Below are 86,120 nucleotides of genomic sequence, written 5' to 3'. Positions count from 1 at the left end.
GTTGCCCCTCCCCCCCCGCCCCCCACCACCCCCCACCCCCCCCCGCCCCACCCCCCCCCGCCCCCCCCAGGGCGGCGGGCGGGGGAGGGACGGGGTGGGGTGCGGTGAGGTGGCGGACGGAGGTGGAGGCTCACCGTCGGCGTGGTCTCCGGTGCGCCGACGGCGCCGCGTTCATGCGCAGCGCCGGGAGGAGCTGACCAACCCGAACGAGACGACCCCCGAGGGCACTCACCCCACCAAGCCGCCGCGGCCCGCGCGCTTCCGGTGTACGGCGCCCCTATCGGGCATAACGCGCAGTCCGCGGCCGGTCCGGTCGCCTCCGGATACGCGTGTGAAACGCACCCCCAATCCTTGGTATCGTTGCCCCATCGCAGCGGCCCGCCGCGCGGTACACCCCGTCCGGGTGGCGGAATGGCAGACGCGCTAGCTTGAGGTGCTAGTGCCCTTTATCGGGCGTGGGGGTTCAAGTCCCCCCTCGGACACGCAAGATCATCCTGAAGGTGCTGACCGAATCGGTCGGCACCTTTTGCGTTTCATGGTCGTAGGTGAGCACGGGCCCGAGCTGAGCCTCGGCTTTGTCCGCCGGATCCGACCGTCGAAGCACTCCGAGCAGGCCACCGAGTGCTTCGACGGCGTTGTTCCTTGCTCATCGGCCCCGGTGGCCCGTGGCGGCTGCTCAGAATGGCGAAGCCGGACCTCTGTGATCGCCCGCTCGGCCTGGGCCTCCCGGTTCCACCGTGCGACCGGCGGAGGCCCTGTTCGCCCTCGCACGCAGGCGGCAGAGCGCCATCGTGCAGGTGGGCGCAAGCCGGGACTGGCGGCGCCGGGCGGAATGCCGGGGCGCAGGCACTGGTGTTCGCGGATCGCCAACAGGCCGCGCCGCCTCGGGGCGGGTCTGCGACCGCGTGGCCGGAGCGTCGGCCGTCGGTGAAGAAACCGTATGAAAACTGCTGATGTGTCAGACCCATGTGTCAAGCTATGAGCGCAAGTTGACGGGAGTGGGCGTCCTCCGGGGGGAGCGATCGTGAAGTTCGACATGGGAAGCAACACGCTGTCGACGCTGGTGCAGCGGACGCAGGGGTCCGGTGAGGATCTGGGGGCGCTGATCAAGCAGTTGATCGCCGCCGCGCAACCGTTGGAGGGGAAGTTCAACGGTGCCGGCCGGCAGGCGTTCGACGCGTTCAAGGCGCAGTCGGACCAGATCACGGCGAATCTCAACAGCGCGCTGAGCGGGATCCTCGGTGGCCAGTCCGGCATGAGCAAGTCGTTCCAGACCGGCGACAGCGAGATGTCGGACACCGCCCGCACCACGATGGGATCGGCCAACTTCGACGCGGCACGGTTCAACGGCCGCTGAGTCGGGGCCGGTACGCCAGGCGGCGGCGACACGGTCAACAGCAAGGCAGGGGGAGACGATGAGTGGTTCGGCGGACCGGCGCAGCTACGACACGGCGGCGTCCGGGGAGGCGCAGGCGAACCTGGCGGTGGTCATCGCCAGGTTGGAGAGTCTGATCACGGAGCGGGACGGGCAGGTGAAGGCGGCGATGGCCGACTTCCAGGCCGACGGTGTCTCGCAGGAGTACCAGGCCAAGGAGCAGCGCTGGAACGGCGCGGCGGCCGAAGTGCGGTCGATCATCAACCTGGTGAAGTCGACACTGGAGAAGAACGACGCCACCGCGCAGCAGACGCTGTCGCGCGCGAAGGCCGCCGTCGACGGCATCGGCTGACGGGGCGCCGGGCCCGTACCGCGGGCAGCTGAGCGATCCGCGGCGGAGCGGACGCGACCGCCCGAAGGCCGGGGCCATGCGGCTGCGGTGCGGCCGCCGGACGCGGTCCGGGCGCCGGACGGCAGCCGGTCCCGGCTCGGTCGTCGGCGGCGCCGGCCGGTGGTCGCCTCGGCACGCGGAGAGGTCGGGGCGACGGTGCGAACGGGATGACGGTTCGACGGGGAACGGGGGACGGCTGATGGCGCACGGGCAGGGCGCGTGGGACATCGACCCGCAGGGCGTGAGCAGCGTGGTGGGCAAGGCGGCGACGAGCGCGGAGGCGTTGCAGGGCCAGGTCTCCGCATTCGGCCGGCACCTGGAGAACGCCGCGAACAATGCCGGCACGATCGACGCGGGCGGCGGCTCCGGGGCGGGCAAGGGCGGGCAGACCGGCGGACTGGTGGCAGTGGCGCTGGGGCAGTTCGCGGAGTCGGTGCAGGCGACGTTGAAGTTCATGGGCACCCGCAGCGGCGCGTCGCTCAACGGGGCGGTCGACGCCACCAAGGCGTACCTGGACGGCGACCTGACCATGGCCGCCGACGCCCAGCACAAGGCCCTCGGTGACACCGCACCGCCACCGGTGAAGCTGCCGCCGCAGTCGGCGGCCGGAGCGCCCGCCCCCTCGTCCGCCGGTCCGCGGCCCAGGGGCGCGCAGTGATCGATCCGGACGCGATACCCCAGTTCACCGGCAACGTCGACCAGCTCGAAGCCGACATCGCCGACCTCAAGGGCGACGGCACGGCCGTCGAGAAGACCGGCACCGACACGAACGCGGCCTTTCAGGGCCTGTCCGCCTACTACCAGGCGCCCGAGGCCGAGCAGCTGTTCGCCACGACCAAGCCCGTCGCCACCGCCGGCACCACCTTCCGGAGCGACCTGACCCGGGTCACCGGCGCCCTGTCGTCCTACGCCACCGAGATCCGCCCCATCGCGGCGAAACTCGCCGACCTCAAGGACCAGGCCCACACCTTCGTCAAGAGCGTCTCCGGTGACAAGGACTGGCAGTACGACGGCGGCAAGGTCGACCGGGACAACCAGCTGCGTACCGAGGTCGATGCCGCCGTTGCCGCGTTCTGGGACGCCGAGCGCCGCTGCGCCAACGCCATCGAGGCGGTCTTCGGGGGCACGCGGTTCACCGCCAACGACGGCAGCAACAAATCCACGATGTACGGCTACACCGCCAAGCAGTTGGACGGTGCGAAGGGGCTGCCGTGGGGCGACCCGGTGGAGCAGAAGTACCACTGGTACGACATCGGGCACTGGACCTGGTCGTTCATCAAGGGGTTCGTGGTCGACGGCCTGTGGGGCACGATCAAGGGGATCGGTGGCCTGGTCGGCTTCGAGGGCTGGAACACCCTCGTCAACTCCTGGAAGGGCCTGGGCGAACTCGGCATCGGACTGGCCTCCTACCAGTTCCTGCCCCCGCTCGGCCCCGGTGAGAAGGACCTGCCGGGCTGGCTGCGCGACAGCCGGCGGACGACGGTCGCGGCCGGCAAGGCCATGATCGGCTGGGACGAGTGGTCGAAGGACCCGGCCCGCGCGGCCGGAGGTGTCGTCTTCAACGTCCTGACGGTCGTGGCCGGCGGCGGCGAGGCCGACGGCGTCGAAGCCGCGGGCGACGCGGGCAAGGCGTCCGCAGCCGCCCGCGCGATGGGCGCCTTGAGCAAGGCCGGCCGCTTCGTCGACCCCATGACGTACGTCGGCAAGGGCGCCGGCTTCGCGTTCGGCAACCTCGCGAAGATCCCCAAGGTCTCCATTGCTCTCGACGGCCTGTCCAAGGCCAAGGCGGTCACGGTCACCAGGCTCGGCGACCACCTCACCAACCTCCGCACCCATCTGTCCGGCGGCGATCCGCACCTCCCGGCGGGCGAACCCTCCGGCACCCTCGTCGCCGGACCCGACGGCACGATCCACCTGCCCGACGGCTCCCGCCTCACCCCCGACGGCCACTACCACCTGCCCGACGGGACGACGGCCACCGTGCCGTCGGACGAACTCGCCCACGGCATCCACCTCCCGACCAGCGACCCCGCCCACGAACTGGTCGGCGCGCACGCCGGGCCGGGCGGCCTGACGCACACCGCCGGCGGAGCCGACGACCACACGTCCCGGGGCGAACTCGGTACCCACCCCTCGGGTCACGCCTCCGCCACCGGCGACCGGGGTGGTGCTTCCGTCACTCATATCGGCGACGGTGGTCCCGGACACGGCGGCACAGGAGGCATGGGTGGTCACGGTGGAGGAGGCGGTGACGACACCCCGCCACCGCACGAGGGCGCGGACGGTACTCACCGCTCCGGTGACGACGACCTACACCACGCTCTGGGCAAGGGCCCCGAAGCCCGGACCGCCGAGGAACGCAAGGTGGTCATGGACCATCAGGTCCACCGGGCGAACACGGACCCGAAGTACTTCAGGGAACACTACAAGTCCAACGGCAACCGCAAGGACCTGGAGCACACCGATCCGGAGACGGGAACGACTCCTCCGCAGCTCATGAAACCAGGTGGCGGGCGCACCTGGATCTCCGTACACGACGCCCCTGAACCGCTGCCGCCGAAGTTCCACGACGACAGACCCGTCGTCGGGTTCCGCGACGACCTGTCCGGCCACGCGGCGCACACGCTCGACAGAGCGGCGCACAGCCGCCACGAGGCCATCGTCAAGGACAAGGCCGCCGAGACGAAGCTGGGCGATGCGAAGAAGGCCTATGAAGCACATCCCACCCCGGCGCATCACCAGGCGTTCCAGGACGCCAAGACCGAGCACACCCCGCTGCACCGGGACATGGCGAAGCTCAGCGAGAACTACGGCGAAGCCATCGCCAAACACCACGTCATCCCCGGGCACTACGAGGGCGCCGTCCAGGAGACGCTGCACGGTCCGGCCAACGGCAACGACCAGTTCGACCAGGTGTGGCGGACGAAGGACGGCCACTACGTGGTGGTTGAGGCCAAGAGCAGCCTGACGACGAAGCTCGGGGCCCGGAATCTGGCCGACGGCGTCCGGGTCTCCCAGGGCACGCGGCCGTATTTCGACGACATCCTCAAGCAGATGCAGGACCGCGGTGAAGACCATCCGTCGGAGGCGGCCCTCGCGAAGAACCTCAAGGCCGCCCTGGCACAGGGCAAGGTCGAATACATCCTCGTCAAGGGCAACGAGAACGCCGGCAGATACGCCGGCTACAGCATGTGGAAGTTCGACATCGACTGAACCGGCTCCGGTAGGACCACCACCCCCATGAACTCGCCAGCCCGCGGAGGGCCGTAGGGCCCCTGGAGCCCGGGCGGGACACCGGCCCGGGCGGGGCGGGGCCCGTGGGCGGCCCGCAGCGCCGGGGCGGCCTTACGCTGACCGAAGCACCTCATCGACCGAGTGGGAGCCACCGATGACCGCGCACGTTTCCCGTCACGGCAGGGAACGGACCGATGACACCTACGCCAACACCCTTCGGGAGTCCGTCGCCGAGGGCGTCGACCGGCTCGAACAGTCGCCCCGGATGTTCCAGAACGAACTGGACACGGCCTCACTCCACCTTCAGGCCCGGTTGTCGCTGAACCCCTCGGGCTCGAAGATCGAGTCGTGGGAGGCGATGGTCACGGCGATGCAGATCAGTTCGGCGATGTTCGCCGCCGCGGGCGAGACCACAGGGGTCGTGGAGTGCAGGATCGCCGACCGGATCCGGGCGATCCCGGCCACCGGCCCCCAGTACTACACCCATCCGGGCACATGGATCACCGCCTTCTGGTACGCGGTCGTCTGCCGTGATCAGCAACGGATGAACCAGCTGTGCGGCTTCGGTCTCGACGAGCTTCGCGCGTCGGGGGCGACGATCGACGAGTTCCAGTACTCCTGGGTGGACACCCTCCAGACGTACTGGACGGAACGTCCGGGCCTGGTGGAGAAGCTGACGGCGACGCTAGGGGGATCGCATCCCGACATCGCGGGCGTCGCCCCCAGGGATCTGCTGGACCAGCAACTGTATCCGCCGATCAACCTCTTTCACCGGTTCGTCCGGGGCGATCACGACGGTTTCAATGAGGCGTTGCTGGAGGCCCTCGAACTGCACAAGGCGTACTGGACCGCAGAGGAGGATCGTGAGCGGTCCGTGTCCGGTCTCCTCGCCCTCGGCCCCCTCGCCATCACCTGCCTCGCCTACGACGCCGGCTTTCCCATCGAGGTCGAATCCCCCTATCTCCCCAAGTACTTCCTCAACCGCGAGTGGCTCGGGGAGTTCCCCACCTGACCGGGGGAACAGCGCGGCACGAACGCGTCTCGAACGTAGACGTTCCGTGCACCTGTTCGCGGGGTGTCGTACCCCCGGAGGAACATGGTGCTGGATGGAGAAAGGGGGTGCCATGGCGCGGGAGTTCGACAGTCAGCTGCTGGAGTCCGTCGCGGTGCGGCGGCGGCGGATGCGGGACGCGCTGGTGTTCGGAGGCGCCCGGTCGCGCCGGTCGGTGGACGAGAATCTGGGCAAGGTGTTCGGGGGGATCGCGTTGACCGCCGTGCTGTGCGCGGGGTGCGTGGGCTGGTCGTTCGTCTCGCACCGGCTTCTGCACCATCCGTCCGCCGGTTCGGCCGCGTCCGCCCCCGCCGCACCCGCGGGCGCGTCCGCGGGCCGATGACAGGTTCGGGGAAATGGTGATCATGGATGCCGGGCGGGGATCCCGGCTCAGCCGGGTGACGCTGGTGGGGCGCCGGCGCCGGGTGGACCTGGTCCTCCCCTCGGACGAACCGGTGGGGCGTTTCCTGCCGGACGTACTGGAGTTGCTCGACGATCGGCCCGAGGATCCGCCGGTGTCGCGCCACCTGGTGACGGCGGCGGGGACGGTGCTGCCGCAGGACGGCTCGCTGGCCTCCGCCGGAGTGAGCGACGGAGCCGTGCTGCGTGTGGTGCGCGCCCAGTACGCACCGGCCGCGCCCGTGGTGCACGACGTGACGGACGAGGTCGCCGAGGACGCCGCACTGCGGTCGTGGACCTGGTCGCCGTCCGCCCGGCGCTGGACCGCCGCGGCCCTGTCGGTGCTGCTGGCCCTGACGGCGGCGGTGCTGGCCTGGCGCAGTGCGGGACCGGCGACGGTCGGACCCTGGTCGGCGGCGGTCGCCGCCACGGCGGTCACCGCGGGAGCGGCGGCCACCAGGCTCGGCCACCGCGGCGCGGGCAACCGCGGTCTGGGCGCGGCCCTGCTGGCGATCGGCGGGGTGTTGGGGCTGCTGGCCGTGGCGGCGCTCGCGGCGGCGCACGGATGGCCGGTCGCCGCCGGCGGCGCGGGAGCGGTCGCGGTCGCGGTGCTGGCTCTGGCGCTGCTCGGCGCGCTGACACCGGTCGGGCGCGGCGGACTGATGGGTGCCGGGGCGTTGCTGGCGGCGGGCGTGGCCTGGGAGGCGGTGACCCTGGCGGTGGGCGGGGACATGGCGGTGTTCCGGGAAGCGCGGGTCGGTGCGGTCGTCGCCGTGGTCTCACTGGTGGCGCTCGGTCTGCTGCCCAGGTTCGCCCTGCTGACCGCGGGGTTGACGAGCCTGGACGACCGGCGGGCCGGCGGTGTGACGGTTGGCCGGTACCAAGTGGAGACGGCGCTGGCCGCGGCGCACCGAGGGCTGGCGATGGCCACCGTGGTGACGGCCGGCTCGGCGGCTGCCGCCGGTTGGTTGGCCGCCGGTACGCCCGGATGGTGGTCGGCGGCTCTGTGCCTGGTGGTCGCGGTGGTGCTGTCGTCGCGGGCACGGGCGTTCCCGCTGACGGTCGAGGCGATCGCGCTGCACCTGGCGGCAGCCGTGGTGCTGGTGCGGCTGGTCGCCGTGTGGCTCGGCGGTAGGAGCGGCACGGTGTGGCCGGTACTGCTGCTGTGCGGGGTGGCGCTCGCGCTGCTGGCCGTGCTCGCCCTCCAGCCGCCGGACCACGTCCGGGTGCGGTTGCGGCGGGCGGCGGACCTGGCGGAGGCGGTCGGCGTGGTCGTGCTGTTCCCCCTGCTGATCGGGGTGTTCGGCTTGTACGCGCGGTTGCTCGGCGCGTTCTGACGGAACGGGACGGGCCGGGCGACCGGCGCGTGGTGAGGGGATGACGCGGGTGTCCGCAGACGACTGGCAGCGTGCTGTGCTGCGCGAGATATCCGGCGGCGGCCCGCGGGGCGGCGACCCGTCCGCCGTACGACCGGGGACTGCGGCTGAGACCATGCAGTACGGCGCCGGGCCGTCGCTGGCCAAGGCGCCTGCCGTGCCCGTCGTCGCACCGGACCGCTCGCCGCAGCCGGTCCCGCCGCTGGCTCCCGAGGTGGCGGCTCTCGCGACCGGCAGGCCGGTCCGCGGTGACGCCGCCGCGGCGCGGGCCCTGCGGGCGTTGCGCTCCCTGTTCGCCTCCTCGTCCGCCGCCGACGTGGAGCGGGCCAAGCGGGTCGCCGCCGTGTTGCAGAAGCCGGTGACCACCGGGCGGCAGATCGTGGTGACCAGTGTGCACGGCGGGGCCGGCAAGACGACGCTCGCGGCGCTGCTGGGGACCGTCTACGCGCATCACCGGCCGGACCCGGTGCTGGTGGTGGAGGCCAACCCCACGCTCGGCACGCTGCCGGTGCGCCTGGGGGCACCGGTGTTGCGCTGGTCGGCGGACGAGTTCGCGAAGGTGGTCACCCCGCACATGCGGTTCGACCAGCTGATCGGTTACCTCGTCGGGCTGCCGGACGGCGGCTGGCTGCTGCCCGGCAGCAAGGGGCAGATCGGGGCCCAGTTGTCGCTGGCCGACTACCAGCGGGTGGCGGTGGCCGTGCGGCGGTTCTTCGCGATCACGGTGGTCGACTGCCAGACTCTGCCGGGTGAACTCGCCCGCAGTGCGATGGCCGGGGCACAGGCACGGGTGCTGGCCACCCCGGCCACCCCGGAGGGCGTGGCCGCGACGCGAGCGGTGCTCGACTGGATGGCGGGGCTGCCGCGTCCGATGCTGCGCGGCACCGTCGTGGCGCTCACGCAGCCCGGTCCGCGGCCGGCGCTGAACGCCGAGCGGGCTGCGGAACTGCTGGGGGGCGGTGACGTGCGGGTGGTGCCGATGCCGTACGACCGGCACCTGGCCCGCGGCGGCAGGATCAGCACCGGGCTGCTGGGCCGGGCGACCCACGAGGCGGTCACCTTGCTGGGCGCGGACCTGCTCGACCTCGCGACCCGGCGGTGAACGCCGGCGCCCCGGCCGGACCGGGCAGGACACGGAGCAGTGGATCGGCTCGCGGGACACGCGGACGCGGGAGGAAGCAGGGATGACGACCCGACTGGTCCACCGGCCGGCGCGCGGGACACGGCAGTCGGCGGACGGGACGCCGCGTGTCGTCGAGGCGCCGCCCAACCTTCCGGAGGGCAAGACCGGCGGGCTGACCCAAGTGCTGGTGCCGATCACCGGCGTCATGAGCAGCATGGTCATGATGACGGTGATGCGCGGCGGCGCGTACGCGGCCATCGGCCCGGTGGTCCTGCTGGTCACGCTGGCGACCAGCGGGGGCATGCTGCTGTCGCAGCGCGGCAAGGCCCAGCGCACCCGGCGCCAGCAGCGCGAGCGGTACCTGGAGTACCTGGAGGGGCTGCGCGAGGAGCTGGGCGGGCAGGAGCGCAAGCGGCGCGCCGCCGGGCAGGTGCTGAACCCGCAGCCGGAGGCGTTGTACGACGTGGTGCGCGATCCGGCGCGGCTGTGGGAGCGGCGCCGCACCGACGCGGACTTCCTGCGGGTCCGCGTGGGGACCGGTGAACTGCCCTTGGTGCGGCTGACGTTGGCCAGGTCGTCGGGGAGCGTGCTGACGCCGCCGGACCCCTTCATGCTCAACGAGGCGAACGCGCTGCTGCACCGCTACAACCAGGGCACCGGAGTGCCGGTCCCGGTGCCGCTGGACCGGGCCGGCGAGGTCGCCGTGGTCGGCCCGCGCGAGGAGGCGATGACGGTGGTGCGGGCGCTGCTGACGCAGACGGCGGCGCTGCACGCGCCGGACGACGTGGCGGTTGCGGTGGCGTGTCCGGTGGAGCGGCTACCGGAGTGGGAGTGGGTGAAGTGGCTGCCGCATGCTCTGGACGGCCGCCGGGCGGACGGCCCGGTTGCCGTGCGGCGGATCGCGCCGGACCTGCCGGCGCTCGGTGCGCTGCTCGCCGACGACCTGCGGGAGCGGGCGACGCACGCGGCGGAGATACGGCGCGGGCTGCCGGGCGGCGACGCCTCCGTGCAGGGCTCGCGGCTGCTGGTGATCAGCGACGGCCATGGTGCGGTTGCGGGGCGACTGCCGCTGCCGGACGAGGCGGTGGGCCTGCCCGAGATGGGCGTGACGGTGGTGCACCTGCTGGCGGAGCGGACCGACGAGCCGGGGCAGGTGGCCGCCCGGGTGACGGTCTCGGACGGCGAGGCGGTCGTGGAGGATCTGCGCGGCCCGGAGCGAGTCGTCGCGCACGCGCGAGTGGACGCGGTGCCGGAGGCGATGGCGGAGGGCCTGGCGCGGATGCTGGCGTCGGTGCGGCTGTCGGCGGACTCCGTGGCGGACGACGGTCCGGCCGGCCCTGCGCTGCCGTTCCCGCAGCTGCTGGGCATCGACGATCCAGGGGCCCTGGACCTGCCGCGGTTGTGGGCGCCGCGCGGGGAGCGGTCGTTCCTGCGGGTGCCGATCGGGCTCACCGACGACCGGCGGCCGCTGCTGCTCGACCTGAAGGAGGCGGCGGAACTGGGCATGGGCCCGCACGGCCTGTGCGTCGGGGCGACCGGCTCCGGCAAGAGCGAACTGCTGCGCACCCTGGTGCTGGCCCTGGCGCTGACCCACCGCCCGGACGACCTGGCGATGATGCTCGTGGACTTCAAGGGCGGCGCCACCTTCGCACCGTTCGCCGGACTCCCGCACGTCACCGGGCTGATCACGAACCTCGTGGACGACGCCGGGCTGGTGGAGCGGGCCCACGCCAGTCTCGCCGGGGAGGTGCTGCGCCGCCAGCAGGTCCTCAAGGACGCGGGCGACGTCGCCGACATCTCGCAGTACGCGGCCGAACGCCGCGAACGCCCGTCCCTGCCGCCGCTGCCGCACCTGCTGGTGGTCATCGACGAGTTCGGTGAACTGCTCACCGCCAAGCCGGAGTTCATCGAGCTGTTCCTGTCGATCGGACGCATCGGCCGCAGCATCGGCGTGCACCTGCTGCTGTCGAGCCAGCGGATCGAGTCCGGCAAGCTCAAGGGCCTGGACACCTACCTGTCGTACCGGCTGGGGCTGCGCACCTTCTCTGCCGAGGAGTCACGCACCGTACTGGACACGGCGGACGCGTTCACCAACCTCCCGCCGCTGCCCGGCTTCGGCTACCTCAAGGTCGACACCTCCTCCTACGAGCGCTTCAAGGCCGGTTACGTCTCCGGCCCCTACCGCGGTTCGGTGGCGCCGGCGGCGCGGGACGACGGGCCCGCAGTCCTGCCCTACCCGGCGTTCAACACGCTCGGCGGCCCGGCGCCGGACGCGGCCGGGGACGAGCCGGCGGTGCCGCGGCGAACCGTGGGGGCGACCGAACTCGCCGTCATGGCGGCGCAGTTGCGCGATGCGGCCGAACCGGTGGAGCGGATCTGGCTGCCGCCGCTGCCTTCCGCGATCGCCCTCGACGCGGTCGCCGGCACGCTCGATGTCACCGAGGACGGTATGCGGCTGACGGACCAGCGGCCGGGCGCGCTGCGGGCGCCGCTGGGCCTGCTGGACGACCCGGCCCGGCAGTGGCAGGGCACCTGGACCGCCGACCTGAACCGGGCCGGCGGCCACCTCGCGGTCATCGGCGGACCGCAGTCCGGCAAAACCACGCTGCTGCGCTCCCTCGTGCTGTCCCTGGCCCTCACCCACACCCCGCGCGAGGTGGGCTTCTACGCCGTGGACCTGGCCGGTGGCGGCCTCCAGGCGCTGGCCGGCCTGCCGCACACCGGCGGTGTGGCCGGGCGCTCGGACCGGGAACGGGTGCGGCGCACCGTCGAGGAGGCGCACGGGATGCTGCTGGAACGCGAGGAGGCGTTCCGGGCACACGGGATCGACTCCGTCACTCAGCTGCGCACCGCGCGTGCGACCGGTCGGCTGTCCGAACTGCCGTGCACCGATGTGGTGTTGCTGATCGACGGCTTCGGCTCGCTGCGCAAGGACTTCGAAGAGGTCCAGGAGATGATCGAGGCGCTGCTGTTGCGCGGCGGAGGCTACGGCATCCACGTGGTCGCGGCCATGGGCCGCTGGAACGACGTACGAATAGCCGACCAGGCGGCGTTCGGCACCCGGTACGAGCTGCGGCTCAACGACCCAGGAGACTCCTGCGTCGACCGCACGCTCGCCACCTCGCTGCGCAAGGCACCGCCCGGCCGGGTGCTCACCGACGACAAGCTCGTCGCGCAGGTGGCGCTGCCCCGGGTGGACGGCCGCGCCGATACCGACGACCTCGGCACGGCGGTGGAGTCGACCGCCGAGGGCGTCGCGATGGCTTGGACCGGTGAACGAGTGCGCGCGGTAAGGGTGCTGCCGCCGCTGCTGGCGTTGTCGGCGCTGCCGGGAGCGGCCCGCGAGCCCGGGCGGGTCCCGATCGGCCTGGACCAGAACGCGCTGGCACCGGTGCTCCTCGACCTGTTCGGCCGCGACCAGCACCTGCTGGTGTTCGGCGACGACGAGTGCGGCAAGACCAACCTCCTGCGGCTGATCGCCCGCGGCCTGACCGAGCGGTACACCGACGAGCAGTTGGTGTTCGCCGTGATGGACCCGCGCCGCGGACTGCGCGAGGTGGCGCCCGAGCCGTATCGGGGCGGCTACGCCCACAACTCCCGGGTGGCCGCCGCGCTGGCGACAGGTGTCGCCGGCGAACTGGCCAAGCGCCTGCCGGACGACCTCGACCCCGCCGACCAGCAGGCGGAGCCGGCCGCCTTCTCCGGACCGCGCGTCGTCGTGCTCGTCGACGACTACGACATGCTCACCACGGCCGGTCAGCAACCCCTCACCCCGTTCCTGCCGTTCGTCCCCTCAGCGCCCGACATCGGACTGCACTTCGTCGTGTGCCGCCGGGTGGCCGGCGCCTCGCGGGGGCTCTACGACCCGTTCCTCCAGGCACTGCGGGAAAGCGGGACGTCGGGACTGATCCTGTCCGGCGACCGTACCGAGGGCCAACTGCTCTCCGGGATCACCGCGAGCACGCAGCCACCGGGTCGCGGAACGCTCGTGCGGCGCGGTGAATCGCCGCGCCTGGTGCAGACGGCGCTCATGGTCGGGGAGACGGGATGAACCGCCCCGGACCGATCGCCCCCGCCCCTTCAGCCGTCGCCTCGTACCCCCGGGACCGCACGTGACGACCGACCTCATCGCCCTCACCCGGCGGATGCCCGATCCCCGCACTCTCGCCGCCGCGCTGGCCGCGACCGGACCGGACCTGCGCCTGCGCTCCCTGGGCGACGGCTCGGTCCTGCAGCTCTGCGACGAACAGGGCCGCCCGCTGCTCTCGGTGGAGGCACCGATCGACGTGCGGGTGCCGGGCGAGACCGCCCGGCTGCTCGGCGCGGACGCCTCGTCCGACGGGCCGGTGTGGTGGACCGAGGCACGGGCCGCCACCGGCGTCCCGGCCGCCGAGGCGCTCGCCGCCACGTTCGTCAGCCACCTCGCCGGCGCCCTCGACGGCCAGGTCCGGCCCCCCGACCGCCGGGTACCGGTCTCCGCCGCCCTGCCGGAGACCGCCGTGCCGCCGTCCGCCCCGGAACCGGTCGCGGCGCAGCCCGCCGTCGACGTCCTCACCGAACGCGCGGCCGTCGCCATCCAGGACCGGCCGGTCATCGCCCTGACCAGCTGGCTCGCCGACGCCTACGCCGGCTGCGCCGCGACCCACCGGGCCCTGCAGATCGTCACCCCGCCCGGCTCCCGGCTCACCATGCCCCTGCGCACCGTGCTGTCCGGGCCGCCGAACCGCTGGGTCGTCCGCGACGAGGCCTGCGGCTACTACGACGGCCTCACCGGCGCGGTACTGCGCTGGCAGGACGGCCACTTCCGGCCCCCGGGCGATCCGGAGTCCGGCGGCAACCCGATGGCTGCGGCCTTCACCGGCCCGGAGGCGGAGGGTGCCGGCCAGGTACTGCTGTCCTTCCGCACCTCGCGCCCGGCCGACGAGGAGATGCTGCTCGGCGGCGCCTTGGAGGAGGCCTTCCGCATCCTCACCGGCGAGCCGCCGGCCGGCTGGGGCACGTCGGAACCCGCCGCCCTCCCGTGGTCGCGGGACCGGCTCACCCGGCTCGCCCGCTCCCGGATGCCGGACGGCAGCTGGTTCACCGTCGTGGGCGGCCCCGACCGTGCGGCGATCGCCACGCTGCGGGTGGCCCGCACTCCCGACGGCGTCGACGAGGAGGCCGTCCTCGCCGTGGGCCACACCGCGCAGGACGAGATCCCCCGCGCCGGCTTCCACTCCCTCGCCGCCGAACTGACCGCGCACCACGGCCTGGTCTCGCTCGTCGCCCAGTGCCGCGCCGCCCGTGCCGACCTCACCGTTCCGTCGCATTTCGAACCCGTACCGGTCCCGCTGGCCTTCGCCCTCGGCCCGTCAGCCGTCGCGGAAGTCGGCCCGGACCACGCCCGCGGCGCCCCCATCCACCCCCGCACCCTCTCCGCACCGGACGGCCCCGGCCTGTACTTCGACCTCGTCCCGTCCTCCGGCGTACCGTCGGCCGCCGTCGGCTACGACACCTTGCAGGGGCTCATGCGGTACCTGCAGGGGGGTGGGGCGGGGTGAGATGCGGCACCGCCGGCCGACGGGCCGTCACCACTCACGGTCCGGGCCAGCTACTCCAGGGAGCACGCTGTGCGCCGCGCCAGTGCGTGTGCGAACTGGTCAAGTCCCCCTCGGAGACCTTCCGTGCCAGTGCCGGTCGACTTTCGATCGGCACTGTTGCGTCGCCTGGTCGTACGTGAGCGTGAGCCCGAACTGACGGTAGGCCCCGGCATTGTCCTCGGGTTCCGCACACCGAAGCGCTTGAAGTGCCCCCGCCGAGAGCGTCCACGATGCCGCGGTTCTGTTCCTTGCCCATTCGCCTCCGGGTTTCCTGGCCGATTCCGGTCGTGGCCATGCGGGCTTCCGCGATCGCCCGCTTCTCCTGGACCTCCCGGCTCCACTGTGCGACCAGCATCGGGTCGGCCCCGGCTTCGAGGGCGGCGCGGTGCTGGCCGCCGTTGCGGTGATCGCCGGTCCGGCCACCCGCCCTGCGGAGCGCCGTCCTGCGCGGGACGGAACGGCATGGTGCCGTCCTTTGGCACGGATCTGCCAGAATGCCCGCTGGCCCATCAGCGGTGACCGTCATCACCGTGCGCCGGGCCGCACCCCGCGCCACCGCCCCCACGGCACCTGCGCCGCACGCGCCGTCCTGCGACGGCCCCCACCGTGACGCCGCGCTCCCCTCCTCACGCTGGAGTAGACATGCGCAGACCACGCCCCCTGACCGGGGCGGCCCTCGCCGCGTTCACCGTGACCGCGGCCGTCACCGGCTTCGGCGCCGGACCGTTCGCGGTCGCGGACACCGGGTCGGGCGACCTGTACGTCAGCAACGCCGCCGCGTGCGACGACACCGGTCCCGGCACGCAGGCGGAGCCGTTCTGCTCGGTCCAGGCCGCCGCTGACGTCGTCGTTCCGGGTCAGACGGTACTGATCGACAACGTTTTCACCACAGTCAAGCCGTTCGCTGCCGTCACCCTGACCAGGTCGGGAACGCCGGCACAGCCCGTCACGTTCGAGGCCGACCCGCGGTCGGGCAACGGTCGCATCGAGCTCGTCTCGCCGCAGGGCACCGTCCCGTTGACGCTCCAGGACGTCCACGACGTGACGGTGCGGGGCCTCTCGATCGGCCGCTTGGCCGACGCCGTGGACGTCACCGGCTCGCAGGACGTCACGCTCGACCGACTGGACATCACCGACCTCGCCGGGTACGGCGAGGGCGACGACGTCCGGATCGACGGCGCGTCCTCCGGCGTGACGGTCTCGCGCAGCACGCTGGGCTACACCGCCGAGCAGAGTCACGCGGTGCAGGTCTCGGCCGGCGCTCGCGACATCACCGTCACGACCAACGTCATTCCCGGCACGCAACTGAGTTCCGTGGCGCTGGACGGCACGACCGGCGCCTCCATCACCAGCAACTCCATGGACGACAACTGCCACACCGAGATCGCACTGACCGGCGGCACCACCGGCACCGTCGAGAACAACTTGCTCGCGTCCGCCAAGAACACCGAGAGCCCGGCCTGCCCGGACACCCCCGTCGTGTCCGTGGACGCCTCGTCCGCTCCCGGCGTGACCGCCGACTACAACGATTTCGACGCTGCCAACGCCGCCAACCGCGCCGCCTACTCCTGGGCAGGCACCGCCTACACCACTCCCGCCGACCGCGCCGCGGCCACCGGCGACGGCACCCACGACGGCTACGCTGCCTCCTTCGTCCTGCCGACCGGGATCACCGACCCCGTCGGCATCGACGCCGCCAACGCCGACGCGCCCGGCGAACTGCCCACCGACATCAACGGATACCGGCACGCCGACGACCCCATCGTCGCCAACACCGGCGCCGGGAGCGTGAGTTACGCCGACCGCGGCGCCTTCGAGAACCACGACGCCATCACCGTCCCGGCTGCGGAGGCAGCCTCCCCGGCACAGCACACCGTCCCGTTCACCGCCACCGTGCCCCTCGGCGACGCCACCAGTACCTGGGGCGAACCTCTCACGTACTCCGTGGACTTCGGCGACGGCAGCACCCCCGTCACCGGTGACGCCAACAGCCCGGCGCAGCACACGTACACCACGTCCGGGGCGTTCACGGAAACCGTCACCGTCACGGATGCGGACGGGGTGACGCAGACGCGTTCCACGCCAGTCGTGGCCGCGACGGACGTGCCGGCGTCCCCGGCCCTGGCGGCGCACACCGGGCGGGTGCCCGGGACCATCGACACCCAGACGATCTTCACCGCCGCGACCACCGCGGACTTCGAAATGGCCTCGCAGACCATCGACTTCGGCGACGGGACCACCGGGACCTTCTCCGCCGGCCAGGTAGCACACCCTTACACCGCGCCCGGCGTCTACACCGCCACGTTGACCAGCACCGATGTGCTCGGCCGCGTCACCACCGCCGCGACCGTGGTCACCGTGACCGACAGCGTCGCGCCGGTAGGCGGCGCGCAGCGGGTCACCGCCACGATCCGCGCCCACGGCACCGGATACTTCGGGGGGTCATACCTGGGAGACAGGGGCGAGAACCCGGTCGAAGTGCGGGTCAACGCCACCGGAGCCACGGACGGCGGCTGGCTGACCGCGTACTCGGGCTCCGGCACCCGACCGTCCGCCTCCACGCTGAACTTCCCCGCCGGGCACAGCGCCTCCAACCAGGAGACGGTCACCCCCTCCCTCGACGGCGACATCGCCGTCTACAACGGCGCCGACTCGACCGTCACTGTCAGCATGGAGAAGATCGGCGACTTCGAGCCGGACGACAACAGCGGCTCCTACCACCCCACCAGTCCCGTCACCCTGCTCGACACCCGAAACGGCACCGGCGGCATCACCGGCCCGGTCGGCGCCGGAAAATCGGTCACCGTGCAGATCGCCGGGAAGAACGGAGTCCCCGCGAACGCCGACGCCGTCACCCTCGATGTCGCGGAAAACACCACGAAGGCGTCCGGTTCGCTCACGGTGGCCCCGGACGGCAGAAGCGAGTGGGGCGTCACCGCCTCGTACTGGGCGGCCGGTGAATCCGTGACGAACCTGGTCACCGTCCCACTGACCGACGGCAAGGTCACGCTGACCGACAACAGCAGCGGCTCCGCCAACCTGATCGCGGCGCTGGACGGCTGGTACAGCTCCGACGCCACCGGTTCCGGCGCCTGGCCGGTCACGCCGACGCGGGTGCTCAACACGCAGACGGGCCTGGGCGAAACCGGCGGCAAGCCGCTCAAGCTCGCCCCCCACGCCACCCTCAAGGTCAAGGTCGCCGACACCGCCGGACTGCCCGCCGCCGTTCTGACCGCGGCCGACCTCAACCTCACCGTCTCCGCCCCCACCGCCTCCGGCTGGCTCGTCGCCTACCCCGACGGCACCACCCGCCCCACCGCCGGCGCCATCAACTACACCAAGAGCCACACCATCGCCGGCCAGGCCGTGATCAAGGTGGGCGGCGACGGCTTCATCGATCTGTACAACCCGACCTCGACCGCCATCGACGTATTCGCCGACATCCACGGCGGATACCTGCCGATGAGCTGACTGACGAGGACGCCGGGCGCCCCAGCAGAACAGGTCCGCCGGGGCGCCCGGCAATTCACGGGTACGTCGTCCGGCTCTGCTGGGCACCGCCGACGATGTTGTGGTGAGACAGGGACAGGAGCGATACGGAGTTGGTACCGGCGCTCCAGTCCGGGGTGGAGAGGCTGTGCACGGCTGCGCCGACCCCGCACAGACGGACGCATCGTTCCGCATCGGCGGATTCGGCAAGCCCGACCGGGGGTCGACGTGTCCTACGACTTCTCCGCCCTCGCTGAGCAGTTGCCGGACCTGCTGGACGGCTTGCGCTCCGGTTCCGGGGCGGAGATCGACCTGTACTCGGAGGGAGTCGAGCGGACGCTGACGTTCCGGAGGGACGGAGTGACCGCGTGGGTCGGCTGCGTCCCCCGTACCGGTGGACGCCGAATCCGACCGTCGAGCACGTGCCGCACGCCGAACTGCTGGCGATGTGCGATCGGCCGGCGCACGACTTCGCCGCGTGGCTGGCCGCGGTCGGCCCGGCAGTGGCGGAACTCGCGCCGTTCACCGCCTGGCAACCCGGACGCCTGGCGCATAGCAGTCACCGGCAGACCGCCAACCTGAGCAGGACGGACCCATGATCCTGCACTTGTCCGGCGCAGGGAGCGAACTCTGCCAAGGCCAGCGCCGTCCGCCGCCCGAGCGCGTGGGCGTAGCGTTCAAGTCCCCCCTGGGACCCGACCACTGTGCACATAGGTGCTGGCTGAACTTCGGCCAGCACCTATCACGTTTCATGGTCATAGATCAGGATCGGACCGAGTTCGTGGTAGACCTCGGCCTCGCCCTCGGGCGCGGCCTTCCGCAGGACGTTCAGCAGTCCGCCGAGCGCTGCCACGATGCCGCGGATCTGCTCGCGCCCCATCCGTCCGCCCGTCGGCTGCCGACTTCCGATCATGGTGAGGTGGGCCTCGGCGACAGCGCGCTCGGCCTGGACCTCTCGGCTCCACCGCTCGACCAGGACCGGGCCGGCGCCTGCTTCCAGAGCCGCCCGGTGACGGGGTGGTCGAGCTTGTTGGCGATGGCGTACTCGTTGGGGAAGCGGTAGCGGTAGTGGGCGCGGCCGTTGTTCCGGTTGCTCTGCATCCGGCGTCCGCACTGAGCGTGCAGCAACCGGCTCTTGAAGGCGTAGGCGTGCCGGGTGCGCAGGGTGCGGCCGGTCGATGTGGCGCTGCGGGCGGTCGGGCGGGGCTGGTCGGGGGCGGCACGCCTCCGTTGTCCCCGCACCGCCCGCCGGGGATCGGCAACCCTTGACCGAACGCCCCGCGACTCGCATGGAGCGGCGGCCGCACAACCGCGCGCCCGGGGACCGCCTGGCGCTCCGGGAACCCCCGGCGCCCCAGGACCGGGCGGCCAGGCGCGGATGCGCTGGTCGGAAGGCCCGCGCGGGACGGGGTGGCGGGGCCAGGCCCTGCCCCACGCCTCGTCGCCCCGCCCCGCGCCGGACCGGCAGAATCACCGCCTTCGTTATTCGCTGACGCCTGCCGTTGGCCTTCCGTTAACATGTTCGATCGCGCGGAGATCGCCCTCGCCGCCCGTTCTCGATGCCGCCCGCTCTCGATCGGAAAAGACGCCGTTCGTCCTGAAATGCCACCTATCCATGCACAGCTGACCGATCGACCGGACATTGATATCTCACGCTTCACACGTACTGGCCCGCACAGGCCGCCGGACCGCGCTCGCCGTACGGCACCGGCCGCGGGTCCTGCTGTGGCCCCTGGCGGGTGTGGCGGTCCTCGGGTTCCTCGTGGCGCTGGAGGTGGCCGCCCGCCACTACGGCGTGTCCGGTCCGCTCACCCGGCAGTCGCGCGAGCTGGTGTTCGCCCCGGACTCCGGACCGCTGCTGTACGCGGGGCTGGCGCTGACGATGGTGGTCCTCACCTGGCGGCAGCGGTTCCTCGCGCTCGGCGCCGCGATCGGCATCGACCTGGTCTTCTGGCTGGTGCGTCTGCTGTTCGACGCCCCGGAGAACTTCGGCAACGGAGCGCTGTGGGTGATCCTGGGCTGTGCGGTGATCGCGGTCACCCGCCGCACCGGCACGGAGCGGACTCTGCTGCTCAAGGGTGTCGGGCTGGGGCTGCTGCTGGTGGCCGGCCACAAGACCGGTGACACCTGGCTGCTCATCACCGCCCGCAGCCGCCCGACGGTGCTCGACCCGTACGTGGCGACCGTCGACCACGCGCTGGGCAATCCGTCGTGGCTGGTCGGGCGGCTCGTCACGGACAGCGGCCCGGTCGGCTCCCACCTGCTCGGCCTGGTCTACGGGCAGCTCCCCCTGGCCGCCGCGGTCGTCGCGCTGTACCAGTTGCGCAACGTTGTGACCGAACGCCGCTTCCCCGCCCACCACCTGGTGCGCACCTTCCTGGTGATAGGGCTGGTCGGGCCGGCGGTGTACATGCTCTTCCCGACCGTCGGGCCGGTCTTCGCTTTCGGCGCCGGCGGCGGGCACTGGGCGGTGGCCGACGTGTGGCCCCACACGGTGCCGCCGATCGGCTCGCCGCACGGCATCCCGTTCGACGCGATCACCCCGCGTAACTGCATGCCCAGCCTGCACACGGCCTGGGCGACCACCTTGTTCATCCACTCCCGCAAGGGCCCGCGGGCGGTGCGCTGGGCGGGCGCGTTCTGGCTCGTCGCCACGCTGGTGGCCACCCTGGGGTTCGGCTACCACTACGGCGCCGACCTCGTGGCCGGCGCCGTGTTCGCGCTGACCATCGAGGCGGCGATGCGCTCGCTCGCCCGGGGTTGGGACCGCTCGGCGAGCCTGCTGGTCGCCTACGGCTCGACGGTCTTCGCCGCGCTCCTGGTCGCCTACCGCTGGCTGCCGGTGGAGATGGCCCGCTACCCGCGGCTGTTCGGCCCGCTGCTCATCCTGGTGCTGGCGACGGTGATCATCGGCTACGTGCGGACCACGGAACGCTGGGAGTTCGCGGTCGTGATGGCGCCGGAACTGAGCCCCGAACCGGTCTGAACCCCGAACCGGTCTGAGCCCCGAACCGGTCTGAGCCCCGAGCCGGTCTGAGCCCCGAACCGGTCTGAACCCCCGAGCCGGGCCGAGCCCGAACCGGTATGAGCCGCACCGGAGCCGCACTCCGCAGCCGGGTCCGGACCGGTCCGGACCGCACGGTGTCGAACCCGCAGGCGGTCGGCTCGGAGCCGCGATCGACGCGCCCGGGGCCACGGTCCACGGTCGGCCGGAATCTCGTCGCGGTCGAGGCGCCGGGCCTTCCCGCCTGACCGGGCCGTACGGCCGCGCCCCCGCACCGCCGCGCCCCCGTACCTCCGCGCCCCCGCACCGCCATCGCCGCACCCCGCACCGCCACCGCCATCGCCGCACCCCGCCCCCGCGCCCCGCACCCCCCGCACCCCCCGCACCCCCTCCCCAAGGCGCCGGCCCCTATCCCCGGCGAAAGCTGTGAAGAGTTGGTGCGCCTCCACGGCCCGGAGTCGAACTCGCCAACCCTGGTGAACGGTCGCTTATATGATGAATGGTGAGGTTGCCCACGGGGGAAACGGGGGGTGGCGACGTCATGTCCATCAACCTGCCGCACTGGCTGGCGGAGGTCGTGAACCTGCTCGGGTTCAACTGGCCCGAGATCGACGAGGATCAACTGCACGACGCCGCACGGGAGTTGCGGTCGTACGCGCAGCAGTGCGAGGACTCGCACAACACCACGCACCGGGTGGTGACCGGTGATCTGCCGCAGGTCTACGCGGCGCAGTCCTACACCGCGCTGGCGCAGGCGTGGGCGGGGCAGACGTCGGGGCACATGAAGACGCTGATCACCGTCTGCCGTGATCTGGCCGAGGCGTTGGACGTCGCCGGTGACGGGGTGACCGTGATGAAGGGCGCCTGCCTGACCCAACTGGCCATCGCCTCGGCGGAGTTGATCGGCGACCAGGTCGCCGCGGTCGCGACGCTGGGGTTGTCGGAGGCTGCCGCGGCCGCGGAGATCGAGGTGCAGAACCGGCTGATGAACGGCATCCTCCAGCGTTTCGAGCAGGAGGTCATCGGCGTTCTGGTGTCCAAGGTGACGGGGCCGTTGAAGGAGCAGATGGACGCGGCGGTGGAGAAGCTGCTGTTCGCCGAGGTGGCGCACGTCGCCGTCGGGGGTGCCCCGCCGGGGCTGAAGATCGACACCGCCGCCATGCGCGGGCACGGCGACACGATCCTCACGCAGGCCGAGCAGAACCTGTCCGGCGGCAAGGCGTTCGGCAACCGCGTCACCGCACTCACGTTCACCACCGGGGGCTGAACCACACCGTGAGCGACATCGTCGGCAAGATCGTCAAACCCACGGCGGAGTTCCTCGAAGACCTCGCCCGCAAACTCCCCTCCGCCTTCGGCAAGGGCCACCACCGCATCGGCACCTCCGTCCACAAGGCCGCCGACGAGTTCGACAAGGCCGAGGACGACGTCACCGCCGCCGCGAAGCACCACCCCGGCGACGCCGGCACCGGGCACCACGACCCGGCCGATCCCGCCGACGCCGACGGGGTCAACACCGCAGGCGGGGGTCGGGGCGGCGGCGGAAACGGGGGGCGTACGGCCGACGGCGCACACGGTGGCGGCGACGATGATTCCGGGGCGCCCGACGCCCGTCCCGATGACGGCGACCGGGATTCCCGTCCGCCCGAGAGCCGGCACTGCGAGGGCGATCCCGTCGACGTCGCCAGCGGTGAGCTGGTCATGTCCGTTGTCGACGTGCGGCTGCCCGGCGCGCTGCCGCTGGCCATCCGGAGAACCCACCTCTCCTCCTACCGCAACGGCGGCTGGTTCGGGACCAGTTGGGCATCCACGCTCGATCAGCGCCTGCAACTCGACGCGGACGGCATCGTGCTGGTGGGGCCGGACGGGACGCGTCTTGAGTACCCGGCGCCCCGCGAAGGGGCCCCCGTCGTACCGTTCAAGGGGCCGCGCCTGCCGTTGGGCTGGAGCGGCCGGCCGAACGAGCCGATGACGGTGCTGGACCCCCGGTCCGGCCAGGCGATGGTGTTCGACCACCCGCGCCCCGCACCCGGCGTGCCCGGTGCGGTGACGCTCCGGCTGACGTCGCTCCAGGACCGCAACGGCCGCCGCATCGACATCGAGTGGTCCCAGGACGACACCCCGCGGCTCCTGTCGCACCACGGCGGTTACCGCGTGGCGGTCGACGTCCACCCCGAGCTGCGGCGGATCACCGGTTTCCGGCTGCTGGACACCGACGGCCCGGGCACCGGGACGACACTCGCCCGGTACGGGTACGACGACGCGGGCGATCTGACGGAGGTCTTCAACTCCTCCGGCGTGCCGCTGCGGCTGACCTACGACGACCACCACCGGATCACCTCGTGGACCGACCGCACGGGCACCGCCTACGGCTACGCGTACGACGCCGCCGGCAGGGTCGTGCGCACCACCGGATCGGACGGCTTCCTGTCCGGAGCGTTCGCCTACGACGACGCGGCCCGCACCACCCGGTACACCAACTCCCTCGGCCACACCACGACGCACGAGTTCAACGCGGCGTACCGGACCATCCGCAGCACCGACCCGCTCGGCCAGGTCCGCGTGCAGGAGTGGAGCGAGGACAACCGGCTGCTGAAGTCCTTCACCGACCCGCTGGGGCGCACCACCCGCTACGAGCACGACGCGTCGGAGAACGTCTCCGCCGTGGTCGGTCCGGACGGCACACGCACCGCGTTCACCTACGACGTCGAGGGCCTGCCGGTCACCCTCACCGACCCGGCCGGCCGGGTCTGGCGGACCGAGTACGACGCGTGGGGCAACCGGCTCGCCACCGTCGATCCGCTCGGCGCCCTTACCGCGTACGCGTACGACGAGGACACCGGTGACCTCACCGGCGTCACCGACGCGCTGGGCGCACGCACGCTGATGGTGTCCGACGCGGCCGGGCTGCCGGTCTCGGTCACCGACGAGCGCGGCGGGGTGACGTCCGCGCGGCGCGACGCCTTCGGCAGGATCGTGGAGGCCACCGACCCGATGGGCAACACCGTCCGGGTCGGCTGGACCACGGACGGCCAGGTCGAACGGGTGGAGCGGTCCGACGGCCGGCGCGAGTCATGGGCGTTCGACGCGGACGGCAAGGTCGTCTCCCACACCGACGCGGCAGGTGTCGTCCACACCCTGGCCCCCACGCACTTCGACCTGGTGGCGAGCAGCACGACGGCCGACGGCAGCACCTACGCGTTCTCCTACGACACCGAGAAGCACCTGACGGCGGTCACCGATCCGCTCGGCCGGGTGTGGGAGTACGCCTACGACCCGACCGGCCGGCTGGTCCAGGAGACCGACTTCGACGGCCGCGTGCTGCGGTACACCTACGACGCGGCCGGACAGCTCGCCTCCCGCTCCAACGGCGCCGGCGAGACCGTCACCTTCGAACGCGACGTCCTGGGCCGCGTCACCGCCCACGCCTGCGGTGACGACCGCACCACGCACGACTACGACGCCGCCGGCAACCTGTGGCGCACCCGCAACGCCGACGCCGAGGTGCTGCGCGAGTACGACGTGATGGGCCGGGTCACCGCCGAAAGCGTCAACGGCCGCACCATCACTTACGCCTACGACCTGCTGGGGCGCCGCACCGAGCGCCGTACACCGTCCGGGGTGGTCTCCACCTGGAGCTACGACTCCCGCGACCTGCCCGGGACACTGGTGATGGCCGGGCACCGCACCACCTTCGCGTTCGACCCCCTCGGGCGCGAGTCGGCCCGCCGGGTCGACGACCGGCTGACCCTGAGCCACGACTGGGACGGCACCGGCCGGCTGACCCGGCGGAGCATCACCCGCGGCACGCCGGACGACCCGGCCCCGCTGCTGGAACGCCACTACGCCTACGGTGCCGACGACCTGCTCACCGAGATCCGCGACCTGACCACCGGTGTCCACCGGTTCGCGCTCGACCCGTCGGGACGGGTGACCTCGGTGACCGCCGAGGGCTGGACGGAGAGCTACGCCTACGACGCCGTCGGCAACCTCACCCACGCGGCCACCCCGGTCACCGCGCCGGACGACGCGCCGCGCGAGTTCGACGGCACCCGGCTGCGGCGGGCCGGCCGCACGTCCTACGAACACGACGCGCAGGGCCGGGTCGTGCGCAGCACCAAACGCCTGCTGAACGGGCAGCGGCAGGTTCGTACCTTCACCTGGAACGGCTACGACCAGCTGATCGCCACCGTCACGCCCGCCGGCCACCACTGGCGCTACCGCTACGACGCGGCCGGCCGCCGCATCGGCAAACAGCGCTTCACCGATGCCGCGGCGGTCGCCGAGGAGGTCCACTTCACCTGGGACGTCGTCACCCTGGCCGAGCAGAGCACCGACCGGGGCGCCACCACCACGTGGGAGTACAGCCCCGGCGGCCTGCCACTGGCCCAGGTCGACCACGCCGCGGACCCGCTGGGGACCGACGCCCGGTTCCACGCCATCGTCACCGACCTCGTCGGCACCCCCACCGAACTGCTCACCCCCGAGGGCGACATCGCCTGGCAGCCCCGCACCACCCTGTGGGGCCTGCCCACCGCCGGCCGGGACGCCACCGTCGACTGCCCGCTGCGCTTCCCCGGCCAGTACGCCGACCCCGAGACCGGCTGGAACCACAACCACTTCCGCCACTACGACCCCGAGACCGCCCGCTACACCGCCCCCGATCCCCTCGGCCTGTCCCCGGCCCCCGATCCCGTCGGCTACGTCCCCAACCCGACGGCGTGGTCCGACCCGCTCGGGCTGAAGTACAAGCCGAACCTGCCGGGCTGGGACAAGTGGGAGCCGCAGGACACCACGTGGGGCGGCAACGTCACCTACAGTCCCCTCGACGAGCACGGACGTCCCACCAAGGTGACGGCACACATCACCTCGGCCATGCTCGGGCAGAGCACCGACCCGCACATCCGCAACGGTGCCGTCCCCGGCTGGCAGAACGGGATGAAGTTCAACCGCACCCACCTGCTGGCCGCGTCCCTGGGCGGCTCCAACAAGATCCCGCAGAACTTCGTCGCGATGCACCGGTGGGCCAACCACCCGATCATGTACCACTACGAGGGACAGGCGGCGAACGGCGTCGGGGTCCACGGCTCCATCGACTACGAGGTCACCGCGCACTATCACCAGGTGCTGCCCGAAACGCTGCGCCCGGAGGACCTCAGACCCATCGGCATGACCGTCCGCGCGACCAGCCCCGACGGCAAGTTCCAGTTCACGCCGTACCCGCAGAGCGACACAACGGTGCGGCAGATCCTCCACTACGACGAACACGGCAACCTGAACGCGGTCACCATCCTCAACGTTCCCGGGTGCGGGGCGTGACGGCACTACGATCCCGTTCACCCCACGCCGGCCGGTGAGCCCGGCAGAGAGGAAGCCTGATGACCAGTGCACTGAACCGGCTGCGGACCTTGGCACCGCCTCCGTCGGCAGGCGGCGGCGGACCGCGCGACTGGGCCGCCGCGGAGGAAGTCCTGGGGCGGGCGCTGCCCCAGGACTACAAGGAACTGGTGGAGGCCTACGGTGTCGGCGGGTTCTACGACCACGTCGAACTGCTCGCGCCGCCGCCCACGGTTCTCGACGGCGACGTGGTCACCCGCAACACGTCACACATGTGGGACCTGAAGAACCTGTGGTCGGTGCACGGCAACCGCCCCGCCGAACTGGCGATGGACGACCTGCTGCTCGTCGTCTGGGCCGACACCCCCGACTCGGACAGCCTCAACTGGCTGGTACGGCCGGGCGAACCGCCCGAGACCTGGCCCGTCGTGGTCCTGCACTGCGATCTCGGGGACTGCGAGATCTACCCCATGACCTGCACCGAATTCCTGGCCGGCCTCTTCGCCCGGGACTTCGAGTCGGAGATCCTCACCGACCACCTGGACGAGGAGAGCGCGCCCTTCTTCCCCTACCCCATCACGCAGCCCCGCTGATCCTTTTCCGGAAGGAGAGGCGCTGGGGGAATGCCGGGGAGAAGGCCTTCGCCGTGGCCGCCGCGGCGTGGCACGGCGTGGCGGGACCCGGGAGTCGTATCCAGCTCCCGGGCCCCTGTGGGCACCACCCATCGCGCACGCCGGCGGCATTCAAGAGGGCGGATCAGTACGAAGCCGTCGTCTTCCTCCTGCGAACCGCCGCACCGTGGCAGAGGTGCGGGCGAGAGCCGAACTCGCACCCGTCGGCACGCGTCCGGTCCGTCGACGGGTCGGGTGACCAGGACCCGGCGGCATCGAGCACCGGAGGCTTCTTCACGAACGTACGCAGATCGGTGAGCCGCTTCTCCAGGAAGAGTAGCCAGGTGACCGGAACGTCCGCGAGGATCGTCCGCCCCTCGACGGTGACATCGGCACGCGCCGCGCGGTTCGCCCGCTCCTTCGTCCGCGGGCGCAGCGTCAGGCGGCGAAGCGGCCGCAGAGCCAGTTGCCGGGGTCCGACGGGTCGTCGCTGGTCCAGAACTGGTGCCACAGCACGGCGAACTCCTCGCGGCTCAGGTGGCCGTCGCCGTTCAGGTCGAGCAGTTCGAAGACCCCTGTCGTGTCCACGGGCCGGCCGTTCCAGGTCTCGACCAGCCTGCGGTGCTCCTGCGGGGAGATGCGGCCGTCGCCGTTGGCGTCCACGGCGTCGAAGATCGTCTCGGCGGTCGCGGTGACGTCCGCGGCCATGGCGGGCAACCGGTCCACGAGCGACAGCAGTTCGCCCATACCGACCGCGCCGTCCCCGTTGGCGTCCCCGGCTTCCCGCAGCGCCGCCCACCAGCCCATCAGCAGCGCCTCCACCCGCGCGCGCAACTCCGTTCCGGGGCCCACGCCCGGCAGCCGGCTCCAGCGGGCGACGAGGGCCCTGAAGTCCTCCTCGCGCAAACAGCCGTCGCCGTCCGCGTCGAACGCGGCGAACATCCCCGTGAGCTTGCGTTCCTGGAACGCGCTGGCCATGAGCGGTCTCCCTCGTTGCGAACCCCAGCCGTGCACCCCGCCACCGTCCGCTCCACGACGTGGCGGACACCATATGACTATAGGTCGGGGTACAAGACCGCATCCACGAGCACATATGTACGAACAGTCCCTTGTCGGCCCTATCGTGCGTCGGGGGGTGGGCAACGCTCCGAGGCAAGAGCCACGCGGTCGGGTGAATCACGGAACCCTTCGGTGAGGCGGCGGGCGCGGCGGGGCAGTGCTCCGGCATGAGCAACAGTGGATCGAAGGCCGCGCAACCCGCGAAGCCGGCGAACGGCCGGGCGTTGATCGTCGTCGACGTGCAGAAGGACTTCTGCGAGGGCGGCAGCGTCCCGGTGAAGGGCGGCGCCGACCGGGCCGCCGCCATCGCGGAACTGGTCGGGAAAACCGCCGGCAGCCGGTACGCGCACGTCGTGGCCACCAGGGACCACCACGTCGACCCGGGCGGCCACTTCTCCGACCATCCCGACTTCAAGGACTCCTTCCCCGTGCACTGCGTGGTCGGCACCGAAGGGGGCTCGTTCCACCCGGCCTTCGAGCCCGCGACGACCTCCGGCGCGGTCGGGGCCGTCTTCTTCAAGGGGGCGCACTCCGCCTCCAAGAGCGGCTTCGAGGGCGCCGACGAGCACGGCACGCCGCTCGCGCGCTGGCTTCGCGCCCGTGGCGTCGGTGAGGTGGACGTGGTCGGCATCGCCACCGACCACTGCGTTCGTGCGACCGCCCTGGACGCCGTGCGGGCGGGGTTCCGCACCCGCGTCCTGCTCGACTACACGGCCGGCGTCGCGGCGGACACCACCCGGCAGGCCATGAAGGACCTCCGCCAGGCCGGGGTCGAACTCTCCGGCGAGCCCGTGGTCATCGGCTGAATCCCACCGGCCTTCCGCACCTTTCCCCTTGGGGACGACGACCCCGTCCGGCCGACGGCCCCGGCGGGGGAGTGCAGGACCGGCGACGCACGTCCGGACCGACGGCCCGCGCCCGACGCGGCCCGCTGCTCCGCCCCTCCGCAGCGCCCCCACCCCACCGGAACGCCGCCGCCGCGCCGTCCACTCAAAAGACGTTCCGCACAACCGTCCACGCAACCGCCGCGGCTACCACCAGGATCGTTCCCCGGCGGCGCAGCACCGGCCGCCAGCGGGTGCCGCGCAGCCCTTCGGCGGTCCAGCGTGCGAGGACCAGCACGGCGACGGGCGAGGCGAGCAGCGCCAGCGTGTTGTCGTGCCACGCGGCGCCGAGGCGCCGGTGCATCAGGTCGTACCCCATACGGGTGGTGCCGCACAGCGGGCACAACAGGCCGGTGAGCCGGTGGAACGGGCAGAACGGCAGCCAGTGCCCCGGCTGGTGCGGGTCGGTCCGGTACAGGTACGCGGACGCCGCCGCCCCGGCCGCGAGCACCGCCAGGCGGGAGACGGCCGGGTGGGCGCGCCGGCCGGCACCGGCCCGGGGCGCCGCGCCGGCGACCGCGCCTACGCGCACAGCGAGCGGGCGTAGTTGACCTGCCCCATGACGTGCATGACGGTCTGCGGGTTGTTCACCGGGATCATCGTGGCGTGATGGCGCCCGCCGCTGTTCACCGTGACCTGGACGTGGCCGGTGGTCCTCCTCTCCTTGATGAGCAGGAAGAGCAGCCCGAGCAGGCAGGCGAGGAAGAAGACGATCGCCAGCACCACCGCGTAGGCGGGCATCCGCTCCTCGGTACGGGACATGTCGGTGACCGTCCAGATCGCGCCTTTGAGCGGCAGCGCCCCGGCCGGCGTCATGATCACCTCGCTCGTCACCGCGATGTCCCCGATCGACACCAGCATGTTCCCCTGGCCGGGCGGGGCCGCCGGATATCCGCCCGGCTGCGGGTAGCCGTACTCGGGTACGCCCTGCTGCGGATACCCGTACTGCGGCCCGCCCGGTTGCGGGTAGCCGTAACCGGGCGCGGCCGGCTGTCCCGGATACCCGTACCCCGGCGCGGGCTGCTGTCCCGGGTACCCGTACCCCGGCGGGTTCTGCGGTGGCGGCGGATGACCTTGCCCGTCGTTCTGCGGCGGCGGCCCGAAGCCCTGCTCGTTGGGCATGGAAACGTACTCCCCCTGGTAAGCGGCCGGGCCGCGCCCGCGGCCGTGGCCCGCGTGGTCGGCGGGCGTCCGCCGCGGACGTGATCCTTGCCGCGGATCTCCGATCGCCACCATCCTGCCAGCCGCCTCAACGGCACCGGCCCGGATCGGCCATGCCCGCCCGGGGCCGTTCACCGGTGTTTCCCTCCTGCCCGTCAGGTCCAGGTCTGTTCGCGGATCCAGGCGTTACGGGTACGGGCGGCCTGGTGGGCGGCGACGAGGCGGCCGTCCTGGTGGGCGGCGATGGTGACGACCGGGGCCGGACTGCCGATGCTGCCGCCGAAGCCGGACCAGGCGCCGTAGTCATGACTGCCCGGCGCGGTCTGCACGCCGATCCGGGCGGAGTCGTCGTCGCCCTGCACGACGACGTTGAGCCGGCCGTCCTGACCGAGGCACGCGGTCGGCCTGGCCACGATGGCACCGGCCAGCCGGCGCGGCTCGTCCCAGCCCCGGTACGCCGGGTCCTGCGCCACGCCCCACAGTTCGCCGCCGGTGGAACGGTAGAAGACGTGGACCTGGCCCCGGGCGTCGGTCACCGCGAACGCCTCGACGGTCTCGGCGGCGGTGCCCACGGTGACGTGCCCGCCGTAGTCGCCGGTGCCGGGCGCCACCTCCTGGCGCACGCACAGCCGGCCGTCGGCGTGGTGGAGGACCACGACCAGCCTGCCGGAGCCGTCGAGCGCGGCACTGGGGAAGGTGGCGGACGGCCCCAGGCCGACGGGGTCGCTGTAGCCGCCGCCGCTGTCCGGGAGTTGACGGATCACGTACGCGTCGCCGTCGGTGCCGCGGTAGAAGACGTGGACACCGCCGTTCGCGGCGCGCACCGCGAACGGCGGCCCCTTGACACCGGTGGCCGGGGTGGCGAACTGGCCGCTCCAGCCACCGTTGACCGCGGTCTGCCGGACGCCGTACAGGGTGCCGCCGCCGGTGTTGAAGAAGACATGGCCCAGCCCGTCGTCGTCCCGCAGGGTCGCGGGGCGGCTGAGGGCGTCGGAGGTGTCGGAGATCCGCGTCCACCCGCCGTCCCACGTCCCGTCGCGCAGGATCTCGCGCGTGATGATCCCGGCCCGCGGACCGACCGCGACCAGGGCGAGGCGGCCGTCGGCCTGGTGGCGCGGGACGGGAGCGCAGAACAGCTGTCCTTCGAGGTTGCTCCACTCGCCCCAACCGGTTCCGGGCGTGGTCGACGTCGGCATGGCCATCCTTCGGAGTAGGCGCGGGGGTACGCGGCGAGCCGCGCGGGTGCGAGGTGGGCGCCGGTCGTTTTACGGACGTGCCGGCTGCGGACCGGTCACCGGGTGATCTTCTTGGCGGGCGACCTTCTTGGCGGTGGACCGGTCGCCATGTGGACTTGTCGGTGCTGGACTTGTCGGTGGTGGGCCGGTCGTGATGTCGATTTGTTGGCGGTGGTCCTGCCAGCCGTGGGCCGGTCGGTTGCGGACTCCGGTCGGTTGCGGACTCCGGGCGCGGACCGGTTGGGATCCGCCTGTTGACGTCGGTGAGGTGACTGCGCTGACCAGCGCCGACCGCCCTGACCAGCACTGACAGCGGTTCGGCGCGAGGAATTCCCGCCGGGGCAAGCCGTGCGGGCCAGCACTCCGACGAGTGAATTCTCCCTACCCTCTTCCGTCGCACCCCATCCCCTTGCGTCCCTTCTCCGCCCCGAGCCCGTCCCGCTCCCCGCGGTCCCCGCGCGACCGGTCAGGAATGGAGAAGCGTTGCGCGGCCCCCGCCCGTAGCGTGAAACGCATGCACATCGAGCGTCCCCCGTGCGCCGTCGCCGTCGCCGTGGCCGACCCCGGCCAGGCGTTTGCGTACCGTCGGCACGTTCCCGGCCCGGTCGCGCCGCCGCCGCCGGGGCCGGGCCGATGCGCCGAATGACCGTCGGCGCGTCCCCCGCCCGGGGTGGGCGCCGGCCCCGGGAAGCGGGCGTTACCCTGGCGGCGAATCCCACGCCGTAGCCGGCCCGGGCGCGAGGTGCACGAGACGCCCGACCGCGGGCCGGCGCGCGACGGCCGCTGGTGGCCCCGGCGCCTCGGCCGGCGCCCTCGCCCGGCCGGGGTCCGCGGGCACCGCCCGGGCTCTGGCGCCGGGCACACCACCTCGCCCGACGCCGCCGGCCCATCGCCCGCATCGAGCCGATCGACCCCCACGGGGACCGCGACCGCGGCCCCCCGACAGATGGAGACACGATAAGCATGGCCGCGAGAACGGACACGGGGACGAACACGGGGCCGTCCGCGCCGCACGTCGCCGACCGCCACGATCTGATCCGGGTGCTCGGCGCGCGCGTGAACAACCTCAAGGACATCGGGATCGAGATCCCGAAGCGCCGGCTGACGGTGTTCACCGGCGTGTCCGGCTCGGGCAAGAGCTCGCTGGTGTTCGGCACGATCGCCGCGGAGTCGCAGCGGATGATCAACGAGACCTACAGCGCCTTCGTGCAGGGCTTCATGCCGACGCTGGCGCGGCCCGAGGTCGACGTGCTCGAAGGGCTGACGACCGCGATCATCGTCGACCAGCAGCGGATGGGCAGCGACGCGCGCTCGACGGTCGGCACCGCGACCGACGCCAACGCGATGCTGCGGATCGTCTTCAGCCGGCTCGGGCAGCCGCACATCGGCTCGCCCAACGCGTTCTCCTTCAACGTCGCCTCGGTCCGGGCGAGCGGTGCGATCACGGTCGAACGCGGGGCCGGCAAGACCGTGCGGCAGACCTTCACCCGCACCGGCGGCATGTGTCCGCGCTGCGAGGGCCGCGGGTCGGTCACCGATCTCGACCTGTCGCAGCTGTACGACGACAGCAAGTCGATCAACGAGGGCGCGCTCACGATCCCCGGCTACAGCGTCGACGGCTGGTACGGCCGCATCTACAGCGGCTCCGGCTTCCTCGACCCGGACAAGCCGATCCGCGACTACACCCCGGCCGAGCTCGACGCCCTGCTCCACAAGGAGGCGACCAGGATCAAGGTCGACAACGTCAACCTGACGTACGAGGGCCTGATCCCGCGGATCCAGAAGTCGTTCCTGTCGAAGGACGTCGACTCCCTCCAGCCGCACATTCGTGCCTTCGTGGAGCGGGCGGTGACGTTCACCGCCTGCCCGGACTGCGACGGCACCCGGCTCAGTGAGGCGGCCCGGTCCTCCAAGATCGACGGGATCGGCATCGACGCCGCCTGCGCGATGCAGATCAGCGACCTGGCCGCGTGGGTCGGCGGCCTCGACGCGCCGTCGGTGGCGCCCCTGCTCGCGACGCTCGCCCACACGCTGGACTCGTTCGTCGAGATCGGTCTCGGCTACCTCTCGCTCGACCGGCCGTCGGGCACGCTGTCGGGCGGTGAGGCGCAGCGCGTGAAGATGATCCGCCACCTCGGCTCACCGCTCACCGACGTGACCTACGTGTTCGACGAGCCGACGATCGGACTGCACCCGCACGACATCCAGCGGATGAACGGCCTGCTGCTGCGGCTGCGGGACAAGGGCAACACGGTGCTCGTGGTGGAGCACAAGCCGGAGACGATCGCGATCGCCGACCACGTCGTCGACCTCGGCCCCGGCGCCGGTCCGGCCGGCGGCACCGTCTGCTTCGAGGGCACCGTCGAGGGTCTGCGGGCCGGCGGCACCCTCACCGGCCGTCACTTCGACGACCGGGCCGCCCTGAAGAAGACGGTGCGGACGCCCACCGGCACGCTGGAGATCCGCGGCGCCGCGACGCACAACCTGCGCGACGTCGACGTCGACATCCCGCTCGGCGTGCTCGCGGTCGTCACCGGTGTCGCCGGCTCCGGCAAGAGTTCGCTCGTGCACGGGTCGATCCCGGCCGGCGCGGGTGTGGTGTCGATCGACCAGCGCGCGATCCGCGGCTCGCGACGCAGCAACCCGGCGACGTACACCGGACTGCTCGACCCGATCCGCAAGGCGTTCGCGAAGGCCAACGGTGTGAAGCCGGCGCTGTTCAGCGCCAACTCCGAGGGCGCCTGCCCCAACTGCAACGGTGCCGGCGTCATCTACACCGACCTGGCGATGATGGCCGGCGTCGCCGCCACCTGCGAGGAGTGCGAGGGCAAGCGGTTCCAGGCCGCGGTGCTCGACCACCACCTCGGCGGCCGCGACATCAGCGAGGTGCTGGCGATGTCGGTGGACGAGGCCGAGGAGTTCTTCGGCGCCGGCGAGGCGCGCACACCGGCCGCGCACACCGTCCTGCGCCGGCTCGCCGACGTCGGACTCGGCTACCTCAGCCTCGGCCAGCCACTCACCACGCTGTCCGGCGGCGAGCGGCAGCGGCTCAAGCTGGCCACGCACATGGCGGAGAAGGGCGGCGTCTACGTCCTCGACGAGCCGACCACCGGCCTCCACCTCGCCGACGTCGAGCACCTGCTGGGCCTGCTCGACCGGCTCGTCGACTCCGGCAAGTCGGTCATCGTCGTCGAGCACCACCAGGCGGTCATGGCGCACGCCGACTGGATCATCGACCTCGGCCCCGGCGCCGGCCACGACGGCGGCCGGATCGTCTTCGAGGGCCCGCCGGCCGACCTCGTCGCCGCCCGCTCCACCCTCACCGGCGAGCACCTGGCGGCCTACGTCGGCGCGTGACGGGGGCTCCCGACGGACGGGGGACCGCTGAGGGGGCGAGGCGCTGCGGCGGTACGGGAGTGCGGCGGTACGGGGGCGGGCGCGGCGGTGCGGTGGTGCCGCCTCCGCCCCGGCGCGCGCCCCCGTCCGCGTCGCGCCGGCCGGTCCCTCACGCCCGGAGTTCCTCGCCCAGCCGGAGCAGCCAGTCGCCGGTGCCCTGTTCCCGCCAGGCCGGTTCCTCGCTGCCGTCGAGGTAGGTGCCCTGCTCGGTGAGGGTGAGCCGGGTGCCGTCGCCGTCCGCGGTGAGTTCGACGGTGGTCGTCGACACGGTGGCGAGGACGTCGTCGCCCGCCAGGGTCGAGGTGTAGACGATCCGCTGGTCAGGGACGATGTCGTGGTACACGGAGGCGAACGCCATCGCCTTGCCGTCCGGCGCGCTGCCGCGGGTCACTTCCCGGCCGCCGACGCGGAAGTCGAGTTCGTGGTTGCCCCCGGAGCCGAACCAGCGGGCTTTCGCGACCGGATCGGACCAGGCGGCGAACACGCGCGACGGCGCCGCGTCGTAGGTGCGTTCCAGGCTGAACGTGGCGTGTGTGACGGTCATGATGTGCTCCCTTCGGACGGGCCGGACTCCGCGAGGACGTCGCCGAGCCGGTCGAGCCTGCTCTCCCATGAGGTGCGCCGCTGCCCGAGCCACGCCTCGCCGGCCCGCAGGGCCTCCGGCGTGATCCGGCAGGTGCGGACCCGGCCGACCTTCTCCGAACGGACGATCCCGGCGGTCTCCAGTACCTGGAGGTGCTGGACGACGGCCGCGAGCGACATCGTCAGCGGTGCGGCCAGCTCGCTCACCGAGGCGGGCCCGCGCACGAGCCGCTCGACCAGCGCACGCCGGGTCCGGTCTCCCAGAGCGCGGAACACCAGATCCAGCCGCTCCTCATGGTTAAGCATGTGGTTAAGTATTGCACCGTGAGGCGCATAGTCAAGTAACTGCTTAAGTGATGTGGGGCGCGCGCCGCCCACGGCTGCCCGCCGCGGTCCGCCGTGGGTTCGCGCCGCCGTCCGCCGCCTCCCGCGACCGCGGAGACGGCAGCGGCCGGCCCGCCGAAGGCTTCGGCGGGCCGGCCGTTCACCGGTACGAGGGGATGCAGGGGGTACGGGAGGTACGCGGGGGTCGGATCAGTAGCCGACCGCCACCTCCAGCCACTGCGGGTTGCTGTGGGAGACGAAGGAGGACTGGCCGTCCACGTCGTCGTAGGGGAAGCCGTAGGCGAGGTTGCCGAGGGCGTTGTCGTGCCAGAACTTCGCGTAGTAGTTGGCCGGCCCGGCCGTGTAGTACTGGGACGGGTCCGACTGCTGCGCGGCCGGCAGGGTGGCCACGTGGCGGTTGAGCGCCGCGCACATGGTCGGGTTGCTCGCCATGGAGCCCGCGCATCCGAAGATGTTCTGGGTGGTCTCGTTGACCCCGGCCGACTGGGCGTACGCGGTGTAGTAGTTGGCATTCACGCCGCCCGGCTGGAAGCTCGGGTCGCTGCCCGGCGCGATGATCCGGTACGGCGCCTGGGTCTGCGCCAGCACCTGGAACGGCTGCGGGACCGCGTTGGTGAAGTCGGTGAAGACCTGGGTGCGCGACTCGTCGAACAGCTTCTGCGCGTCGCCGACCTGGACGTCGTAGCCGTCGGTCGCGTGCAGCCGCATCGCCAGCGGCAGGCCCCAGGCGTCCACCCGGGTCGTGTTGCCGTTGAACACGCCGTTGCCGACGGTGAACTCGATGAAGTCGTAGTACGGGCTGGTCGGCGAGCCGATGTAGAAGTACATCCGGCCGGAGGAGTTGGCCGGCATGTCCAGGTACGGCTGGTCGGCGATGGAGTGCGTCTGGCCGTTGAAGCTCCAGTACACCTGGCTGTCGGGGTACGCGCCGTTGGTGCGGTTGAGGATCTTCACCTCGATCGCGTTCTGCGCGACCGGGATGGTGGTGGTGTCGCCCCAGAACGCGTCACCGGTCGGGTTGCCGGGACCGGTCGGCGGCGTGCTGCCACCGGTGCCGTAGACCTGGAACTCCCACAGCGAGTAGCCGTAGGCGGTGGCGCGCTTGGTGCCGTACATCCGCACGTAGCGGCCGCTGCCGCTGACGTTGAGGGTCTGCGTGCCGCCGGCGCCGGTGGTGGTGGAGTAGATCGAGGTCCAGTTCGTGCCGTCGGCGGAGGTCTGGATCTGGAAGCCGGTCGCGTACGCCGCCTCCCAGTTGAGCACCACCTGGCTGATCGTGGCGGTGGAGCCGAGGTCCACCTCCAGCCACTGCGGGTCGCTGAACGCGCTGGACCAGCGGGTGCCGGTGTTGCCGTCGACCGCGGCGGAGGCCGGGAAGGACCCGTTCTCGGTGGACGAGGCGGTGGCCGGCGCGCCCTGCGAGAGCAGGGTGCCGGCCGCGTGGGCGGGGGAGGGGCTGATCGCGACGACGAAGGCCGCCAGCATGGCGACCGTCAGCGCGAGGAGCAGGGGGAAGGACCGGCGCCGCGCGGGCGGCCGGTGCACTGACACGGGGGCGGGGCTCGACATGGCGTCTCCTGAACCGTGCGGGTCCTGCGGAGCATGACGGGGACTTGGGGGTGCCTCATACCGCGCCGGTCGTGAGAGCGCTCTCACGAGGCGGCTCCTGTTGTGTACTCTCCGCCGCCACGCCCGTCAACGCATCTGACAAAGGATCATGTTCCGCCCGCCGCAGACGAGTTGACCGCCCGCTCCGAAGCCGCCCCGGACGCCTTCGCCGCCCTTCGGTGCGCGCCGGGCGACGAAGGCGCCGGTGACCTGGGCGGTCCGGTCCGGGTGTGCCGTTGCCGCGTGCCGGCGGCGTGTCGGCGGCACGGCGGGGGAGCGGGGGCAAATGTGCCGCGCCCCGGACGGGCCCGGGCGGTGACGAATATCTGGTACGACGGGGGGAGAAATTGCGGTCGCCTCGGAAGGGATTTCAGGACCCGGCGGGAAATGAAAAGCTGGTTCCCCACCCGGCGGCCGCCGCCGTGCTATTCTGAACTCAGTTGCAGTTGTGGTTCCCAAGAGCTTCGAGTGGCCCTGCTGGTTTTCTGTACCGGCGGGATCACTTTTGTGTTCCGGTGCTTTCCGGATGGGGCAATCATCACGGCGACTCCGGGGTCGCACAGTGTGACCCCAGGGCAGCGCCCCGAAGGAGATATGACATGGCTACTGGCACCGTGAAGTGGTTCAACGCGGAAAAGGGCTTCGGCTTCATCGAGCAGGACGGTGGCGGCGCTGACGTGTTCGCCCACTACTCGAACATCGCCGCCCAGGGCTTCCGTGAGCTCCAGGAAGGCCAGAAGGTGAAGTTCGACGTCACCCAGGGCCAGAAGGGCCCGCAGGCCGAGAACATCGTTCCCGCCTGACGCTGACGCGTACGACGAGCCAGGGCCCGCACCTGAAGGGGTGCGGGCCCTGGCTCGTCCCGTTGTGGAGGCAGCCTCCACCGCCCGCGCCGGACGGGGTTCCCCCGCCGGTGTGGCCGCCCGCCCCGGCGCCCGGGGCCACCGGCGGCGGCGATCAGGACCCGGACCATCCGAAAACCTGACCCGGCCGCCCCTTGGATTTTCGCGGATTTCCGCACCTGCCGACGTATGGGGAGACGCATTCTTCCCTCTTCCGTCGCTATTTCTTCGGCTCGTACTTGCGATTTTTCACGCGGCTCTTCGTCGCCGGGAATTCCTCGATACGTGCCGCATCGAGGAAGGTTCTCTGTGAACCGAACAGCCCGTACGAACGACCGCTACTCCCGCACCGGCGGATCATCCGGTTCCGCCCGGAGCGGCGGGTTCCGCTCGCAGCCCTCGCGCCGCTCGGGCGGCGGCCGTCCCGAGGCCGCCGGCCGCGGCGCCGGCCCCCGGCGTCGCCCCGGGCCGCAGGGTGAGTTCGCCCTGCCGGTGACCACCACTCCCGCGCTGCCCGCCGTCGAGGCGTTCGCCGACCTCGACATGCCCGCTCCGCTGCTGGCGGCGCTCGGTGCCGAGGGCGTGGCCGTGCCGTTCCCGATCCAGGCGGCGACCCTGCCGAACTCGCTGGCCGGCCGGGACGTGCTGGGCCGCGGTCGCACCGGGTCGGGCAAGACGCTGGCCTTCGGCCTGGCGCTGCTGGCCCGCACCGCCGGTCGGCGTGCCGAGGCCCGCAAGCCGCTGGCGCTGGTGCTGGTCCCCACGCGGGAGCTGGCCCAGCAGGTCACCGACGCCCTCACCCCCTACGCCCGGCCGATGCGCCTGCGGATGGCCACCGTCGTCGGCGGCATGTCGATCGGCCGCCAGGCCGGCGCCCTGCGCTCCGGCGCGGAGGTCGTCGTCGCGACCCCCGGACGGCTGAAGGACCTCATCGAACGCGGTGACTGCCAGCTCGACCAGGTCGCCATCACGGTGCTGGACGAGGCCGACCAGATGGCCGACATGGGCTTCATGCCCCAGGTCACCGAACTCCTCGACCAGGTGCTTCCCGGCGGCCAGCGCATGCTGTTCTCCGCCACCCTGGACCGCAACGTCGACCTGCTGGTACGCCGCTACCTCACCGACCCGGTGGTCCACTCGGTCGATCCCTCCGCGGGCGCGGTCACCACGATGGACCACCACGTGCTGCACGTCCACGACGCCGACAAGGCCGCGACCACGATCGAGATCGGCGCGCGGGAGGGCCGGGTGATCATGTTCCTGGACACCAAGCACGCGGTCGACCGGCTGACCAAGGACCTGCTGCGCAGCGGTGTGCGGGCTGCGGCGCTGCACGGCGGGAAGTCCCAGCCGCAGCGCACCCGCACCCTGGAGCAGTTCAAGTCCGGGCACGTCACGGTACTGGTGGCCACCAACGTGGCCGCCCGCGGCATCCACGTCGACAACCTCGACCTGGTCGTCAACGTCGACCCGCCGACCGACCACAAGGACTACCTGCACCGCGGCGGCCGCACCGCGCGGGCCGGCGAGTCCGGCAGCGTCGTCACCCTGGTGCTGCCCAGCCAGCGACGCGAGATGACCCGGCTGATGGCCGACGCCGGCATCACCCCGACCACCACCCGGGTGCACTCCGGCGAGGCCGAACTGAGCCGCATCACCGGTGCCCAGGCGCCGTCGGGCGTGCCGGTCACGATCAGCGCGCCGGCCGCTCCGCGCGCCGGGCGCGGCGGTTCCTCCTCCCGCGGCCGCCGCGGCCGTCCCGGCCAGTCCCGCGGGTCCGCCGCGGCCCGTACGGGCTCCGGCTCCTCCGGCCGGTCGTCCTTCTTCGGCACGGCCGCCTGAGGGGCCGGCCCGCCGGACACGTTCCGATCGGTCACCCGTGCGGTCAAGGCTTCCGTCAACCTGTGAGGCATCATGCGCTGTGTCATCGCCCGTTTCTCCTTCGACCTCGTCAAGAGCGAGGTGCTGGAACTGATGAAGGGCGTCAGGCCCGAACCGGTGACCGGTGAGTCGGTGATCATCGGCCGCCGTACCTACCCCGTCAAGCAGGTCGGCGAGCTGATCACCAAGCAGGACCGCCGGGACTTCTCCGCCGGCGAGGTCACCCGGGCGATGAGCCGGCTGGGCTTCACCTGCCGCTCGACCCCCGGGCTCGGCACCGCCCCGACCGCCGGCCCGCTGCCCACCGCGCTCCAGACGGCGGAGGCTCTGCTGGGCACCCCGGCAGCCGTGTAACCCGTTCCGGCCCCGGCCGGAGCACCTGACGACGAGGGCCACGACCGGCAGCCGGTCGTGGCCCTCTCGCGTTCACCGGGTCGGCCGACCGCGTTGGGCCGCCTCGGTGGCGCCGGACTGCCGGTTCCCGCGCATGGCGTAAATCTGTCGTGGCGGAGGTAGACATCATGCTGCGCCGGGGGTTACGTTTCTGGTGTCGAGCAGGACGTCGAGTACGGCGGGCAGAGGACGAACTGCCCGCAGGCAGGTCAAGCAGACGGCACGGTGGTGGAGTGGCGGGGCCGGGACACGGTGGCCCCGCCACCGACCGCCGGGCCGGGCGGCTCCAGGGGCCGCGAGTGTCACCGCAGTACGACAGGTCGCGTCGAAGAGGGCGAGGAGGCGGACGTCATCAGGATCGCCCGGGTGAGGACACAGCTCCGCCCGGGTACCGCAGACCCCGGAACGGAAGGTGGTCCCCGGTCACGCATCCGCGATCCCCGCACAACCCGCCAACCCCCGGGCGGCCGTGCGGAAACGAAGAGCCGGCGTAGTTGGGCCGGCGGATGATGTCGTCCCTCCGGGGCCCTGGTGCCGATCGGCGCCAGGGCCCCCTGGCATGTGCGACCGCGGCGAGTCGAGGACGCCTGCCGATGACGCCGGAGAGCGCCTGCGACCGCCCCGGCCGGTCCTCCCGCACCGCACCGGGGGGCGGGGTGGCCGGGACGCGGAGGGGCGCGGGGACCCCTGTCCGGTGGGGCTGACGGGCAGGCGAACGGACAGGCCACCCGCCCCGAGCCGTCCGGCCGCACCCCGAGCCGTCCGGCCGCACTCCGGGGCGTCCGGCCGCACCCCGAGCCGCCCCGCCGTACCCCGCGGCGTCAGGTCCGGCGGGCCGGAGCGACCGCCGGCGACCCCGCGGCGGCGGACGCCGTGCCCGACGCGTTGCCCGGGGCTCTGACCGAGGTCCCGCCCGACGCCGTGCCCGGAGCTCTTGCCGATGCCCTGCCCGACGCCGTGTTCGGTGCGGTGCTCAGTCCTTGCGGCGGCGGGCCAGCATGGCCTCCCGGCGCTCCTCGAACTTGACCGCCTGGTCGCTCAGCCCGTTCATGAACAGCCCGATCTCCTCCTGCGCCCGCAGGCCGTCGCCGGTCAGTCCGGAGACCTCCAGTATCCGCAGGTGGCGCAGCACCGGCTGGAGCACGTCGTCGTGGTGGATCCTGAGGTTGTAGATGCCGCCGATGGCCATCCGCGCCGCGGACCGCTCGAAGCCCGGGATGCCGTGGCCGGGCATGCGGAAGCCGGTGACCACGTCCGCGACCGCGCGCATCGCCTGGTCGGGGGCGATCGACAGGGCGGCGGCCAGCAGGTTGCGGTAGAAGACCATGTGCAGGTTCTCGTCGGTGGCAATCCGGGCCAGCATCCGGTCGCAGGCCGGATCGCCGGAGTGATGGCCGGTGTTGCGGTGCGAGACGCGGGTGGCGAGTTCCTGGAAGGCGACGTAGGCGATCGAGTGCAGCGCGCTGTGGCTGTTGTCCGCCTCGAACCCCTCCGACATGTGCGTCATCCGGAACCGTTCCAGCTCCACGGGGTCGACCGCCCGGGTGGCGAGGAGGTAGTCGCGCATCGCGATGGCGTGCCGGCCCTCCTCGGCGGTCCAGCGGTGCACCCAGGTGCCCCAGGCGCCGTCCCGGCCGAAGACCGTCGCGATCTCGTGGTGGTAGCTGGGCAGGTTGTCCTCGGTCAGCAGATTGACCACCAGCGCTATTCGCGACACGTCCGAGACCTGGGACTGCTCCGGGCTCCACGCCTGCCCGCCCATCACGCCGTCGAAGTCCCGGGCGGCGCTCCACGGCACGTACTCGTGCGGCATCCACTCCTTCGCCGCCTTCAGATGCCGGTTGAGCTCGACCTCCACCACCTCGTCCAGCGCGTGCAGCAGTTGGACGTCCGTCCATGGCCGGGCGGCCCGGGGGCGGGAAAGGGCAGTGGTCACGAAAGCTCCTGACTCGAGTGGCGCGGACCTACGGCAACGTAGGTTACGGAACCGTAACCTACCGGGCGGGTTCCGCGCGCCGCCAGGCGGTGCGCCGGTGTGGCGTGCGTTACCCCCGCCCGGCGGCCCGCGGGCTGCCGCGCCGCCGCCGGCGACGGCTGCGAGGCCGCCGGTGACCGGGCCGTGGTACCGGGGTACCACGGGTTTGCCGGTGATCACCCCTGGGTATCACGGGTGTCCCCGCTCGGCGTCCTAGCGTAGGACGTGACACGGCCCGGGTGCGCCGGGCCGCTCCGGCCGAGGGAAGAACCGATGATCGAGGCACATCAGCTGACGAAGCGGTACGGGGAGAAGACGGCGGTGGACCGGCTGGACTTCACCGTCCGGCCGGGCACCGTGACCGGGTTCCTGGGACCGAACGGCGCCGGCAAGTCGACCACCATGCGGATGATCGTCGGCCTGGACGCGCCGACCGGCGGTTCGGTGACCGTCAACGGCCGCCGCTACGCCGGGCACAGCGCCCCGCTGCAGGAGGTCGGCGCGCTGCTGGAGGCCAAGGCGATCCACCCGGGCCGGTCGGCCTTCAACCACCTGATGGCGCAGGCCTACACCCACGGCATCCCGCGCCGCCGGGTCGAGGAGGTCATCGCGATGACCGGCCTGCAGAGCGTGGCGCGCAAGCGGGCCGGCGCGTTCTCGCTGGGCATGGGCCAGCGGCTGGGCATCGCCGCGGCGCTGCTGGGCGACCCGGCGACCATCATGCTCGACGAGCCGGTCAACGGGCTCGACCCCGAGGGCGTGCTGTGGATCCGCAACCTGCTCACCGCCCTGGCCGACGAGGGCCGTACCGTCTTCGTCTCGTCGCACCTGATGAGCGAGATGGCGCTGGTCGCCGACCACCTCATCGTCGTCGGGCGCGGCCGGCTGCTGGCCGACACCACCGTCGACGACCTGGTCCGGCAGGCCGGCGGCGACACCGTGAAGGTGGTCAGCGCCGACCCGGCGAAGCTGCGCGAGCTGCTGTCCGGGGCGGGCGTGGAGATCAGCGGGCGCGCCGGTTCGGAGACCCTTGAGGTCACCGGGCTGTCCGCGCGGGCGATCGGCACCAAGGCCGCCGCGGCCGGCATCGCCGTCTACGAACTGACCCCGCGCAGCGTGTCGCTGGAGCAGGCGTTCATGGAGCTGACCCGGGACGCCGTCGAGTACCACGGCAGCACCGCGGCCGACGACCGCACGGCCGTGGAGGACCACGGCACCGCCGAGAAGACCGGGAGCGCGGCATGAGCACCGTCACCGCAGTGCAGGCGCCGGCCGAGAGCGCGGCGAACGAACCCCGTCCGGTGCACAAGGTCACCGCCGCGCGCGTGCTGCGCTCGGAGTGGGCCAAGCTCTGGTCGCTGCGCTCCACCTGGATCACGCTGGGCCTGGCCCTGCTGTTCGTGGTGGCCTTCGGCCTGATCAGCCTGTGGCACTACAAGTCGGCCCTGCACTCCGGCCACCGCATGGACCCCGACATGGTCACCGCGACCGCCGCCGACCTGGCGCTGTTCGGCACCAACTTCGGCCAGCTGGCCCTCGGGGTGCTGGGCGTGCTGGTCACCGCCGGGGAGTACTCCACCGGCATGATCCGCTCGACCCTGGTCGCGGTCCCCACCCGGCTGCCGGTGCTGTGGGCCAAGACCGCGGTCTACGGCCTGATCGCGTTCGTCGTCGCCACGGTGGGCGTCTTCGCCGCCTTCCTGTTCGGCCACGGCATCGTCGCCGGCACCCCGGCCGCGATCTCGCTGTCCGGCGCCGGCGTGGCGCGCAGCCTGCTGGGCGGCGGGCTCTACCTGGCGCTGGTCGGCGTGATCGGCGTCGCGCTGGGCGCCCTGCTGCGCTCGGTGGCCGGCGGCATCTCGGTGCTGGTCGCCACGCTCATGCTGGTCCCCGGACTGGCCGAGCTGCTGCCCACCTCCTGGCAGAACGACATCAACCGGTACCTGCCCAGCAACGCGGGCGGGTCGATGTACACCGTCCACCACGCCGCGCAGACCCTCAGCCCCGGTGCCGGCCTGGCCGTCTTCGCCGGCTGGACCGTGCTGGCCCTGGCCGGGGCCGCCTACCGGCTGCGCAACACGGACGCCTGAGAGACTGGCACCGAGGCAGGCAGACAGGGGTAGCACGTGGGCACCGCACCGGATCCGCTGTGGGGGCACTCGCAGATCGCCCGGCTGGCCGGTGCGGCCCAACGCGTCAGGCGGGCCGACCGCGACCGGCCGTGGGTGCTCGACATCGCGCTGGTCGCGGTCCTGCTCCTGCTGTGCGCGGTGCCCGACCTGCTGCACGACATCCGCGACCGGCAGGCCCCGCTGCCCGAGATCGCCGTCCTGCAACTGGCCCTGGCCCTGCCGCTGCTGATCCGGCGCCGCGCGCCCGCCACCGTGCTCGCGGTGGTGGGCGCGGTGTTCGTCGTGCAGTGGTCGGTGAACGTGTGGCTGCACCTCGACGTCGCGCTGTTCCTCGCGCTGTACAGCGTCGCCCGGCACGGCAAGCCCCGGTACCTGCCCTGGGCCTACGGTGCGGTGGCCGCGATGCTGCTGCTGCCCGCGCTGCGCGTACCGACCCCGGTCTCCTGGGTGGTCGTGGTGTTCTTCCTCTACAGCGCGGCCACCGCCGCCGCGGCCCTGGGCCTGGCCGTACGGATCGGGCTCGCCCACCTGGAGGCGCTGCGCGAGCACGCCGCCCGGCTGGAGGTCGAGCGCGACCAGCGCGTCCAGCTGGCGGCGGCGGCCGAACGGGCCCGGGTGGCACGGGAGATGCACGACATCATCGGCCACAACCTCTCGGTGATCATCGGACTGGCCGACGGCGGCTCCTACGCCGGCCGGACCGCGCCGGAGCGCAGCCGCCAGGCCTTGGAGCACATCGCCGCCACCGGCCGCCAGGCCCTCGACGAACTGCGCCGGATGCTGGGCGTGCTGAAGACCCGGCCGGACGGCGACGACCCCGGCGAGGGACCGCGGCTGAGACCGCAGCCCGGCATCGCCGACCTCGACGCGCTGTGCGAGGGGGTGCGGGCCGCCGGGCCCGAGGTCCGGTTCAGCACCGCGGGCGACCCGGGCACACTGGACCGCGGGGTGCAGCTCACGCTCTACCGCATCGCCCAGGAGTCGCTGACCAACACCCTCAAGCACGCCGGACCCCACACCCGGGCCCGGCTGACCCTGACCGTCGACCGGACGCACGCCCGGGTCCGCGTCGAGGACACCGGCCCCGCGACCCCGCGCCCGCCCGGCCCGGTGGGCGAGGGGCACGGCCTGGCCGGGATGCGCGAACGCGCCGCCCTGTACGGCGGTACGGTGACCGCCGGGCCGCGTCCCGGGGGCGGGTGGACCGTCGACGCCGTACTCGACCCCGTACCGCTGCCGGACACCGGAGGCCCGTCGTGACGACCGTGCTGATCGTGGACGACCAGCCGCTCCAGCGGCTGGGCTTCCGCATGCTGCTGGAAAGCGGTCCCGGCACCGCGGTCGTCGGTGAGGCCGGCCACGGCGCCGAGGCCGTGCGCCTGGTCGCGGAACTGCGGCCGGACGTGGTGCTCATGGACGTGCGGATGCCCGGCATGGACGGCATCGAGGCCACCCGCCGCATCGTCGCCACCGGGGGCCGCTCGCGGGTGCTGATCCTGACGACCTTCGACCTGGACGAGTACGCGCACGCCGCGCTGCGCGCCGGGGCCTCCGGCTTCCTGCTGAAGGACGCGCTGCCCGAGGAGCTGCTGGCCGGCATCCGGGCGGTGGCCTCCGGCGACGCGGTCATCGCCCCCGGGGTGACCCGCCGCCTGCTGGACGTCTACGCCCACCGGCTGCCGCCGAACGGCCCGCGCACCGGCACGCCCGCCGACGACCCGCGCACCCGGACGCTGACCGAGCGCGAGCACCAGATCCTGGTCGCCATCGGCAGGGGCTGGACCAACGGGGAGATCGCCGAACGCCTCGTGCTGTCGGAATCCACCGTCAAGACGCACGTCGGCCGGGTGCTGTCCAAGGTCGGCGCCCGCGACCGCGTACAGGCCGTGATCCTCGCCTACGACCTCGGCCTGACCCGGCCCGGCTGACGGCACGCCCGCGACCGCGCCCCACCGCCCGGCCGCGTCCGGGACCGGGCCGGCGCCGCCCGCCCGCCGCTCCCCGCCGCCGTCAGGGGCCGCCCAACAGCGCCTCCAACGCCACCGCCGTGTCCGGGTGCCGACCGGCCAGCGCCACGCCCGACGGTGCGGCGTCCGCCGCCTGCCACGTCCCGTCGCAGCCCAGCAGGGCCGCCACCGCGTCGCACGTCGCACGGTGGGCGGCGAGCAGCACCCCACCGCGGCCGCCGTCCGCGCCCGGCGCCGGCCGCACCGCCGGCGCCGCCTGCGCCGCCCGCCACGGCGGCACCCACGCGTCGACCGCCGCGAGCCGGCCGGGGAAGATCCGCCCGGCCTCCCGGATCAGCAGCGGGGCCAGCTCGGCGCCGCCGGAGCGCAACGTGGTGATGAGGGTCGGCAGCCACGGCAGCAGCACCGGGTCCGGCAGCCGCCCGAAGGCGTTCGACACCGCCTCGACGACGAAGTCGGTCAGGCCCGGGACCGGTTCCAGGGCGTGGACGAAGCCGCTGAGGTAGCGCGGGTAGGCCGGCACCACCAAGGGGTTGGCGAGCAGCTCGTCGCACCGGGCCCGAAGGTCCGCGCGGGACAGCTGCCCCAGCTGCGTGCGCGCCGCCCACAGCAGGGCCGTCTTCGACGGTTCGCCGGGGTGCGACTGGGCGACCGCCAGCTCCAGCTGGGTGCGGTCGCAGCCCAGCGACAGCGCCAGGCCCTCCATGCTGAACAGGAACCCCAGCATCGCCGCCACCTGCCGGACCGTGGCGTCGTCGTCGGTGAACGCGGTCGGCAGCAGCGTGCAGTAGTGCGCGTAGCCGGCCTTGACGAAGGACTCGATCCACGACGGCAGCACCGGTTCCGCGGTGCGGTAGTACGCCAGCAGCCGCCGCACCCGGCGCAGCACCTCCGGGGCGCCGTCCACGCCGCGTTCGGCCGACAGCACCTCCAGCGCGCGGGTGCCCAGCTCGTCGGGCAGGCGGCGGCCGCGCAGGTACAGCGTCGCGTCCTCGACGGCTTCCAGGACCGTCGCCGTGGTGGCCTGCGGGGCGTACGCGGTGCGGCGCAGGCGCTGTTCGAGGACCTGCTCGATGCTGACGCCCTCGTAGCCCAGCTCGATCAGCGCGCGCTGGTGGGTGCCCAGCGCCAGGTCCCACGACTCCTGGATCGACCGTTCGCCCAGGCTCCGCTCACCCATGATCGGCCGCGCGGCGCCCTGCGGCATCAGGCGGCGCAGCATCCACAGCACGTCGGAGCAGCGCCCCAGCTCCGGCCGGGCGGCGATGTCGAGCAGCGCCCGCTGCACACCGCGCTGCTGGAGCTTCAGGTTCAGCGGCGCGAGCCGGTCGTGCACGTCGCGGGCCAGCGGCGGCAGCGCGTCGTAGCCGACCTGGCCGATCCGGTCGCCGCCCATCATGATCTCCACGATCCGGCGCACGTCGCGCCGGCCGGGCACGGTGTCCTTCTCCAGGCAGGTGACGGCCGCGTCCTGGAAGTCGTACGGCGTGGGCCGGGCCCGGTCGCGCATCCCGGCCAGCAGGATCGACGTCTCGAACACCGCGATGGCGTCGGCGGTGGAGGCCAGGTAGCCGTTGCGGCGTGCGGCGCGCACCACCTCCACCGACCAGCCCAGCAGTTCGGCCTCGTCCAGCCGGTCCAGGACGGGCGGCCGCCCCAGGAAGCCGGTCAGCTTGTCGGACGGTGCCGGCTGCGGTGCGGGAGGTGGCGCGGCCGTCGCCTGGCGGGCCTTCGGCCGTTTGCCGCCCGCCTGGCCCAGCAGCCGGTACGGCTCGACCCGGGTGCGCCGGAGGTTCTTCGCCCAGACCGTCGCGGCGATCGACACCGAGCCGGCGGCCAGGCCGAACTGCGCCTCGATCGCCGCGTGGCTGGACGGGATCAGGCCGTGCTGCCAGGTGGTGGCGCTGCGCGGGGAGATGGTGAAGGTGTCGGTGCCGTGGACGCCGAACTCCGCGACCCGGCTGGCCGCGTGGAAGGCGCCGCAGACGTAGAGGCAGTCCGCCGGATCGGTGCCGGTCGCCGTCAGGTGCTCGCGCATCCTGGTCCACATGAACCGCTCGCGGTCCTCGTCGACCCGCACCCGGTGCGGATCGCCGGGCGACAGGCGCCGCAGCAGGCTGCCGATCAGCAGCATGACCTGGCGGTAGGTGTCGTGGTCGCTGTCGCCGAGCGGCAGTTCGACGTACTGGTGCCACCACTCCGACCAGTGCCGCACCCGGCCGTGCCGCAGCAGGTGCTCCTCCAGTTCGGCGAAGCGCGGCCGCAGGTCGCCGATCTCCACGCCGACCGCGTCACCGTGCAGCGCGGCCTCCTCGGCCACCGGCACGTCCGGCACCGCCGCCCCGGCGCCCGGATCGGCGTCCCGCTCCGCGCGCGCGTCCCACTGGAAGACGTGGTCGGAGGAGCGGTCGACCAGGACGAGTTCGACGCCGGGGGTGTCCAGCGCGTAGGCGATCGCCTGGTACTCCGCCGACGCCTCGGTGATCGGGGCGACCACCGACAGCGGGGACCACTCGGCCGGGAAGCCGTCGACGTCGGTCGCGAACGCCTGCACCGCCACCGGCAGCGTGCAGTTGCGCAGTTCGGTCAGCAGCGGCGCCATGTCCTCGCACAGCTCCAGGTACACGACCTTCGGCTGCTTGTCCCGCAGGCGGCGCGCCATCGCGATCGCCGAGGCGGGGGAGTGGTGGCAGACGGGGAAGATCTCCAACGGCTCGCGCACCGCGCGGTCGACGTCGTCGACGATGCCGAGCAGGATGCCCTCCAGCGCGTCGGGCCCGTCGGCGAACGTCGCGGCGGCCTGGTGCAACTGCCCGCGCAGCCCCTCGAAGGTCCCCTCGTGGGTGCCGCTCATGACAGGGTGGCGATCGCGTCGCGGCCGCCCTCCAGGAACTCCGGCCAGGACCCGCCCTCCTCCTTGCTGCGCGGCTCGACCACGCCGTGCAGGTACTTGTTGAGGATGGCCAGGTCCTCCGGCTCGCGCCGGGCCAGCGATCCGACGAGCGAGGCGGCCAGCGTGCGGGCGGTCAGGGTGCGGTCGCCGAAGAAGTCGCCGTGCAGGATCGCGTCCTCCAGCACGCCGATCTGTTCGGCGGTCGACAGCGCGGACTCCAGCTTCTCGTCGTCGCTGCCGGCCGCGGCGGCCGAGGCGCGCAGGTCGGCGAAGCTCTGGAGCAGCACCTCCAGCAGCGTCGGCGGCACGTCCAGCTCGATCCGGTGGCGGCGCAGCAGCTCCTCGGTGCGGAAGCGGACGATCTGCGCCTCGCTCTTCTTGTTCGTCACCACCGGGATGCGCACGAAGTTGAAGCGGCGCTTGAGCGCGGAGGACAGGTCGTTGACGCCCCGGTCGCGGCTGTTGGCGGTGGCGATGATCGAGAAGCCGGGCTTGGCGAAGACGATGCCGTCGCTGTCCAGCTCCGGCACCGAGACGTACTTCTCGGACAGGATCGAGATCAGCGCGTCCTGCACGTCGCTGGTGGAGCGGGTGAGTTCCTCGAAACGGCCGATGGCGCCGGTCTCCATCGCGGTCATGATCGGCGAGGGGATCATCGACTCCCGCGACTGGCCCTTGGCGATGACCATGGACACGTTCCAGGAGTACTTGATGTGGTCCTCGGTGGTGCCGGCGGTGCCCTGCACGACCAGCGTGGAGTTGCGGCAGATCGCGGCGGACAGCAGTTCGGCCAGCCAGCTCTTGCCGGTGCCGGGGTCACCGATGAGCAGCAGGCCGCGGTCGGAGGCGAGCGTGACGATGGACCGCTCGACGAAGCTGCGGTCGCCGTACCACTTCTGCGATATCTCCCGCTCCAGCCCGTCGGACCGCTCGGAGCCCAGGACGAACAGGCGGACCATCTTCGGCGACAGCCGCCAGGAGAAGGGCTTGGGGTTGTCGTCGACGGACTCCAGCCAGTCCAGTTCCTCGGCGTACTTGATCTCGGCGGGAGCGCGCAACAGGTCGGACACAACAGGGCCTTTCTGAACGGGGAACGTCGTGCGGTGGGGAACGCCTCCGGGCAGGTCCCGGGCGAGGAACGGCTAGGCGAGGAACGTCTTGAGTTCCTGCACGAGCTTGCGGATGTGGCCGGACAGCACCGGCGTGCCGAGGTCCTTGAAGCGTTCGCGGAACCACGGGTTGACGCTGCCGCGGCCGGCGCTGGTCACCGAGCCGACCGGGATGAACTTCGCTCCGGAGCGGTGTATGGCGGTCATGCTCGCGAACAGCTCCTCGGTGCGCCATTCGTAGAAGTCGGAGATCCACACCACCACGGTGTTGCGCGGCTCGGCGATCTTCGGCTGGGCCAGCGCCATGGCGACCGTGCCGTCGGTGCCGCCGCCCAACTGGGTGCGCAGCAGGGTCTCGAACGGGTCGTGCACCCACGGCGTGAGGTCGAGCGCCTGCGTGTCGTACGCGATCAGGTGGACGTCCACCTTCGGCAGCCCGGCGAAGATCGACGCCAGGATGGTGCAGTTGACCATCGAGTCGACCATGGAACCGGACTGGTCCACGACGACGATCAGCCGCTGGGGCATCGTCTTGCGGGCGGTGTGCCGGTAGTAGAGGCGGTCGACGTACAGCCGCTCCTCCTGCGGGCTCCAGTTGGTGAGGTTCTTCCAGATCGTGCGGTCCAGGTCGAGGTTGCGGAAGACCCGCTTGGGCGGGACGGAGCGGTCCAGGGCGCCGACCGTGGCCTTCTCCACCTGGGTGCGCAGCACGGCGGCGACCTCGTCGACGAACCGCCGGATCAGGTCCTTGGCGTTGGCCAGCGCCACACCGGAGAGGTTGTTCTTGTCCCGCAGCAACTGCTCGATCAGCGACATGCTGGGGGTCAGCCGGGCGGCGAGCCGGGGGTCGGCCAGCACCTCGCGCAGCTGCATCCGCCGGACCAGGCCGGCCTCGATCGCGCCGAGTTCGGGGCCGATCGCCGGGATCAGCCGGTCCGGGCCGGGCGCCGGGCCGCGGCCGGCCGCCCCGGTACCCGTTCCCGCCGCGCCGGCCCGGCCGCCGCGCAGGCCGCCGGGTTCGCAGCCGAGCGCCCGCTCCAGCCAGCCCGCGTCGGACTGCCAGCGCGCCAGCTGTCCGGCGGTGACCGTGCCGGTGCCGGAGGCGAAGACGTTGAGCAGCACCTTCGACACCAGGGCCGCACGGCGGACCTCGGCGGCCCGGTCGCGCGTGCTGTCGGTGTCGGTGCCTTCGGCGGTGTCTTCGGTGTCAGCGGCGTCAGCGGCGTCTTCGGGGGCGGGGGCGGGGACCATCAGGCCGTCGAGTTCGGCGGCCAGCTCCGGGTGCCGCTGCACGATGGAGTCGACGGAGGTCTGCGGGTCCAGCAGCGCGGACGGCAGCCCGATGTCCTCGACGACGGCGAGGCTCGCCGACTCCAGGGTGGGCTGCTCCTCGTGGTCGAACAGCCGGGCGAGCAGCCGCCAGTACTGCACCTGACGGCGGGTCTCGAAGGGGTCGGGCGCGGGGTCGGGGGCGGTGGGGTTTCCGGCCGCCGGCCGGTCGGTGTGCTCGGTCATTTCCGCAACAGCTTCCCGGCCCGCTCCCGCAGCACGGCCACGGCGTCGGTGGCGGCCTTCTCGGCCTTCACCCCGGCCTTGTCGGTGGTGCCGCCGGCCCAGCCGCCGGCGTGGATCGCGACCGCCTTCTTCCGCACCGTCGTCTCGACGGCCAGCGGCTGGACGCGGTACGCCCCGTTGTCCCAGCGCAGCAGCCCGATGCACGCGCCGGAGGCCGCGACGGCCTCCGGGGTGAGCGGGCCGGCGGCCGGCACGCGGTCGGTGTCGACGGCGAGGGCGTGTCCGGCGACGGTGAACGTCAGCGTGCCGTCGTCCTGCCCGGCGGTGTAGCCCTCCAGGAACACCGGTACGGCGATGCGCGCCGGGTGCCGGTCCAGCGCCGCGGTCGCCGTGCCGGTGGCGGTCGGCAGGGCGACGCGGGCGGTGGCGAAGGCGTCGGCGGGCTCACCCGGCCGGGCGTGTCCGTCGGCCCAGACCAGGTCGCCCTCGGCGGTGACCGGCATGTCGGCCAGGTCCATCGAGCGGCCTTCGCTGACGGCCGCCAGCAGCGACAGGTGCGGGCGCAGCAGCTGCCACAGGCCGGCGCCGACGACCGTGTCGGGCTTGGGCACCGACACCCCGGCCCGCACCAGGCGGGGCGTGCCGCCGTCCGCGGGCTCGAACACCGCGTGGACCTGGGCCTGCACGGCCGTCGCGTGTTCCTGCACGTCTACGCCGAGCGGCAGCAGCCGGCCGGTGACCGTGGAGGTCACCGGTGTCCCGGCCGCGCCGGGCACCGTCAGCAGCGTCGCGCGGGACCACAGGTCGGCCCAGCGGCGCTCCGGGACGCGGTCCAGGGTGGCGCCGGGGCAGCAGGCGGCGAGTTCGGCGGCGAAGCCGTCCAGGAGCGTCGCCAGCCGGCGCAGGGCGGGGTCGGGCAGCATCGCGGAGACGACCTGCGCCGCCCCGGAGACCACCTCGTGGTCGATGCCCCGCCAGCCGCAACGCGCCAGGTCGCACAGCCACGAGCGGGCGGCGGCCAGCAGGTTCACGGCCGGCTGCTCGCCGGGCGCGGGGGCGGGCTCCTCGTCGTGCGGCCGGCCGGTGGCCTCCACGACCCGGGTCATCAGGGCGTCGTGCACGGAGCCCAGCAGCGCGGTGCGGGCGGCGGCGAGGGCGACGAGGTGGTCCTCGCCCGCGGCGCCGGCCGCCGCCCGGTCGGCCGCCTCGGCGACCCTGGCGGCCAGCGGCGTCCCCGCGACGGCGCCGGCCAGCTCCGCCAGGCCGGCGGCCTGCGCGGGCTGCGGGCGCAGCAGGCCGCCGGTGAGGGCCCGGTCGAAGGCGTCGACGGCGGCCAGGGCCTCGTCCAGTCCGGCCGTCGGTTCGGCGAGCAGGTCGGCGCGCATCACGCCACCGCCCTGGTCGGCGGGAACCACTGCATCTCCGGCAGCGGCGCGGTGGTCGGCGCCAGTTCCAGGTAGGCCAGGTGGCGCAGGAAGCGGCTGAAGACGGGGGCGGCGGCCGCGGTGTCGCCCTGCGGCGGCCGCGCGGCGCTCATCGCGTCGGTGACGCCCTGCGCGTCCGGCTCCCCGTCGGCGGTCTCCACCCTGAGGTAACGGGCGACGCGCTCGGCGCCGTACTGGAGCACCGCCTCGTTGACCAGGGCCCGGATGTGGTTGCAGAACCCTCCCCGGGCGCCGCCGCAGGGCCGGTTGTTGTTGGTACTGCACGCGAACGTCCAACTGCCCGCCGCGATCGACGAGACGTAGACCCGTTCGATGTCCGAGCCGCTGGACACCACGCCCTGGAGGCGTCCGTCGGCCAGTTCGACGAACGGCACCTTGGCCAGCTTGCGCGGCCGTGCGGGCGGTATCACCCGTGCCGTGCTCGACCTCTCCCAATCCGACAACGCAGCATCTCCAATGCACCCGGGGGGACTTCTCACGCCGTCACGGCGGAACACCGCTGAACTTACTGGTGACCTCGGACAATCGCCGGTCGCGGAGGTACGGCACCGTCACGGGCGGCCGGGTCCGCGGCGCCGGGGCGGGTGCGTCGGGGCGGGTGCGTCGGGGCCCGCGGGGGAGCGGTGGGCGGGTCCTGGCCGACGTGCACGCGGGGGAGCGGGGCGGCCGTCCTAGCCGACGTGCACGTGGGGGCGGCGGGCGCGGTCGGGTTCGGCCTCGCGGAGCACCTCGCGGGTGACGGGGGCGACCTCGCCCTGGCCGAACAGGAAGAACCGCAGGAAGTGGCTGAAGGGGTTGCCCTCCGTCCACTCGAAGTAGATGTGCGGGCGGCGGCCGGTGGTGTCGCGGACGTGCAGCAGGAACGCGGCGAGCGCGTTGGGGACGACGGAGCCGGTCACCGTCAGGACGCGGTAGCGGTGGTGCGCCACCTCGCCGCGCACCCGCAGCAGCGTCTCGAAGTCGGAGGCGTCGCGCACCGAGACCTCGACGAAGATGAAGTCCTGCTCGGGCGGCACGTCGTTGTCCTCGCGGACCTGCGCGAGCTTGTCGCGGTACTCGGCGGCGTCCCGGCGGTCCGGCTCGTTGGCGATGAACCGGATCGTGCGGTGCGCCGCGTCGCGCACGAACCGCTCGGTCATCGCGTCCAGTTCGAGCCCGGTGACCCGCAGTTCGAAGGACCGGGCGAGCCGTGAGGCCAGCGACAGCACGATGATGCCGGCGATGAAGCAGGCGCCGATCCTCACACCGTCGGGGCGTTCCACGACGTTGGCGGCCGTGGTGTAGACGAAGACCACCGCGACGACGGCGAACGCGACCGTTCGGTAGCGCTGCCGGGCCTTGCGGGCGGCGATGGTGACGGCCACGGCGGCGGAGGAGATGAGCACGAGCACCCCGGTGGCGTAGGCGCCGGCCTGGGAGTCGACGTCGGCGTCGAACAGCCAGGTCACCAGGAAGGCGATGGCGATGAAGGCCAGCACCATCGGGCGTACCGCCCGCGCCCACCGCGGTGCCATGCCGTACCGCGGCAGGTAGCGGGGCATCAGGTTGAGCAGCCCGGCCATGGCCGACGCGCCGGCGAACCACAGGATGGCGATGGTCGACAGGTCGTAGACCGTGCCGAAGCCCGAGCCCAGGTAGTGGTGCGCCAGGAACGCCAGCGCCCGGCCGTTGGCGGCGCCGCCGGCCGCGAACTCCTTCTGCGGGATGAGCAGCGTCGTGATGAAACTGGTGAGGATCAGGAAGACGCTCATGATCACCGCGGAGGTGGTCAGCAGCTTCTTGGTGCCCGCGACGCGTCCGGCCGGCCGCTCCTCGGTGTCACCGGGCCCGCCCGCCACGTGCGGCATCACCGCCACGCCGGTCTCGAACCCCGACAGCCCCAGCGCCAGCTTCGGGAAGTACACCAGCGCCAGCCCGATCATGGGCAGCACGCCGCCGTGCTGGGCGGACAGCGCGTGCGACCAGTCGGCCACCACCGAGGCGGCCCGCAGGACGTGCCACAGGCCGGCGGCGACCACCACGACGTTCAGCGCCAGATACGCGGCCACCAGGACCACCGCGACGCCGACCGCCTCCAGGAAGCCCTTGAGGAACACCGCGCCGAGCAGCGCCACCAGCACCAGGGTCACCGCCATCTGGTCACCGTGCAGCCACCCGTTGAAGTTCGGGTTCTCGATCAGGTGGGTCGAGGCGTCGGCCGCCGACAAGGTGATGGTGATGAGGAAGTCGGTGGCGGCGAACCCCAGCAGCACCAGGACGAACAGCTTGCCCTGCCAGAACGACAGCAGCCGCTCCAGCATCGCGATCGACCCCGCCCCGTGCGGGCTCTCCTCGGCCACCCGGCGGTAGACCGGCAGCGCGCCGGCCAGGGTCACCAGCACCAGGACCACCGTGGCCAGCGGCGACAGCAGCCCGGCGGCCAGCGCGGCGATGCCCGGCTGGTAGCCCAGGGTGGAGAAGTAGTCCACGCCGGTCAGGCACATCACCCGCCACCACCGCCGGCCCTGCTGCGGCCCCTCCGGCGCGGCGTGCGGCCCCTGCTGCCGCGGGGCCGTCTCCGCCAGGCCCTCCAGCAGCCAGCCGCGGATCCGGTCCCGGGCCGCACCTGCGGCGCCGGAATGTGTGCGGGCGCGGGTGGGCATCGCGCGGTCCCCTTCGGCCGTCAACGGAAAGAGCGCCGCCACCCTTCGGCCGTGAACGCGAGCCCCGCCGAGCGGCACGGTGGCGTCACCGTAAGCACCCCGCTGGCCGCCGCCCGGTCCGCCGCTCCGCCACCCGGCCCGAATGCCCCCGCACGGACGCGGGCCGGCGCGCCCGTCGGGCGGAACGGGCCGTGGTGCCCGCCGCCGCGGTGCACGCGCCGATCCGCCGAGCTGTCCGCCGTGACGTCACGCTTGACGCTGTGCCGTGACGCCTTGCGCCGTGACGTTGCGCCTTCCGCCGGGCCGGAACGGCTTGCGTCAGGCCGGAGTGCCTTGCGTCAGGCCGGAACGTCTTCCACCGGGCCGGAACGGCTGGGGAACGGTGCCGCGAACCACCGACCGAATTCGGTTCCGCGATGCGCACGATTTCGCGACAGCGGTGGTCACCCGAACGGTCCGGGGCGCCAGGCATATCCGTGAGTGTTGCACGGGCGTTGCAAACGCGTGGCCAGGTCCGCGTATCGCTTCCGCCGCGGAGTTTCGTGCCGTTACGTTGCCGATATCGACCACGGAAGGCGGGGCGGATGTCCGTAACCGACGAATACCCGGCCGACAACCGGACGTACACCGCCGGATCATCGGGCCGCTTCCGCTGTCGCCGTCCAGGCGGGGCGCCGTCCTGGCGTGCGGGGACGCGCGGATCGACGTCCACGCCCTCCTCGGCCTCAACGAGGGGGAGGCGCAGGTCATCCGCAACGCCGGCGGGGTGGTCACCAACGAAACGATCCGCTCCCCGGTCATCAGCCGGCGACTGCCGGGCACCCGCGAGATCGTGCTGATCGACCCCACCGACTGCGGAATGGCCACGTACACCGACGACGATGTCGCACAGCGGATTCCGGCCGGGACCGGAATCCGCCTCTCGTAATCGGCGGAGGCGCTTCCCGACGCCGAACAGGACATCCGGCAATCGATCCGCCGCGTCACCGCCGGCCCTTTCCTGCCGAACACCGACGCCGTCCGCGGATTCGTCCTCGACGTCGCCACCGGTCGTCCCACCGAAGCCGGAGGAGCACCGGCCACCGGCCCCGCCGCACCCCCCGTCCCACCCGCACCCCGCACCGAGCACCCGCCCGAGCACCGGGCACCCCGCACCCCGCACCCAGGGAGAGTCATGACCCCGCCCGCCGATTCCGCCGCCACCCCGGACCACGCCGCGCAGGAGGCGCCCGCCGGGCCCGACCCGTCCGCGTGGTCGTTCGAGACCAAGCAGGTGCACGCCGGTGCCGTGCCGGACCCGGTCACCGGGGCCCGGGCGGTGCCGATCTACCAGACCACCTCGTTCGTCTTCCGCGACACCCAGCACGCCGCCGACCTGTTCTCGCTGGCCGAACCGGGCAACATCTACACCCGGATCCACAACCCCACCCAGGACGTCTTCGAGCAGCGGATCGCCGCGCTGGAGGGCGGAGTCGCCGCCGTGGCGCTGTCGTCGGGGCAGGCCGCCGAGACCCTGGCCATCCTGACGGTGGCCTCCGCCGGGGACCACGTCGTCTCCAGCACCTCCCTGTACGGCGGCACCTACAACCTATTCCGGCACACCCTGCCCCGGTTCGGCATCGAGGTGTCGTTCGTCGACGACCCGGACGACGCCGACGCCTGGCGGGCGGCGGTGCGGCCCAACACCAAGGCGCTGTTCGCCGAGACCCTCGGCAACCCGCGCGGCAACGTCCTGGACATCCGCGCGGTCGCCGACGTCGCCCACGCGGCGGGTGTGCCGCTGATCGTGGACAACACCGTGCCGACCCCGTACCTGCTGCGGCCGATCGAGCACGGCGCCGACGTCGTCGTCCACTCGGCCACGAAGTTCCTCGGCGGACACGGCACCACCATCGGCGGCGTCGTGGTCGACGGCGGCACCTTCGACTTCGGCGCGCACGCCGAGCGCTTCCCCGACTTCACCGAGCCCGACCCCAGCTACCACGGCCTGCGCTACTGGCCCGCCCTCGGCCCGAGCGCCTACGCCGTCAAGCTGCGGGTGCAACTGCTGCGCGACCTCGGCCCGGCCATCGCGCCGCACTCCGCCTTCCTGCTGCTCCAGGGCGTGGAGACGCTGTCGCTGCGCATCGAACGGCACTCGGCGAACACCCAGGCGCTGGCCGAGTGGCTGGAGCAGCGCGACGAGGTCGCCGCCGTCCACTACCCGGGACTACCGTCCAACCGGTGGTACGAGGCCGGGCAGCGCTACCTGCCGCGCGGCGCCGGAGCCGTCCTGGCCTTCGAACTGCGCGACGGCGTCGAGGCGGGCAAGCGCTTCGTCGACGCCGTCGAACTCTTCAGCCACCTCGCCAACATCGGCGACGTCCGCAGCCTCATCATCCATCCGGCGTCCACCACCCACAGCCAGCTGGACGAGGCGCAACTGGCGGCCACCGGCACCACGCCGGGCCTGGTGCGGCTGTCGGTCGGCATCGAGAACCTCGCCGACCTCAAGGCGGACCTGGAGGCGGGCTTCCGCGCGGCCAAGGGCGCGTTCTGAACACCGTGCCCCACCCCCCGGTCCCCCTCCCGCCGGCCTCCGGGGCCTGGCGGGAGGGGGACCCCGCCGGCCGCCGCCAGTGGTACGTGCGCGACCGGCCGCTGCCCCTGGAGGCCGGCGGCGAACTCCCGTCGCTGCGCCTGGCGTTCGAAACCTGGGGACGGCTGGCCCCCGACCGTTCCAACGCGGTGCTCGTGCTGCACGCGCTCACCGGCGACAGCCACGTCACCGGACCGGCCGGCCCCGGCCACCCCACCCCCGGCTGGTGGGACGGGCTGATCGGACCGGGCCGCGCGCTGGACACCGACCGCTGGTTCGTCGTCGCCCCCAATGTGCTGGGCGGCTGCCAGGGCAGCACCGGCCCGTCCTCGCTCCGGCCGGACGGGCGGCGCTGGGGCAGCTCGTTCCCGTTCCTGACGCAACGCGACCAGGTCGCGGCGGAGGCCGGCCTGGCCGACTCGCTGGGCATCGACCGGTGGGCGCTGGTGGCCGGCGGTTCGATGGGCGGCATGCGGGCCCTGGAATGGGCGGTGTCCCACCCCGAGCGCGCCGAGGCGCTGCTGCTGCTCGCCTGCCCGGCGGCCGCCGGTGCCGAGCAGATCGCCTGGGCCGGCATCCAGGTGCACGCCATCCGCTCCGACCCGCACTGGCGCGGCGGCGACTACCACGACGCCGGTCCCGGGCAGGGCCCGCACAACGGCCTCGGCCTCGCCCGGCGGCTCGCCCACGTCACCTACCGCAGCGAACCGGAACTCCAGGCCCGCTTCGGCCGGGCCCCGCAAGGCACCGAGGACCCGTGGGCCGGCGGGCGCCACCAGGTGGCGTCCTACCTCGACCATCACGCCGCCAAGCTGGTACGCCGCTTCGACGCCGGCACCTACGTGGTGCTGACGCAGGCCATGAACAGCCATGACGCCGGCCGCGCCCGGGGCGGCACCGCGGCCGCGCTGCGCAGGGTCACCGCCCGCACCCTGGTCGCCGGCGTCGACTCCGACCGCCTCTACCCGCTCGCCCAGCAGGCCGAGCTGGCAGCCGGCATCCCCACCGCCGACCGGCTGCGGGTGATCGGCTCCCCGCACGGACACGACGGCTTCCTCATCGAGACCGACCAGGTCGCCGCACTTGTCCGCGAACTCACCGGCTGACCCCGCCGGGCGGCATCCCCGACCCGGCCGGCACCGCCCCCGCCGGGGTCACGTCTGGCGCTGGGGCGCGTAGTCCTCCTCGGTGACCCCGAAGGTCCAGGCGACGCCGGCCTTGGCGGTACGGGTGTGGGGCGGCACACGGAGCCAGTAGACGCGGTGGGTGCCGTCGGGTTCGGGGGTGGAGTTGACCACCTCGACCATGACGACCGGCTCGTCGCGCTCCATCTCCACCCGCCACAGGACACCGGTCTCGTCGCGGTGTAGCGGCCTGGCACCGGTCTCGGCGAGGTAGCGGTCGTAGCCGTAGTGCTCCAGCATGACGCGGCGCAGTTCCGCGTTGGGCTCGTCGCGGACGTCACCGGCGGTCAGCGCGGCCAGCCGCTCGGAGAAGCCGGCCGGCACCGGCATGCCGCGCCACGCGTGCAGCGCGAAACCGTCCGGGAACTCCACGCAGGGACCGTCGGCGCGGTGCGGACGGCCCGCCTCGTCACGGTGCAGGGCCACCGGGCGCTCGCAGGCCAGGACGCAGTCACCGCGCGGCCACCACCAGCCGGCCGCACCGGCGACGCCGGCCTGCCCGGCGAGCGCGGCGGAACGGTCCGCCAGCGCGGCGAGCCACGGGGCGTCGTGCTGCCCGAGCAGGGCGTCGAGCAGCGCCAGCCGCACCGCGGTGCGCGCCGCACCCGACGGGGCCCCCGGCTCGTCGGGTCCCGCGAGACGGTCGGTGACCGCGTCGCGTATCCGCAGGGTCAACCGCTGGACGGGCTCCCACAGTTCGCGGCCGGTGAGTCCCCAGTGGCCGGCCCAGCCCAGCGGTCCCAGCTCCTCCTGCGCGGCACGCCGGGCCGCCTCCCACGGCGCGGTGCGCACCGCCTCGCGCACGGAGGGGCCCGCGCCGCTCACACCGTGCGCGGCCAGCACCGCGGCGGCCTCGGCGAGGACCGCCTCCGCCCCCGGTGCACCCGCCGCGCGAACGGGGTCCGCGGCGCCCGACAGCAGCAGCACGGCGGCCGTCGCGGTCAGCGGTGAGTCGAACCACACGACCGCCCCCGGCTCCGCGAGCCCGGCCGTCCGGTACGCCTCCCGCATCCCCGCCTCGGCGGCCGCGCGGTCCGCCGCACCGGTCCGCCACGCCACGGCCCGCCAGTCAGCGGCACCGGCACCGGCCGCGGCGCGCGGCGCGTCCTGGCTCCGGCCACCGTCCCACGCCGGCCGGTTGTCCGGCGCCGGCCCGGTGTCCGGCGCCGGGCCACCGGCCGTCTCCGGCCCGCTGTCACGTATCCCCGCGTCCACAGTCCCGTTCACCCGTGCGTCCTCCGACATGCGCCCTCCTCCGTCATGCGTCCTCGCCTTCTGTGCCGCGTCCCGCGTCCTGGGTCCCGCGTCGTCCGTCGCGCGTTCCGCGCTGTCCGTTCCGCGCCGTCCGTCGCCGCCGGCGCCGTTCGGTGTGCCGGGTCGTCGCCGTCCAGCGCCCGGGGCAACGGCCGGGGCATCGGCGGCGTTCACCGGCCGCGTTCACCGTTCCCGTCCGCCGCCCGGGGGCGCCGTCCGGGCTCCGGCGGTGCCTCAGTCGACGACCAGCCGGACGCTGCCGGGGACGTACTCGCGCTGGCGGACCACGCGGTACCAGCCGCGCGGCAGCGGTATCGCGGCGTGTTCCTCGTGGACGACGCGGCCGCCCTCGGGGAGGTGGAGCCAGGCGGGGGCGAGCGGACCGGGTTCGCGGGCCAGCGTGCCGGGGCCGACGACCGCGTGCGTGTGGCCGGTCGCCTCACCGAGTGCCAGCACGAGCCGGCCGCGGTGGTCGCGCGGTTCGCCCGGCGGCGTCCGCCCGCTCACCGGTACGGCCTCCGGCGCCACCGGGACGATCAGCAGATCTCCTTGCCGGTACATGGACACACCCCTCCCCGGACCCCGGACCGGGCCCCTTTTGCTTCGACACCACCGACGGTAGAGCGGGGGTCCGACAACCGGTCCCCGGCCGCCCGGTGGGAACGGTTGTCCGAGCCACCTGATAGGAGTTGGCCACTGTCCGAGCGGCTCCGGAGGAGAACGACCCATGTTCAGCCAGCACCTGACCCAGTTCCACGGCCTGCGGGTCTTCGACCTGCCCGCCGCGGGGTCGGCGGACCCGCTGCCCGAGCCGGACGCCGTCGCCTGGCGGCTGGCCTACGACTGGAACGCCGAGGAGGACCTCGAAGCGATCTGGGCGCGCTTCCTCGACACCGTCGACACCACCCGCGTCACCGCCGTCATCATCGGCGCGTGGAGTGACGAGATGTACGAGTCCGACCTCGGCGCCGAGCTGAACCGGGTCATCGAGGCGGCGGACCGCCTGCCCGCGCTCACCGGCTTCTTCCTCGCCGACGTCGTCTCGGAGGAGAACGAGATCTCCTGGATCGAGCAGACCGACCTCGCCCCGCTGCTCAACGCCTTCCCGCGACTGCGGGAGCTGGGCGCGCGCGGCGGCCACCGCGAGTTCGGGCCGGTCCGGCACCAGGAGCTGCGAACGCTGCGGCTGGAGTCCGGCGGCATGTCCGGCGCGGTCGTCCGGTCGATCGCGGAGAGCGAACTGCCCGCGCTGGAACGGCTGGAGCTGATGCTCGGCTCGGAGAACTACGGCGGCGACACCACCGTCGAGGACCTGGCCCCGCTGCTGTCCGGCACCCGGTTCCCGGCGCTGCGCCACCTCGGCCTGATGGACAGCGAGGTGCAGGACGCGATAGCCGAGGCCGTCGCGCAGGCGCCGGTGGTGCCGATGCTGGAGACGCTGAGCCTCGCCCTCGGCGTGCTGACCGACGCCGGCGCCGAAGCCCTGCTGTCCGGCCAGCCGCTGACCCACCTGGCCCGGCTCGACCTGCACCACCACTACCTGTCCGACGCGATGACCCAGCGGGTGCGCGAGGCACTGGAACCCGCCGGGGTCGAGGTCGACCTCGACGACCGGATGAAGCCGGACGAGTACGACGGTCAGGTCTACCACTACATCGCGGTCGCGGAGTAAGCAGCAGGCCGGAGCAGCCGAAGGCCCGCGGAACCGGAAGGAGGCGAACGTGGCGTGGGAGACGGGAAATTGACGGTGAATCAGGTGGGTGTGGTGGCGGGTGAGGGCGCGGGGGGCTCGACGGTCCCCGCACACCCCTTCCCCGTCCGTCCTGCCTCCTCAACCAGTGCCGTTCGGTTCGCCGTTGTCGGCAATCCCGGCAGCCGGCGGGTCGAGTTGTTCCGGGCGGCGGTCGTGGCGGCGGGGTCGCCGGTACCGGAGGTGGTGGCGTGGCGGGACGTGGTGCGGGGGACGGACGGTGCGGGGCCGGCGCCGGGGACGCTGGTGCGGATCGACTCGCCCGGTGAGGACGCCGAGGTGGACCGGTTGCTGCGCGGCGACGCGCTGGGCGAGGGGTTCGCGCCGGCCCGGGTGGAGGGCGGCGCGGCGTGGTTCGCGCGGTTCACCGCAGCCCTGCGGCAGGTGACCGCGCGGGCGGCGGAGCGGGGGTGCCCGGTGCTGGCGGACGCGGCGGAGATCGCCGTCATGTTCGACAAACGGCGTACCCACGCCGTGCTGTCGGCGGCCGGAGTGCCGGTACCGCCGGCCCTGGACCAGGGGGGCCGGCCGATCGAGGGGTGGGAGGACCTGCGCGAGCGGCTGGCGGCGGCCGGGATGACGCGGGCCTTCGTCAAGCCGGCGCACGGGTCGTCCGCCTCCGGGGTGACGGCGGTGGAGATCGGTCCGCGCGGCCGGGCCCGGGCGACCACGTCGGCGGAGCTGGCGGCCGGGCCGGACGGCTCGCCGGTGCTGTTCAACTCGCTGAAGGTGCGCCGCTACACCGAGGAGGTCGACCTGCGCGCGTTGTTCGGCGCCCTGGCCCGTGATCCGTCGCACGTCGAACGCTGGCTGCCGAAGGCCGCGCAGGCCGGGCGCGCGGCCGACCTGCGGGTGGTGGTCACCGCGGGCCGGCCCACGCACGCGGTCGTGCGCACCAGCCGCCATCCGATGACCAACCTCCATCTGGGCGGCGCCCGCGGCGACCTGGACGCGGTGCGCGCGCTCGCGGGCCCCGCCTGGCGCGACGCGCTGGAGATGTGCGAACGGGTGGCCGCGCTGTTCCCGCGGTCGCTGAGCATCGGCGTCGACCTGCTGCCGGCGACCGGCTGGCGGCGGTACGCGGTCGGCGAGGTCAACGCCTTCGGCGATCTGCTGCCCCGGCTGACCGGCCTGCCCGGCTCCGGCGCCGAGGGCCTGGACACCTACGGCGCCTTCATCGCCGCCGCCCGCCACGCCCCGGCCGCCGGCACCTCCGTCTCGGCGACGGCCCGCACGGGGACGGCCCTCGCGGGGACGCCCCTCAGGGGAACGGCCACCACGTCCCCCTCGACCGTTTCCCCGCCGGGCGCGGCACCTCTACCGGCGGCCCACGCTGCGACACCCCCGACAGGAATCCACCCGTGAACGACCAGACGGCCGCCCCGAGCCAGCAGATGTTCGAGCCCCCGGACCAGCCGCCGGACCAGCCGCCGGCTCCGCGCGGTCGAACGCCTGCGTCCGCCGATCAGCCGCCCACCCCGTCCAACGGGACGCCCACCCCGTCCAACGGGACGCTCACCCCACCCGACGGGACGCTCACCCCACCCGACGGGACGCCCACCTCACCGGACCGGACGCCAACCCCACCCGATCAGACGCGCAACCCTTCCTCCCAGCCCCCCGACATGCGCGAGATCGTCGGTAGTCACGACATCCTCATGGTCACGCTGGACACCCTGCGGTTCGACGTGGCGGACGAACTCGCCGTCGCCGGGCGGACGCCGCGGCTGGCCGCGCTGCTGCCCGGTGGGCGGTGGGAGCGGCGGCACAGCCCCGGCAGCTTCACCTACGCCGCGCACCAGGCGATGTTCGCCGGGTTCCTGCCGACACCGGCGGACCGGCCGGGGCCGCATCCGCGGTTGTTCGCGGCCCGGTTCGCCGGCAGCGAGTCGACGGCCGGCACGTCCTTCGTCTACGACACGCCCGACCTGGTGTCCGGCCTGGCGGAGGTGGGGTACCGCACGGTGTGCGTGGGCGGCGTCGGGTTCTTCAACAAGCGGGCGGCGCTGGGCTCGGTGCTGCCGGGGATGTTCCAGGAGAGCCACTGGTCGCCGGAGCTGGGCGTCACGTCCCCGACGTCGTTCGAGTCGCAGGTGGCGCTCGCCGAACGGATCACGGCGGACGGCGACGACCGCCCGCTGTTCCTGTTCGTCAACGTCTCCGCGCTGCACCAGCCCAACTGGCACCACTTGCCCGGCGCGACGAGCGCCGACGGCGACACCCGTGCCTCGCACGCCGCCGCGCTCGAATACGTCGACCGGCACGTCCCCCGGCTGCTGGCGGCGATGACCCGGCGCCGGCCGTGCTTCGCGATCGTCTGCTCCGACCACGGCACGGCCTACGGCGAGGACGGCCACACCGGCCACCGCCTCGGCCACGAGGTCGTGTGGACCGTGCCCTACGCCCACTTCACGCTGCCGGCCGCGGCACGCACCGCCGAGGAGCCCCGAGCATGACCACCGCCCCGACCCCCTCCGCCCCGAAGCCGGCCACCCCGCGCCCCCCGGCCGACGGTGACCCGATCGACGGCCTCCGCCTCTCCAACGACCCCGCCAGCACCACCCCCCTCGGAGACACCCCCCTCGACGCCTCCCCCTACCAGAGCTACGTCTACGCGTACCCGCACAAGACCGCGTACCGTCCGCTGGCGGAGCGGCCTGTGCTCGCGGAGTTGTGGGCGGGGGAGCCGAAGGACGCGTTGTCGCTCTACGCGCACATCCCGTTCTGCGAGGTGCGGTGCGGTTTCTGCAACCTGTTCACCCGCATCGGCGCGCCCGACGGGCTGACGGGGGCGTACCTCGACGCGCTGGACCGGCAGGCGGCCCGGGTCGCCGACGCGCTGGGGCCGGACGCCCGGTACGCGCAGGCGGCGTTCGGCGGCGGCACGCCCACGTTCCTGACCGCGGGCGAGCTGGAGCGGCTGTGCGACATCGTGGAGCGGCGCACCGGTGCCGACCTGCGGGCGGTACCGCTGTCGGTGGAGGCGTCGCCGTCCACCGCGACGGCGGACCGGCTCGCGCTGCTGGCGGCCCGCGGCGCGACCCGGCTGAGCCTGGGCGTGCAGAGCTTCGTGCCGCAGGAGGCGCGCGCGGCGGTGCGTCCGCAGCGCCGGGCCGACGTGGAGGCGGCGATCGCCCGGGTCCGCGAGGCCCGCATCCCGGTGCTCAACCTGGACCTCATCTACGGCATCGACGGCCAGACGGCGGCGAGTTGGCGTACCTCGCTGGACGCGGCCCTGGCCTGGCAGCCGGAGGAGCTCTACCTCTACCCGCTCTACGTACGCCCGTTGACCGGTCTGGGCCGGCGCGAGGACCCGGACGCGGCCGACCCGGTGTGGGACGGGCGGCGGCTCGCGCTGTACCGGGCGGGCCGCGACCACCTGCTGGCGGCGGGCTACGAGCAGGTGTCGATGCGGATGTTCCGCCGCGCGAGCGCCCCGGCGGCCGGCGGCACGGAGTACTGCTGCCAGACGGACGCGATGGTGGGCCTGGGCTGCGGGGCGCGTTCGTACACCCGGGCGCTGCACTACTCGTTCGACTACGCGGTCTCGATGACGGAGATCCGCGGCATCGTCGACGACTACGTGGCCCGGCCGGCCGGCGACTTCGACCGGGCGGAGGTCGGCTGGTGGATGGACGCGCAGGAGGCGCGCCGCCGGCACCTGGTGCAGTCGTTGCTCCAGTGCGAGGGGCTGGCGGAGGCCGGGTACCGCGAGCGGTTCGGCACGGACGCGGCGGGGGACTTCGCCGCGGAGCTGGCGGCGCTGGGCGCGCGCGGCTGGCTGGCGGACACCCCCGGCACGCTGCGGCTGACCCCGGAGGGGCTGGCGCACTCCGACGCGATCGGCCCGGCGTTCTTCTCCGGCCGGGCGCGGGCCGCGATGGCCGGCTACCGGGCGCGGTGAGGCGCCGGTGGACCTGACCGTTCTCTACCGGGGCCCGCTCGCGTCGTGCGACTACGACTGCCCGTACTGCCCGTTCGCCAAGCGCCGCGACACCGGTGCCCAGCTGGCCGCCGACCGGGCGGCGCTGGCGCGGTTCGCCGGGTGGGCCGCCGGCCGGGCGGGCGAGGACCGGCTGTCGCTGCTGTTCACCCCGTGGGGCGAGGCGCTGACCCGGTCGTGGTACCGCGAAACGCTCGCCGGGCTGAGCCGGCTGCCGCACGTCGCGCGGGTCGCGGTGCAGACCAACCTCAGCCACCGGGTGCGCTGGGTGGCGGAGGCCGATCCCGCGACGCTGGCGCTGTGGACGACGTACCACCCGGGCCAGGTGACGCACGAGCGGTTCGCCGCCAAGTGCCGTGAGCTGGACGAACGCGGCACCCGCTACAGCGTCGGGGTGGTCGGCGACCCGGCGCACCTGGCGGCGGCCCGCCGGATGCGCGCGGCACTGCCCGGCCACGTCTACCTGTGGGTCAACGCGCAGGAGGACCGGCGGTACTCGGACGCGGAGGCGGCCGAATGGGCCGCGCTGGACCCGCTGTTCGGCTACAGCCGGCTGCCGCACGCCAGCGCCGGCCGGCCCTGCCGCACCGGCGAGTCCGTCGTGTCGGTGGACGGCGACGGCACGGTGCGCCGCTGCCACTTCGTGCCCGCCCCGATCGGGAACCTCTACGACGGCTCCTACCGCGCGGCGCTGCGGCCGCGCCCGTGCCCGCTCGATGTCTGCGACTGCCACATCGGCTACGTCCACCTCGAGTCCCTGCCGCTGTACGACGTGTTCGCCGGCGGCGTGCTGGAACGCGTCCCGCACGGCTGGCCGTCACCGGTACCGCCCCCGCCGGGCGCGGGGCTCAGCCGAGGGTGAAGTGCTGGGCGGCGGTGCCGTCGCAGTCGTAGAGCTGGAGGGCGTCGCCGGAGCGCTGGTTGTCGTCGGGGTCGTCGAGGCAGCGGCCGGAGGCGGGGTTGACGAGGGTGCCGTCGGCATGGGTGGCCCAGGTCTGCGCGCCGGTGCCGTTGCAGTCCCACAGCTGGAGCGCGGTGCCGTCGGCGGTGGCCGCGTTGGGCAGGTCCAGGCACTTGCCGAACGCGCGCAGGGTGCCGTCGCCGGGTTCCGACCAGCGTTGCGCGTCGGAGGCGTTGCAGGTGTAGAGCTGCACGGGGGTGCCGGAGGCCGGGTCGGCGTCCGCCACGTCGACGCACAGCCCGCCGGGTCCGCCCACCGGTCCGGGCGGCGGTTTCCACAGCTGGGCGGCGGTGCCGTCGCAGTCGTAGAGCTGGAGCTGGACCGCGCCCGGCGTGGTGTCGTCGTCCGGCACGTCGAGGCAGCGGCCGGAGGCGGGGTTGACGAGGGTGCCGTCCGACTGGTGGGTCCAGGTCTGGCCGGCGGCGCCGGAGCAGCTCGCGATGCCCACCGGGGAGTGGTCGGCGGTGCCGGTGGCGGTCAGGCAGCTGCCGAGGATGCGCGCGGTCTGCCCGGCGTAGGTCACCTGCTGGGCGGCGCCGTGGTCGCAGGTGGCGAGCTGGGCCGGGGTGCCGTCGGCGGTGGCGCCGCCGCGCACGGCCAGGCACAGCCCGCCGGCCCCGATGACCTCGCCGGAGACGGGGTTGGCCTGGGCGCTGCCGGTCAGCGTGACGGTGTGCGCGGCGTCGAGCGGCAGCTGGGCGGTGGTCACGGTCACCGTGCGCCGGTCGGCGTTCCACGACCAGGCGGTCTCCGGCAGCTGGACGCCGTCGACCGACACCGCGGTGGGCGCCGCCGCGTTGGACAGCCGCAGCGTGTAGGCGCGGGCGGTCGGGGCGCCGCTCCAACCGCCGCTCTGCGCCCCGACGGTGAGGGTGCGGGAGGCGTCGTTCCAGGTCAGCGGCGCGGTGCTGGACTGCCCCGCGGTGTAGCCGGTGCCCTCGCCGGCGTCCTGGTAGAGGCTGAACGTGCCGTCGGCGCCGGCGGTGACGTTGACGGTGAGCCGGGTCAGCGGTGCGGCGTTCGCGTTGTCGGTGTAGTCGGTGCGGGTCGGCATGATGCCGCCGGCCTTGATGAGCACCGGCATCCGCGACAGCGGGTCGGTGATGGTGACGGTCTGCGGGCCGGTGTACGCCTGGCCGGTGAAGTAGTCGGTCCAGGTGCCCGGCGGCACCCACACCGACGCCGACCCGTTGCCGTCGGCGTCGTCCGGTGTGGTGATGGGCGCGACCAGCACGTCGTCGCCGTAGAGGTATTCGCCGGTGGCGGTGTAGGCGGCGTCGTCGGCCGGGTAGTCCAGGTACAGCGGCCGCACGATCGGCACGCCGGTGGCGTGGGCCTGCTGGGCCAGGGTGTAGGTGTACGGCACGAGGGCCTCGCGCAGCCGCAGGAAGGTCTCGGCGCTGGTCTCGGCGGTGCCGGTGTAGTTCCACGGCAGGCGGTCGCCGTGGTCGGAGTGCAGCCGGTCGACGGGCTGGAAGGTGCCGAACTGCACCCAGCGGTCGTACATGTCGTCGGCGAGGTGGTCGCCGTGGAAGCTGCCGATGTCGTCGCTGACGGCGGAGAGCCCGGCGGCGGCCTCGTCGGCGGTGAAGCGCACCTCCTGCGCCAGCATGTCCCAGTCGGCCGGGGTGTCGCCGGTGAACTGGAGGGTGTCGCGCCGCTCCGACCAGGGGCCGAGCGCGTAACTGCTGTCGTCGCCGCCCTGCTCCGAGCCGCCGATCCGGGCGAAGGAGAAGCCGCGCAGCCCGCGGGCGGCCGCCTCGTCGGCGTAGGCCTGGTTGATCAGGTTGTCCGGCGCCACGTGCGGGTCGGAGGCGGTCGAGGCGCCGCAGCCGGAGCAGTAGTCCAGCCACCAGGCGCGCACCCCCTGCTGCTCGAACGGCTGGTGCAGGGCGAGGTAGGCGGACAGCTGGGCCGGGTCGGACCAGTCGAAGTCGTAGTTGCCGTCGCCCTGCGGGGTCAGGGCGCCGCCGGCCTGGCTGTCGGCGGCGGCGAACCGCGGGTCGTTGCCGGCGATGGTGGGGTGGATGTTCATCGCGACCGACAGGCCCTGCTGTTTCGTCCAGTCCAGGAACGCCTGCGGGTCGGGGAAGAGCGCCGGGTTCCAGTTCCAGCCGTTCCACTGGCTGGGCGACTTCCAGTCGGTGTCGACCACCAGCCAGTCGATGGGTGTCTCGTTGGACCGGAACTGCGGCAGCAGGGTGTTCTCGTAGTCGGAGGTGCTGTAGGCGTAGTAGCGCGAGTACCACACGCCGTACGCGGACTCCGGCAGCAGGTCGGTGGCGCCGGTCAGCGCGTTGAGGTCGGTCAGCGCCTGCCGGTAGTCCTGGCCGTAGCCGAACAGGTAGCCGTCCTGGTACGGCTGCGTGCCGTGCGACGGGCGGTCGGTGACGGTGTGGGAGGCGCTCAGCAGCGCGGTGCGGGTGTCGTCGAGCAGGTACCAGCCGTCGCGGTCGAGGACGCCGGGGTGTTCGGGAACCGGCAGGGTCTCGGGGTTGTCCAGCGACCGCGACCAGCCGCCGAGGGTGTCGGCGGGGCCGGCGCCGTAGGCCGTCTCCTTCAGCGTGGTCCGCGGCGCCGGAAAGCCGGTCGTGCCCGCCGGGACGATCGCCACGGAGTCGATGTTGACCTTCCCCGAGTCGCCGGCGCCCTGGAGGATGCGCAACGTGTTGACCCCGGCGGTCAGGGTGACGTCGGCCGACACCGTGGACCAGGTGTCCCAGGAGGCGGTGACCGGGAAGCTCAGCGCGGGCCCGGCGGCGCCGCCGACCGTGGTGGACAGCGTCCGGGTCGTCGCCTGCCCATCGCCGCCGGTCGCGTTGGCGTACCGCACCAGCAGCCGGTACGTGCCCGCCGACGGCACCGCGGAGACGTCCTGCGTCCAGGCGGACCCGGTGCCCTCGAACCCGGCGACGAATCCGCTGCCGTTGAACCCGGTGTGGTCGTAGGCGGTGGTCGCCGAGCCGCCCAGCAGCCCGTTCTCCGCCTCGCACGCGCTGCCTTCGGCGCAGTACGACGGGAATTCGGGCGCCGCGCTCACCCCGGTGCCGGCCAGGGTGACCGACAGGTTGGCCGCGGTGAACGGCCCGCTGCCCTGCCGGTAGCGCAGCGTCAGACCGCTGGTGCGGATCTCCCGGTAGCCGTCCGCCGTCACGTCGGTCGTGTAGGACGGCACCGGGAAGGACCGGTTGACGGCGTTGAACGTCCCGGCGTCCTGGAACGCCCCGTCGCCGGCGTACTCCAGCCGCACCAGCGTCGGCGTGAGCACTTCGAAGCGGGCGTTGCCGTCGATCACGGTGCTGGTGGCGGCCTGCGCGGTGCCGGCCGGGGTCAGGACGGTGACCACGGCGGCCAGCAGCAGGGCCAGCACCGCCGAGACGGCCGTCGGGCGCTGGGGGCGGCGAACGCGGGACAGGCGCACGGTGGACCTCGCAGGCAGGCGTGGACGTCGGAAGCGATCCCTTGCGCGTACTGCGGAGCCGTCGCACTGTACAGCGGCACCGGGCCCGCCCGACAGAGGGCCGTACGGGCCGGCGGCCGGGTGAACGCCGCTGAAACTGCGCGGGCATGACGGTGCGTCAGGTCGGACTGGGCCAACTGCGGTGGTGGGACGTGGTGGTGACGGTGCGTCAGGGTGGCTTCAGCGGTGGCGGGAAAGCAGCCATGACGGCGCGTCGGGCGACGTTCCCGGGACCGTCAGGTGGGGGTGCCGGGCGGTACCCGCAGGGCGAGCAGGGCGGTGTCGTCGCTGGCCCAGCCCTGGCTGTAGCCGGCCAGCACGTCGCCGAGGCGATCGATGACGCCGGCCGCCGTCAGGCCGTGGCAGCCGGACAGGGCGGCGGCCAGCCCCTCGGCGCCGAACTGCGGACGGTCGGCGGAGCCGTCGGTGCGCGGCGCGCGGGCCTCGGTGGCGCCGTCGGTGTACAGCAGCAGCGTGTCGCCCGCCCCGAGCCGGAACCGCGTGTCGGCGAGGAGTATGTCGGGGAAGACCCCGAGCAGGCTGCCGCGCAGGCCGACCTCCTGGACGCGGCCGTCGGCCCGGCGGATCAGCGCCGGCGGATGTCCGGCCGTGCACAGGCGGCCCGCTATGCCGGTCGGCGTGGTCCGGAAGGTGGCGTAGGCGGCCGTCACGAACCGCTCGCCCTGGCGCTGGTCCAGCAGGGCCGCGTTCAGGTGGTGCAGGACGGCGGCGGGCGACAGGTGCTGGTTGGCCTCGGCCCGCAGGGTGTAGCGGGCCAGCGCGGTGACCTTCGCCGCCTCGGTGCCCTTGCCGCACACGTCACCCATCACCGTGCTCCACCACGGGCCCTTGGTGCGGAACAGGTCGTAGAAGTCGCCGACCACCGTGGTGCCGCCGGCGGCCGGCAGGTAGGAGGCGGCCGCCTCCAGGCCGGGGACCGGCCGCAGCGCCGGCGGCAGCAGGCTGTCCTGGAGGCTGCGGGCCAGGTCGGTGGAGGTGCGCAGCGCCCGCCGGGTGGCCTCCAGGGACTCGCGCAGGTTGATCTCGTTGCTGACCGCGCGGGCCAGCGTGCTGAGGGTGGCCAGCTCGGCGGGGCTCCAGACGCGGGGGTTCTCGTCGATCACGCACATGCTGCCCAGCACCTCGCCGCCCTGGGCGATGATCGGGTAACCGGCCCACGCGCCGATCTTCATCGGGACGACCGCCGGATGGTCGCGGGTCCGCGGATCGGCCGCCGCGTCCTCCACCACGAACGGCTCGCCCTCCAGGCCGACCAGGTAATAGCAGAAGCTGTCCTCCACCGGGCACTGCCGCTCGGCCACCGTCGCGACGTCGACGCCGACGCACGACATCCAGAAGGAGCGCCGGTCGTCGACGAGGGTGATGAAGGCCCGCCCGCACCCCGTCACGCTGGCGGCCAGCTCCCCCAGGTCGTCGAACGCCTGTTCGGGATCGCTGTCCAGCAGCCCTGTGGCCCGGACGGCGGCCAGCCGCCGCGAATCCCACAGCGCCGCCGGCAGCCCGTCGCTCCCTGCTCCGCCGGGGAATTCCACTGCCGTCATCGCCGTACCCGCCTGTACTCGCGACCCGCCGTGCCGGCGGATCGACGTCCGGCGCCGGGGGTGCGCCGGGGCGCCGTAAATGTGGGCGCACGCAAACAGTAACGCGCGAACCCGGCCCGGTCTTCCCTGGCGGCGGACCGCTCGGGCCCGCCGGGGGACGCCGGAGTGGGGACGGTGGGAGCGGGACGCCGGAGCACGGACGGCCGGGGAGCGGGGACGCCGGAGCGGGCAGCGTCGGAGCGGGGGCGGTCGGTGCCGGGCGACGCCGGAGTGGGGCTTGTCGGAGCGAGTACGTCAGAGGGGGGAGTAGACGGTGAGCTTCAGGGCCGGGTGGTCGTTGGCCTGGAAGGTGGCGTAGCTGAAACGCAGGACGCCCCGGTCGGGGTGGTACAGCGTCTTGCGGCCGTTGCCGTTGTCGGCGATCCGGTGCTGCGCCCACCAGGCGGCGAATTCCGGGGACTCCCGGCACAGCCGGGCCGACAGTTCGGTGAAGGCCGGGTCCGGCATCGACAGGTCGTGCGCGGCCCGGAACCGGGCCAGCGCGCGGTGGGCCTCCTCGGCCCAGCCCGGGCCGAACCGCTGGCGGGCCCGGGGATCGAGGAACAGGTGGACGAGGATGTTGCGGTCCTGCTCGGGCAGCCGGTCGAAGTCGATGAGCAGCTCGGCCGCCGCCTCGTTCCAGACCAGGACGTCCCACCGCCGGCCGGTGACGTAGGCCGGCCGGTCCAGCGTCGTGACCAGGTGCCGGACGGCCTCCGGCACGCTCTCCGGGACGAACGGCCGGGGCCGGGCACCGTGCGCCAGGGTCCGCAGGTGCGCCAGCTCGGTGCTGTCCAGGCGCAGCGCGCGGGCCAGCGAGTCGATGGTGGCGGGCGACGGACTGACGGCCCGACCCTGTTCGAGCCGGACGTACCAGTCGACGCCGATGCCCGCGAGTTCGGCCACCTCTTCGCGCCGCAGCCCCGGCGTGCGCCGCCGCCGCCGGTCGGGCACCCCGGCCGCCTGCGGGGTCAGCTGCTCCCGGCGCGAGCGGAGGAAGGCGCCGAGTGCGTCCTGGGCCGGTTCCGGCATGGTCACCTGCTTCGTGAAGGCGGAGCCGATCCGGGAGGGTGGAACGGTCTCGTACTGCTGTGCGGGGACCGCTGTGCGGGGCGGACCGGGGCGATTCTCCCGCGTCCAGGAGGGTGGTACCGCGCGATCCCAGGACGGCGGCGGTCCTGCACACCGTCCGCGTACCCGTTCCATGATGAGGAAACGCCACGCCGAACGGCGTTCCCGGAAGGAGCGAGTCACGATGCGAGCCGCAGTCCTGAAAGAGTTCGGATCCCCGCTGAGCCTGGAGACGGTCCCCGATCCCGTCATCGGCACCGGCGAGGTCGTCGTCGACGTCGCCGCGACCGGGGTGCTGCCCTACACCGCCGAGGTCTTCAGCGGCGAACGCCGATACCCGCTCACCCTGCCGGTGACACCGGGGCTCGGCGCGGTCGGCCGGGTGCGCGCCACCGGCCCCGACGCGACCGCGCTGCGGGTCGGCGAATGGGTCCTGTGCGACCCGACGATCCGCTCGCGGGACGGTGTGCCGACCCCCGACATCACCCTCCAGGGCTGGAGCGCCCGCGGCGACGGCGGCCTGATGCTCCAGCGGTACTTCGGCCAGGGCTCCTTCGCGGAGCAGCTGCTGGTGCCCACCGAGAACGTCTTCCCCCTCGGCGACATCGACCCCGCCGACGCCGGGGCCTGGTGCGCCGCCCACGTCCTGCTCGTGCCGTACGGCGGCCTGCTGGCCGCCGGGCTGGGGGCCGGCGACACCGTCCTGATCAGCGGGGCCACCGGGAACTTCGGCGGCGCCGGCGTCGCGGTCGCGCTGGCCATGGGCGCCGGCTGCGTCGTCGCGCCGGGCCGCAACGAGGCAGCCCTTGAGGACCTGGAGCGCCGCTTCGGGTCACGGGTGCGCACGGTGCGGCTGTCGGGGGACGAGGACGAGGACCGGGAGCGGATGCGGCGGGCGGCACCCGGCCCGATCGACGTGGTGCTCGACATGCTGCCGCCCTCGGCGAGCACGGCCCCGGTACGGGCGGCGGCGATGACGGTCCGCGACTCCGGCACGGTCGTGCTGATGGGCGGCGTCGGCATGCTGGGCGGCGACGACCTGGCACTGCCCTATCCGTGGATCATGCGGAACAACATCACGATCCGCGGCCAGTGGATGTGCCCCCGCGAGGCCAACGCCGGGCTGATCAAGCTGGTGCGGTCCGGCCTGCTGGACCTCGGCGGCTTCGACGTCACCGCCTTCGGCCTGGCCGACGTCGAGGCGGCCGTCGCCCACGCCGCGGCCCACGGCGGCCGCTTCAGCCTGACGGTCCTCCAGCCCTGAGCGGGGGGACCCCGAGCGGGGGGGAACGGTCGCCGGGCGGCGGTTCCCGGGGCGCCGCCCACCCCGGCCGCCTCCGCCCCTGGCCGCCCCGCCCCGGATCAGGGCCTCGTCGCCTCCTCCAGCAGTTCGAGGACGTGCCGGTACTCGTGGCCGGTGGCCCGGGTCATGCCCAGCTCGCAGGTGCGGTTGACGGAGGCGTAGGCGGCGTAGTTCCGCTTGTTGACCTCGGCGGACTCCGCCTTCGTGGCCGACGCGGTCAGCTCCGGACGCAGCAGGCCGCGGTCGCCGGCGAAGGCGCAGCAGCTCCAGTCCACCGGTTCGTGGACCTGCGGGGAGACGGCGCGGGCGATGGCGCGGGCCTGGTCGTTGACGCCGAGCCGGGTCGAGGAGCAGGTCAGGTGGAGGGCCACCGAGTCGACGGGGTGGCGGACGGTGAGCCGGTCCAGCAGGTGCTCGTGCGCGAAGGCGACCGCGTCGGCGAACCGCAGCGCGGCGAACTCCTCGCCCGCCTGCGCCCGCATGGTCTCCAGGCCCTCGGTGCAGCTGGCCGCGTCGCAGACCACCGGCAGCCGGCCGCCGTCGCTGGCCGCCAGCAGCGCGGGCAGCACCACGCCGGCCATGTGCTCGTAGCCCGGCGTGTGGCCCTTGGACTTCCACGGCGTGCCACAGCAGAGGCCGCCGATGCCCTCGGGGACGGACAGCCGTACCCCGGCGCGGTCGCACAGGGTGCGCAGCGCGTGCGAGGCGCCCTCGCCGCCGGGCGCCGGGCCGAACATCGTGCCGATGCAGGCCGGGAAGTGCACCGCGACGGCGTCCGGTACGGCCACCGGGCGGCGGGTCGCGCCGCCGCGCGGCAGCCCCGCGCCGTACAGCGGGAGGGTGTCGGCGCCGGCCAGCGCGCGGCCGGCCCGGGTCACCGCGGTGGTCAGCGGCGCCGGCAGCAGCCGGGCGGCGGTCAGCGCGGCCCCGGCGCCGCGGGTGACCGGGTCCCAGTGCTTCGACAGCGCGGTCCACACCGCCTGTTCCGCGGTGCCCGCCGCGTTCTGCGCCCGCAGCCGCCGGACCAGGTCGCCGGTGTTGATGCCGACCGGGCAGGCCGGCTGGCACATGCCGTCGACCGCGCAGGTGTCGACGCCCTCGTACGCGTAGTCCGCCGCCAGCTCCGCCAGCCGCCCGGTGTCGCCGGCCTCCTGCGCGCCGCGCATCTCCCGGCGTACGACGATGCGCTGGCGCGGGGTGAGGGTCAGGTCCTTCGACGGGCAGGCGGGCTCGCAGTAACCGCACTCGACGCAGCGGTCGACCTCCTCCTCGACCGCGGGGGTGGTCTTGAGGTCGGCGAGGTAGGAGTCCGGGTCGTCGCTGAGCAGCACACCGGGGTTGAGCAGCCCGTGCGGGTCGCACAGCCGCTTGATCTCCCGCATGACGCCGTGCAGCTCGGCGCCGTACTGGTGGCGGACGAACGGCGCCATGATGCGCCCGGTGCCGTGCTCCGCCTTGAGCGTGCCGCCGTGCCGCAGGACCAGCTCGACCATGTCCTCGGTGAAGGCGCGGTAGCGGTCCAGGCAGGCGGGGTCGTCGAACCGCTCGTTGAGCATGAAGTGGATGTTGCCGTCCTTCGCGTGGCCGAAGATGACGGTGTCCTGGTAGCCGTGCCGCTCGAACAGCGCGGTCAGCTCCTCGCAGGTCTCCAGCAGCGCCGGCACCGGCACCGCCACGTCCTCCAGCAGCGCGGTCGTGCCGGACGGGCGGGCGCCGGCCACCGCCGTGTACAGCCCCTTGCGTACGTGCCACAGGCCGGCCCGGGTCGCCGGGTCGGCGCTGAGGACCGGCGGGCCGTCCGGGCACAGCGGCCCGAGCAGCTTCTCGCAGGCGGCCACCCGCGCGTCCAGGGCTTCCTGGTCGGCGCCGTGGAACTCGATCAGCAGCGCGGCGTGCTCGCGCACGTCCAGCGCGGCCAGTACGGCCGGCGGGTCGTCCAGCGCCCGGGCCACCCGCAGCGACGTGGCGTCCATCAGCTCCACGGTCGCGGGGCCCAGCGCCACCAGGTCGGGCAGCACGGCGGTCGCGGCCCGCAGGTCCGGCAGCACGGCCAGGCCGGTGGCCGCGTACGGCAGGATCTCCACGGTGCGGAACGTCGCCTCGGCGACGAAGCCGAGCGTGCCCTCGCTGCCGACCATCAGGTGGGCGAGGATGTCGACCGGGCGGTCGAAGTCCAGCAGCGCGTTGACGCCGTAGCCCATGGTGTTCTTCATGGCGAACAGCCGCCGCACGGTCGCCACCGACTCCGCGTCGCCGCGCACCCGGTCCCGCAGCCCGGCCAGCCCCTGCCACAGCACCGGTTCGTCGGCCCGCAGCCGCGCGTCGGCGTCCTCGCAGCCGGTGTCGACGATCGTGCCGGACGGCAGGACGAACACCGCCGACTCCAGCGTGCGGTACGTGTTGCGTTCGGTGCCGCAGGCCATCCCGCTGGAGTTGTTGGCCACCACCCCGCCGATCGTGCAGGCGATCTCGCTGGCCGGGTCCGGGCCGAGTTTGCGCCGGTGCCGGGCCAGGTGCGCGTTGACCTGCCGGACGGTCGCGCCGGGCTGGGTGCGCACCCGCCGGCCGTCGTCCAGCACGGTGACCCGGCGGAAGTGCCGCCGGGTGTCGACCAGCAGGCCGCCCGTGACGCCCTGGCCGCTCAGGCTCGTGCCGCCCGACCGGAACGTCAGCGGCAGCCGCCGCTCCCGGCCGTACCGGAACAGCTGCGACACGCCGGCCGCGTCCTTCGGCCGCGCGACGGCCTCCGGGACGCGCAGGTAGTGGCTGGCGTCGTGCGCCGCCGCGACCCTGTCGATCAGCCGCACCGTCGTCAGCGGCTCCGCCGCGCCGGAGGTCCTTGCTGCCATCGGTTCGACTCCCTGCCGCGGTGATCCGCTTCGCCGGCCATCATCCCCCGGGGCCATCATGCCCCGCGCCGAGCCGGGCGCTCCGCCGGGTTCCCCCGAACCGGCGCGCGGGGCTTCTGCGGGTGGGGGTGGTCGGGGGTCGTCGTCCTGCGCGTCGGGTGTGTTCCGGGGGCGGGGCCGGGCGGGGTGGGGCCGGAGGTGGGCGCTGTCGCATATGCGTGGACCCCGTGTCCTGCGGTGAGGATCTTCAGGGGAGGCGGGGTCCGTAAATATGTCGGCCCACCGGGACCCGCCTCGGACCTTCAGCCCGCGGCGCCCAGTGCCGCGTACGCCCCGTGGCGCCGCGACAGCTCCTCGTGCGTGCCGACCTCCGCGATGCGGCCGTCCTGGAGGACCACGATGCGGTCGGCCTTGCGGACCGTGGAGAGCCGGTGGGCGACGACGAAGACCGTGCGGTCGCGCACGAGGCGTTCCAGCGCCTGCTGGACCAGCGACTCGGAGTGCGAGTCGAGCGCGGAGGTGGCCTCGTCGAGGACGAGCAGGCGCGGGTCGCGGATCAACGCGCGGGCGATGGCCAGGCGTTGGCGCTGGCCGCCGGACAGCCGCGCGCCGCGTTCGCCGACGACGGTGTCGACGCCGGCCGGCAGGCGGTCGATGAACTCCATCGCGTTGGCGTCGGTCAGCGCGCGGCGCACCTGCTCCTCGGAGGCGCCGGGCATGCCGTAGGCGACGTTGTCGCTGATGGTCCCCTCGAACAGGATGGAGTCCTGCGGCACGACGGACAGGAAGCGCCGGTAGGTGCGCAGGTCCAGGTCCTCCATGTCGACGCCGTCCAGCAGGATGCGCCCGCCGGTCGGCCGCAGGAAGCCGATGACCAGGTTGAGCATGGTCGACTTGCCGGCGCCGGACGGGCCGACCAGGGCGATGGTCTCCCCGGGGCGCACCGAGAGCGTGAAGTCGCGCACCGAGGGCCGGTCGGCGCCGTCGTAGCCGTAGCTGACGGACTCGAAGTCCAGCCGGCCGCCCACCGAGGACACCGCCCGCTTGCCGGCGTTCTGCTCCAGGTCCGGCGCCTGGAGCACCTCGCCGACCGAACGCACCGACTCCAGGCCCTTGCTGAGCACCGGAGCGAGGCTCACCAAGGTGGTGACCGCGCCGGTCAGCGAGGAGAAGTACGTGCTGAGCATGACGACGTCACCGGGGCTGACGCCCAGCCAGCCGTAGTACGCGGCCAGGCCGGCCGTCACCAGGCAGCCGACGCCCAGCGCGTTGAGCACGATCCACGCCAGCGAGCCGAAGCGGCCGTTGATCCGGTCCAGGCGCAGGCCGGCCGACAGCACCTGGTCGAGCGTGCCGTCGACGCGGCGCAGCGCGGTCGACTCCAGGCCGTGGGCGCGGGTGATCGGGATCAGGGCCGTCATCTCGATCACCCGGGAGGACAGCCGTTCGACCTCGTGGCGGAACGACTCGTTCTGCGACCGCAGCCGGCCGCGCAGCCGCATCACCAGCAGCGAGGCGACCGGCACCACGACGACGAACACCGGCAGGAACGCCGGAGCCTGGAGCGCGGTCACCAGCAGTGCCCCGAACAGCGTGGATATCGCGGCAAGACCCATGTCGCCGGTCTGCTGGATGGCCTGCTCCACCGCTTCGACGTCCCGGATGACCTTGGCCTGCAGGACGCCGGAACTCACTTTGGAGTGGTAGCCGATGGACAGCTGCTGCATCCGCCGGCACAGCGCGGACCGCAGGCGTACCCCGGTGCGGCGGGCGCTGCCGTACCAGCCGCGCATGTACAGCAGGTGGAACGGATAGTTGAGCACCAGCAGGACGAGCAGCAGCCCGCCGCCGTACCACATGCCGGTGGCCGAGCGGTGCTTGACGATGATGTCGATGACGTAGGCGGTGATCGGCGGGATCATCCAGGTCGGCGAGTGCTTGATGAGGAAGGCGCCGGCCGAGCCGAGCAGCACCGCCCGGTCCTGGCGGAAGAGGTACGCGAGGGTGCGGACGGGGCGCTCGCCCTGATACCGGTGGTCGAGCGGTTCCTGTGATGACGCCATGCCGGACTCCCGGGGGCAGCTCGGTACGCGGGGACGGGACGGCGCCGGCCCGTCCGGGATCGTCCGGATCCTAAGGCCGCGCCCCGCCCGCCGCCGAGCGATTTCCGCGCTGCCGCAAGCCCCGCCATCACCGCACGCCGGAGCCGCCCCCCGCCGTCGCGGATGCCGCCCGGCTGCGGTCAACGGCCCGGCTGCGGGGTCGCTCCCGGGTCTACGGCTCCCGCGTCAACCGCCCACCGCAAGCCCCGCCTCCGTCAACCACCCACCGCGGCAACCCCGTTCACGCGTTCACGCCGCCCCCGTCCGTGCCGTGGAACGCCTCGACCGCCTCCTGGACGCGCAGTGCGGCGGCGAAGTCGGCCAGGTCGCCGAAGGGTTCACCGCGTACCGCGCGGGCGAAGGAGGTCAGGCGGCTGCCCTCGCCGCGCTCCGGGAGGCCGCCGGGGTCCACCGGGGTCCACGCGCCGCCGTCCGAGACGAACAGGTCGCGCCAGTCGCGCAGCAGGTACGAGCGCCGGGTGCCCCACAGCACCCACTCGTAGGTCTCGGGCCCCGCGACGCCGGCCCGGCCGGTGACGTGCACCGGCACCTCGCCGGCGTACAGCAGGCCGTGCGCGTCGCTCTCGCTGGCGGCCGGGTCGCCGGGGAAGCGCAGGCCGGTGCGGACCGGCCGCAGCGGGCCGGCCAGCCGGTCGGTGAGGTAGGCGAAGTGCGAGAAGACCTCGCGGACGAAGCCGCCCTCGGCCCGTTCGCCGACCCAGACGGCGGTGGCCTGGAAGGGGCGCGGCCACAGCGGGAACGTCAGCCTGATGTCGACGCCGCGCACCTCGCCGGCCTCGCCCGCCGCCAGCGCGCGTTCGACGTGCAGGGTCGCCGGGGTGTCCGCCAGCGGGAAGTTGACGGCGTTGGCGAGCCCGGTGGCGGTGGCCGCGTCGAGCATCAGGCGCCCGTCGGCCGGGCTGACGGCCAGCGGCTTCTCGCAGAAGACCGCCTTGCCGGACCGCAGGGCGTCCACCGCGAGCCGCGCGTGCGAGGCGGGCGGCGTGGCGATGTAGACCGCGTCGAGTTCGCCGGAGGCGACCAGTTCGGCGGGGGTGGTGAACGTGAGGTCCGGGTGGCTCGCCCGGGTCCGCTCCACCGCGCCGGCGCCGAGGTCCGCGGCCAGCGGCACGACGTAATCGGGATGGCTGAGCGCGCAGTCGAGGGTCCTGGACCCCATGACACCCAGACCGATGACACCCAGCCGGACCCGCCGGCGCCGCTCCTCAGACATACCGCACAGCATGCGGGCGGCCGGCGGACCGGTCAAACCCCGTTCGCGGGACGGCGCGGAACGGCACCCGGCCGCACACGGTGACGGCCTGCTGGCCGCCCGGCACACGGCATACGGCACCGGACGGCACACGACACCCGCCCGCATCGGCAACGGCCTGCCGGTCCGCCCGGCGCACGGACCGCTCCCGCCGGCCGGGGCGGGCCGCTCTGCGCCGGAGGCCCGCCGGGCCGCCTTCCCCGCCGGCCCGGATCGCGTGCTCACCACCGGCCCGGATCGCGCTCCCCACCGGCCCGGACCGCATACCGACCCCGCCCGGATCGCGCGCACCCCGCCCGCCCGCAGCCCCCGGAACGTATCGTGGCCGCGACGCCGAGGGTGTCGGGCGGGCCGTGCGCGAGTGACCGGTCGGGGGCCGGCCGGGCCGGCCCGGCCCCCGTCGTCCGCCCCTTCGTCCGGCGCGACGCCACCGGGGGTGTCCGCACCGGCGCCGTCGGGGGCCGGTGCGGACACCGCGGTGCGTCGCGCGTGCCGATCAGGAAGGAACACCTCCCCGTGCGTCATCAACTCCTCCGCTCCGGCTGGAGCCTGGCCCATCTGTCGGGACCGTCCGAGACTCCGCAGGAGGTGACCGGCCGCACGGTGGACGCCACCGTGCCCGGCTGCGTCCACACCGACCTGATGGCCGCCGGTCTGCTGGCCGACCCGCACCTCGACGCCAACGAGACCGGCACCCGGTGGATCGGCTGGAGCGACTGGCGGTACGCCACCGCGTTCGACGCCGCCGCCCCGGCCGACGGTGAGCAGGTCGACCTGGTCTGCCGCGGCCTGGACACCGTGGCGCGCGTCGAGCTGAACGGCACCGAACTGGGCCGCACCGAGAACCAGCACCGTTCGTACCGCTTCCCGGTCGGACACCTGCTGGGCACCGGGCGCGGTGAGCTGGCCGTGGAGTTCACCGCGCCGGAGCGGCTGGCCGCCGACCGGGTCGAGGCGGCCGGCGGGCAGTGGCCGAACCCGTACGGCCGTCCCTACGCCGCGCTGCGCAAGATGGCCTGCAACTTCGGCTGGGACTGGGGTCCGGACCTGCCCACCGCCGGCATCTGGCAGGACATCGGGCTGCACTACTGGCGTACCGCCCGGCTCGACACGGTCCGCCCGCTGGTGCGCCGCGCCGGCGACCGCCGCTGGACCGTCACCGTGCACGTCGAACTGGCCAGGGCCGGCGGGGCCGTGCCGGTGGAGGTCACCGCCGAGGTGGCCGGCGTCCGTGCCGCCGTCACCACCGGCGGCACGTCCGCCACCGTCGAGGTCGCCGTTGACGACCCGGCCGTGTGGTGGCCGCGCGGTCACGGCGACCAGCCGCTGCACGAGCTGACCGTCACCGTCGCGCACGACGGCGCCGAACTCGACGGCTGGCGGCGCCGGATCGGCTTCCGCGAGGTCGGCCTCGACACCGGTGCCGATGAGGCCGGTTCGAAGTTCGTGATCCGCGTCAACGGCCGGGACGTCTTCGCCCGCGGCGTCAACTGGATCCCCGACGACACCTTCGTCACCCGCCTCGACCGCGACCGGCTGCGCGCCTCGCTGACCGGTGCCACCGGGGCCAACGCCAACCTCGTGCGGGTGTGGGGCGGCGGGCTGTACGAGTCGGAGGACTTCTACGACCTGTGCGACGAACTCGGCCTGCTGGTCTGGCAGGACTTCCTGTTCGCCTGCTCCGCCTACCCGGAGGAGGAGTTCCTCGCCGCCGAGTTCGAGGCCGAGGCCCGGGAGAACATCGTCCGCCTCATGCCGCACCCCAGCCTTGTGCTGTGGAACGGCAACAACGAGAACATCTGGGGCTGGTTCGACTGGGGCTGGCAGCAGGAGCTCGACGGCCGCGGCTGGGGCCTGACGTACTACCTCGACCTGCTGCCCCGGCTGCTGGCCGAACTCGACCCGACCCGCCCGTACTGGGCCGCCAGCCCCTGGTCGGGCGGCATGGACCGGCACCCCAACGACGACCGGTACGGCGTCAGCCACGTGTGGGACGTGTGGAACCAGCGGGACTACCTGGACTACCGCGAGCACACCCCGCGGTTCGCCGCCGAGTTCGGCTACCAGGGCCCGCCCGCCTGGTCCACCGTCCGCCGCAGCGTCAGCGACCGGGAACTCACCGTGGAATCGGCGGCGTTCCAGCACCACCAGAAGGCCGCCGACGGCCACGCCAAGCTCCAGCGGGGCCTGGCCGCCCACTTCGGCGTGCCGGCCGACTTCGACGACTGGCACTTCCTCACCCAGGTCAACCAGGCGCGCGCCGTGCGCACCGGCGTCGAGCACTTCCGCTCGCTCCAGCCGCACTGCATGGGCACCATCTGGTGGCAGCTCAACGACTGCTGGCCCGGCGCCTCGTGGGCGGTGATCGACGGCGACGGCCACCGCAAGCCCGCCTGGTACGCGCTGCGCGCCGCCTACCGCCCGCGGCTGGCCACCTTCCAGCCGGTCGACGGCGGCCTGGAACTCGTCGTGGTCAACGACACCGACGAGCCGTGGCGCGGCCGGATCGAGCTGGCCCGCCACGCCTTCGACGGCGAGCGGCTGGCCGGGTCGTCCACCGGTTTCGACTGCCCGGCGCGCGGCACGGTCCGGATCGCGGTGGACGCCGAGGTCGGCACCGCCCGGCACCCGAGCTGCGAACTCGTGCGGGCCTGCGGTGCCGCCGACACCGAGTGGTATTTCCGCACCGACCGCGAACTGGCTTACCCCCGGGCCGAGTTCACCGCCACCGCCGAACGCCTGGGCGACGGCTGGCGGGTCGAGGTGGTGGCCGGCACCCTGCTGCGCGACCTGTGGCTCTTCCCCGACCGGCTGCACGCCTCCGCCGCCGCCGAGGGCACGGTGTCCACCCTGCTGCCGGGCGAGAGGGCGGCGTTCACCGTCACCGCCGGCGCCGACCTGGACCCGGCCGCGCTGACCGCCCGCCCGGTGCTGCGCTGCGTCAACGACATCGCGCTCGGCGAACTCGACCCCGGCACCGCGTTCCTGGACGCGGACGCGCCGCAGCCGTCCTGAACCGCCGGTGGGCGGGTGGCGGCGCCGCGGCGTCCCCACCCGCCCACCGGGCCGCCCCCGTAGCCGGCCGCCGGTGCCGGCGGACGCGCGCTCCGGGGCCGGCGCACCGGTCAGCCCCCGGCGTTCAGCGCGTCCAGCGCGCTCTGCTGGCGGGCGGCGTCGGTGGAGTCCAGCGGCCCGGCGAAGTCCAGACCGTACTGGTCGAGCGCGTCGCGGTCGTTGGCGTGGGCCGTGCTCGCCTGCCGTTGCAGGTAGGCGGTGTACGGGTGCGAGGACTCCAACGAGTTGAGCTTGGACAGGCCGCGCAGGTCGGCGCCCTTGAACGACGGCCCGTCCGCACCGCAGTTGCCCGGCTCGCACGGGTCGGTCAGTATCCCGGCGGACGAGTTGAGCGCGGAGGAGGTGGTGTTGGCGTCGGCCACCTGCTCCGCCGCGGTCAGCACCGACGCGTCGTTCGTCGCGCGGTACAGCTCGGTCAGGCCGCCCACCAGCACGCCCTGGTTGTAGGACCACTCCGTCGCGCCGTTGTTCTTGCACGTCGAGCCGTTCACACCGTCGTTGACCAGGTGCGAGCTGTTGACCATCCCGGTGCCCTGGAACCAGCTCCAGTCCGCCTGCGCCCGTTGCAGGTAGGTCGTGTCACCGGAGATCCGGTTGTGCAGCTCCGCGCTCAGCTCGATGTACAGGGAGTTCTCGATGGCGTTCTTGCCGGTCTTCGCCGTGCTCCACCACACCCCGCCGCCGCAGGTGCTGTCCCAGTACGACGCCATGTAGTCGTCGTCGGTGCGCGCGGTGTTGAGGTAGTCGGTGTCACCGGTCAGGTCGTAGGCCGCCAGCCAGGTCAGACCCCACCAGCCGGTGTCGTCCAGGTAGTCGTTGCGGAACTGCCCGTCGCCGGAGTTCACCTGGAGGCTGTACGTGCGGGCGATCGCGTAGGAGTAACTGCTCATGCCGGTCACGGAGATGTCGTCGATGACCGAGTTGAGGGCGTTGGCGGAGTTCCACCAGCCGGTGGTGTCGAACAGCCCGGTGCCGTAGTCGTAGAACTCCATCTCGGCCGTCGCGGCGGCGGTCCGGTCGTTCCCGGCGTTCCACGTGGTGCGCGCCCACGCTGTGCAGGCGATGTCGCTCCGGTCACTGGCCTTGCCGCAGGCCCGCAGCGCGCCGATGCCGTGGTTCGCCCAGTCGTCGTTGTTGTACATCAGCGTGCGCCAGCCGGTCTGGCCGGTCGGGATCGTGGTGTCGCCCAGCTTGCTGCCCGAGCTCCACGTGCGGCCGCCGTCGAACGACCGGTCCACCCACACCTCGTCGGCCGGGCTGCCGTTGGTGATCGACGCCCAGCCCATCGCGTCCGTGTCGTCCAGGTGCAGGGTGATCGCACGGGAGAACAGCGTGACGCTCACCGGGGAGCGGTCGGCCGCGGCCAGCGCGGGGTCGCGCCCGTCGCAGTACGTGTTGCACACCGCCGTCGCCGGCCGCACGGCCGACGGCTGCGCCGCCCCGGCCGATGAGATGGACAACGTTGTCAAAACGATGGCGGCCAGTACTGCCGCCAGTGCGCGCAAAGGTCTCATTCCGGACTCCCAGGGCCAGGCGGCCGCCGGTGCGGTCCGCGCGGGGAAAAAGGGGGGGAGAACGTGCTGCCGCGACGGTAGGGCCCGGGAGGGGGGCCGTCAACGGGGCGTACGAACTAGGGGGTTGGCGGGATTGGTGAGGCGGGTGAGGGAGGCGGCGGAGGGGTGG

At 73.3% G+C, this 86,120-nt stretch carries 61 protein-coding genes and 1 tRNA gene; 36 read left to right on the top strand and 26 right to left on the bottom strand.

From position 1 onward, the window contains the following. Nucleotides 1-397: 397 nt before the first annotated feature. From POF43_RS22950 to POF43_RS22890, 13 genes are all read left to right on the top strand, one after another. Nucleotides 398-482, top strand: a tRNA-Leu gene (locus POF43_RS22950). Between the two features lie 542 nt (nucleotides 483-1,024). Next, a complete protein-coding gene (locus POF43_RS22945) occupies nucleotides 1,025-1,357 on the top strand; it encodes a hypothetical protein (protein ID WP_271312519.1) in 333 nt (110 codons plus the stop codon). 58 nt (nucleotides 1,358-1,415) lie between these two features. Then, complete coding sequence (locus POF43_RS22940; RefSeq protein ID WP_271312518.1) at nucleotides 1,416-1,727, top strand: pore-forming ESAT-6 family protein; 312 nt, start codon at nucleotides 1,416-1,418, stop codon at nucleotides 1,725-1,727. A gap of 238 nt (nucleotides 1,728-1,965) precedes the next feature. After that, nucleotides 1,966-2,424, top strand: coding sequence for a DUF6507 family protein (locus POF43_RS22935; RefSeq protein ID WP_271312517.1), 459 nt, complete (start codon nucleotides 1,966-1,968; stop codon nucleotides 2,422-2,424). Beyond that, a complete protein-coding gene (locus POF43_RS22930) occupies nucleotides 2,421-4,979 on the top strand; it encodes a hypothetical protein (RefSeq protein WP_271322046.1) in 2,559 nt (852 codons plus the stop codon). Before POF43_RS22935 ends, POF43_RS22930 begins: the two co-directional genes overlap by 4 nt. 175 nt (nucleotides 4,980-5,154) lie before the next feature. Continuing rightward, nucleotides 5,155-6,012 carry an immunity 49 family protein gene (locus POF43_RS22925; protein ID WP_271322045.1) on the top strand — a complete coding sequence of 286 codons (858 nt, stop codon included), beginning with the start codon at nucleotides 5,155-5,157 and terminating at the stop codon, nucleotides 6,010-6,012. Between the two features lie 112 nt (nucleotides 6,013-6,124). After that, nucleotides 6,125-6,394, top strand: coding sequence for a hypothetical protein (locus POF43_RS22920; RefSeq protein WP_271312514.1), 270 nt, complete (start codon nucleotides 6,125-6,127; stop codon nucleotides 6,392-6,394). A 13-nt stretch (nucleotides 6,395-6,407) separates the two neighbouring features. Continuing rightward, the gene (eccD, locus tag POF43_RS22915) at nucleotides 6,408-7,787 is read left to right on the top strand and encodes a type VII secretion integral membrane protein EccD (RefSeq protein ID WP_271322044.1); all 1,380 of its coding nucleotides are present in this window, start codon (nucleotides 6,408-6,410) and stop codon (nucleotides 7,785-7,787) included. Between the two features lie 49 nt (nucleotides 7,788-7,836). Next, entirely contained in the window at nucleotides 7,837-8,928 is a 1,092-nt protein-coding gene (locus POF43_RS22910; RefSeq protein ID WP_271322043.1) for a CpaE/TadZ family protein, read from the top strand. A gap of 82 nt (nucleotides 8,929-9,010) precedes the next feature. Next, the gene (gene eccCa, locus POF43_RS22905; RefSeq protein ID WP_271322042.1) at nucleotides 9,011-13,000 is read left to right on the top strand and encodes a type VII secretion protein EccCa; all 3,990 of its coding nucleotides are present in this window, start codon (nucleotides 9,011-9,013) and stop codon (nucleotides 12,998-13,000) included. A 61-nt stretch (nucleotides 13,001-13,061) separates the two neighbouring features. Beyond that, nucleotides 13,062-14,489: a DUF6177 family protein gene (locus tag POF43_RS22900; protein ID WP_271322041.1), complete on the top strand. Its 1,428-nt coding sequence runs from the start codon at nucleotides 13,062-13,064 to the stop codon at nucleotides 14,487-14,489. Nucleotides 14,490-15,170: 681 nt separating this feature from the next. Continuing rightward, nucleotides 15,171-17,999, top strand: a complete 2,829-nt coding sequence (locus POF43_RS22895; RefSeq protein WP_271322040.1) for a PKD domain-containing protein — start codon at nucleotides 15,171-15,173, stop codon at nucleotides 17,997-17,999. A gap of 386 nt (nucleotides 18,000-18,385) precedes the next feature. Beyond that, nucleotides 18,386-18,616 carry a hypothetical protein gene (locus tag POF43_RS22890; protein WP_271318837.1) on the top strand — a complete coding sequence of 77 codons (231 nt, stop codon included), beginning with the start codon at nucleotides 18,386-18,388 and terminating at the stop codon, nucleotides 18,614-18,616. Between the two features lie 143 nt (nucleotides 18,617-18,759). Here the strand turns inward: POF43_RS22890 and POF43_RS22885 are convergent, their stop codons facing one another. Together POF43_RS22885 and POF43_RS22880 are read right to left on the bottom strand one after the other, a co-directional pair. After that, entirely contained in the window at nucleotides 18,760-18,930 is a 171-nt protein-coding gene (locus POF43_RS22885) for a hypothetical protein (protein WP_271322039.1), read from the bottom strand. Next, a complete protein-coding gene (locus POF43_RS22880) occupies nucleotides 18,927-19,118 on the bottom strand; it encodes a hypothetical protein (RefSeq protein ID WP_282704725.1) in 192 nt (63 codons plus the stop codon). The genes POF43_RS22885 and POF43_RS22880 overlap by 4 nt, the downstream gene beginning before the upstream one ends. Nucleotides 19,119-19,737: 619 nt before the next feature. Between POF43_RS22880 and POF43_RS22875 the strand changes: the two genes are divergently transcribed. The 4 genes from POF43_RS22875 to POF43_RS22860 all read left to right on the top strand — a co-directional run bounded on the left by POF43_RS22875 (nucleotide 19,738) and on the right by POF43_RS22860 (nucleotide 26,951). After that, nucleotides 19,738-21,003 carry a phosphatase PAP2 family protein gene (locus POF43_RS22875; protein ID WP_271322047.1) on the top strand — a complete coding sequence of 422 codons (1,266 nt, stop codon included), beginning with the start codon at nucleotides 19,738-19,740 and terminating at the stop codon, nucleotides 21,001-21,003. A 559-nt stretch (nucleotides 21,004-21,562) separates the two neighbouring features. Further along, nucleotides 21,563-22,288 carry a WXG100-like domain-containing protein gene (locus tag POF43_RS22870; RefSeq protein WP_271317628.1) on the top strand — a complete coding sequence of 242 codons (726 nt, stop codon included), beginning with the start codon at nucleotides 21,563-21,565 and terminating at the stop codon, nucleotides 22,286-22,288. A gap of 8 nt (nucleotides 22,289-22,296) precedes the next feature. Then, nucleotides 22,297-26,340, top strand: a complete 4,044-nt coding sequence (locus POF43_RS22865; protein ID WP_282704724.1) for a DUF6531 domain-containing protein — start codon at nucleotides 22,297-22,299, stop codon at nucleotides 26,338-26,340. A 59-nt stretch (nucleotides 26,341-26,399) separates the two neighbouring features. Further along, nucleotides 26,400-26,951, top strand: coding sequence for an SMI1/KNR4 family protein (locus POF43_RS22860; protein ID WP_271323151.1), 552 nt, complete (start codon nucleotides 26,400-26,402; stop codon nucleotides 26,949-26,951). Nucleotides 26,952-27,114: 163 nt separating this feature from the next. Here the strand turns inward: POF43_RS22860 and POF43_RS35345 are convergent, their stop codons facing one another. Both POF43_RS35345 and POF43_RS22850 read right to left on the bottom strand, forming a co-directional pair. Beyond that, on the bottom strand, nucleotides 27,115-27,480 hold the full coding sequence (locus POF43_RS35345; RefSeq protein ID WP_443732109.1) for a DUF7873 family protein: 366 nt from the start codon (nucleotides 27,478-27,480) through the stop codon (nucleotides 27,115-27,117). Continuing rightward, complete coding sequence (locus POF43_RS22850) at nucleotides 27,408-27,947, bottom strand: EF-hand domain-containing protein (RefSeq protein ID WP_271323150.1); 540 nt, start codon at nucleotides 27,945-27,947, stop codon at nucleotides 27,408-27,410. The genes POF43_RS35345 and POF43_RS22850 overlap by 73 nt, the downstream gene beginning before the upstream one ends. 248 nt (nucleotides 27,948-28,195) lie before the next feature. Here POF43_RS22850 and POF43_RS22845 point away from each other — a divergent pair, with 248 nt between their 5' ends. Continuing rightward, nucleotides 28,196-28,834 carry an isochorismatase family protein gene (locus tag POF43_RS22845; RefSeq protein ID WP_271315732.1) on the top strand — a complete coding sequence of 213 codons (639 nt, stop codon included), beginning with the start codon at nucleotides 28,196-28,198 and terminating at the stop codon, nucleotides 28,832-28,834. Nucleotides 28,835-29,018: 184 nt separating this feature from the next. Here the strand turns inward: POF43_RS22845 and POF43_RS22840 are convergent, their stop codons facing one another. The 3 genes from POF43_RS22840 to POF43_RS22830 all read right to left on the bottom strand — a co-directional run bounded on the left by POF43_RS22840 (nucleotide 29,019) and on the right by POF43_RS22830 (nucleotide 31,269). After that, nucleotides 29,019-29,444: a DUF2752 domain-containing protein gene (locus tag POF43_RS22840; protein ID WP_271323149.1), complete on the bottom strand. Its 426-nt coding sequence runs from the start codon at nucleotides 29,442-29,444 to the stop codon at nucleotides 29,019-29,021. Continuing rightward, entirely contained in the window at nucleotides 29,435-30,034 is a 600-nt protein-coding gene (locus POF43_RS22835) for a hypothetical protein (RefSeq protein ID WP_271315734.1), read from the bottom strand. Before POF43_RS22835 ends, POF43_RS22840 begins: the two co-directional genes overlap by 10 nt. 194 nt (nucleotides 30,035-30,228) lie before the next feature. After that, nucleotides 30,229-31,269, bottom strand: a complete 1,041-nt coding sequence (locus POF43_RS22830) for a DUF8189 domain-containing protein (RefSeq protein WP_271323148.1) — start codon at nucleotides 31,267-31,269, stop codon at nucleotides 30,229-30,231. Nucleotides 31,270-32,271: 1,002 nt separating this feature from the next. Between POF43_RS22830 and POF43_RS22825 the strand changes: the two genes are divergently transcribed. After that, nucleotides 32,272-34,665 carry an ATP-binding cassette domain-containing protein gene (locus POF43_RS22825; protein ID WP_271323147.1) on the top strand — a complete coding sequence of 798 codons (2,394 nt, stop codon included), beginning with the start codon at nucleotides 32,272-32,274 and terminating at the stop codon, nucleotides 34,663-34,665. Nucleotides 34,666-34,813: 148 nt separating this feature from the next. On the opposite strand, the gene POF43_RS22820 is transcribed toward POF43_RS22825, so the two are convergent. The 3 genes from POF43_RS22820 to POF43_RS22810 form a co-directional block, all read right to left on the bottom strand. Further along, a complete protein-coding gene (locus POF43_RS22820) occupies nucleotides 34,814-35,248 on the bottom strand; it encodes an SRPBCC family protein (protein ID WP_271323146.1) in 435 nt (144 codons plus the stop codon). Next, nucleotides 35,245-35,592 carry an ArsR/SmtB family transcription factor gene (locus tag POF43_RS22815; protein ID WP_271323145.1) on the bottom strand — a complete coding sequence of 116 codons (348 nt, stop codon included), beginning with the start codon at nucleotides 35,590-35,592 and terminating at the stop codon, nucleotides 35,245-35,247. Before POF43_RS22815 ends, POF43_RS22820 begins: the two co-directional genes overlap by 4 nt. 228 nt (nucleotides 35,593-35,820) lie before the next feature. Continuing rightward, nucleotides 35,821-37,200, bottom strand: coding sequence for a beta-1,3-glucanase family protein (locus POF43_RS22810; RefSeq protein ID WP_372516109.1), 1,380 nt, complete (start codon nucleotides 37,198-37,200; stop codon nucleotides 35,821-35,823). A gap of 638 nt (nucleotides 37,201-37,838) precedes the next feature. On the opposite strand from POF43_RS22810, the gene POF43_RS22805 reads away from it, so the two are divergent. From POF43_RS22805 to POF43_RS22795, 3 genes are all read left to right on the top strand, one after another. Beyond that, complete coding sequence (locus POF43_RS22805; protein ID WP_271317587.1) at nucleotides 37,839-38,042, top strand: cold-shock protein; 204 nt, start codon at nucleotides 37,839-37,841, stop codon at nucleotides 38,040-38,042. 348 nt (nucleotides 38,043-38,390) lie between these two features. Further along, nucleotides 38,391-39,923, top strand: coding sequence for a DEAD/DEAH box helicase (locus POF43_RS22800; RefSeq protein ID WP_271323144.1), 1,533 nt, complete (start codon nucleotides 38,391-38,393; stop codon nucleotides 39,921-39,923). 72 nt (nucleotides 39,924-39,995) lie between these two features. Further along, nucleotides 39,996-40,316 carry an SCO5918 family protein gene (locus tag POF43_RS22795; protein WP_271323143.1) on the top strand — a complete coding sequence of 107 codons (321 nt, stop codon included), beginning with the start codon at nucleotides 39,996-39,998 and terminating at the stop codon, nucleotides 40,314-40,316. 1,012 nt (nucleotides 40,317-41,328) lie between these two features. Here POF43_RS22795 and POF43_RS22790 read toward each other — a convergent pair. Continuing rightward, nucleotides 41,329-42,291: an acyl-ACP desaturase gene (locus tag POF43_RS22790; RefSeq protein ID WP_271315124.1), complete on the bottom strand. Its 963-nt coding sequence runs from the start codon at nucleotides 42,289-42,291 to the stop codon at nucleotides 41,329-41,331. A gap of 312 nt (nucleotides 42,292-42,603) precedes the next feature. Here POF43_RS22790 and POF43_RS22785 point away from each other — a divergent pair, with 312 nt between their 5' ends. Genes POF43_RS22785 through POF43_RS22770 form a run of 4 tightly spaced genes read left to right on the top strand, consistent with a single transcriptional unit; the run spans nucleotide 42,604 to nucleotide 46,390 of the window. Beyond that, nucleotides 42,604-43,575 carry an ABC transporter ATP-binding protein gene (locus tag POF43_RS22785; protein WP_271315123.1) on the top strand — a complete coding sequence of 324 codons (972 nt, stop codon included), beginning with the start codon at nucleotides 42,604-42,606 and terminating at the stop codon, nucleotides 43,573-43,575. After that, nucleotides 43,572-44,420, top strand: a complete 849-nt coding sequence (locus POF43_RS22780; RefSeq protein WP_271315122.1) for an ABC transporter permease — start codon at nucleotides 43,572-43,574, stop codon at nucleotides 44,418-44,420. Before POF43_RS22785 ends, POF43_RS22780 begins: the two co-directional genes overlap by 4 nt. Before the next feature lie 36 nt (nucleotides 44,421-44,456). After that, complete coding sequence (locus tag POF43_RS22775) at nucleotides 44,457-45,722, top strand: sensor histidine kinase (RefSeq protein WP_271323512.1); 1,266 nt, start codon at nucleotides 44,457-44,459, stop codon at nucleotides 45,720-45,722. Further along, nucleotides 45,719-46,390, top strand: coding sequence for a response regulator (locus tag POF43_RS22770; protein ID WP_271323513.1), 672 nt, complete (start codon nucleotides 45,719-45,721; stop codon nucleotides 46,388-46,390). The genes POF43_RS22775 and POF43_RS22770 overlap by 4 nt, the downstream gene beginning before the upstream one ends. A gap of 82 nt (nucleotides 46,391-46,472) precedes the next feature. Here the strand turns inward: POF43_RS22770 and POF43_RS22765 are convergent, their stop codons facing one another. The 6 genes from POF43_RS22765 to POF43_RS22740 form a co-directional block, all read right to left on the bottom strand. Then, nucleotides 46,473-49,283: a DUF5682 family protein gene (locus POF43_RS22765; RefSeq protein ID WP_282704723.1), complete on the bottom strand. Its 2,811-nt coding sequence runs from the start codon at nucleotides 49,281-49,283 to the stop codon at nucleotides 46,473-46,475. Further along, nucleotides 49,280-50,392, bottom strand: a complete 1,113-nt coding sequence (locus POF43_RS22760) for an ATP-binding protein (RefSeq protein ID WP_271323515.1) — start codon at nucleotides 50,390-50,392, stop codon at nucleotides 49,280-49,282. Before POF43_RS22760 ends, POF43_RS22765 begins: the two co-directional genes overlap by 4 nt. A 72-nt stretch (nucleotides 50,393-50,464) precedes the next feature. Then, nucleotides 50,465-51,946 (bottom strand): vWA domain-containing protein, encoded by a 1,482-nt coding sequence (locus tag POF43_RS22755; RefSeq protein WP_271323516.1) that lies wholly within the window; start codon nucleotides 51,944-51,946, stop codon nucleotides 50,465-50,467. Continuing rightward, the gene (locus tag POF43_RS22750; RefSeq protein ID WP_271323517.1) at nucleotides 51,943-53,361 is read right to left on the bottom strand and encodes a hypothetical protein; all 1,419 of its coding nucleotides are present in this window, start codon (nucleotides 53,359-53,361) and stop codon (nucleotides 51,943-51,945) included. Before POF43_RS22750 ends, POF43_RS22755 begins: the two co-directional genes overlap by 4 nt. Further along, entirely contained in the window at nucleotides 53,331-53,834 is a 504-nt protein-coding gene (locus POF43_RS22745) for a hypothetical protein (RefSeq protein WP_271318448.1), read from the bottom strand. Before POF43_RS22745 ends, POF43_RS22750 begins: the two co-directional genes overlap by 31 nt. Nucleotides 53,835-54,062: 228 nt before the next feature. Then, nucleotides 54,063-56,033, bottom strand: coding sequence for an APC family permease (locus POF43_RS22740; protein ID WP_271325527.1), 1,971 nt, complete (start codon nucleotides 56,031-56,033; stop codon nucleotides 54,063-54,065). 553 nt (nucleotides 56,034-56,586) lie between these two features. Here POF43_RS22740 and POF43_RS22735 point away from each other — a divergent pair. The 3 genes from POF43_RS22735 (at nucleotide 56,587) to metX (ending at nucleotide 59,717) form a co-directional block, all read left to right on the top strand. Then, nucleotides 56,587-56,961, top strand: coding sequence for a carbonic anhydrase (locus tag POF43_RS22735; protein ID WP_271325526.1), 375 nt, complete (start codon nucleotides 56,587-56,589; stop codon nucleotides 56,959-56,961). Nucleotides 56,962-57,207: 246 nt separating this feature from the next. Next, complete coding sequence (locus POF43_RS22730) at nucleotides 57,208-58,572, top strand: bifunctional o-acetylhomoserine/o-acetylserine sulfhydrylase (RefSeq protein WP_271325977.1); 1,365 nt, start codon at nucleotides 57,208-57,210, stop codon at nucleotides 58,570-58,572. After that, entirely contained in the window at nucleotides 58,569-59,717 is a 1,149-nt protein-coding gene (metX, locus tag POF43_RS22725) for a homoserine O-acetyltransferase MetX (RefSeq protein WP_282704727.1), read from the top strand. The genes POF43_RS22730 and metX overlap by 4 nt, the downstream gene beginning before the upstream one ends. Nucleotides 59,718-59,765: 48 nt before the next feature. Here metX and POF43_RS22720 read toward each other — a convergent pair whose 3' ends face one another. Both POF43_RS22720 and POF43_RS22715 read right to left on the bottom strand, forming a co-directional pair. After that, nucleotides 59,766-61,040, bottom strand: a complete 1,275-nt coding sequence (locus tag POF43_RS22720) for a DUF6745 domain-containing protein (RefSeq protein WP_271325217.1) — start codon at nucleotides 61,038-61,040, stop codon at nucleotides 59,766-59,768. 243 nt (nucleotides 61,041-61,283) lie between these two features. Further along, nucleotides 61,284-61,610, bottom strand: coding sequence for a DUF8820 family protein (locus tag POF43_RS22715; protein WP_271316047.1), 327 nt, complete (start codon nucleotides 61,608-61,610; stop codon nucleotides 61,284-61,286). A 166-nt stretch (nucleotides 61,611-61,776) separates the two neighbouring features. Between POF43_RS22715 and POF43_RS22710 the strand changes: the two genes are divergently transcribed. From POF43_RS22710 to POF43_RS22690, 5 genes are all read left to right on the top strand, one after another. Next, nucleotides 61,777-62,721, top strand: a complete 945-nt coding sequence (locus tag POF43_RS22710) for an STM4015 family protein (protein ID WP_271316046.1) — start codon at nucleotides 61,777-61,779, stop codon at nucleotides 62,719-62,721. Nucleotides 62,722-62,814: 93 nt separating this feature from the next. After that, a complete protein-coding gene (locus POF43_RS22705; RefSeq protein WP_282704726.1) occupies nucleotides 62,815-64,164 on the top strand; it encodes an STM4014 family protein in 1,350 nt (449 codons plus the stop codon). Between the two features lie 260 nt (nucleotides 64,165-64,424). Beyond that, complete coding sequence (locus POF43_RS22700) at nucleotides 64,425-65,255, top strand: STM4013/SEN3800 family hydrolase (RefSeq protein ID WP_271318866.1); 831 nt, start codon at nucleotides 64,425-64,427, stop codon at nucleotides 65,253-65,255. Further along, a complete protein-coding gene (locus POF43_RS22695) occupies nucleotides 65,252-66,703 on the top strand; it encodes an STM4012 family radical SAM protein (RefSeq protein ID WP_282704722.1) in 1,452 nt (483 codons plus the stop codon). Before POF43_RS22700 ends, POF43_RS22695 begins: the two co-directional genes overlap by 4 nt. A gap of 7 nt (nucleotides 66,704-66,710) precedes the next feature. Continuing rightward, nucleotides 66,711-67,604 (top strand): STM4011 family radical SAM protein, encoded by an 894-nt coding sequence (locus tag POF43_RS22690; protein ID WP_271323973.1) that lies wholly within the window; start codon nucleotides 66,711-66,713, stop codon nucleotides 67,602-67,604. On the opposite strand, the gene POF43_RS22685 is transcribed toward POF43_RS22690, so the two are convergent. The 3 genes from POF43_RS22685 to POF43_RS22675 all read right to left on the bottom strand — a co-directional run bounded on the left by POF43_RS22685 (nucleotide 67,591) and on the right by POF43_RS22675 (nucleotide 73,796). Then, nucleotides 67,591-71,124 carry a ricin-type beta-trefoil lectin domain protein gene (locus POF43_RS22685; protein WP_271323974.1) on the bottom strand — a complete coding sequence of 1,178 codons (3,534 nt, stop codon included), beginning with the start codon at nucleotides 71,122-71,124 and terminating at the stop codon, nucleotides 67,591-67,593. The two genes, POF43_RS22690 and POF43_RS22685, sit on opposite strands and share 14 nt — an antisense overlap. A gap of 275 nt (nucleotides 71,125-71,399) precedes the next feature. Then, complete coding sequence (locus tag POF43_RS22680; RefSeq protein ID WP_271323975.1) at nucleotides 71,400-72,725, bottom strand: PP2C family protein-serine/threonine phosphatase; 1,326 nt, start codon at nucleotides 72,723-72,725, stop codon at nucleotides 71,400-71,402. Between the two features lie 294 nt (nucleotides 72,726-73,019). Continuing rightward, the gene (locus tag POF43_RS22675; RefSeq protein ID WP_271323976.1) at nucleotides 73,020-73,796 is read right to left on the bottom strand and encodes a helix-turn-helix transcriptional regulator; all 777 of its coding nucleotides are present in this window, start codon (nucleotides 73,794-73,796) and stop codon (nucleotides 73,020-73,022) included. A gap of 223 nt (nucleotides 73,797-74,019) precedes the next feature. On the opposite strand from POF43_RS22675, the gene POF43_RS22670 reads away from it, so the two are divergent. After that, nucleotides 74,020-75,099 (top strand): alcohol dehydrogenase catalytic domain-containing protein, encoded by a 1,080-nt coding sequence (locus tag POF43_RS22670; RefSeq protein WP_271323978.1) that lies wholly within the window; start codon nucleotides 74,020-74,022, stop codon nucleotides 75,097-75,099. A 98-nt stretch (nucleotides 75,100-75,197) separates the two neighbouring features. On the opposite strand, the gene POF43_RS22665 is transcribed toward POF43_RS22670, so the two are convergent. The 3 genes from POF43_RS22665 to POF43_RS22655 all read right to left on the bottom strand — a co-directional run bounded on the left by POF43_RS22665 (nucleotide 75,198) and on the right by POF43_RS22655 (nucleotide 81,323). Then, nucleotides 75,198-77,987 carry an FAD-binding and (Fe-S)-binding domain-containing protein gene (locus POF43_RS22665; RefSeq protein WP_271325549.1) on the bottom strand — a complete coding sequence of 930 codons (2,790 nt, stop codon included), beginning with the start codon at nucleotides 77,985-77,987 and terminating at the stop codon, nucleotides 75,198-75,200. Nucleotides 77,988-78,289: 302 nt separating this feature from the next. Next, nucleotides 78,290-80,050 carry an ABC transporter ATP-binding protein gene (locus tag POF43_RS22660; RefSeq protein ID WP_271324203.1) on the bottom strand — a complete coding sequence of 587 codons (1,761 nt, stop codon included), beginning with the start codon at nucleotides 80,048-80,050 and terminating at the stop codon, nucleotides 78,290-78,292. Nucleotides 80,051-80,330: 280 nt separating this feature from the next. Continuing rightward, nucleotides 80,331-81,323 carry a Gfo/Idh/MocA family protein gene (locus POF43_RS22655; RefSeq protein WP_271324202.1) on the bottom strand — a complete coding sequence of 331 codons (993 nt, stop codon included), beginning with the start codon at nucleotides 81,321-81,323 and terminating at the stop codon, nucleotides 80,331-80,333. 555 nt (nucleotides 81,324-81,878) lie between these two features. Between POF43_RS22655 and POF43_RS22650 the strand changes: the two genes are divergently transcribed. Then, nucleotides 81,879-84,377, top strand: coding sequence for a glycoside hydrolase family 2 protein (locus POF43_RS22650; protein ID WP_271325204.1), 2,499 nt, complete (start codon nucleotides 81,879-81,881; stop codon nucleotides 84,375-84,377). A 110-nt stretch (nucleotides 84,378-84,487) separates the two neighbouring features. Here POF43_RS22650 and POF43_RS22645 read toward each other — a convergent pair whose 3' ends face one another. Beyond that, nucleotides 84,488-85,951: a glycoside hydrolase family 76 protein gene (locus tag POF43_RS22645; protein ID WP_271316253.1), complete on the bottom strand. Its 1,464-nt coding sequence runs from the start codon at nucleotides 85,949-85,951 to the stop codon at nucleotides 84,488-84,490. Nucleotides 85,952-86,120 lie beyond the last annotated feature (169 nt).

This window comes from Streptantibioticus silvisoli, from assembly GCF_027947535.2.
Taxonomy (GTDB): Bacteria; Actinomycetota; Actinomycetes; order Streptomycetales; family Streptomycetaceae; genus Streptantibioticus_C; species Streptantibioticus_C silvisoli.
The sequence above is the reverse complement of the archived record's forward strand: the minus strand, read 5'-3'. Positions and strand labels throughout refer to the sequence as shown.

Coding starts and splice junctions, on each gene's coding strand:
- POF43_RS22940 (WP_271312518.1), top strand. CDS start 1,416: ATGAGTGGTTCGGCGGACCGGCGCAGCTACGACACGGCGGCGTCCGGG.
- POF43_RS22935 (WP_271312517.1), top strand. CDS start 1,966: ATGGCGCACGGGCAGGGCGCGTGGGACATCGACCCGCAGGGCGTGAGC.
- POF43_RS22925 (WP_271322045.1), top strand. CDS start 5,155: ATGACCGCGCACGTTTCCCGTCACGGCAGGGAACGGACCGATGACACC.
- POF43_RS22920 (WP_271312514.1), top strand. CDS start 6,125: ATGGCGCGGGAGTTCGACAGTCAGCTGCTGGAGTCCGTCGCGGTGCGG.
- eccD (WP_271322044.1), top strand. CDS start 6,408: ATGGTGATCATGGATGCCGGGCGGGGATCCCGGCTCAGCCGGGTGACG.
- eccCa (WP_271322042.1), top strand. CDS start 9,011: ATGACGACCCGACTGGTCCACCGGCCGGCGCGCGGGACACGGCAGTCG.
- POF43_RS22895 (WP_271322040.1), top strand. CDS start 15,171: ATGCGCAGACCACGCCCCCTGACCGGGGCGGCCCTCGCCGCGTTCACC.
- POF43_RS22885 (WP_271322039.1), bottom strand. CDS start 18,930: ATGATCGGAAGTCGGCAGCCGACGGGCGGACGGATGGGGCGCGAGCAG.
- POF43_RS22880 (WP_282704725.1), bottom strand. CDS start 19,118: ATGCAGAGCAACCGGAACAACGGCCGCGCCCACTACCGCTACCGCTTC.
- POF43_RS22870 (WP_271317628.1), top strand. CDS start 21,563: ATGTCCATCAACCTGCCGCACTGGCTGGCGGAGGTCGTGAACCTGCTC.
- POF43_RS22860 (WP_271323151.1), top strand. CDS start 26,400: ATGACCAGTGCACTGAACCGGCTGCGGACCTTGGCACCGCCTCCGTCG.
- POF43_RS22850 (WP_271323150.1), bottom strand. CDS start 27,947: ATGGCCAGCGCGTTCCAGGAACGCAAGCTCACGGGGATGTTCGCCGCG.
- POF43_RS22845 (WP_271315732.1), top strand. CDS start 28,196: ATGAGCAACAGTGGATCGAAGGCCGCGCAACCCGCGAAGCCGGCGAAC.
- POF43_RS22835 (WP_271315734.1), bottom strand. CDS start 30,034: ATGCCCAACGAGCAGGGCTTCGGGCCGCCGCCGCAGAACGACGGGCAA.
- POF43_RS22830 (WP_271323148.1), bottom strand. CDS start 31,269: ATGCCGACGTCGACCACGCCCGGAACCGGTTGGGGCGAGTGGAGCAAC.
- POF43_RS22825 (WP_271323147.1), top strand. CDS start 32,272: ATGGCCGCGAGAACGGACACGGGGACGAACACGGGGCCGTCCGCGCCG.
- POF43_RS22820 (WP_271323146.1), bottom strand. CDS start 35,248: ATGACCGTCACACACGCCACGTTCAGCCTGGAACGCACCTACGACGCG.
- POF43_RS22815 (WP_271323145.1), bottom strand. CDS start 35,592: ATGCTTAACCATGAGGAGCGGCTGGATCTGGTGTTCCGCGCTCTGGGA.
- POF43_RS22810 (WP_372516109.1), bottom strand. CDS start 37,200: ATGTCGAGCCCCGCCCCCGTGTCAGTGCACCGGCCGCCCGCGCGGCGC.
- POF43_RS22805 (WP_271317587.1), top strand. CDS start 37,839: ATGGCTACTGGCACCGTGAAGTGGTTCAACGCGGAAAAGGGCTTCGGC.
- POF43_RS22795 (WP_271323143.1), top strand. CDS start 39,996: ATGCGCTGTGTCATCGCCCGTTTCTCCTTCGACCTCGTCAAGAGCGAG.
- POF43_RS22785 (WP_271315123.1), top strand. CDS start 42,604: ATGATCGAGGCACATCAGCTGACGAAGCGGTACGGGGAGAAGACGGCG.
- POF43_RS22780 (WP_271315122.1), top strand. CDS start 43,572: ATGAGCACCGTCACCGCAGTGCAGGCGCCGGCCGAGAGCGCGGCGAAC.
- POF43_RS22765 (WP_282704723.1), bottom strand. CDS start 49,283: ATGAGCGGCACCCACGAGGGGACCTTCGAGGGGCTGCGCGGGCAGTTG.
- POF43_RS22755 (WP_271323516.1), bottom strand. CDS start 51,946: ATGACCGAGCACACCGACCGGCCGGCGGCCGGAAACCCCACCGCCCCC.
- POF43_RS22740 (WP_271325527.1), bottom strand. CDS start 56,033: ATGCCCACCCGCGCCCGCACACATTCCGGCGCCGCAGGTGCGGCCCGG.
- POF43_RS22730 (WP_271325977.1), top strand. CDS start 57,208: ATGACCCCGCCCGCCGATTCCGCCGCCACCCCGGACCACGCCGCGCAG.
- POF43_RS22720 (WP_271325217.1), bottom strand. CDS start 61,040: ATGTCGGAGGACGCACGGGTGAACGGGACTGTGGACGCGGGGATACGT.
- POF43_RS22715 (WP_271316047.1), bottom strand. CDS start 61,610: ATGTACCGGCAAGGAGATCTGCTGATCGTCCCGGTGGCGCCGGAGGCC.
- POF43_RS22710 (WP_271316046.1), top strand. CDS start 61,777: ATGTTCAGCCAGCACCTGACCCAGTTCCACGGCCTGCGGGTCTTCGAC.
- POF43_RS22700 (WP_271318866.1), top strand. CDS start 64,425: ATGCGCGAGATCGTCGGTAGTCACGACATCCTCATGGTCACGCTGGAC.
- POF43_RS22695 (WP_282704722.1), top strand. CDS start 65,252: ATGACCACCGCCCCGACCCCCTCCGCCCCGAAGCCGGCCACCCCGCGC.
- POF43_RS22680 (WP_271323975.1), bottom strand. CDS start 72,725: ATGACGGCAGTGGAATTCCCCGGCGGAGCAGGGAGCGACGGGCTGCCG.
- POF43_RS22675 (WP_271323976.1), bottom strand. CDS start 73,796: ATGCCGGAACCGGCCCAGGACGCACTCGGCGCCTTCCTCCGCTCGCGC.
- POF43_RS22670 (WP_271323978.1), top strand. CDS start 74,020: ATGCGAGCCGCAGTCCTGAAAGAGTTCGGATCCCCGCTGAGCCTGGAG.
- POF43_RS22665 (WP_271325549.1), bottom strand. CDS start 77,987: ATGGCAGCAAGGACCTCCGGCGCGGCGGAGCCGCTGACGACGGTGCGG.
- POF43_RS22660 (WP_271324203.1), bottom strand. CDS start 80,050: ATGGCGTCATCACAGGAACCGCTCGACCACCGGTATCAGGGCGAGCGC.
- POF43_RS22655 (WP_271324202.1), bottom strand. CDS start 81,323: ATGTCTGAGGAGCGGCGCCGGCGGGTCCGGCTGGGTGTCATCGGTCTG.
- POF43_RS22645 (WP_271316253.1), bottom strand. CDS start 85,951: ATGAGACCTTTGCGCGCACTGGCGGCAGTACTGGCCGCCATCGTTTTG.